The 115,343-nt window shown below is 52.6% G+C and carries 99 protein-coding genes, 5 tRNA genes, 3 rRNA genes and 2 pseudogenes (2 of these 109 only partly in view); 76 read left to right on the top strand and 33 right to left on the bottom strand.

Translation table 11 applies throughout. The annotated features are described in order from the left end of the window. Positions 1–487, bottom strand: partial view of a methionine ABC transporter ATP-binding protein MetN gene (gene metN / locus PUP35_RS04000; RefSeq protein ID WP_023310475.1) — the 5' end (the start) only. It extends 545 nt beyond the left edge of the window; 487 of the gene's 1,032 nt are visible here — the first part of the coding sequence; the start codon lies at positions 485–487; the stop codon falls past the left edge of the window. A 188-nt stretch (positions 488–675) separates the two neighbouring features. Here metN and gmhB point away from each other — a divergent pair, with 188 nt between their 5' ends. The 8 genes from gmhB to dkgB all read left to right on the top strand — a co-directional run bounded on the left by gmhB (position 676) and on the right by dkgB (position 7,779). After that, positions 676–1,242 carry a D-glycero-beta-D-manno-heptose 1,7-bisphosphate 7-phosphatase gene (gmhB, locus tag PUP35_RS04005; RefSeq protein WP_274242130.1) on the top strand — a complete coding sequence of 189 codons (567 nt, stop codon included), beginning with the start codon at positions 676–678 and terminating at the stop codon, positions 1,240–1,242. Between the two features lie 367 nt (positions 1,243–1,609). Further along, positions 1,610–3,151: ribosomal RNA gene (locus tag PUP35_RS04010) — 16S ribosomal RNA — on the top strand. 69 nt (positions 3,152–3,220) lie between these two features. After that, positions 3,221–3,297, top strand: a tRNA-Ile gene (locus PUP35_RS04015). Between the two features lie 43 nt (positions 3,298–3,340). After that, positions 3,341–3,416 (top strand) — tRNA-Ala (locus PUP35_RS04020). Between the two features lie 172 nt (positions 3,417–3,588). After that, positions 3,589–6,494: ribosomal RNA gene (locus PUP35_RS04025) — 23S ribosomal RNA — on the top strand. 72 nt (positions 6,495–6,566) lie between these two features. Continuing rightward, positions 6,567–6,682: ribosomal RNA gene (gene rrf / locus PUP35_RS04030) — 5S ribosomal RNA — on the top strand. Together the 16S, 23S and 5S rRNA genes with 3 tRNA genes alongside form the textbook arrangement of a ribosomal RNA operon. A 56-nt stretch (positions 6,683–6,738) precedes the next feature. Further along, positions 6,739–6,815 (top strand) — tRNA-Asp (locus PUP35_RS04035). A gap of 160 nt (positions 6,816–6,975) precedes the next feature. Further along, the gene (gene dkgB / locus PUP35_RS04040; RefSeq protein WP_271366801.1) at positions 6,976–7,779 is read left to right on the top strand and encodes a 2,5-didehydrogluconate reductase DkgB; all 804 of its coding nucleotides are present in this window, start codon (positions 6,976–6,978) and stop codon (positions 7,777–7,779) included. 29 nt (positions 7,780–7,808) lie between these two features. On the opposite strand, the gene yafC is transcribed toward dkgB, so the two are convergent. Further along, positions 7,809–8,714 carry a DNA-binding transcriptional regulator YafC gene (gene yafC, locus PUP35_RS04045; protein WP_045909864.1) on the bottom strand — a complete coding sequence of 302 codons (906 nt, stop codon included), beginning with the start codon at positions 8,712–8,714 and terminating at the stop codon, positions 7,809–7,811. Positions 8,715–8,818: 104 nt separating this feature from the next. Here yafC and PUP35_RS04050 point away from each other — a divergent pair, with 104 nt between their 5' ends. From PUP35_RS04050 to PUP35_RS04060, 3 genes are all read left to right on the top strand, one after another. Beyond that, entirely contained in the window at positions 8,819–9,994 is a 1,176-nt protein-coding gene (locus PUP35_RS04050) for an MFS transporter (RefSeq protein ID WP_274242137.1), read from the top strand. Positions 9,995–10,130: 136 nt separating this feature from the next. After that, positions 10,131–10,931 carry an endonuclease/exonuclease/phosphatase family protein gene (locus tag PUP35_RS04055; RefSeq protein WP_024909448.1) on the top strand — a complete coding sequence of 267 codons (801 nt, stop codon included), beginning with the start codon at positions 10,131–10,133 and terminating at the stop codon, positions 10,929–10,931. Between the two features lie 75 nt (positions 10,932–11,006). Beyond that, positions 11,007–11,780 (top strand): class I SAM-dependent methyltransferase, encoded by a 774-nt coding sequence (locus PUP35_RS04060; protein WP_274242139.1) that lies wholly within the window; start codon positions 11,007–11,009, stop codon positions 11,778–11,780. Positions 11,781–11,832: 52 nt separating this feature from the next. Here the strand turns inward: PUP35_RS04060 and mltD are convergent, their stop codons facing one another. Next, entirely contained in the window at positions 11,833–13,197 is a 1,365-nt protein-coding gene (gene mltD, locus PUP35_RS04065) for a murein transglycosylase D (RefSeq protein WP_274242141.1), read from the bottom strand. Between the two features lie 68 nt (positions 13,198–13,265). Then, positions 13,266–14,024, bottom strand: coding sequence for a hydroxyacylglutathione hydrolase (gene gloB / locus PUP35_RS04070; protein ID WP_274242144.1), 759 nt, complete (start codon positions 14,022–14,024; stop codon positions 13,266–13,268). A gap of 32 nt (positions 14,025–14,056) precedes the next feature. Between gloB and PUP35_RS04075 the strand changes: the two genes are divergently transcribed. After that, entirely contained in the window at positions 14,057–14,773 is a 717-nt protein-coding gene (locus PUP35_RS04075) for a class I SAM-dependent methyltransferase (protein ID WP_115874289.1), read from the top strand. On the opposite strand, the gene rnhA is transcribed toward PUP35_RS04075, so the two are convergent. Continuing rightward, positions 14,774–15,241, bottom strand: coding sequence for a ribonuclease HI (gene rnhA / locus PUP35_RS04080; RefSeq protein WP_008500276.1), 468 nt, complete (start codon positions 15,239–15,241; stop codon positions 14,774–14,776). Positions 15,242–15,305: 64 nt separating this feature from the next. On the opposite strand from rnhA, the gene dnaQ reads away from it, so the two are divergent. The 9 genes from dnaQ to PUP35_RS04125 all read left to right on the top strand — a co-directional run bounded on the left by dnaQ (position 15,306) and on the right by PUP35_RS04125 (position 24,400). Further along, positions 15,306–16,037 carry a DNA polymerase III subunit epsilon gene (gene dnaQ / locus PUP35_RS04085; RefSeq protein ID WP_048029949.1) on the top strand — a complete coding sequence of 244 codons (732 nt, stop codon included), beginning with the start codon at positions 15,306–15,308 and terminating at the stop codon, positions 16,035–16,037. 132 nt (positions 16,038–16,169) lie between these two features. Then, positions 16,170–16,246, top strand: a tRNA-Asp gene (locus PUP35_RS04090). Between the two features lie 379 nt (positions 16,247–16,625). Continuing rightward, on the top strand, positions 16,626–17,345 hold the full coding sequence (locus tag PUP35_RS04095; RefSeq protein ID WP_274242151.1) for a FadR/GntR family transcriptional regulator: 720 nt from the start codon (positions 16,626–16,628) through the stop codon (positions 17,343–17,345). After that, entirely contained in the window at positions 17,342–18,355 is a 1,014-nt protein-coding gene (locus PUP35_RS04100) for an ABC transporter ATP-binding protein (protein ID WP_274242153.1), read from the top strand. Before PUP35_RS04095 ends, PUP35_RS04100 begins: the two co-directional genes overlap by 4 nt. Continuing rightward, the gene (locus PUP35_RS04105) at positions 18,352–19,434 is read left to right on the top strand and encodes an ABC transporter ATP-binding protein (RefSeq protein ID WP_249575826.1); all 1,083 of its coding nucleotides are present in this window, start codon (positions 18,352–18,354) and stop codon (positions 19,432–19,434) included. Before PUP35_RS04100 ends, PUP35_RS04105 begins: the two co-directional genes overlap by 4 nt. 2 nt (positions 19,435–19,436) lie before the next feature. Next, positions 19,437–20,951, top strand: a complete 1,515-nt coding sequence (locus tag PUP35_RS04110; RefSeq protein WP_274242155.1) for an ABC transporter substrate-binding protein — start codon at positions 19,437–19,439, stop codon at positions 20,949–20,951. A gap of 18 nt (positions 20,952–20,969) precedes the next feature. Beyond that, complete coding sequence (locus PUP35_RS04115; RefSeq protein ID WP_274242156.1) at positions 20,970–21,911, top strand: ABC transporter permease; 942 nt, start codon at positions 20,970–20,972, stop codon at positions 21,909–21,911. A 2-nt stretch (positions 21,912–21,913) separates the two neighbouring features. Beyond that, on the top strand, positions 21,914–22,789 hold the full coding sequence (locus tag PUP35_RS04120; protein WP_111965866.1) for an ABC transporter permease: 876 nt from the start codon (positions 21,914–21,916) through the stop codon (positions 22,787–22,789). A gap of 9 nt (positions 22,790–22,798) precedes the next feature. Further along, positions 22,799–24,400 (top strand): gamma-glutamyltransferase family protein, encoded by a 1,602-nt coding sequence (locus tag PUP35_RS04125; RefSeq protein ID WP_127732733.1) that lies wholly within the window; start codon positions 22,799–22,801, stop codon positions 24,398–24,400. A 51-nt stretch (positions 24,401–24,451) separates the two neighbouring features. On the opposite strand, the gene PUP35_RS04130 is transcribed toward PUP35_RS04125, so the two are convergent. Both PUP35_RS04130 and fadE read right to left on the bottom strand, forming a co-directional pair. Then, entirely contained in the window at positions 24,452–25,222 is a 771-nt protein-coding gene (locus tag PUP35_RS04130; protein ID WP_274242157.1) for an amidohydrolase, read from the bottom strand. A 108-nt stretch (positions 25,223–25,330) separates the two neighbouring features. Beyond that, entirely contained in the window at positions 25,331–27,775 is a 2,445-nt protein-coding gene (gene fadE / locus PUP35_RS04135) for an acyl-CoA dehydrogenase FadE (protein ID WP_274242158.1), read from the bottom strand. A 239-nt stretch (positions 27,776–28,014) separates the two neighbouring features. On the opposite strand from fadE, the gene lpcA reads away from it, so the two are divergent. Both lpcA and PUP35_RS04145 read left to right on the top strand, forming a co-directional pair. Then, a complete protein-coding gene (gene lpcA, locus PUP35_RS04140; RefSeq protein WP_021242877.1) occupies positions 28,015–28,593 on the top strand; it encodes a D-sedoheptulose 7-phosphate isomerase in 579 nt (192 codons plus the stop codon). A gap of 46 nt (positions 28,594–28,639) precedes the next feature. Beyond that, positions 28,640–29,407, top strand: a complete 768-nt coding sequence (locus PUP35_RS04145) for a class II glutamine amidotransferase (protein ID WP_010427885.1) — start codon at positions 28,640–28,642, stop codon at positions 29,405–29,407. Here PUP35_RS04145 and dpaA read toward each other — a convergent pair. Beyond that, positions 29,378–30,118, bottom strand: coding sequence for a peptidoglycan meso-diaminopimelic acid protein amidase (gene dpaA, locus PUP35_RS04150; RefSeq protein WP_111965861.1), 741 nt, complete (start codon positions 30,116–30,118; stop codon positions 29,378–29,380). The genes PUP35_RS04145 and dpaA overlap by 30 nt on opposite strands. Positions 30,119–30,416: 298 nt before the next feature. On the opposite strand from dpaA, the gene PUP35_RS04155 reads away from it, so the two are divergent. The 8 genes from PUP35_RS04155 to dinB all read left to right on the top strand — a co-directional run bounded on the left by PUP35_RS04155 (position 30,417) and on the right by dinB (position 37,623). Beyond that, positions 30,417–31,760: a Na(+)-translocating NADH-quinone reductase subunit A gene (locus PUP35_RS04155; protein ID WP_274242159.1), complete on the top strand. Its 1,344-nt coding sequence runs from the start codon at positions 30,417–30,419 to the stop codon at positions 31,758–31,760. A gap of 3 nt (positions 31,761–31,763) precedes the next feature. Further along, entirely contained in the window at positions 31,764–32,999 is a 1,236-nt protein-coding gene (locus PUP35_RS04160) for an NADH:ubiquinone reductase (Na(+)-transporting) subunit B (protein WP_047653269.1), read from the top strand. Beyond that, the gene (locus tag PUP35_RS04165) at positions 32,992–33,786 is read left to right on the top strand and encodes a Na(+)-translocating NADH-quinone reductase subunit C (RefSeq protein ID WP_111965859.1); all 795 of its coding nucleotides are present in this window, start codon (positions 32,992–32,994) and stop codon (positions 33,784–33,786) included. Before PUP35_RS04160 ends, PUP35_RS04165 begins: the two co-directional genes overlap by 8 nt. Further along, positions 33,779–34,417 carry an NADH:ubiquinone reductase (Na(+)-transporting) subunit D gene (locus PUP35_RS04170; RefSeq protein WP_008500256.1) on the top strand — a complete coding sequence of 213 codons (639 nt, stop codon included), beginning with the start codon at positions 33,779–33,781 and terminating at the stop codon, positions 34,415–34,417. The genes PUP35_RS04165 and PUP35_RS04170 overlap by 8 nt, the downstream gene beginning before the upstream one ends. 6 nt (positions 34,418–34,423) lie before the next feature. Further along, positions 34,424–35,020, top strand: coding sequence for an NADH:ubiquinone reductase (Na(+)-transporting) subunit E (gene nqrE, locus PUP35_RS04175; protein ID WP_023334613.1), 597 nt, complete (start codon positions 34,424–34,426; stop codon positions 35,018–35,020). 10 nt (positions 35,021–35,030) lie between these two features. Then, positions 35,031–36,254, top strand: coding sequence for an NADH:ubiquinone reductase (Na(+)-transporting) subunit F (nqrF, locus tag PUP35_RS04180; RefSeq protein ID WP_274242160.1), 1,224 nt, complete (start codon positions 35,031–35,033; stop codon positions 36,252–36,254). Continuing rightward, entirely contained in the window at positions 36,254–36,457 is a 204-nt protein-coding gene (gene nqrM, locus PUP35_RS04185; RefSeq protein ID WP_023615899.1) for a (Na+)-NQR maturation NqrM, read from the top strand. Before nqrF ends, nqrM begins: the two co-directional genes overlap by 1 nt. Positions 36,458–36,564: 107 nt before the next feature. After that, positions 36,565–37,623, top strand: coding sequence for a DNA polymerase IV (gene dinB / locus PUP35_RS04190; protein WP_111965857.1), 1,059 nt, complete (start codon positions 36,565–36,567; stop codon positions 37,621–37,623). A 77-nt stretch (positions 37,624–37,700) separates the two neighbouring features. On the opposite strand, the gene pepD is transcribed toward dinB, so the two are convergent. Beyond that, positions 37,701–39,158 (bottom strand): cytosol nonspecific dipeptidase, encoded by a 1,458-nt coding sequence (gene pepD / locus PUP35_RS04195; protein ID WP_115874299.1) that lies wholly within the window; start codon positions 39,156–39,158, stop codon positions 37,701–37,703. Between the two features lie 260 nt (positions 39,159–39,418). Between pepD and gpt the strand changes: the two genes are divergently transcribed. The 3 genes from gpt (at position 39,419) to crl (ending at position 41,685) form a co-directional block, all read left to right on the top strand. Next, positions 39,419–39,877 (top strand): xanthine phosphoribosyltransferase, encoded by a 459-nt coding sequence (gpt, locus tag PUP35_RS04200; protein ID WP_010427903.1) that lies wholly within the window; start codon positions 39,419–39,421, stop codon positions 39,875–39,877. 104 nt (positions 39,878–39,981) lie between these two features. Further along, positions 39,982–41,226, top strand: a complete 1,245-nt coding sequence (frsA, locus tag PUP35_RS04205; RefSeq protein WP_115874300.1) for an esterase FrsA — start codon at positions 39,982–39,984, stop codon at positions 41,224–41,226. A gap of 57 nt (positions 41,227–41,283) precedes the next feature. Continuing rightward, positions 41,284–41,685: a sigma factor-binding protein Crl gene (crl, locus tag PUP35_RS04210; protein WP_008500249.1), complete on the top strand. Its 402-nt coding sequence runs from the start codon at positions 41,284–41,286 to the stop codon at positions 41,683–41,685. A 136-nt stretch (positions 41,686–41,821) separates the two neighbouring features. Here crl and phoE read toward each other — a convergent pair whose 3' ends face one another. Beyond that, positions 41,822–42,874: a phosphoporin PhoE gene (gene phoE, locus PUP35_RS04215; protein ID WP_111965853.1), complete on the bottom strand. Its 1,053-nt coding sequence runs from the start codon at positions 42,872–42,874 to the stop codon at positions 41,822–41,824. Positions 42,875–43,178: 304 nt separating this feature from the next. Between phoE and proB the strand changes: the two genes are divergently transcribed. The 4 genes from proB to PUP35_RS04235 all read left to right on the top strand — a co-directional run bounded on the left by proB (position 43,179) and on the right by PUP35_RS04235 (position 47,094). Further along, positions 43,179–44,282, top strand: coding sequence for a glutamate 5-kinase (gene proB / locus PUP35_RS04220; RefSeq protein WP_021242883.1), 1,104 nt, complete (start codon positions 43,179–43,181; stop codon positions 44,280–44,282). Positions 44,283–44,293: 11 nt separating this feature from the next. Continuing rightward, positions 44,294–45,547: a glutamate-5-semialdehyde dehydrogenase gene (proA, locus tag PUP35_RS04225; RefSeq protein ID WP_274242161.1), complete on the top strand. Its 1,254-nt coding sequence runs from the start codon at positions 44,294–44,296 to the stop codon at positions 45,545–45,547. Between the two features lie 111 nt (positions 45,548–45,658). Further along, positions 45,659–45,734: transfer RNA gene (locus tag PUP35_RS04230), tRNA-Thr, on the top strand. A gap of 163 nt (positions 45,735–45,897) precedes the next feature. Then, positions 45,898–47,094, top strand: a complete 1,197-nt coding sequence (locus PUP35_RS04235) for a tyrosine-type recombinase/integrase (protein WP_274242162.1) — start codon at positions 45,898–45,900, stop codon at positions 47,092–47,094. A gap of 153 nt (positions 47,095–47,247) precedes the next feature. Here PUP35_RS04235 and PUP35_RS04240 read toward each other — a convergent pair whose 3' ends face one another. From PUP35_RS04240 to PUP35_RS04245, 3 genes and pseudogenes are all read right to left on the bottom strand, one after another. Next, positions 47,248–47,580, bottom strand: coding sequence for a hypothetical protein (locus tag PUP35_RS04240; protein WP_274242163.1), 333 nt, complete (start codon positions 47,578–47,580; stop codon positions 47,248–47,250). A gap of 148 nt (positions 47,581–47,728) precedes the next feature. Further along, positions 47,729–47,830 (bottom strand): annotated as a pseudogene (locus PUP35_RS21970) (hypothetical protein); the annotation flags it as partial. 344 nt (positions 47,831–48,174) lie between these two features. Further along, complete coding sequence (locus PUP35_RS04245; protein ID WP_274242164.1) at positions 48,175–48,510, bottom strand: hypothetical protein; 336 nt, start codon at positions 48,508–48,510, stop codon at positions 48,175–48,177. A 1,117-nt stretch (positions 48,511–49,627) separates the two neighbouring features. Here PUP35_RS04245 and PUP35_RS04250 point away from each other — a divergent pair. From PUP35_RS04250 to PUP35_RS04265, 4 genes are read left to right on the top strand one after another with little or no spacing between them, the layout of a single operon-like run. Next, a complete protein-coding gene (locus PUP35_RS04250; protein WP_274242165.1) occupies positions 49,628–50,143 on the top strand; it encodes a fimbrial protein in 516 nt (171 codons plus the stop codon). A 33-nt stretch (positions 50,144–50,176) separates the two neighbouring features. Further along, entirely contained in the window at positions 50,177–52,600 is a 2,424-nt protein-coding gene (locus PUP35_RS04255) for a fimbria/pilus outer membrane usher protein (protein WP_274242166.1), read from the top strand. Further along, on the top strand, positions 52,597–53,271 hold the full coding sequence (locus tag PUP35_RS04260; RefSeq protein WP_274242167.1) for a fimbrial biogenesis chaperone: 675 nt from the start codon (positions 52,597–52,599) through the stop codon (positions 53,269–53,271). The genes PUP35_RS04255 and PUP35_RS04260 overlap by 4 nt, the downstream gene beginning before the upstream one ends. Further along, positions 53,268–54,245: a fimbrial protein gene (locus PUP35_RS04265; protein ID WP_274242168.1), complete on the top strand. Its 978-nt coding sequence runs from the start codon at positions 53,268–53,270 to the stop codon at positions 54,243–54,245. The genes PUP35_RS04260 and PUP35_RS04265 overlap by 4 nt, the downstream gene beginning before the upstream one ends. Before the next feature lie 194 nt (positions 54,246–54,439). Here the strand turns inward: PUP35_RS04265 and PUP35_RS04270 are convergent, their stop codons facing one another. Continuing rightward, the gene (locus PUP35_RS04270) at positions 54,440–54,922 is read right to left on the bottom strand and encodes a FidL-like protein (RefSeq protein WP_274242169.1); all 483 of its coding nucleotides are present in this window, start codon (positions 54,920–54,922) and stop codon (positions 54,440–54,442) included. Beyond that, the gene (locus PUP35_RS04275) at positions 54,912–55,757 is read right to left on the bottom strand and encodes a winged helix-turn-helix domain-containing protein (protein ID WP_274242170.1); all 846 of its coding nucleotides are present in this window, start codon (positions 55,755–55,757) and stop codon (positions 54,912–54,914) included. Before PUP35_RS04275 ends, PUP35_RS04270 begins: the two co-directional genes overlap by 11 nt. 425 nt (positions 55,758–56,182) lie before the next feature. Here PUP35_RS04275 and PUP35_RS04280 point away from each other — a divergent pair, with 425 nt between their 5' ends. From PUP35_RS04280 to PUP35_RS04290, 3 genes and pseudogenes are all read left to right on the top strand, one after another. Further along, positions 56,183–57,001 carry an EAL domain-containing protein gene (locus PUP35_RS04280; RefSeq protein WP_274242171.1) on the top strand — a complete coding sequence of 273 codons (819 nt, stop codon included), beginning with the start codon at positions 56,183–56,185 and terminating at the stop codon, positions 56,999–57,001. Between the two features lie 612 nt (positions 57,002–57,613). After that, positions 57,614–58,444, top strand: coding sequence for an EAL domain-containing protein (locus tag PUP35_RS04285; RefSeq protein WP_274242172.1), 831 nt, complete (start codon positions 57,614–57,616; stop codon positions 58,442–58,444). A 30-nt stretch (positions 58,445–58,474) separates the two neighbouring features. Beyond that, positions 58,475–58,957 (top strand): annotated as a pseudogene (locus tag PUP35_RS04290) (hypothetical protein); the annotation flags it as partial. Here PUP35_RS04290 and PUP35_RS21935 read toward each other — a convergent pair. From PUP35_RS21935 to PUP35_RS04305, 4 genes are all read right to left on the bottom strand, one after another. After that, entirely contained in the window at positions 58,894–59,121 is a 228-nt protein-coding gene (locus PUP35_RS21935; RefSeq protein WP_337993036.1) for a type II toxin-antitoxin system RelE/ParE family toxin, read from the bottom strand. The pseudogene PUP35_RS04290 and the gene PUP35_RS21935 sit on opposite strands and share 64 nt — an antisense overlap. Then, positions 59,117–59,341 (bottom strand): type II toxin-antitoxin system ParD family antitoxin, encoded by a 225-nt coding sequence (locus PUP35_RS04295; protein WP_274243226.1) that lies wholly within the window; start codon positions 59,339–59,341, stop codon positions 59,117–59,119. Before PUP35_RS04295 ends, PUP35_RS21935 begins: the two co-directional genes overlap by 5 nt. Positions 59,342–59,358: 17 nt before the next feature. Beyond that, positions 59,359–59,979: an inovirus Gp2 family protein gene (locus tag PUP35_RS04300; protein ID WP_274242173.1), complete on the bottom strand. Its 621-nt coding sequence runs from the start codon at positions 59,977–59,979 to the stop codon at positions 59,359–59,361. Positions 59,980–60,695: 716 nt separating this feature from the next. Then, on the bottom strand, positions 60,696–60,905 hold the full coding sequence (locus PUP35_RS04305) for a helix-turn-helix transcriptional regulator (RefSeq protein WP_128772022.1): 210 nt from the start codon (positions 60,903–60,905) through the stop codon (positions 60,696–60,698). Positions 60,906–61,367: 462 nt separating this feature from the next. Here PUP35_RS04305 and PUP35_RS04310 point away from each other — a divergent pair, with 462 nt between their 5' ends. The 13 genes from PUP35_RS04310 (at position 61,368) to PUP35_RS04370 (ending at position 79,493) form a co-directional block, all read left to right on the top strand. Further along, positions 61,368–62,225: a hypothetical protein gene (locus PUP35_RS04310; protein ID WP_274242174.1), complete on the top strand. Its 858-nt coding sequence runs from the start codon at positions 61,368–61,370 to the stop codon at positions 62,223–62,225. Positions 62,226–62,321: 96 nt separating this feature from the next. Continuing rightward, the gene (locus PUP35_RS04315; protein WP_274242175.1) at positions 62,322–63,212 is read left to right on the top strand and encodes a GTPase family protein; all 891 of its coding nucleotides are present in this window, start codon (positions 62,322–62,324) and stop codon (positions 63,210–63,212) included. Between the two features lie 305 nt (positions 63,213–63,517). Next, complete coding sequence (locus PUP35_RS04320; RefSeq protein ID WP_274242176.1) at positions 63,518–64,069, top strand: hypothetical protein; 552 nt, start codon at positions 63,518–63,520, stop codon at positions 64,067–64,069. A gap of 5 nt (positions 64,070–64,074) precedes the next feature. Further along, a complete protein-coding gene (locus PUP35_RS04325; protein ID WP_274242177.1) occupies positions 64,075–64,701 on the top strand; it encodes a hypothetical protein in 627 nt (208 codons plus the stop codon). 381 nt (positions 64,702–65,082) lie between these two features. Then, positions 65,083–65,901, top strand: coding sequence for a DUF932 domain-containing protein (locus PUP35_RS04330; RefSeq protein ID WP_274242178.1), 819 nt, complete (start codon positions 65,083–65,085; stop codon positions 65,899–65,901). 69 nt (positions 65,902–65,970) lie between these two features. Further along, on the top strand, positions 65,971–66,441 hold the full coding sequence (radC, locus tag PUP35_RS04335; protein ID WP_274242179.1) for a RadC family protein: 471 nt from the start codon (positions 65,971–65,973) through the stop codon (positions 66,439–66,441). A 12-nt stretch (positions 66,442–66,453) separates the two neighbouring features. Continuing rightward, complete coding sequence (locus PUP35_RS04340) at positions 66,454–66,780, top strand: type IV toxin-antitoxin system YeeU family antitoxin (RefSeq protein WP_274242180.1); 327 nt, start codon at positions 66,454–66,456, stop codon at positions 66,778–66,780. A gap of 20 nt (positions 66,781–66,800) precedes the next feature. After that, positions 66,801–67,169: a TA system toxin CbtA family protein gene (locus PUP35_RS04345; protein ID WP_274242181.1), complete on the top strand. Its 369-nt coding sequence runs from the start codon at positions 66,801–66,803 to the stop codon at positions 67,167–67,169. Between the two features lie 683 nt (positions 67,170–67,852). Beyond that, positions 67,853–70,162, top strand: a complete 2,310-nt coding sequence (locus tag PUP35_RS04350; RefSeq protein WP_274242182.1) for a tellurite resistance TerB family protein — start codon at positions 67,853–67,855, stop codon at positions 70,160–70,162. 3 nt (positions 70,163–70,165) lie between these two features. Beyond that, entirely contained in the window at positions 70,166–71,482 is a 1,317-nt protein-coding gene (locus PUP35_RS04355; RefSeq protein ID WP_166876384.1) for an ATP-binding protein, read from the top strand. Continuing rightward, a complete protein-coding gene (locus tag PUP35_RS04360; RefSeq protein WP_274242183.1) occupies positions 71,479–73,674 on the top strand; it encodes a DEAD/DEAH box helicase in 2,196 nt (731 codons plus the stop codon). The genes PUP35_RS04355 and PUP35_RS04360 overlap by 4 nt, the downstream gene beginning before the upstream one ends. A gap of 227 nt (positions 73,675–73,901) precedes the next feature. Next, positions 73,902–77,732 carry an anti-phage defense-associated sirtuin Dsr1 gene (gene dsr1 / locus PUP35_RS04365; RefSeq protein WP_274242184.1) on the top strand — a complete coding sequence of 1,277 codons (3,831 nt, stop codon included), beginning with the start codon at positions 73,902–73,904 and terminating at the stop codon, positions 77,730–77,732. Between the two features lie 321 nt (positions 77,733–78,053). Beyond that, the gene (locus PUP35_RS04370) at positions 78,054–79,493 is read left to right on the top strand and encodes an HNH endonuclease signature motif containing protein (protein ID WP_274242185.1); all 1,440 of its coding nucleotides are present in this window, start codon (positions 78,054–78,056) and stop codon (positions 79,491–79,493) included. Positions 79,494–80,207: 714 nt separating this feature from the next. Here PUP35_RS04370 and catA read toward each other — a convergent pair. The 7 genes from catA to PUP35_RS04405 form a co-directional block, all read right to left on the bottom strand. Next, on the bottom strand, positions 80,208–80,885 hold the full coding sequence (gene catA / locus PUP35_RS04375) for a type A chloramphenicol O-acetyltransferase (RefSeq protein WP_274242186.1): 678 nt from the start codon (positions 80,883–80,885) through the stop codon (positions 80,208–80,210). Positions 80,886–80,948: 63 nt separating this feature from the next. Continuing rightward, the gene (locus tag PUP35_RS04380) at positions 80,949–82,880 is read right to left on the bottom strand and encodes a putative bifunctional diguanylate cyclase/phosphodiesterase (protein ID WP_274242187.1); all 1,932 of its coding nucleotides are present in this window, start codon (positions 82,878–82,880) and stop codon (positions 80,949–80,951) included. A 17-nt stretch (positions 82,881–82,897) separates the two neighbouring features. Then, a complete protein-coding gene (locus PUP35_RS04385; RefSeq protein WP_024909477.1) occupies positions 82,898–83,392 on the bottom strand; it encodes a molybdopterin-dependent oxidoreductase in 495 nt (164 codons plus the stop codon). A 399-nt stretch (positions 83,393–83,791) separates the two neighbouring features. After that, positions 83,792–84,379, bottom strand: a complete 588-nt coding sequence (locus tag PUP35_RS04390; RefSeq protein ID WP_115874307.1) for a cytochrome b — start codon at positions 84,377–84,379, stop codon at positions 83,792–83,794. Next, entirely contained in the window at positions 84,376–85,449 is a 1,074-nt protein-coding gene (locus PUP35_RS04395) for a catalase family peroxidase (protein ID WP_149366144.1), read from the bottom strand. The genes PUP35_RS04390 and PUP35_RS04395 overlap by 4 nt, the downstream gene beginning before the upstream one ends. A gap of 161 nt (positions 85,450–85,610) precedes the next feature. Further along, positions 85,611–86,222 carry a flavin reductase family protein gene (locus tag PUP35_RS04400; RefSeq protein ID WP_274242188.1) on the bottom strand — a complete coding sequence of 204 codons (612 nt, stop codon included), beginning with the start codon at positions 86,220–86,222 and terminating at the stop codon, positions 85,611–85,613. 218 nt (positions 86,223–86,440) lie between these two features. Then, complete coding sequence (locus PUP35_RS04405) at positions 86,441–87,646, bottom strand: L-dopachrome tautomerase-related protein (protein WP_274242189.1); 1,206 nt, start codon at positions 87,644–87,646, stop codon at positions 86,441–86,443. Positions 87,647–87,755: 109 nt separating this feature from the next. Here PUP35_RS04405 and PUP35_RS04410 point away from each other — a divergent pair, with 109 nt between their 5' ends. Next, positions 87,756–88,655 (top strand): LysR family transcriptional regulator, encoded by a 900-nt coding sequence (locus PUP35_RS04410; RefSeq protein ID WP_274242190.1) that lies wholly within the window; start codon positions 87,756–87,758, stop codon positions 88,653–88,655. 16 nt (positions 88,656–88,671) lie between these two features. Beyond that, the gene (locus PUP35_RS04415) at positions 88,672–89,181 is read left to right on the top strand and encodes a hypothetical protein (protein WP_274242191.1); all 510 of its coding nucleotides are present in this window, start codon (positions 88,672–88,674) and stop codon (positions 89,179–89,181) included. A gap of 31 nt (positions 89,182–89,212) precedes the next feature. Here PUP35_RS04415 and PUP35_RS04420 read toward each other — a convergent pair whose 3' ends face one another. Continuing rightward, positions 89,213–90,997 carry a diguanylate cyclase gene (locus tag PUP35_RS04420; RefSeq protein WP_111963464.1) on the bottom strand — a complete coding sequence of 595 codons (1,785 nt, stop codon included), beginning with the start codon at positions 90,995–90,997 and terminating at the stop codon, positions 89,213–89,215. Positions 90,998–91,116: 119 nt separating this feature from the next. Next, a complete protein-coding gene (locus PUP35_RS04425) occupies positions 91,117–92,226 on the bottom strand; it encodes an AI-2E family transporter (RefSeq protein WP_024906767.1) in 1,110 nt (369 codons plus the stop codon). A 334-nt stretch (positions 92,227–92,560) separates the two neighbouring features. Here PUP35_RS04425 and mmuP point away from each other — a divergent pair, with 334 nt between their 5' ends. The 6 genes from mmuP (at position 92,561) to tauD (ending at position 98,471) form a co-directional block, all read left to right on the top strand. Beyond that, a complete protein-coding gene (mmuP, locus tag PUP35_RS04430; RefSeq protein WP_008503244.1) occupies positions 92,561–93,961 on the top strand; it encodes an S-methylmethionine permease in 1,401 nt (466 codons plus the stop codon). Beyond that, entirely contained in the window at positions 93,948–94,880 is a 933-nt protein-coding gene (mmuM, locus tag PUP35_RS04435; protein WP_274242192.1) for a homocysteine S-methyltransferase, read from the top strand. The genes mmuP and mmuM overlap by 14 nt, the downstream gene beginning before the upstream one ends. Positions 94,881–95,058: 178 nt before the next feature. After that, positions 95,059–96,021, top strand: coding sequence for a taurine ABC transporter substrate-binding protein (tauA, locus tag PUP35_RS04440; protein ID WP_001018397.1), 963 nt, complete (start codon positions 95,059–95,061; stop codon positions 96,019–96,021). A 10-nt stretch (positions 96,022–96,031) separates the two neighbouring features. Then, on the top strand, positions 96,032–96,799 hold the full coding sequence (gene tauB / locus PUP35_RS04445; RefSeq protein WP_115874316.1) for a taurine ABC transporter ATP-binding subunit: 768 nt from the start codon (positions 96,032–96,034) through the stop codon (positions 96,797–96,799). Next, on the top strand, positions 96,796–97,623 hold the full coding sequence (gene tauC, locus PUP35_RS04450; RefSeq protein WP_274242193.1) for a taurine ABC transporter permease TauC: 828 nt from the start codon (positions 96,796–96,798) through the stop codon (positions 97,621–97,623). Before tauB ends, tauC begins: the two co-directional genes overlap by 4 nt. Further along, positions 97,620–98,471, top strand: coding sequence for a taurine dioxygenase (tauD, locus tag PUP35_RS04455; protein ID WP_111963457.1), 852 nt, complete (start codon positions 97,620–97,622; stop codon positions 98,469–98,471). Before tauC ends, tauD begins: the two co-directional genes overlap by 4 nt. A 25-nt stretch (positions 98,472–98,496) precedes the next feature. Here tauD and PUP35_RS04460 read toward each other — a convergent pair whose 3' ends face one another. Continuing rightward, entirely contained in the window at positions 98,497–100,209 is a 1,713-nt protein-coding gene (locus tag PUP35_RS04460) for a lysophospholipid acyltransferase family protein (RefSeq protein WP_274242196.1), read from the bottom strand. Positions 100,210–100,336: 127 nt separating this feature from the next. Further along, a complete protein-coding gene (gene hemB / locus PUP35_RS04465; protein ID WP_028017695.1) occupies positions 100,337–101,311 on the bottom strand; it encodes a porphobilinogen synthase in 975 nt (324 codons plus the stop codon). Between the two features lie 452 nt (positions 101,312–101,763). Between hemB and PUP35_RS04470 the strand changes: the two genes are divergently transcribed. Together PUP35_RS04470 and PUP35_RS04475 are read left to right on the top strand one after the other, a co-directional pair. Next, the gene (locus tag PUP35_RS04470; RefSeq protein WP_274242200.1) at positions 101,764–104,538 is read left to right on the top strand and encodes an autotransporter outer membrane beta-barrel domain-containing protein; all 2,775 of its coding nucleotides are present in this window, start codon (positions 101,764–101,766) and stop codon (positions 104,536–104,538) included. A gap of 93 nt (positions 104,539–104,631) precedes the next feature. Next, on the top strand, positions 104,632–105,255 hold the full coding sequence (locus PUP35_RS04475) for a helix-turn-helix domain-containing protein (protein ID WP_127729731.1): 624 nt from the start codon (positions 104,632–104,634) through the stop codon (positions 105,253–105,255). A 2-nt stretch (positions 105,256–105,257) separates the two neighbouring features. On the opposite strand, the gene ampH is transcribed toward PUP35_RS04475, so the two are convergent. Beyond that, on the bottom strand, positions 105,258–106,418 hold the full coding sequence (gene ampH, locus PUP35_RS04480; protein ID WP_111963450.1) for a D-alanyl-D-alanine-carboxypeptidase/endopeptidase AmpH: 1,161 nt from the start codon (positions 106,416–106,418) through the stop codon (positions 105,258–105,260). Between the two features lie 204 nt (positions 106,419–106,622). On the opposite strand from ampH, the gene PUP35_RS04485 reads away from it, so the two are divergent. The 3 genes from PUP35_RS04485 (at position 106,623) to PUP35_RS04495 (ending at position 109,604) form a co-directional block, all read left to right on the top strand. Then, positions 106,623–107,156 carry an isochorismatase family protein gene (locus PUP35_RS04485; RefSeq protein ID WP_115874321.1) on the top strand — a complete coding sequence of 178 codons (534 nt, stop codon included), beginning with the start codon at positions 106,623–106,625 and terminating at the stop codon, positions 107,154–107,156. Positions 107,157–107,271: 115 nt separating this feature from the next. Next, the gene (sbmA, locus tag PUP35_RS04490) at positions 107,272–108,492 is read left to right on the top strand and encodes a peptide antibiotic transporter SbmA (protein WP_104949290.1); all 1,221 of its coding nucleotides are present in this window, start codon (positions 107,272–107,274) and stop codon (positions 108,490–108,492) included. 14 nt (positions 108,493–108,506) lie between these two features. Continuing rightward, positions 108,507–109,604: a DUF1615 domain-containing protein gene (locus tag PUP35_RS04495; protein ID WP_115874322.1), complete on the top strand. Its 1,098-nt coding sequence runs from the start codon at positions 108,507–108,509 to the stop codon at positions 109,602–109,604. On the opposite strand, the gene PUP35_RS04500 is transcribed toward PUP35_RS04495, so the two are convergent. Continuing rightward, positions 109,601–109,900 carry a DUF2755 family protein gene (locus PUP35_RS04500; RefSeq protein ID WP_008503287.1) on the bottom strand — a complete coding sequence of 100 codons (300 nt, stop codon included), beginning with the start codon at positions 109,898–109,900 and terminating at the stop codon, positions 109,601–109,603. The genes PUP35_RS04495 and PUP35_RS04500 overlap by 4 nt on opposite strands. Positions 109,901–110,147: 247 nt before the next feature. On the opposite strand from PUP35_RS04500, the gene PUP35_RS04505 reads away from it, so the two are divergent. Further along, complete coding sequence (locus PUP35_RS04505) at positions 110,148–110,384, top strand: DUF2754 domain-containing protein (protein ID WP_023334666.1); 237 nt, start codon at positions 110,148–110,150, stop codon at positions 110,382–110,384. Here PUP35_RS04505 and ddlA read toward each other — a convergent pair. Further along, the gene (gene ddlA, locus PUP35_RS04510) at positions 110,381–111,481 is read right to left on the bottom strand and encodes a D-alanine--D-alanine ligase (RefSeq protein ID WP_111963444.1); all 1,101 of its coding nucleotides are present in this window, start codon (positions 111,479–111,481) and stop codon (positions 110,381–110,383) included. The two genes, PUP35_RS04505 and ddlA, sit on opposite strands and share 4 nt — an antisense overlap. A 103-nt stretch (positions 111,482–111,584) precedes the next feature. On the opposite strand from ddlA, the gene PUP35_RS04515 reads away from it, so the two are divergent. The 4 genes from PUP35_RS04515 to phoA all read left to right on the top strand — a co-directional run. Further along, positions 111,585–112,268, top strand: coding sequence for an extensin-like domain-containing protein (locus tag PUP35_RS04515; RefSeq protein WP_274242209.1), 684 nt, complete (start codon positions 111,585–111,587; stop codon positions 112,266–112,268). Positions 112,269–112,436: 168 nt separating this feature from the next. Next, complete coding sequence (locus PUP35_RS04520) at positions 112,437–113,651, top strand: multidrug efflux MFS transporter (protein WP_274242211.1); 1,215 nt, start codon at positions 112,437–112,439, stop codon at positions 113,649–113,651. A gap of 209 nt (positions 113,652–113,860) precedes the next feature. Beyond that, the gene (gene iraP / locus PUP35_RS04525; RefSeq protein ID WP_024906786.1) at positions 113,861–114,121 is read left to right on the top strand and encodes an anti-adapter protein IraP; all 261 of its coding nucleotides are present in this window, start codon (positions 113,861–113,863) and stop codon (positions 114,119–114,121) included. A 99-nt stretch (positions 114,122–114,220) separates the two neighbouring features. Beyond that, positions 114,221–115,343 carry the 5' portion of an alkaline phosphatase gene (phoA, locus tag PUP35_RS04530; RefSeq protein ID WP_274242213.1) on the top strand. The gene runs 293 nt beyond the window's last position, so 1,123 of the gene's 1,416 nt are visible here — the first part of the coding sequence; it begins with the start codon at positions 114,221–114,223; its stop codon lies beyond the right edge, outside the window.

Genomic DNA, 115,343 nt, shown 5'->3' on the forward strand with positions numbered 1-115,343 from the left:
GCAGTACCTTAGGATTGCTGGCCAGCGCGCGGGCGATGGCCACACGTTGTTTTTGCCCGCCGGACAGATTTGCCGGGTAGCTATCATGTTTGTCGCCCAGACCCACGAGGTCGAGCAGCTCGGTGACGCGACGCTTCACTTCTTCTTTCGGCGTGTTATCCAGCTCAAGCGGTAAGGCAACGTTGCCGAACACGGTGCGGGAAGCCAGCAGGTTAAAGTGCTGGAAAATCATGCCAATCTGACGACGCGCTTTGGTGAGTTCTTTCTCTGAAAGGGCGGTAAGTTCCTGACCGCCAACTTCTACGCTGCCCTGGGTTGGACGCTCAAGCAGGTTAACACAACGGATCAGCGTGCTTTTACCTGCACCCGATGCGCCAATGACGCCATAAATTTGACCAGCAGGAACATGCAGGCTGACATTGTTCAGAGCCTGAATGGTTCGGTTCCCCTGCTGGAACACTTTGGTGATATTGGAAAGTTTAATCATTAGATTATTTTTATCGTATGTAAGTTAGCCGTGGCATTTTCTTCTGCCAGATACGGGTGATGACCGTAAACAAAACGGATGTTAAGGCATCCAGACGTCTAAATCAATCCAACTCTGTACGATGAGCACTTTATTGCGCTGCGATTCATGAGATACTAGTCGAACATGCCTTTTTCAGGAGCAAACCGGTGGCAAAATCAGTACCCGCAATTTTCCTCGATCGTGACGGCACTATTAATGTGGATCACGGTTATGTCCATGAGATTGATGAGTTCGAGTTTATCCAGGGCGTAATAGATGCCATGCGCCAGCTGAAAGAGATGGGGTATGCGCTGGTGGTCGTGACGAACCAGTCCGGTATTGCACGCGGTAAATTCACCGAAGCGCAGTTCGAAACGCTGACGGAATGGATGGACTGGTCGCTGGCCGACCGCGGTGTGGATCTCGATGGCATCTATTATTGTCCGCACCACCCACAGGGAACCGTAGAAGAGTATCGTCAGACCTGTGATTGCCGTAAGCCGCATCCGGGGATGTTCATCTCTGCGCAGGAGTTCCTGCACATTGATATGGCGGCTTCTTATATGGTGGGCGATAAACTGGAAGATATGCAGGCAGCCACAGCAGCGGGTGTAGGGACCAAAATATTAGTACGCACCGGCAAGCCAGTGACGCCAGAAGCTGAGAATGCTGCGGATTGGGTAATTAATAGTCTGGCCGATCTGCCAAAAGAGATTAAAAAGCACCAAAAATAGCCTTTCTGGTGAAAAGATGAGCGGTTGAAATAAAAATGCATTTTTCCGCTTGTCATTCCTCGGCGGCCCCCTATAATGCGCCTCCATCGACACGGCGGATGTGAATCACTTCACAAACAGCCGGTCGGTTGAAGAGAAAAAATCCTGAAATAACGGGTTGACTCTGAAAGAGGAAAGCGTAATATACGCCACCTCGCAACGGTGAGCGAAAGCTGCGTTGCACTGCTCTTTAACAATTTATCAGACAATCTGTGTGGGCACTCAAAGTGACATGGATTCTTAATGTCTTCGGACAATAAATGAATACCAAGTCTCTGAGTGAACATGCGTAATTCATTACGAAGTTTAATTCACGAGCATCAAACTTAAATTGAAGAGTTTGATCATGGCTCAGATTGAACGCTGGCGGCAGGCCTAACACATGCAAGTCGAGCGGCAGCGGAAAGTAGCTTGCTACTTTGCCGGCGAGCGGCGGACGGGTGAGTAATGTCTGGGAAACTGCCTGATGGAGGGGGATAACTACTGGAAACGGTAGCTAATACCGCATAACGTCGCAAGACCAAAGAGGGGGACCTTCGGGCCTCTTGCCATCAGATGTGCCCAGATGGGATTAGCTAGTAGGTGGGGTAACGGCTCACCTAGGCGACGATCCCTAGCTGGTCTGAGAGGATGACCAGCCACACTGGAACTGAGACACGGTCCAGACTCCTACGGGAGGCAGCAGTGGGGAATATTGCACAATGGGCGCAAGCCTGATGCAGCCATGCCGCGTGTATGAAGAAGGCCTTCGGGTTGTAAAGTACTTTCAGCGGGGAGGAAGGCGGTGAGGTTAATAACCTCATCGATTGACGTTACCCGCAGAAGAAGCACCGGCTAACTCCGTGCCAGCAGCCGCGGTAATACGGAGGGTGCAAGCGTTAATCGGAATTACTGGGCGTAAAGCGCACGCAGGCGGTCTGTCAAGTCGGATGTGAAATCCCCGGGCTCAACCTGGGAACTGCATTCGAAACTGGCAGGCTAGAGTCTTGTAGAGGGGGGTAGAATTCCAGGTGTAGCGGTGAAATGCGTAGAGATCTGGAGGAATACCGGTGGCGAAGGCGGCCCCCTGGACAAAGACTGACGCTCAGGTGCGAAAGCGTGGGGAGCAAACAGGATTAGATACCCTGGTAGTCCACGCCGTAAACGATGTCGACTTGGAGGTTGTGCCCTTGAGGCGTGGCTTCCGGAGCTAACGCGTTAAGTCGACCGCCTGGGGAGTACGGCCGCAAGGTTAAAACTCAAATGAATTGACGGGGGCCCGCACAAGCGGTGGAGCATGTGGTTTAATTCGATGCAACGCGAAGAACCTTACCTACTCTTGACATCCAGAGAACTTTCCAGAGATGGATTGGTGCCTTCGGGAACTCTGAGACAGGTGCTGCATGGCTGTCGTCAGCTCGTGTTGTGAAATGTTGGGTTAAGTCCCGCAACGAGCGCAACCCTTATCCTTTGTTGCCAGCGGTTAGGCCGGGAACTCAAAGGAGACTGCCAGTGATAAACTGGAGGAAGGTGGGGATGACGTCAAGTCATCATGGCCCTTACGAGTAGGGCTACACACGTGCTACAATGGCGCATACAAAGAGAAGCGACCTCGCGAGAGCAAGCGGACCTCATAAAGTGCGTCGTAGTCCGGATTGGAGTCTGCAACTCGACTCCATGAAGTCGGAATCGCTAGTAATCGTAGATCAGAATGCTACGGTGAATACGTTCCCGGGCCTTGTACACACCGCCCGTCACACCATGGGAGTGGGTTGCAAAAGAAGTAGGTAGCTTAACCTTCGGGAGGGCGCTTACCACTTTGTGATTCATGACTGGGGTGAAGTCGTAACAAGGTAACCGTAGGGGAACCTGCGGTTGGATCACCTCCTTACCTTAAAGAACCTGCCTTTGTAGTGCTCACACAGATTGTCTGATGAAAAACAGCAGTAAAAATCTCTGCAGGCTTGTAGCTCAGGTGGTTAGAGCGCACCCCTGATAAGGGTGAGGTCGGTGGTTCAAGTCCACTCAGGCCTACCAAACTCCTTTTAAAGGATGAGCGGTACAGAGATTGCAAAACGATGGGGCTATAGCTCAGCTGGGAGAGCGCCTGCTTTGCACGCAGGAGGTCTGCGGTTCGATCCCGCATAGCTCCACCATCTTTTACTGCAAACACAAGAAAACTTCAGAGTGAACCTGAAAAGGTGCACTGCGAAGTTTTGCTCTTTAAAAATCTGGATCAAGCTGAAAATTGAAACGACACATCTTTAATGGTGTGTTCGAGTCTCTCAAATTTTCGCAATCTTGAAGTGAAACATCTTCGGGTTGTGAGGTTAAGCGACTAAGCGTACACGGTGGATGCCCTGGCAGTCAGAGGCGATGAAGGACGTGCTAATCTGCGAAAAGCGCCGGCGAGGTGATATGAACCTTTGACCCGGCGATGTCCGAATGGGGAAACCCAGTGCAATTCGTTGCACTATCGTTAACTGAATACATAGGTTAACGAGGCGAACCGGGGGAACTGAAACATCTAAGTACCCCGAGGAAAAGAAATCAACCGAGATTCCCCCAGTAGCGGCGAGCGAACGGGGAGCAGCCCAGAGTCTGAATCAGCTTGTGTGTTAGTGGAAGCGTCTGGAAAGTCGCACGGTACAGGGTGACAGTCCCGTACACGAAAGCACACAGGCTGTGAACTCGAAGAGTAGGGCGGGACACGTGGTATCCTGTCTGAATATGGGGGGACCATCCTCCAAGGCTAAATACTCCTGACTGACCGATAGTGAACCAGTACCGTGAGGGAAAGGCGAAAAGAACCCCGGCGAGGGGAGTGAAAAAGAACCTGAAACCGTGTACGTACAAGCAGTGGGAGCACCTTCGTGGTGTGACTGCGTACCTTTTGTATAATGGGTCAGCGACTTATATTCTGTAGCAAGGTTAACCGTATAGGGGAGCCGAAGGGAAACCGAGTCTTAACTGGGCGTTAAGTTGCAGGGTATAGACCCGAAACCCGGTGATCTAGCCATGGGCAGGTTGAAGGTTGGGTAACACTAACTGGAGGACCGAACCGACTAATGTTGAAAAATTAGCGGATGACTTGTGGCTGGGGGTGAAAGGCCAATCAAACCGGGAGATAGCTGGTTCTCCCCGAAAGCTATTTAGGTAGCGCCTCGTGAATTCATCTTCGGGGGTAGAGCACTGTTTCGGCTAGGGGGCCATCCCGGCTTACCAACCCGATGCAAACTACGAATACCGAAGAATGTTATCACGGGAGACACACGGCGGGTGCTAACGTCCGTCGTGAAGAGGGAAACAACCCAGACCGCCAGCTAAGGTCCCAAAGTCATGGTTAAGTGGGAAACGATGTGGGAAGGCACAGACAGCCAGGATGTTGGCTTAGAAGCAGCCATCATTTAAAGAAAGCGTAATAGCTCACTGGTCGAGTCGGCCTGCGCGGAAGATGTAACGGGGCTAAACCATGCACCGAAGCTGCGGCAGCGACGCTTATGCGTTGTTGGGTAGGGGAGCGTTCTGTAAGCCGTTGAAGGTGTGCTGTGAGGCATGCTGGAGGTATCAGAAGTGCGAATGCTGACATAAGTAACGATAAAGCGGGTGAAAAGCCCGCTCGCCGGAAGACCAAGGGTTCCTGTCCAACGTTAATCGGGGCAGGGTGAGTCGACCCCTAAGGCGAGGCCGAAAGGCGTAGTCGATGGGAAACAGGTTAATATTCCTGTACTTGGTGTTACTGCGAAGGGGGGACGGAGAAGGCTATGTTAGCCGGGCGACGGTTGTCCCGGTTTAAGCATGTAGGCGGAACGACCAGGTAAATCCGGTCGTTTATTAACGCTGAGGTGTGATGACGAGGCACTACGGTGCTGAAGTAACAAATGCCCTGCTTCCAGGAAAAGCCTCTAAGCATCAGGTAACACGAAATCGTACCCCAAACCGACACAGGTGGTCAGGTAGAGAATACCAAGGCGCTTGAGAGAACTCGGGTGAAGGAACTAGGCAAAATGGTGCCGTAACTTCGGGAGAAGGCACGCTGATATGTAGGTGAAGCCCCTGCGGGTGGAGCTGAAATCAGTCGAAGATACCAGCTGGCTGCAACTGTTTATTAAAAACACAGCACTGTGCAAACACGAAAGTGGACGTATACGGTGTGACGCCTGCCCGGTGCCGGAAGGTTAATTGATGGGGTTAGCGGCAACGCGAAGCTCTTGATCGAAGCCCCGGTAAACGGCGGCCGTAACTATAACGGTCCTAAGGTAGCGAAATTCCTTGTCGGGTAAGTTCCGACCTGCACGAATGGCGTAATGATGGCCAGGCTGTCTCCACCCGAGACTCAGTGAAATTGAACTCGCTGTGAAGATGCAGTGTACCCGCGGCAAGACGGAAAGACCCCGTGAACCTTTACTATAGCTTGACACTGAACACTGGTCCTTGATGTGTAGGATAGGTGGGAGGCTTTGAAGCGTGGACGCCAGTCTGCGTGGAGCCGTCCTTGAAATACCACCCTTTAATGGCTGGTGTTCTAACGTAGACCCGTGATCCGGGTTGCGGACAGTGTCTGGTGGGTAGTTTGACTGGGGCGGTCTCCTCCCAAAGAGTAACGGAGGAGCACGAAGGTTAGCTAATCCTGGTCGGACATCAGGAGGTTAGTGCAATGGCATAAGCTAGCTTGACTGCGAGAGTGACGGCTCGAGCAGGTGCGAAAGCAGGTCATAGTGATCCGGTGGTTCTGAATGGAAGGGCCATCGCTCAACGGATAAAAGGTACTCCGGGGATAACAGGCTGATACCGCCCAAGAGTTCATATCGACGGCGGTGTTTGGCACCTCGATGTCGGCTCATCACATCCTGGGGCTGAAGTAGGTCCCAAGGGTATGGCTGTTCGCCATTTAAAGTGGTACGCGAGCTGGGTTTAGAACGTCGTGAGACAGTTCGGTCCCTATCTGCCGTGGGCGCTGGAGAATTGAGGGGGGCTGCTCCTAGTACGAGAGGACCGGAGTGGACGCATCACTGGTGTTCGGGTTGTCATGCCAATGGCACTGCCCGGTAGCTAAATGCGGAAAAGATAAGTGCTGAAAGCATCTAAGCACGAAACTTGCCCCGAGATGAGTTCTCCCTGAGACTTTAAGTCTCCTGAAGGAACGTTAAAGACTATGACGTTGATAGGTCGGGTGTGTAAGCGCAGCGATGCGTTGAGCTAACCGATACTAATGAACCGTGAGGCTTAACCTTACAACGCCGAAGGTGTTTTGGCGAAGAGACAGAACAATCAAATTCAGCCTGATACAGATTTAACAGAATTTGCCTGGCGGCTTTAGCGCGGTGGTCCCACCTGACCCCATGCCGAACTCAGAAGTGAAACGCCGTAGCGCCGATGGTAGTGTGGGGTCTCCCCATGTGAGAGTAGGGAACTGCCAGGCATCAAATTAAGTAGTAAGCCGGTGCATTAATCCGGTGGTTACAAGCAGTCTTCGGTGGAGCGGTAGTTCAGTCGGTTAGAATACCTGCCTGTCACGCAGGGGGTCGCGGGTTCGAGTCCCGTCCGTTCCGCCACTTATTAAAAGCCCTGAGCGTTAGCTCAGGGCTTTTTTCTTATCTGACGCTTAATTATTGCGAAATCAGCAAAAATCCTCTGCGTTTTGCGATCTTTTTCTCTATAACAACGCCAGCGATAATCGTCCTCAGTTTACGAACATAACGATTGAGGAATAGTATGACTCTCCCCGCATTTGGTCTGGGCACTTTCCGCCTGAAAGACGACGTTGTTATTGCATCAGTTAAAACCGCACTCGAACTGGGCTATCGCGCGGTTGATACGGCGCAGATCTATGAAAACGAAGCTGCCGTAGGACAAGCTCTCGAAGAGAGTGGTGTACCGCGTAATGAGCTGTTCATCACCACGAAAATCTGGATTGAGAATCTCAGCAAAGACAAGCTGATCCCAAGCCTGAAAGAAAGCCTGAAAAAACTGCGTACTGACTATGTAGATTTGACGCTGATCCACTGGCCATCACCGAATGATGCCGTCTCCGTGGAAGAATTCATGCAGGCATTGCTGGAAGCGAAAAAGCAGGGATTAACCCGCGAAATTGGGATCTCCAACTTCACGATCCCGCTGATGGAAAAAGCTATTGCTGCTGTTGGCGCAGAAAATATTGCGACCAACCAGATTGAGCTGTCTCCGTACCTGCAAAATCGTAAAGTCGTGGACTGGGCAAAACAGCACGGGATCCACATCACCTCATACATGACGCTGGCCTACGGTAAGGCGCTGAAAGATGAAGTGATTACGCGTATCGCTGAGAAACATAACGCGACTGCCGCGCAGGTCATTCTGGCATGGGCAATGGGTGAAGGTTATGCCGTGATCCCATCATCAACTAAGCGTGAAAACCTGGCCAGCAACCTGTTAGCAACGGATCTTCATCTGGATGCTGACGATAAAAAAGCGATTGCCGCGCTGGAGTGCAACGATCGTCTGGTCAGCCCGGAAGGTTTAGCTCCTGACTGGGATTAAGTTTGACCCGCCCTCTGTAACCTGAACCCTCACACAGCTCCTCCGGGAGCTGTTTTTATATGTTCACTCAGAAAATCAATAAAGGCACGAATGCGCGTACTCACCGCTCTGTCACTGTAATACACCGCGCTAAAAGGCATTTCGACCGGCAGGCGTTTATCGGCCATCAATTCCACCAGCTCACCCCGGGCAATCTCCTTATCAATCATATAGTCTGACAAGCAGGCGATACCATTTCCTTCAAGGCACAGCTGCTTCAGCGTTTCCCCGCTGTTAGATGACAATCCGCTCGTAATTTCATGAAGTTGACCATCATGACAGGCGACAGGCCAGGTGTTCAGCGATACCGGCTCCGTAAAGCCCAGGCACAGATGCTGCTTCAGTTCTTCAACCGTCTCCGGTTTACCATGTTCAGCAATATACTGTGGCGACGCGATAATTTTACGGTAGCTGGCAAACAGAGGGCGGGCACGCAAGCTTGAATCGGTCAGCGTTCCCGCCCGAATAGCCACATCCACTTTACGCTCGATGAGGTTAATAAACGTCTCTGAGGAGACGAGAGAAAGCGTCATCTCCGGATAGCGTTCGCGGAAAGGTTTAATCAGCGGCATCAGAAAGTGAAGCACAACCGGCGTGGCTGCATCAATGCGCAGTAATCCGCGCGGCGTGCTGCGGGTCTCCATTATCTCGGTCTCCGCTGCGGCCATCTCCTGCAGTACCGACTGCACGCGGCGAAAATAACGCTCTCCTTCTTCCGTCAGGCTCAGCTGTCGCGTCGTTCGGTTGAGCAGACTCACTCCAAGCTTCATCTCCAGTTTTTTTACCGAACGGCTGATGGCTGAGTTAGCCTGTCCCAGCTGTTCGGCCGCGCGGCTAAAGCTGCCGCTTTCAACGACGGCGACAAAGATTGTCAGCTCTTCCGATGTTGCTTTCATTGTTGCACCACCTGCAAAATTCTATTGAGATTTTGACCATTTTTGTTATTTAAGCACTGGCGCATACTGCCTGTCATCTTAATCCTGATGATACGGAGTATTTTATGCCACTGGCGCTACTTGCCCTGACGATCAGTGCCTTTGCAATTGGCACGACCGAATTTGTTATTGTGGGACTGGTTCCCACTATTGCTAATCAGCTTGCGATCTCGTTACCCTCTGCCGGGCTGTTGGTGTCTATCTACGCCCTGGGCGTCGCCGTCGGGGCGCCAGTGCTGACGGCACTGACCGGGCGTTTTCCGCGTAAGCAGCTGTTAGTCGCGCTGATGGTGCTGTTCACCGCCGGCAACATTCTGGCCTGGCAGGCACCGGACTACACCACGCTGGTGATTGCCCGTCTGTTGACCGGCCTTGCGCACGGGGTGTTCTTCTCGATTGGTTCCACTATTGCAACCAGCCTGGTACCCAAAGATAAAGCGGCCTCCGCCATTGCGATCATGTTTGGTGGACTTACCGTTGCACTCGTTACGGGCGTACCGCTGGGAACGTTCATCGGACAACACTTCGGCTGGCGCGAAACGTTCCTGGCCGTCTCCTTACTGGGGGTCATCGCCCTGGTGACCAGCCTGCTGCTGGTGCCGTCGAATATTCCAGGCCGGGCGAGCGCCAGCCTGCGCGATCAGCTGAAGGTGCTTACGCATCCGCGTTTGCTGATCATCTACGCGGTAACTGCATTGGGTTATGGCGGCGTATTTACCGCTTTCACCTTCCTGGCGCCGATGATGCAGGATCTGGCTGGCTTCTCCCCCAATGCCGTAAGCTGGATTTTGCTGGGATACGGTATTTCCGTTGCCATTGGTAATATCTGGGGCGGCAAGCTTGCAGATAAGCATGGCGCGGTACCAGCACTGAAATTTATCTTCGCCGCGCTGGTTGTTCTGCTGATGATTTTCCAGTTCACCGCTTCGATACACTACGCCGCGCTGGTCACGGTACTGGTCATGGGGATCTTCGCCTTTGGCAATGTGCCCGGGCTTCAGGTTTACGTTGTCCAGAAAGCCGAGCTTTATACGCCTAATGCAGTGGATGTGGCTTCCGGCCTGAATATTGCCGCTTTTAATATTGGTATCGCGCTGGGCTCCATCGTTGGTGGGCAAACCGTCGAACACTTCGGATTAACCCAGACCCCGTGGATTGGAGCGGTGATTGTCCTGGTGGCCTTCCTGCTGATTGGCCTGAGCGGGCGCCTTGATAAACCTGCTCGCGTCGCGCTGGGTTAATATAAGTAAGCGCTTGCTTACAAAACTGGAAAGCGGTTTCTCAGAAATTGCGTTGAAAGTGTGACCTAAAGTCCCTATAACATTAGAACCAGTCCGTTTTCCGGGCTGGTTCATGTTACAGAGGCTGTTTCCAAAAGTGCGAAAAAATACCTATGCCATGCGTTATGTTGCCGGAATGCCCGCGGAGAGGATCTTGCCTCCGGGGTCATTTGCGAGCATAAGCCAGGCATTACCCGCCGGCACGCCGTTAAGTAGCGATGAGAAAATCCGCGTACTGGTATGGAATATCTTTAAGCAGCAGCGTGCCGAATGGTTATCGGTGCTCAAGAATTTTGGAAAAGATGCCCATCTGGTTCTGCTCCAGGAGGCGCAAACCACCCCGGAGCTGGTACGGTTTGCCACCACGAACTATCTTGCCGCCGACCAGGTGCCTGCATTTGTCCTGCCGCAACATCCCTCAGGCGTGATGACGCTTTCTGCAGCACATCCCGTCTATTGCTGTCCGCTGCGCGAACGCGAACCTATCCTGCGTCTGGCGAAATCGGCGCTGGTGACGGTCTATCCGCTGCCGGATACCCGAATGCTGATGGTTGTGAATATCCATGCGGTAAATTTCAGCCTGGGCGTGGATGTCTACAGTAAGCAGTTACTTCCCATTGGCGATCAGATAGCGCATCACAGCGGGCCCATCATTATGGCCGGTGATTTCAATGCCTGGAGCCGTCCGCGCATGAATGCGCTCTATCGCTTCGCGCGCGAAATGTCGCTGCGTGAAGTTCGTTTTAGCGACGACCAGCGCAAAAAAGCCTTTGGTCGTCCTCTCGATTTCGTCTTCTATCGTGGTTTGAGCGTGCACGATGCCTCTGTTCTGGTGACGCGCGCCTCGGATCATAACCCTCTACTAGTCGAATTCAGTCCCGGCAAACCTGATAAATAATGGTGTGTCAGGTCTGCCGTGGGGCAGGCCTGCGCGGGTGCTGCCCTTTATTTTTCACTCACAAAGGACAGTACGATGACAACAACACACTCCCATCATGACAACGTAGAAAGACAGTTTGGTTCTCAGGCAAGTGCCTATCTGAGCAGCGCCGTGCACGCTTCCGGTCGCGATCTGGTGCGTCTCGGTGAACGTCTGTCTGCGTTCCCGCAGGCGCACGTTCTGGATTTAGGCTGCGGGGCTGGGCATGCCAGCTTTACGGCTGCGCAGCAGGTGGCGCAGGTTACCGCATATGACTTATCCAGCCAGATGCTGGACGTCGTTGCCGAGGCGGCGAAAGCGAAGGGGCTGAACAACATCAATACGCGCCAGGGCTATGCCGAATCCTTACCGTTTGATGATGCGTCGTTTGAGGTGGTTATCAGCCGTTATTCCGCGCACCACTGGCATGATGTCGGCCAGGCATTACGAGAGGTCAAACGCGTTCTGAAGCCGGGCGGCACATTCATCATTATGGATGTGATGTCACCTGGGCATCCGGTGCGCAATATCTGGCTGCAAACGGTGGAAGCGCTGCGCGACACCTCGCATGTGCAAAACTACGCCAGCGGAGAGTGGTTATCGCTTATCACGGAAGCGGGACTGATTACACGCTCGTTAATCACAGACCGTTTGCCGCTGGAGTTTAGCTCGTGGATAGCGCGTATGCGCACCCCGGAAGCATTAAGTCAGGCGATCAGGCTGTATCAGGAGAGTGCATCCGCGGAGGTAAAGGCGTACTTTGAACTGCAAAACGATGGTTCATTCACCAGCGATACCATCATGGCTGAAGCGCAAAAAGCGGGATAAACAAAAAAGGCACCGAGGGGAATCGGTGCCTTTTTATCTTTCGATCGTGCTATCAGGAGTCTGGCGTAGCGCTGTTCTTCACAAACAGCGTCAGCTGGTCGCCAGGTTTCAGATTGTCAGTATCATTGTTCCAGCGCATCACATCCTTGATGTTTACGCCGTGTCGTTTTGCGATACTGGATAGTGAATCGCCCTTGCGCACGCGATAGGTAATGCTATCGCTGCTGCTGGCGAGACGCTGTGCGCTGCTACCTGCACCTACCGTCAGAGTCTGACCCACTTTCAGGCCGGAGCTGCGCAGATTATTCCACTGCTGCAGATCTTTCGCATTCACGCCAAGACGTGACGCAATGCCCGAAAGCGTATCACCTGAACGAACCTTATAGCTGCGGCTGTTGACTGATGATGCATCCGCGATCAGCGTTGACTGAACGGCGGCGATTTCACCAGAAGCTAAAGACTCACGTAACTGGTCAGCATGTTTCTGCGGAACCATTACATACTGCGGGCCACTTGCCCCCAAGGTTGAGCCTTTAACGCCAGCATTAAAGGTTTTCAATTTACTTACCGACATACCCGTCATATCAGCAACCTGTTGAATATCAACTGGATTGCTGAGGCGAACACGCGCCAGTGCACGACTTTCGTCTGGTGTTGGCAGTTGTACACCGTAACGCTTGCTGTTCTTGAGAATATCGCTCAAAGCCAGCATTTTCGGTACGTAAATCTTTGTTTCCTGTGGCAGTGAGAGCGACCAAAAATCGGTGGATTTACCCCGTGCTTTATTCGCTTTCATTGCCTTCAGTACACGACCTTCGCCACTATTATACGCTGCGACCGTTAACAGCCAGTCGCCGTCAAACATCTTGTTCAGACGTTGCATCATGTCGAGAGCGGCTGTCGTTGAAGCGACAACATCGCGACGCGCATCATAGTTGCGGGTCTGTTTCAGACCATAGTTTCGCCCTGTGCTCGGAATGATCTGCCAAATGCCTGCGGCATTGGCGCCAGACGTCGCGTGTGGGTCAAAAGCGCTCTCCACTATGGGTAGGAGTACCAGCTCCATAGGCATGTTACGTTTCTTAACTTGCCCGGCTATCCAGTACATATACGGCTCTGCCCGTAACGTTACATCGTGGAGATAGCTCTTATTTCTTAAATACTTCTGTTTCTGTTCGCGAATCCGGGTATTTTCCGGAATTCCCATCTTTAGCTCGTCGCCAATAGAGGTCCACAAGTCTTGATCCTGCGCGAAAGATGTTCCATCGTCCATCCAGCGCGCCGAACTTGCAAACTTCCCTGCTTCCCCTTGACCAGCTGCAGAAAGGCTCTGTGCGTGCTGTTGTACGTTGCTGCCATTCTGTGACTGGCAACCTACAAGCAGGACAGAGGCGAGTAATATCGCTTTTGCCTTCATGTGTGTGTCAATAGTTGCTTAAAAGACGAGCGATGATAACGGCGAAATTTTGAAAAGGCAACCCGCAATTATCTGAAGTTATCTTTCTTTGACCTTAACCATGCAAATCGCTGTTCTGGTTGTTGCAAATTTGTTTCTTGGTTAATTTTATTAATTAAATCAATATCATCTGTTCGTAAAAATAAATTAATTTGGCGCTCGTTTTTCAGAATTACGGGGAGTGTTTTTTGGTTTTTTGCACGTAACTCCTTCACTTTGTGATAATAATCCTGAATCGCCCGATCCTCAGGCAACAGGCTGACGGCAAACTTCATATTTCCTAATGTATACTCATGGGCGCAACAAATAACGGTGTCATCGGGCAATGCGTTAATCTTCTGTAAAGACTGGTGCATTTGCGCTGGTGTACCTTCAAACAATCTTCCGCAGCCTCCGGAGAACAGGGTATCGCCGCAAAAAAGATAAGGCTTACTGTAGAAACACAGATGTCCCAAAGTGTGACCCGGTGTAGCAAATACGGAAAACTCCCACTCACGGATGAGGATATTTTCGCCTTCTTCGACTACATGCGTGATTCCCTTATCTTGTGCTTCTGCCGGTCCGTAAACCACAAGATGCGGAAAATGAGCGCGCAGTTCAGGCACGCCGCCAGTGTGATCGTTATGATGATGCGTCAACAGAATGGCTTCTGGCTGCCAGTCGTTCTCTTTTATTGCGCGCAGAACAGGGGCCGATTCTCCGGGATCGACAATGACGCATCGACGATCGTCGTCAACCAAAACCCAGATGTAATTGTCCTGAAACGCTGGAATACTGATAAGATTCATACATTACCTCTTATAGCGTGGCGGGTGTTTTGATGAAACCGGCAAGGATACCTCAGACTGTCGCAGCACCGGAACGTTGGGCGGAATTGCCCTGGGGTGAATATTATCGCGAAGCGTTAGAACAACAGCTGAAGCCCTGGCTCGCGAAAATGTATGGCTTTCACCTGCTTAAGATTGGCAATCTCAGCGCGGAAATCAATACCGAAAGCTGCGCTATCTCGCATCAGGTCAACGTCTCTCTCGGCGGATCGCCGGTTCAGGTAAAAGCAGATCCGTTGCATCTGCCGTTTGCGGAAAAATCCGTTGATGCGTGTTTACTCGCTCACACGCTGCCCTGGTGCAGCGATCCGCATCGTCTGCTTCGTGAAGCCGATCGCGTGCTTATTGATGACGGCTGGCTGGTACTTAGCGGATTCAATCCGTTAAGCCTGATGGGTCTGCGTAAGCTGGTGCCGGTGCTACGCAGGAATCCACCTTACAACAGCCGGATGTTCACCATGATGCGCCAGCTCGACTGGCTGTCACTGCTGAACTTTGAAGTGCTCTGCTACGGTGGTTTTCAGGTGCTGCCCTGGGCGCGGCAGGGTGGCGTGGTGCTGAGCACCCATCTCCCCGCCCTGGGCTGTTTGCAGTTTATCGTCGCGCGTAAGCGAACCATTCCCCTTACGCTTAACCCCATGAAGCAAAGCAAATCGAAAACGCCCATCCGCCAGACCGTCGGCGCCACGCGGCAATACAAAAAGCCGTGATCAGGATTCGGGCTGATAGCCCGCGTCCTCATGCGCAGGGTTAGCGGCCGCCGCACGCGCCAGCTCGTCACAGCGTTCGTTTTCCGGATGGCCGGCGTGCCCTTTAACCCACTCCCATTTAATCTGGTGCTGACCCAGCGCAGCATCAAGACGTTTCCAGAGATCGACGTTCTTGACCGGTTTCTTATCGGCGGTTTTCCAGCCGCGTTTTTTCCAGTTATGGATCCACTGGGTGATCCCCTGACGCACGTACTGACTGTCGGTACTTAACACCACGTCACAATGTTCTTTTAATGCCTCCAGCGCCACGATGGCCGCCATCAACTCCATCCGGTTGTTGGTGGTCAGAAAATAGCCTTCACTAAAGGTTTTTTCGTGCTGGCGATAGCGCATAATCGCGCCGTAGCCGCCGGGCCCTGGGTTACCGAGACAAGATCCATCGGTGAAAATTTCTACCTGTTTACGCATCTCTGGTAGACTTCCTGTATTCGAAACGTTCAGTTAAACGATAAGTCTGACATAAATGACCGCTATGAGCACTGCAATTACTCGCCAGATCGTCCTCGATACCGAAACCACCGGTATGAACCAGATCGGCGCGCACTACGAAGGGCATAAGATCATCGAGATCGGCGCCGTTGAAGTGGTGAACCGTCGTCTTACGGGGAACAACTTCCACGTTTACCTCAAGCCCGATCGGCTGGTGGACCCCGAAGCGTTCGGCGTTCACGGGATTGCCGATGAGTTCTTGCTGGATAAGCCGACGTTTGCGGATGTGGCTGACGAGTTCCTGGAATACATCAAGGGCGCCGAGCTTGTCATCCATAACGCCTCGTTCGATATCGGCTTTATGGACTATGAATTCAGCAAGCTTAATCGTGATATCCCGAAGACGAACACCTTCTGTAAGGTGACGGACAGTCTGGCGCTGGCAAGGAAGATGTTCCCCGGCAAGCGTAACAGCCTGGATGCACTCTGCTCGCGCTACGAGATAGACAATACCAAGCGAACGCTCCACGGGGCGTTGCTCGATGCCCAGATCCTGGCCGATGTCTATCTGACGATGACCGGCGGGCAGACGTCAATGAAGTTCAGTATGGAAAATGAGTCTCAGCAGACGCAGGGCGAAGCGGGCATTCAGCGTGTTGTTCGTCAGGCCAGTCGGCTACGGGTTGTTTTAGCCAGTGACGAAGAGCTGCTTAACCACGAATCCCGTCTTGATCTGGTGCAGAAGAAGGGCGGCAGCTGTCTCTGGCGTGCCTGAAAAAACGCCGGAATGCCTGTAAAATCATCGTTTGGACGATTTTTGCAGCAAACGATTCAAAACGCGAGAAAAAGCGTTGACGAGATCGGAGGCGCACCGTAATATGCGCCTCGTTCCCCAAACGGGAACAGTGGAGCGGTAGTTCAGTCGGTTAGAATACCTGCCTGTCACGCAGGGGGTCGCGGGTTCGAGTCCCGTCCGTTCCGCCACTATTCAGAAGGCCTGAATCAGAAATGATTCAGGCCTTCGTCGTTTCAGCGTTCTGTAATCTCATCCTCTCTCTTGTCGTTAACAAAAAGTTAATGTCTATGGTGCAATTAATTAACAATTGCACAGGTGTAGTGCGTTATTTGCACTGTTGTTGTGCATTTTGCCACCGCGCCTCTCTTCAGACCTCATTCAGAATGTGTCTTTCTGTAAAAATAATTCACGCAGAATCATTTGGTTATCTCCCGCTTGCCAAAAAAATACCGAACCAATTATGTATTGGTTTGGTTATTGCTTAATCATTAGCACGATAAGCTTCATTTCATATCAATAACTTATCGTTAATAAAAATAAAGTCATGATGAAAGCGAGCGAACCAATATGCAAAAACCGTCACGGTTTCTGGCCAATTCCAGCACCGCGCTTGAGCAGTTGCGCGGGCTTATCAACCAGCACGAGTCAACACCAGGCATACCGCTGCCCACGGAACGTGAGCTGTCGGACACTCTCGGCGTAGGACGACGTGAAGTGCGTCGTGCGCTCGATGTGCTGGAAGAAGAGGGGCGCATCTGGCGTAAGCAGGGCAAAGGAACCTTTATTGGCCCGGCGGCACCCGTTGAACCGCTGGCCCTTCAGGGATTGGTTCAGCAGACCAACCTTCTGGAAGTGATGGAAGCTCGTCTACAGCTCGAACCCGGCTTAGCCCGGCTTGCGGCACTGCGTGCCACCAGGGAAAACCTCGCGCTTATGCAGCGCATGCTGGAACGCATCGACAAGGTCAGCCCGGACGACCGCGATCTTAACGAACTCTGGGATAGCGCCTTTCACCGGGCTATTGCCGAGGCTGCGGGCAACCGCCTGATGCTCGGCCTGTTTGATGCCATTGATGCCGTACGGCGCGAGCCGGGCTGGCAGCATCTGCGTGAATTGGCCCGCACCCCCGAACGTGTCGACAGCTATAACGACCACCACCATAAGATCATGTCTGCGATTATCCATCGCCAGCCTAATGAAGCCGCGGCAGCCATGCGCGAACACCTGCTCAGCCTGCAAACCGCCCTGATTCAGGCGATCCACCTTGAGGACGACTTCACGCCATGACGACTATACCTTTTAAGGACGCCACCCCCGTATTGCGAGTGCAAAACCTCAACGTTACGTTCGCGGGCTCGCCGGTTAGCGTGCTTGACGGTATCTCGCTGACCGTCAGGGCGGGCGAAACGCTGGCGCTGGTGGGTGAGTCCGGCTGCGGGAAAAGTATTACCTCACTGGCGCTGATGGGGTTATTGCCCGCCAGCGCACGGATCGTCAGCGGGGAGATGCTGTTTCGCCGCCACGATCTGCGCAAGCTCTCGCCGCGGGAATATGCCGACCTGCGCGGCAGCGAGCTGGCGATGGTTTTTCAGGAGCCGATGACCTCGCTCAATCCGGCATTTACGCTGGGGGATCAGCTGAGCGAAGCGGTTGTGCGGCACCAGAACGTCTCGCGCGCAGAGGCGATGAAGGTCGCGCTGCAGATCCTCGAGAAAGTGCAGATCCCGGCGGCAGAGATGCGCCTCAAGGCTTATCCTCACCAGCTTTCCGGCGGCATGCGCCAGCGGGTGATGATTGCAATGGCGCTGATTAACCACCCCAAACTGCTGATTGCCGACGAACCGACCACTGCGCTCGACGTCACCATCCAGGCGCAAATCCTCGCCTTGCTCAATACCTTGAAAGAGGAAACCGGCACGGCGGTGATGATGATCACCCACGATTTGGGCGTGGTGGCAGAAGTCGCCCAGCAGGTAGCGGTGATGTATGCCGGACAGGTAGTGGAGCAGGGGAGCGTGGAGGCGATATTTGCCGATCCGCAGCACCCTTACACCATCGGCCTGATGGGCTCGATTCCCTCTCTTGGCGCACGCAAGGGCCAGCTCTCCACCATTCCCGGCGCGGTCCCGCTCCCGGAATCCATGCCGCAAGGCTGCCGTTTTGCGACGCGCTGCCCGTTTGCGCAGTCGCGCTGCCATGATGAAAAACCGCAGCTCACCACGCTCGGCGCGGGCCATCGGGTCGCCTGCTTCCGCGTGCCGCTCGAACATCACATTGCCCTGGGAGAGACCGCATGACCACGCCCATACTTGAAGCCCGTGACCTCAGCAAGCTTTTCCCAGGCCCCAAAAAGCTCTTTACTCCGGCACGGTTTGTCACGGCGGTCGATCGCGTGTCGCTTGCCGTCATGCCGGGCGAAACGCTGGCGATTGTCGGCGAGTCCGGTTCCGGAAAATCCACGCTTGGCCGTCTGCTGCTGCGCCTGCTGGCCGCCAGCGAAGGGCGCGTATTTTATCAGGGGGAAGAGATCACCCACGCCTCGGGCGCGCGCCTCAATCAGCTCCGCCGCGAGCTGCAGATCATCTTTCAGGATCCCTTCGCGTCCCTGAACCCACGCATGACGGTGGAGCAGATCGTCGGCGAGCCGCTGTGGCTGCACCAGAACATGAAGAAAGCGGACCGCCAGTACCGCGTTGCCGAGCTGCTTAAAACCGTGGGCTTGCCTGCCGCCTGGGCCGGGCGCTATCCGCACGAGTTTTCCGGCGGACAACGCCAGCGTATCGGCATTGCGCGCGCGCTGGCCTCGGGACCGAAGCTGCTGCTGGGGGATGAGCCGGTTTCCGCGCTGGACGTCTCCGTCCAGGCGCAGGTGGTTAACCTGCTGGAGAGCCTGAAGAACCAGCTGGGGCTGACGATGGTGATTGTCGCCCACGGTCTGGCGGTGATCCGCCACATGAGCGATCGCGTGGCGGTCATGTATCTCGGGCAAATCGTCGAGCTTGCCACCGTTGACGAGATTTTTGACGCGCCGCTGCACCCCTATACTCAGGCGCTGATCGCCTCGGCGCCGCAGATGCAGCCGGGCACTGAACGCGACGCGCCGCTGCTGCAGGGGGATCTGCCCAACCCGGCCAGCCCGCCGTCCGGCTGCCGTTTCCACACCCGCTGCCCGTACGTCACCGACGAATGCCGCCAGGTCGAGCCGATCAATCAGGTGCTCGACGGTGGACGTCAGGTTGCCTGCCACCGCTGGCAGGAGATCAACCGCGATCGCAGCGTTATTCAGATCGCACCGCCATCCGCCGCATTTCTGCGCCGCCGCGCGCTGTTTGAACACGCGGTTACCCACTCGTCCCTTCCTTCAAGGAACTCATGATAATGACAATCCGTAATTCTCTTTTGACCGTACTGGGAAGTGTTATGTTGCTTGGCGCGGCGCTGCCCGCTCATTCTGAAAGCGTGCTGCGAATCGGCCTGGGAGCAGACCCGGACATGCTCGACCCGCACCTGGCGCGCACCTACTATGGCCGCTTCGTGTTTGCCTCCCTGTGCGACAGGCTGGTGGACGTCGACGAGCATCTGAAGGTCGTGCCAGGTCTCGCGAAATCGTGGGCCTGGAGCGCCGACGGCAAAACGCTGACCATGGATCTGCGCGAAGGCGTCACCTTCCATGACGGAGAGAAATTCGATGCCGCCGCCGCGAAATACAACCTCGACCGCGCCCTGACCTTAAAAGGCTCTCTGCGTAAAAGCGAGATCTCCTCCGTTGAATCGGTAGAGGTCACCGGCCCGATGCAGATTGCGCTGCACCTGAAAACTCCTGATGCCGCGCTGCTGATGCAGCTCACCGACCGCGCGGGCGCGATGATGGCCCCTGAGGCGGCGAAAAAGCCTGACTTTGCCGCCCATCCTGTCTGCTCCGGCCCGTATAAATTCGACAGCCGCGTGTCCCAGGACCGCATCGTTTTGAGCCGCTTCGACAACTACTGGAACAAAGACGCCTACCACTTCGACAAAATTATCTATCTGCCGATCCCTGATGCCTCCGTGCGTCTGGCGAACCTGCGCGCGGGGGATCTCGACCTGACCGAAGGCATCGCCGCCAGCGACGTTAAAACCGTCGAAGCCGACAGCAAGCTGGCGCTGGCGAAGGTAACCGGCCTGGGCTATCAGGGCATTACCTTCAACATCAACAACGGCAAGGTGCCGGCCAACGACCCGTTCAAAGATGCCCGCGTGCGCGAGGCATTTTCTCAGGCTATCGACCGCGATGCGCTAAACCAGGTGGTCTTTGAAGGGCTGTATACGCCAGCCAACCAGGCGTTTTCACCGGTCAGCCCGTATCACGTGAATCTGCCGGTTCCGCCGCGTGACGTCGATAAAGCCAAAGCCCTGCTCAAAGCGGCAGGCGTCAGCGCGCCGCTGACCGTCAACCTGCTGGTGCCGAACAACCCCACCTCACAGCAGGTGGGGCAGGTGCTGCAGGCGATGGTCGCCGAGGCGGGCTTTAACCTGAACCTGCAGATGACCGAATTCGCCACGCTGCTGGACCGCCAGCAGAGCGGGGATTATCAGCTGAGCTTCTCCGGCTGGTCGGGACGCCCGGATCCGGACGGCAGCATCTACGGCTTTATCAACAGCAAAGGCACGCTTAACGATGGCCGCTACAGCAACGCGCAGGTCGATGAGTGGCTGATCCAGGCGCGCCAGAGCACCGACCAGGCCGCACGCCAGCCGCTGTACGACAAGGTGGTGAAGCAGCTGCAAACGGATATGCCGATTGCCTACCTCTACTTCGAGCCGCGCATTTTCGGTCTGAACAAAAGCGTGCAGGGCTTTAAGCCATACCCGGACGGCATCGTGCGTCTGGCGGGTTTGACGCTGGCGAAATAAACGTCCTGAGGAGAACCCATGCTGGAACTGATTTGCAAACGTCTGCTGCTGGCTATTCCGACGCTACTGCTGGTGAGCATGATGGTATTCGGGCTGCAAAAGCTGCTGCCCGGTGACCCGCTGATTGCCATGGCCGGCGAGGAGCGCGATCCGGCGGTCATCGCCCAGCTGCGTGCGGAGCTGAATCTCGATGCGCCGATCCCCGTGCAGTATTTCCACTGGCTGACGCGGGCGCTGCAGGGCGATCTGGGCGTCTCCTTACGTACGCATGAACCGGTGATGCAGCTGATCGCCAGCAAGCTGCCGGTCACGCTGGAGCTGTCGCTGCTGGCGATGATTATCGCGCTGGTGTTTGGCATCAGCATGGGGATCCTCGCGGCGGTGAACAAAAACAGCTGGGTCGATCACGGGGCGAACTTCGTGGCGATCTCGGGGATCTCGATCCCGCACTTCTGGCTGGGGATCCTGCTGATTCTGGTCTTTTCGGTAAACCTGCAGTGGCTCCCCGCGTCCGGCTATGTGCCGTTCAGTGAAGATCCGCTCCAGAACCTGCGCACGCTGCTGCTCCCCGCATCCGTGCTCGGAACGGGTCTCGCGGCAACGCTGATGCGCCACACCCGCGCCTCGATGATTGCCGTGCTGAAGGCGGACTATATCCGCACCGCGCGGGCGAAAGGGCTACTGCCGAAAGCGGTGATCCTGAAGCACGCCTTTCGCAACGCGCTGGTGCCGGTAATTACCCTCACCACGCTGCTGTTCGGCGAGCTGCTGGGCGGCGCGGTGCTGACCGAGCAGGTTTTCACCATTCCGGGCTTCGGCAAGATGATCGTCGACTCGGTGTTCAACCGTGACTACGCGGTGGTGCAGGGCGTAGTGCTGATTGTGGCAATCGGCTTCCTGATGCTCAACCTGCTGGCGGACGTGCTCTACGTCCTTATCAATCCGAAAATGCGAGGGTAACCATGGCGGAACTGACGACGCAAACCGTTGTGCCCGCGCTGCCGCGGGCGCAAAACCGGGTGCTGAAGAAATTCCTCGGCAATAAAAGCGCGGTGATCGGCGCGGTGGTGGTGGGTTTCTTTGTGCTGGTGGCGCTGCTGGCGCCGTGGATCGCCCCGTTCGATCCGGTTAAAGCTAACTTCCTGGCGGTGCGCAAAGCGCCGTCGGCGATGTACTGGTTCGGCACCGACGAACTGGGGCGCGACATTCTATCCCGCATTATCTGGGGGGCGCGCACCTCGCTGATGGCGGGCTGTATGTCGGTCGTTATCGCGGTGGTTATCGGCGTGCCGCTGGGGCTGGTGGCGGGCTACTTCCAGAAGATGTGGGATGGCGTGATCTCGCGGTTTATCGAGGCGCTGCTGGCGTGTCCGTTCCTGATCATGGCGATCGCGCTGGGGGCGTTTTTGGGCCCGAGCCTGACGAACGCCATGATCGCCATCGGTCTTTCGGCGATGCCGATCTTCGCCCGCCTGACGCGCGGTCAGGTGATCGCTATTCGCAACGAAGAGTATATCGACGGCGCGCGGGCGATTGGCCTGCCGGATCGCTGGATCATCATCAAATACGTCCTGCCCAACGTGATGTCGCCGATCCTGGTGCAGGCCACGCTGGCGATTGCCTCAGCGATTATCGCCGAAGCCAGCCTGTCGTTTTTAGGGCTGGGGCAGCAGCCGCCCAATCCGTCCTGGGGCTCAATGCTCAACACCGCGAAAGGGTTTCTTGAGCAGGCGCCGTGGATGTCTGTTTTCCCCGGCGTGGCGATTTTCCTTGCCGTGCAGGGCTTTAATTTACTTGGCGACGGGCTGCGCGATGCGCTCGATCCGCGCCACGACTAAGGAGTCATGATGACCAAAGCGCTTGATTTTACGTCCGGTTACGCTTCACGACGCCCGCCAATGATGGGCCATAATGCTGTTGCCACGTCGCAACCCCTGGCGGCGCAGGCGGGGATGAAGATGCTGCAGCTGGGCGGCAACGCCGTTGATGCGGCCATTGCCACCGCGATGGCGCTGACGGTGGTAGAGCCGACCGGTAACGGGATCGGCAGCGACGCCTTTGCCATCGTCTGGGACGGTGAAAAGCTGCACGGCCTGAACGCCTCCGGTCGTTCGCCTGCGAGCTGGCATGCGGATCTGTTTGCCGGTAAAACCGCGGTGCCGGAAATCGGCTGGGACGCGGTGACCGTGCCGGGGGCGGTATCCGGCTGGGTCGCGCTGGCGGAACGCTTCGGCACGCTGCCGCTGACCACGCTGGCGCAGCCTGCCATTGACTACGCGCGCAACGGTTTCCCGGTCTCCCCGCTGATTGGGCATCTCTGGCAGCGCGGCTATAGCAAGCTGAAAGATCAGCCGGGCTTCAGCGCCTGCTTCGCGCCGGAAGGCCGCGCCCCGCGCGTGGGGGAAATCTTCCGTAACCCGGCGCAGGCGAACTCGCTGGAGCTGATCGCCCGCACCAACGGCGAAGCCTTTTACCGCGGCGAGCTGGCGCAGAAAATTGCTGCCTTCGCCAAAGAGCATGGCGCGCACCTGACGGCCGAGGATCTGGCGAGCCATCGCGTGGACTGGGTAGAGCTGCTGTCGCGCGACTTCGCGGGCGGTTCGGTGCAGGAGCTGCCGCCAAACGGCCAGGGGATCGCCACGCTGATTGCGCTCGGCATTCTTGAGCAGTGCGGCATTGAGAAGCATCATCCGGATTCCGTGCAGTCCCTGCACCTGTCCATTGAGGCGATGAAGCTGGCGCTGGCGGATCTCGACCGCTACGTGGCGGATGAAGACCATATGGCGTTCGCGGCGAAAGAGCTGCTGAGCGACCATTATCTTAAGTCACGCGCGGCGCTTATCGATCATGACAAGGCGTCCGATTTTGTCTACGGTTCCCCGACCCAGAGCGGCACGGTCTACATCAGCAGCGCGGACGCCAGCGGAATGATGGTCTCGTTTATTCAGTCCAACTATATGGGCTTTGGATCAGGCATCGTGGTGCCTGACACCGGCATCAGCCTGCAAAACCGGGGCTGTGGTTTTTCGCTTGATCCCAGTCATCCGAACGCGCTGGCGGGCAGCAAGCGCCCGTTCCACACCATCATTCCGGGCTTTGCGATGGACGGCAACGGCCAGCCGCTGATGACCTTCGGCGTGATGGGCGGCCCGATGCAGGCGCAGGGGCACATGCAGATGGCGCTGCGCATTATGCTGCACGGGCAAAACCCGCAGGCGGCAATCGACGCCCCGCGCTGGCGCGTGGTGCAGGGCAGGGAGGTGATCGTTGAATCGACGTTCGATCGCAACACGATTTCCGCCCTGCGCGAGCGCGGACATCAGATTGTGGTGGAAGATCCGCTTCAGGATTACAACTTCGGTGGCGCGCAGGTAATTTACCGCCTGCCGGAAGGACACTACGTGGCCGCGACGGAAAGCCGCAAGGACGGGCAGGCGCTGGTGAGTTAATATTTTATCCTCCCTCTCCCTTTGGGAGAGGGGCTGGGTGAGGGGATAATTTCACTCAATGCTAAACGGATCCGCATCCTGCCACGCCGGGAACTTCTCCCGGTACTCCTTCAGCGCCGTCAACGACAGTTCGGCATCAATGCGCGTTGCCTGGTGCGGCTCGGCGGTGGCGATGATCTCGCCCTGCGGATTCACCACCCGGCTGTCGCCGCGATAGTGATGCCCGTTACCGTCCGTCCCCACGCGGTTGCAGCCCACCACGTACGCCTGGTTCTCTATCGCGCGCGCCACCAGCAGCGACTGCCAGTGCAGGGAGCGCGGTGCAGGCCAGTTGGCAACATACAGCGCCAGGTCGTAATCGTTGCGGTTACGCGACCACACCGGGAAACGCAGGTCGTAGCAGACCAGCGGCAAAATACGCCAGCCGCGCCATTCAAACACCACGCGCTCGTTACCGGCTTCATAGTGATGATGCTCATCCGCCATGCGGAACAGGTGGCGTTTATCGTAGAAATGCACTTTCCCTTCCGGCTCCACCAGCAGGAAGCGGTTCACCGGCCCGCGTTCGGTCTGCAGAGCGGCGCTTCCGGCAATCAGCGCGTTGGTCTGCTGCGCTTTGGCGTGCATCCAGGCGACCACCTCATCCTGAGGCATTGACTGTTTTGCCGCTTCCATGGCGAAGCCGGTGGTGAACATTTCCGGCAGGATAATCACATCACGCCCGGTAATGTCTTCCAGTTGACGATCAAAGTGGCGCAGGTTGGCGGGGCCATCCATCCACACTAAAGGTTGCTGCAAAATAGAAATCTTCAGACCAGGCACAATTCAGACTCCTCAAACGACCACTTTTTGACACTGTAGCACGACATAACGAGAAAATGTGGCAATAAAAAACCCCGCGCGAGGCGGGGTTTGTATAAGCGAAACGCGTTATGCCGCTTCAGGTTTGCGGTGCTTCTCCGGCAGCTTTACCGGCTGCGTCGCCAGCTCGTCCGGTTCGAAATCATCCACGTTAATGCTGCGCAGACGGCTCTCTTCGGCTTTCAGCAGCAGGGCGGCTTCGTCTTTATTGATAATACCGCCGGCGAGCGCCTGTTTTGCCAGTTCGTCCAGACGGGTAAACGGCAGGTTTTTGCCCAGCTGTTTACAGATCCTCTGATGAATCGGGTCGGCAGCCATCACGTCCAGCAGCGCCTCTTCCAGCAGACCCACCGGGTTATGCTGCGTCGGTGCCAGATACTGACCGCGACCGATGCGGGAGCGGGTTGCGCTCGGAACCTGCAGGATCTTCGCCACCTTGTGGTCCAGCTTGTCGGACGGCGCCAGATGGTGACGACCGGTCGGGAAGATCACCGCGCGCAGGGCACCCGCCACGAAGCGGTTCGGGAAGTTTGCCAGCAGATCGTCAATCGCCTGTTCAGCCTGATACATCGCATCCTGAACGCCCCAGTGTACCAGCGGCAGATCCGCTTCCTGACGGCCTTCATCGTCGTAGCGTTTCAGGACCGCAGAGGCCAGGAAGATCTGGCTCAACACATCGCCCAGACGGGCAGAGATACGCTCGCGACGCTTCAGGCTGCCGCCCAGCACCGCCATGGAGACGTCAGACAGCAGGGCCAGGTTGGCGCTCAGACGGTTCAGATGCTGGTAATAACGTTTGGTTGCATCGCCGGTCGGCGTGGCGCTGGTAAGACCGCGCGTCAGGCCCAGCCAGAAGCTACGTACCTTGTTGCTGCCCACGTGACCGATATGTTTGAACAGCAGCTTATCGAAGGCATCCACGTCGTTGTTCTGCGCAGCGGCCATCTCTTCCAGCACGTACGGATGGCAGCGAATTGCGCCCTGACCGAAGATCATCATGCTGCGGGTCAGGATGTTTGCCCCTTCCACGGTGATGGCAATCGGTGCGCCCTGATAGCCGCGCGCCAGGAAGTTTCCTTCGCCGAGCATAATGCCTTTACCGCCCGCGATATCCATCGCGTCAATAATTGACTGCTGCGCGCGGTGGGTACAGTGGTACTTCACAATGGCCGACAGTACGGCTGGTTTTTCGCCCAGCATAATGCCGTAGGTAATCAGCGTGGCGGCAGCGTCCATCACGTAGGCGTTGCCCGCGATACGCGCCAGCGGCTCTTCGATACCTTCCATCTTTCCGATGGAGATTTTGAACTGACGACGGATGTGCGCGTAGGCACCAATCCCCATCGCCACAGACTTCAGACCGCCGGTTGAGTTCGACGGCAGTGTAATGCCGCGGCCCACAGACAGACATTCCACCAGCATACGCCAGCCCTGACCGGCCATTTTCGGACCACCGATGATATAGTCAATCGGTACAAAGATATCCTGGCCGCGGGTCGGACCGTTCTGGAACGGTACGTTCAGCGGGAAGTGACGACGACCAATTTCAACGCCTGGGGTAGAGGTTGGGATCAGCGCACAGGTAATGCCCAGATCTTCTTCGCCGCCCAGCAGTCTTTCCGGATCAGAGAGCTTAAAGGCCAGACCCAGCACGGTGGCGATAGGCGCCAGGGTGATATAACGCTTGTTCCAGGTCAGGCGCATGCCCAGTACCTGCTCGCCCTGCCACTCGCCCATGCAGACCACGCCGGTATCCGGGATCGCGCCCGCATCGGAGCCCGCTTCCGGGCTGGTCAGCGCGAAGCAAGGGATTTCCTGACCGCGTGCCAGACGCGGCAGGTAGTGATCTTTCTGCTCTTCAGTACCGTAATGCTGCAGCAGTTCGCCCGGGCCTAAGGAGTTAGGCACGCCAACGGTAATCGCCAGGATCCCGGAGACGCCCGCCAGCTTTTGCAGGACGCGAGCCTGAGCGTAGGCGGAGAACTCCAGGCCGCCGTACTCTTTCTTAATGATCATCGCGAAGAAGCGATGCTCTTTCAGGTACGCCCACAGTTCCGGCGGCAGGTCGGCCATTTCATGGGTGATGGCAAAGTCGTTTGCCATGCGGCACGCTTCTTCAACCGGGCCGTCAATAAAGGCCTGTTCTTCAGCGGTCAGGCGCGGCTGCGGATAGTTATGCAGCTTTTTCCAGTCCGGGTTGCCCTGGAACAGATCGCCTTCCCACCAGGTAGTGCCTGAGTCAATCGCTTCTTTCTCGGTACGCGACATTGGCGGCATCACTTTGCGAAAGCCCTTGAACACCGGCGCAGAGATCATTGATTTACGCATCGGGGCAAAGTTAAACGGCAGAAGAATGATGGCAAGAGGGACTAAAAGCCAGATATTCCAGAGGCCTGCGACGCCAAGCGCAGCCGTCCAGGCCAGAAGAATCAGGCTGCTCAGGAATAAACTCACGCGGTGATAGAACAACACACCGAGCAGAACAACGGTTGCGAGAATGCTCAAAATCATCATAAAGAAAAGCTCCCTTGCTTGTAGGAGGTCTGACCACTTGTGATGATATGGTTGTAGTTGATGTGAATTCCTTTAGCAATGTGTTTACAAAATAATTACAACCTGGTTCACATTGTTCGTGTTTTAGCCGGCACAAAAAATCAAAACGCCGGACGATTCGCATGGCTTTAGCTTCTCGCTTTTCCCGCTATCCGGTACACTCCACTGTGTTATTTCATCAATACTGAAGGATTATCCTCATGTACCAGGATCTTATTCGTAACGAACTGAACGAAGCGGCGGAAACGCTGGCTAACTTTCTGAAAGATGATGCCAATATTCACGCTATTCAGCGCGCAGCGGTCCTGCTGGCCGACAGCTTCAAAGCGGGTGGCAAAGTGCTCTCCTGCGGTAACGGCGGCTCTCACTGTGACGCGATGCACTTCGCAGAAGAGCTGACCGGACGCTATCGCGAAAACCGTCCTGGCTACCCGGCGATTGCGATTTCCGACGTGAGTCATATCTCCTGCGTGGGCAACGACTTCGGTTACGACCACATCTTTTCCCGCTATGTTGAAGCGGTAGGCCGTGAAGGCGACGTGCTGCTGGGGATTTCTACCTCCGGTAACTCCGGCAACGTGATCAAAGCGATCGCCGCCGCGCGTGAAAAAGGGATGAAAGTCATCACTCTGACAGGTAAAGATGGCGGTAAGATGGACGGTACGGCGGATGTCGAAATTCGCGTTCCGCACTTCGGTTATGCTGACCGCATTCAGGAAATTCACATCAAAGTGATCCACATCCTGATCCAGCTGATCGAAAAAGAGATGGCTAAGTAAGACTTCGCTGGGGGCATTCTTGCCCCCGCAGTTGTGGAGGTGATGTATGTGCGAACTGCTCGGGATGAGCGCGAATGTGCCAACCGATATCTGCTTTAGTTTCACCGGGCTGGTGCAGCGCGGTGGAGGAACCGGGCCGCATAAAGACGGCTGGGGCATCACCTTCTACGAAGGCAAAGGATGTCGCACGTTCAAAGATCCACAGCCCAGCTTTAATTCACCGATTGCCAAACTGGTGCAGGACTACCCCATCAAGTCCCGCTCGGTGATCGCCCACATCCGCCAGGCTAACCGCGGCGAAGTGGCGCTGGAAAATACCCATCCGTTTACCCGCGAGCTGTGGGGCCGTAACTGGACCTATGCGCACAACGGGCAACTCACGGGCTATAAATCTCTGGAGACGGGCAATTTCCGCCCGGTCGGCGAGACGGACAGCGAAAAAGCCTTCTGCTGGCTGCTGCACAAGCTGACGGAGCGCTATCCCCGCACGCCCGGCAACATGGCCGCCGTGTTCAAATACATCGCGACGCTGGCATCGGAGCTGCGCGAAAAAGGCGTGTTCAACATGCTGCTCTCTGACGGCCGCTATGTGATGGCGTTCTGCTCGACGAATCTGTTCTGGATCACCCGCCGTGCGCCGTTTGGCGTTGCGACGCTTCTCGATCAGGATGTGGAGATAGATTTTCAGAAGGAGACCACACCGAACGATGTGGTCACTGTTATCGCAACGCAGCCGCTGACGGGCAACGAAACCTGGCAAAAGATTATGCCAGGCGAGTGGGTGCTATTTTGTCTCGGGGACCGTGTAATTTGACGCCAGCTGTGGATGGACGACTTCGTGGCTCAGCGGTTTGCTGACCACGTAACGGCCATCTACGATAGAGACCACCGGCGGCTTGTGGGTCTGCTCAAAATAGTCGTACCCTGGCTTCAGCTGTTTCCAGAAATCCGCGTAGTAAGAATATTTGTGACGCGCCATGTTGGCGTCCGTCATGCGGAACGGATAGATGCTGACCTGAACGTTAGGCTGCCCAAAGACCAGCGCGCCCGTCACGAACTGGAAAATCTCATCAATGCCGGAGTCGGTCATCGCATAACAGCCGATAGACACGCAGGCACCGTGGATCATCAGATATTTACCTTCATAACCGTGTGCACGGTCATAGGCATTCGGGAAGCCGATGTTAATGGCTTTATAGAAGCGGCTGTCAGGCTTGAGCTGGCTGCGCTGAACGTTGTAGAACCCTTCCGGACTTTTGAAATCGCCCTGACGCTGTTTTGGCCCCAGTCCGCCGGAGTAGTTACAAATTTTGTAACTATCAAGCAGCTGATATGTCTCGCCCATCTTCACAAACAGATCGAGAGTGCGCTCTTCCTTGAAGATCTGAATATAAACCGGCGATCCCATTAACTGCTGTTTATATTCCTTGCTGACCGGCGTCGTTGAGCTATTACTGCTGAGCAGTCCGGCAAACGACATGCACGGAATCAGAAGCATCGCAATGAACAATGCGATTTTACGCATACTACTAGTTCCTTGATAAAACCATGACCAACTTGCCAGGACGGCAAAAGAGACCCGAAATCAGATTATTCTGTTAGGAGCGCTCACATTAGCACCGCTATAGATTTTCGCAAGAGCCGGGCGGTGAGTTTACAAATTAGTTTTACTTAATAAACCATCAAAATTGCGATGGTTCCAGAAACTTTGCGCATTAGCTCGCAATTTGGCGCGCGCAATGGCGGATACCCTGCCCGCGGAAAGGGGAAAATGTTACACTTTGCGCCCACTGGATTGTTGTTCATGGAAACCTGCTAACCACATGTTTAAAATAAAAAAAGGACTTGATCTGCCGATTGCAGGCATGCCCGCGCAGCACGTTTCGACAGGCGCAAGCGTCCGTCATGTCGCCATTTTGGGCGACGACTATCTGGGAATGCGCCCTTCAATGCTGGTACAGGAGGGCGATCGCGTGATCAAAGGACAGGCGCTCTTCGAGGACAAAAAAAATCCCGGCGTGATGTTCACGGCCCCCACGAGCGGCACCGTTGTGGCCATCAACCGTGGCGAACGGCGCGTTCTGCAGTCGGTGGTTATCCGCATTGAAGGCGATGAAAAGCGTGAGTTTGCCCATTATGACGCCGCAGAACTCGCTGCGCTGAACCGTGACGCCGTTCAGGCTCAGCTTCTGGCGTCCGGTTTATGGACCGCGCTTCGTACGCGTCCCTTCAGCAAATCCCCTGTTCCGGGCACGGAACCGGCCGCGATTTTCGTCACGGCAATCGACACCAACCCGCTCAGCGTGGATCCGCAGCCGGTTATTCTGGCGCAGCGCAAAGCCTTTGATGCCGGACTGACCGTTTTAACCCGCCTGACTTCGGGGAAAGTCCACGTTTGCCAGGCCGGCGGCGGCAAGCTTGGGGGGCATCCGCAAGGGCAGGTCACGTTTAATGAGTTTGCTGGCCCGCATCCGGCGGGGCTGGTCGGGACGCACATCCATTTCCTTGAGCCAGTAAGCCTGACGAAACAGGTCTGGCACCTTAATTATCAGGACGTCATCGCCATCGGTAAGCTTTTCACCACTGGTGAACTCTGCGCTGAACGGATAATCGCCATCGGTGGACCGCAGGCTGCAAACCCGCGCCTGGTGAAGACGCTGCTGGGGGCAGACATCAATGAACTGCTGGTGGGGGAAATGAAAGAGGGTGAAAACCGCCTGATTTCCGGTTCGGTCCTCAGTGGCCGCCATGCTGTCAATGCGCACGCGTATCTGGGACGTTTCCATCTGCAGGTCAGCATTGTGCAGGAAGGGCGCGAAAAAGAGCTGTTCGGCTGGGTGCTGCCCGGTGCGGAAAAATACTCCGTCACCCGGACTACGCTGGGCCACTTCCTGCGTAATAAGCTGTTTAGCTTCTCGACCAGCACGCACGGCGGCGAGCGCGCCATGGTCCCGATTGGCAACTACGAGCGCGTCATGCCGCTGGATATTCTGCCTACCATGCTGCTGCGCGATCTGCTCGCTGGGGATACCGATAGCGCGCAGGCGCTGGGCTGTCTGGAACTGGACGAAGAAGATCTGGCGCTCTGTACTTATGTCTGTCCGGGCAAATACGAATATGGACCGGTATTGCGCGAGGTGTTAACCCGCATTGAGCAGGAAGGATAACCGATGGGCTTAAAACACCTCTTTGAAAAAATTGAGCCGCACTTTACCGAAGGGAAGCTCAAAAAGTACTACCCGTTGTATGAAGCCACGACGACTATTTTCTACACGCCGGGGCTGGTGACGAAAGGGGCGGCGCACGTTCGCGATGCCATCGACCTTAAGCGCATGATGATCCTGGTATGGTTTGCGGTCTTCCCGGCGATGTTCTGGGGCATGTACAACGTCGGTCTGCAGACCATTCCGGCGCTGCACCATATGTACGATGCCCAGCAGCTGGCGCAGGTGATCCAGTCTGACTGGCACTACCGCCTGGCGCAGTCGCTAGGGGTAAGCTTTGCTGCAGACGCGGGCTGGCTGAGCATGATGACGCTGGGCGCGGTGTTCTTCCTGCCGATTTACATCACGGTATTTATCGTGGGTGGCTTCTGGGAAGTGCTGTTCGCCATCATCCGTAAACATGAGATCAACGAAGGTTTCTTCGTGACCTCGATTCTGTTTGCCCTGATTGTCCCGCCAACCTTACCGCTCTGGCAGGCGGCGCTGGGCATCAGTTTCGGCGTGGTCATTGCTAAAGAAATTTTCGGCGGCACCGGGCGAAACTTCCTCAATCCGGCGCTGGCGGGACGTGCGTTCCTCTTCTTTGCCTATCCGGCGCAAATCTCAGGCGATCTGGTCTGGACGGCGGCAGACGGTTTTTCCGGCGCGACGCCGCTTTCACAATGGGCCGCACACGGCGGCGAAACGCTGGTGAACAACGCGACGGGTCAGCCCGTGACCTGGTTTGATGCCTTTATTGGCAACATTCCGGGCTCCATCGGAGAAGTCTCTACGCTGATGATTTTGCTCGGCGGCGCGATCATTCTTTTTGGCCGCGTGGCCTCCTGGCGAATTGTTGCGGGCGTGATGATCGGCATGGTGCTGACCGCCACCCTGTTCAACGTTATCGGTTCGACCACCAATCCGATGTTCTCCATGCCGTGGTACTGGCATCTGGTGCTGGGTGGCTTCGCGTTCGGCATGATGTTCATGGCAACCGACCCGGTCTCGGCCTCCTTCACTGACAAAGGTAAATGGAGCTATGGCGTGCTCATTGGCGCAATGTGTGTCCTGATCCGCGTGGTCAACCCGGCGTACCCGGAGGGGATGATGCTGGCCATTCTGTTTGCCAATCTGTTTGCGCCACTCTTCGATTACCTGGTGGTGCGGGCCAACATCAAGCGGAGGAAGGCGCGTGGCTGAAGTAAAAAATAACGACAGCATCAGCAAAACGCTGCTGGTGGTGCTGGTGCTCTGCCTGGTCTGCTCCATTGTCGTAGCCGGCTCTGCCGTGGGGTTAAAACCCCTGCAGCAGGAGCAACGTGCGCTGGATAAACAGCGCAACATTCTGGCCGTCGCCGGGCTGATGCAGGAAGGAATGAGCGCAGACGACGTTTCTGCCGTCTTTGCTGAACGTATTTCGGCGCGTCTGGTGGATTTAAAAACGGGTGAACTGCTCGATAAAGACCCGGCAAAATTCAACCAGGCGCTGGCGCTTAAAGATCCGCAGATGAGCCTGACGCTGGAGGCATCCCAGGATCCCGCGGGGATTAAGCGTCGCAGCAACCTTGCCGAAGTTTATCTGGTTCGCGATCCCCAAAAACGCATTCAGGAAGTGGTACTGCCTATTTACGGTAATGGTCTGTGGTCAATGATGTATGCCTTTGTCGCTCTTGATACCGATGGCCGCACGGTCAAAGGCATTACGTATTACGACCAGGGCGAAACCCCGGGGCTGGGTGGTGAAGTTGAGAACCCTAACTGGCGGGCACAGTTTGTCGGCAAGAAAGTGCTCGACGATAACGGCCTGCCTGCGCTGAAGGTGATGAAAGGGGCGGCTCGTCCCGGTGACGACTACGCCGTTGACGGGCTTTCCGGCGCCACGCTCACATCAAAAGGCGTGCAGCACAGTTTTGATTTCTGGATGGGCGAGCTGGGCTTTGGTCCTTTCCTGAAAAACGTACGTGAAGGAGCGCTGAACAATGGCTGATACCGGTGAACTGAAAGAAGTCAAAAAAGTACTCATTGGCCCACTGCTCGCCAATAACCCGATCACGCTGCAGGTGCTGGGCGTCTGTTCTGCTCTGGCGGTAACGACGAAGCTGGAAACGGCGGTAGTGATGACGCTGGCGGTTACGCTGGTCACGGCGTTCTCCAGCATGTTTATCTCGATGATCCGCCACCACATCCCCAACAGCGTGAGGATCATCGTCCAGATGGCGATCATCGCCTCGCTGGTGATCGTGGTCGATCAGCTGCTGCGCGCCTTTGCCTATGAAACCTCCAAACAGCTCTCGGTGTTTGTCGGGCTGATTATCACTAACTGTATCGTCATGGGGCGTGCGGAAGCCTACGCCATGAAAATGCCGCCGCTGGCGAGCTTTATGGACGGCATCGGCAACGGCCTCGGCTACGGCGTGATCCTGCTTACGGTTGGGTTTCTGCGCGAGCTGATTGGCAGCGGCAAGCTGTTTGGCATCACGGTGCTGGACACGGTGCAGAACGGCGGCTGGTATCTGCCAAACGGCCTGTTCCTGCTGGCCCCTAGCGCATTTTTCATTATCGGTTTGTTGATCTGGCTGATTCGTACGTTGAGACCAGAACAGCAGGAAAAGGAGTAACCGACGATGGCTCATTACCTGAGTTTGTTTGTGCGGGCTGTGTTTGTTGAAAACATGGCGCTAGCGTTTTTCCTCGGCATGTGTACGTTCCTTGCCGTGTCTAAAAAGGTCTCCACGGCATTTGGGCTGGGCGTGGCGGTCACCGTTGTGTTGGGGCTTTCGGTTCCGATTAACAATCTGGTCTACAACTTTGTGCTGCGTGACGGCGCACTGGTGGAGGGGGTTGATCTCAGCTTCCTGAATTTCATCACCTTTATCGGGGTGATCGCGGCGCTGGTGCAAATCCTCGAGATGATCCTCGATAAGTACTTCCCGTCGCTGTACAACGCGCTGGGGATCTTCCTCCCGCTGATCGCGGTGAACTGCGCCATCTTTGGTGGCGTCTCGTTTATGGTTCAGCGTGATTACAACTTCAGTGAATCCGTGGTGTACGGTTTTGGTTCCGGCATCGGCTGGATGCTGGCGATTGTCACCATGGCGGGGATCCGCGAGAAAATGAAATATGCCAACGTGCCTGCGGGTCTGCGTGGCTTAGGGATCACCTTTATCACCACCGGTCTGATGGCGCTGGGCTTTATGTCCTTCTCCGGTGTGCAGCTATAAGGGCTAACAGATGGAAATTATTCTTGGCGTGGTGATGTTCACGCTGATCGTACTGGTGCTGTCAGGACTCATTCTGGCAGCGCGGGCGAAGCTGGTGAATTCCGGCGACGTGGTGATTGATATTAACGACGACCCGCAGAGTCAGATCCGCACGCCTGCGGGAGATAAACTGCTCAACACGCTCTCCGGTAACGGTATTTTTGTCTCCTCAGCCTGCGGCGGCGGCGGCTCCTGCGGGCAGTGCCGCGTGACGGTAAAAGAGGGCGGTGGCGATATTCTGCCCACCGAGCTGGCGCATATCACTAAGCGTGATGCAAAAGAGGGCTGCCGTCTGGCCTGTCAGGTCGCAGTGCGTCAGAACATGAAGATTGAACTGCCGGAAGAGATTTTCGGCGTCAAAAAATGGGAATGTGAAGTTATCTCTAATGATAACAAAGCCACCTTTATCAAAGAGCTGAAGCTGCGGGTACCGGAAGGGGAAGATGTCCCGTTCCGCGCCGGCGGATACATTCAGATTGAGTGTCCTGAGCATACCGTGGCATATGCGGACTTCGACGTTCCGCAGGCGTACCGCGCCGACTGGGACAAATTCAATCTCTTCCGCTTTGTATCCGAGGTAAAAGAGCCGACGCTGCGCGCCTACTCGATGGCCAACTACCCGGAGGAGAAGGGCATTATCATGCTCAACGTGCGTATCGCCACGCCGCCACCGAATGTGCCGGATGCGCCGCCGGGTGTGATGTCGTCATACATCTGGTCCCTGAAGCCGGGCGATAAGGTGACCATCTCCGGTCCGTTCGGGGAGTTCTTCGCGAAAGATACCGACGCGGAGATGGTCTTTATCGGCGGCGGTGCCGGTATGGCCCCGATGCGCTCGCACATTTTTGACCAGCTCAAGCGGCTCGGCAGCAAGCGTAAAATCAGCTTCTGGTACGGGGCGCGCTCGCTGCGCGAAATGTTCTACGACGACGAGTTTGAACAGCTGGCGCGTGAAAACCCGAACTTTACCTTCCACGTTGCGCTTTCCGATCCGCAGCCGGAAGATAACTGGACGGGCTATACGGGGTTCATCCACAACGTGCTGTATGAAAACTACCTCAAACAGCACCCGGCACCCGAGGACTGCGAGTTCTATATGTGTGGCCCGCCGATGATGAACGCCGCCGTGATTAAGATGCTGAAAGATCTCGGTGTCGAAGATGAGAGCATCTTGCTCGACGACTTTGGAGGCTGATGATGCTGACGTTTCTGGCAACCTTTGTGGTTTTTGTGCTTGTCATCTTCGGCATGTCGTTAGGCTGGATCGTTAAGCGGAAAAGCATTCAGGGCAGCTGCGGCGGTATTTCCTCCATTGGTATGGAGAAGGTCTGCGACTGCCCGGAACCGTGCGATGCGCGGAAGAAAAGGATGGCGCGCGAGCAGCAGCGCATTATTTAGTCTTGTCTGTCGGGTAAGGCGAAGCCGTCACCCGACAATTTCCACGCACGCTTCTCAACCCTCATTTGTTTACTGTATACTTATCCAGTGATAAGTGAGGGCATACTATGCGCAAAATAATCCATGTTGATATGGACTGCTTTTTTGCCGCAGTGGAGATGCGAGACAACCCGGCGCTGCGGGATATTCCCATCGCCATTGGCGGCAGCCGCGTTCAGCGTGGCGTCATCAGCACCGCCAACTATCCTGCGCGCAAATTTGGCGTGCGCAGCGCCATGCCGACGGCGATGGCCTTAAAGCTTTGTCCTCATCTCACGCTTCTGCCCGGCCGGTTTGAAGCCTATAAAGAGGCTTCCCTTCACATCCGGGAAATCTTCTCCCGCTATACCTCTCTCATAGAGCCGCTGTCGCTCGACGAAGCCTATCTGGACGTGACCGACAGCGTTCACTGCCACGGCTCCGCCACGCTGATGGCGAAGGAGATCCGCCAGACGATTTTCAACGAGCTGAATCTGACGGCGTCGGCGGGCGTCGCGCCCGTTAAATTCCTTGCCAAAATCGCCTCCGATTTAAATAAGCCCAACGGTCAGTACGTCATCACACCGGAAGAGGTGCCTGCATTTTTAAAAACGCTGCCGCTCGGCAAAATCCCCGGGGTAGGAAAAGTTTCTGCCGCAAAGCTGGAAAGCATGGGGCTACGGACCTGTGAAGACGTGCAGCAAAGCGATCTAGCCATGCTGCTCAAGCGTTTCGGGAAGTTTGGCCGCGTGCTGTGGGAGCGCAGCCAGGGAATTGACGATCGCGATGTGAACAGCGAGCGGCTCCGTAAATCCGTCGGCGTTGAGCGCACCCTCATTGAAGATATACATGACTGGTCTGAATGCGAAATGATCATCACGGAACAGCTTTATCCGGAGCTGGAACGGCGTTTAATCAAGGTGAAGCCGGACCTGCTGATTGCCCGTCAGGGTATCAAATTAAAATTCAACGACTTCCAGCAGACCACGCAGGAACACGTCTGGCCGCGACTGAATAAAGACGATCTTATCGCGACGGCAAAAAAGGCATGGGAAGAGCGCCGGGGCGGGCGAGGGGTAAGGCTGGTGGGATTGCACGTCACGCTGCTGGATCCGCAGCTAGAGCGACAGCTGGTTCTGGGATTGTAAAAAAGCCCAGTGGCGCTACGCTTACCGGGCCTGGATTTTTCACCCTCTTCCACAGGAAGAGGGCTGGGATGAAGATGTTATTTCGCAGGGATCGCTTTCAGCAGTTCAGTCAGCAGCGTCCAGTAGTGACCGACGCTTTCGATATGAACCTGCTCATCCGGCGAGTGTGGACCGGTAATGGTTGGCCCGATGGACACCATATCCATATCCGGATACGGTTTCTTGAACAGACCACATTCCAGACCCGCGTGGATCACCTGAATGTTTGGCGTGCTGTTGAACAGACGCTGGTAAGTTTCACGCACCAGCGCCATCACCGGAGAGCTTGCATCCGGCTGCCAGCCCGGGTAGCTGCCTTTTGCAGACGTTTTCGCGCCCGCCAGCGTGCCCAGAGATTCCAGCATGCTCACCACGTACTCTTTACCGCTGTCGATCAGCGAGCGGATCAGGCAGATGATTTCCGCGCTGTCGTCGCTCATGGTCACCACGCCCACGTTCAGTGAGGTTTCCACCACGCCTTTCGCCACGTCAGAGTTGCGGATCACGCCGTTTGGCGTCGCGTTCAGCAGCTGAACGAAGGAGTCACGAGACTGTACGGTCAGCGCGGCTTTATCTGTAGAAACAGATTCCAGCACTACGGTCAGGTTCTTCTCTTTCGCCGACAGTTCGTTTTTCAGGATATCCAGGTATACGGTGGAGAGTTTTTTCAGCTCGTCCGCTTTTGCTGCTGGAACCGCTACGGTGGCGAACGCTTCGCGTGGGATCGCGTTACGCAGGGTACCGCCGTTGAAATCCACCAGACGCAGATCCAACTCGGCCGCATGGCCTGCCAGGAAGCGTGCCAGCAGCTTGTTGGCGTTGCCCAGACCCAGGTGAATATCGCCGCCGGAGTGGCCGCCTTTCAGCCCTTTCAGCGTCAGCTTGAAGGTCTGGAAGCCCGCAGGTATCGCTTCGCGAGACAGCGGCAGGGTAGAGATAAAATCAATCCCGCCCGCGCAGCCCATGTAGATCTCGCCTTCTTCTTCTGAGTCGGTGTTGATCAGGATATCCGCCTGCAGCCAGTTCGCCTGCAGACCGAAAGCGCCGTCCATGCCCGCTTCTTCGGTCATGGTCAGCAGCACTTCCAGTGGACCGTGCTCAACGCTGTCGTCGGCCAGCACCGCCAGCGCAGAGGCCATACCGATGCCGTTATCCGCGCCCAGCGTGGTGCCGCGTGCTTTCACCCAGTCGCCGTCGATGTACGGTTGAATCGGATCTTTGGTGAAGTCGTGAACGGTGTCGTTGTTCTTCTGTGGCACCATGTCCAGGTGCGCCTGCAGCACAACCGGTTTGCGGTTTTCCATGCCTGCGGTTGCAGGTTTGCGGATCAGAATATTGCCAACCTGGTCGCGTTCAGCATGCAGACCTTTTTCCTTCGCCCAGCCCATAATATGTTCGGCAAGCTGTTCTTCATGGTAGGAAGGGTGTGGAATGGAGCAGATTTTGGCAAAAATATCCCACAGCGGCTGCGGAGATAGTTGAGACAGTTCAGACACGATAAGTCTCCTTGTCGAGGCGCTGCAAACAGGGTTGCAGGTCACAGGGTTAGCAGGTTAATAGTTACCACAAGTCAGGCTTGCGAGATGAAACTGAGAATACCACTTTCTCTGCTGGCTGGTAGCATAAAGCATGTAAAAACTCAGGCAGAGGGCGCTAAACACTGGTTTTTAGTGCGTCAGATCTCTATAATCTCGCGCAACCTATTTCCCCCTCGAACACTTTTTAAGCCGTATAAAAACAGGCTGGGACACTTCACATGAGCGAAAAATACGTCGTCACCTGGGACATGTTGCAGATTCACGCACGCAAACTGGCTGCGCGTCTGATGCCTTCCGAACAGTGGAAAGGCATTATTGCCGTCAGCCGTGGCGGTCTGGTACCGGGGGCGCTGCTGGCACGTGAGCTGGGTATTCGTCATGTCGATACCGTTTGCATCTCCAGCTATGACCATGACAACCAGCGCGAGCTGACCGTGCTGAAACGTGCGGAAGGTGACGGTGAAGGCTTCATCGTTATTGATGACCTGGTGGATACCGGCGGTACTGCGGTCGCTATCCGCGAAATGTATCCTAAAGCGCACTTCGTCACTATCTTCGCTAAACCGGCTGGCCGCCCACTGGTTGACGATTACGTGATTGATATCCCGCAGGATACCTGGATTGAACAGCCATGGGATATGGGCGTGGTCTTTGTACCGCCGATTTCAGGCCGTTAATACCAGTACGTAACTTTACACGCCCGGCTATGTCGGGCGTTGTTCTTTTTGGCCTGCCACGCGTTACAATAGTCTTCATATGACGTATTCATGGAGGCAACGCAATGACGCAGGCGAATCTCACCGAGACACTCTTCAAACCCCGTTTCAAACATCCTGAAACGTCGACGCTGGTGCGTCGCTTTAATCCGGGTACCCAGCCTGCCATCCAGTCCGCGTTAGACGGTAAAAACGTGCCTCACTGGTATCGCATGATTAACCGCCTGATGTGGATCTGGCGCGGTATCGACCCCCGTGAAATCCTCGATGTGCAGGCACGTATCGTGATGAGTGAAGCCGAGCGTACCGACAGCGAACTCTATGATACCGTGGTGGGCTACCGTGGCGGAAACTGGATCTACGAGTGGTCTAAACAGGCGATGGTCTGGCAGCAAAAAGCCAGCCAGGAAGAGGATGCCACGCGCAGCGGCAAGCACTGGCTGCATGCGGCCAATCTCTACGCCATTGCCGCGTATCCACATCTGAAAGGTGATGAGCTGGCTGAGCAGGCACAAGCGCTGGCGAATCGCGCTTACGAAGAGGCAGCTCAACGCCTGCCGGGCCAGATGCGCGAACTCGAGTTTACCATTCCGGGTGGGTCATCCATCACCGGGTTCCTGCATATGCCTGAAGGTGAAGGCCCGTTCCCGACCGTCCTCATGTGCGGCGGGCTAGATTCGCTGCAAATCGACTATTACAGCCTGTATGAGCGCTACTTCGCACCAAAAGGGATCGCGATGCTGACGCTTGATATGCCTTCAATTGGTTTCTCATCCAAATGGAAACTGACTCAGGATTCCAGCCTGCTGCACCAGCATGCGCTAAAAGCGCTGGAAAACATTCCGTGGGTTGACCACACCCGCGTGGCGGCATTCGGCTTCCGTTTCGGCGCGAACGTCGCGGTGCGTCTGGCTTACCTTGAATCTTCTCGCCTTAAAGCCGTCGCCTGCCTCGGCCCGGTTGTACACGCCCTGCTCAGCGATCCTGCCCGTCAGGGCAACGTACCTGAAATGTACCTTGATGTGCTGGCCAGCCGTCTTGGCATGCATGATGCATCAGACGAAGCGCTGCGCGTTGAGCTCAATCGCTACTCGTTAAAAACGCAAGGCTTGCTGGGACGTCGCTGCCCAACGCCGATGCTGTCGGGGTTCTGGAAAAACGATCCGTTCAGTCCGGAAGAAGAGTCGCGCTTAATCACTTCGTCATCTGCGGATGGCAAATTGCTTGAGGTGCCGTTCAGCCCGGTCTATCAGAATTTCGACAAAGCACTGAAAGAGATTACGCGCTGGATAGCTCAGAGATTGTGTTAATAGATTGCTAAATTTCGCTGGTTTGGTAAAACAGTGGCTTCACAAAAGGAGATCGCAATGACGTTACCGAGTGGACACCCGAAAAGTAGATTGATTAAGAAGTTCATGGCTCTTGGCCCGTATATTCGAGAAGAGCAGTGTGAAGAGAATCGCTTTTTTTTCGACTGCCTGGCTGTATGCGTCAACGTGAAGCCTGCACCCGAAAAACGTGAATTCTGGGGCTGGTGGATGGAAATGGAAGCAGAGGAAAAACGCTTTACGTATAGCTACCAGTTTGGCCTGTTTAATAAAGACGGCAACTGGCAGGCGACCACCATTAAAGATCAGGAAGTCATTGACCGCCTGGAATACACCCTGAAAGAGTTTCACGACAAAGCGAGCGCACTGCTGGCGACTCTGGATCTCAAGTTCGAACCCGCAGATGACTTTTCCAGCGAAGCGGTGAAGCTGACTGCCTGATAGCGTCACAGCGCCGGGTGGCGGCTTCGCCTTACCCGGCCTACAAAATGCACTATCCCGTAGGCCCGGTAAGCGCAGCGCCACCGGGCAAAAAAAATCCCGGCTCAACTGCCGGGATTTTCTTATTCGGATAATCTTAGAACTGGTAGGTCATACCCAGTGCAACGATGTCATCACTGCTCACGCCCAGTTTATTTTTGTCGTCAATCTGGTTGATTTTATAATCAACAAAGGCGGACATATTTTTGTTGAAGTAATAGGTCGCGCCAACGTCAATATATTTGACCAGATCTTCGTCGCCAATACCTTCGATATCTTTGCCTTTAGACTGGACATAACCCAGGGACGGGCGCAGACCGAAGTCGAACTGATATTGTGCGACCACTTCAAAGTTCTGCGCTTTATTTGCAAACCCACCGGAAATTGGCGTCATATTGCGCGTTTCAGAATACATTGCAGCCAGATAAATATCGTTCGCATCATATTTCAGACCGGTTGCCCAGGCTTCTGCTTTCTGGCCCTGGCCACGCGCCAGCAGGTTCTGAGCGTTGGTGCGGTCAGAGTTGGTGTAGGCGCCGCTGACGGCGAAATCGCTGCCGCCGAAGTCATAGGTCAGAGAGGTACCAAAACCGTCACCGTTCTGTTTCTTGGCGTCACGGTTTTCGTTTTTACCCTGGTACTGCAGGGTCATGTCCAGGCCGTCAACCGCGCCGAAGAAGTCGGTGTTACGGTAAGTGGCAAGACCGGTCGCACGCTTGGTCATGAAGTTATCGGTCTGCGCGGAAGAGTCGCCACCGAACTCAGGGAACATATCGGTCCATGCTTCGACGTCATACAGGGCACCCAGGTTACGACCGTAATCCAGTGAACCAAAGTTTTTCAGCTTCAGGCCTGCGAACGCCAGACGCGTCTTCTGAGTAGAGTCGCTCTCGGCTTTGTTACCTGCAAATTCAGATTCCCAACGGCCATAGCCCGTCAGCTGATCGTTAATCTGCGTTTCGCCTTTAAAACCGAAACGAACGTAAGTCTGATCGCCATCTTTGGTAGCATCATCGCTGATGTAGTGCATGGCTTTCACTTTGCCGTACACGTCCAGCTTATTACCATTTTTATTATAAACTTCAGCTGCGTGAACGGATGCAGAAGCCACTACGCCCATAACCATTAATGCCAGAGTGCTCTTTTTCATTTTCGATCCTGTCTTATAAACGCGCTAAAAAATTCGCTGGACGATAAGCTCATGCTTAAGTCCCGTGAAAAAACAGGAAGGGTTTTATCGTTCTGGAATGAAACTTTTATGACAAACTAAGAATAATTTTAAAAAACTGTGATTTATTATTTCGGTAATAAAACTGTCAAATTCTCCCGCTACGCTTCCTGATCCCGCGCAACAAAGTGTTTCGCGATGTGCTAAGGCAGTTGGCAACGGGGCCGACTCCTGTTAAAACGTTCGTTTGACATTACTTTCCCTTATCGTTGAACGGCAGAGAATCATGAGTGACAGCCAGACGCTGGTGGTAAAACTCGGTACCAGTGTTTTAACAGGCGGATCGCGCCGCCTAAATCGCGCCCACATTGTTGAGCTTGTACGTCAGTGCGCTCAATTACATGCCGCAGGGCATCGTATTGTGATTGTGACCTCCGGGGCGATTGCCGCCGGGCGTGAACACCTGGGTTACCCCGAACTCCCCGCGACGATCGCCTCCAAACAGCTGCTGGCCGCCGTGGGACAAAGCCGACTCATTCAACTCTGGGAACAGCTGTTCTCTATCTATGGCATTCACGTCGGGCAGATGCTGCTGACGCGTGCGGATATGGAAGACAGAGAGCGCTTCCTGAACGCCCGCGATACCCTGCGCGCGCTGCTGGACAACAATATTGTTCCGGTCATTAACGAAAACGATGCCGTTGCTACCGCTGAAATCAAAGTGGGTGATAACGATAACCTCTCTGCGCTGGCCGCCATTCTGGCCGGCGCCGATAAATTACTGCTTCTGACCGATCAGCAGGGGCTGTTCACCGCCGATCCGCGCGCTAACCCGGAAGCCGAGCTGATTACCGACGTTCACGGCATCGATGATGCGCTGCGCGCCATCGCCGGTGACAGCGTATCCGGCCTCGGAACGGGCGGGATGGGGACCAAGCTGCAGGCCGCCGACGTGGCGTGCCGCGCCGGTATCGACACCATCATTGCCGCCGGCAGCCGCCCTGGCGTGATTGGCGACGTGATGGAAGGCATCTCCGTCGGCACCCGCTTCCACGCTCAGGAATCCCCGCTGGAAAACCGTAAACGCTGGATATTTGGCGCGCCGCCTGCGGGCGAACTCGTCGTCGATGAAGGGGCAACCGCCGCGATTCTGGAACGAGGAAGTTCATTACTTCCTAAAGGAATTAAAAGCGTGACAGGCAACTTCTCCCGTGGTGAAGTGATCCGTATCCGTAACCTCGAAGGTCGCGACATCGCCCACGGCGTAAGCCGCTATAACAGCGATGCCCTGCGCCGCATCGCGGGTCACCATTCGCAGCAGATCGACGCCATTCTGGGCTATGAATATGGCCCGGTTGCCGTGCATCGCGATGACATGATTATTCGTTAAGGAGCCAGAACATGCTGGAACAAATGGGCGCCGCCGCGAAGGCCGCCTCTTACAAACTGGCGCTCCTTTCCAGCCGCGAGAAAAACCGCGTGCTGGAAAAAATCGCTGATTATCTGGAATCTCAGTCCCAGGAGATTTTGCTCGCCAACGAGCAGGATTTACTGGAAGCGCGTCGCAACGGTCTGAGCGAAGCGATGCTCGACCGCCTGGCGTTGACCCCGGCCCGCCTGAAAGGCATCGCCGACGATGTTCGTCAGGTCTGCAATCTGGCCGACCCGGTAGGGCAGGTGATTGACGGTGGGCTGCTGGACAGCGGTTTACGCCTGGAGCGCCGTCGCGTGCCGCTCGGCGTTATCGGCGTTATTTATGAAGCCCGTCCAAACGTGACGGTGGATGTCGCCTCCCTGTGCCTGAAAACCGGCAACGCCGCCATTCTGCGCGGTGGGAAAGAGACCTGGCGCACCAACGCCGCGACGGTGAAAGTCATTCAGCAGGCGCTGGAAGAGTGTGGCTTACCGGCGGGTGCCGTGCAGGCAATTGAGAGCCCGGACCGCGCGCTGGTCAACGAAATGCTGCGCATGGACAAATACATCGACATGCTGATCCCACGCGGCGGCGCGGGCCTGCACAAGCTGTGCCGCGAGCAGTCGACGATTCCGGTGATCACCGGCGGTATTGGCGTGTGTCATATCGTGGTAGACGACAGCGCTGAGATTGCTCCTGCTCTGAAGATTATCGTGAACGCGAAGACCCAGCGTCCTAGCACCTGTAACACCGTGGAAACGCTGCTGGTTCATCAGGACATAGCGAACACCTTCCTGCCGGCCCTGAGCAAACAGATGGCAGAGAGCGGCGTGACGCTGCATGCTGACGCCAGTGCGCTCGCGCTGCTGCAGGATGGCCCGGCTAACGTCGTTCTCGTCAACGCGGAGCAGTACGATGACGAGTTCCTGTCACTGGATCTGAACGTGAAAATCGTGAGCGATCTTGACGACGCGATTGCGCACATCCGTGAGCATGGCACGCAGCATTCTGACGCCATCCTGACGCGTACGCTGCGCAATGCGGATCGCTTCGTGAACGAAGTGGATTCCTCTGCGGTGTATGTGAATGCCTCCACCCGCTTCACCGACGGCGGCCAGTTCGGCCTCGGCGCTGAGGTGGCGGTCAGCACGCAGAAACTGCACGCGCGCGGTCCGATGGGGCTGGAAGCGCTGACCACGTACAAGTGGATCGGCTTCGGCGACGATACGATTCGTGCGTAAATAATCACGGGTGATGCAAAAATAGCCGTTTGATTCAAAAGGGCATTGACGCATCACCCGGTTAGATCTAACCTTTTGCCCCGTGGTTACACTCGTAACCGGCCTCTCAGGGCCGATATAGCTCAGTTGGTAGAGCAGCGCATTCGTAATGCGAAGGTCGTAGGTTCGACTCCTATTATCGGCACCATTTCAAACTCTTCCCAAGTCTACCGAAATCAACTTAAAGCTCGTATACTGCGGTTTCTGGCCTGTATCTTATCTCCTGTTATCAACTGGACTCAACCGGAATCAAGTCTCAGTTGGGGGCATAAGTGGGGGCATTCTGTGTTCGGTTTAGGGAGATGCCCCCAATGAAGCTAAATGCGCGACAGGTAGATGCAGCTAAACCCAGAGAGAAAGCCTATAAGCTGGCAGATGGTGCTGGTTTGTATCTTGAAGTCGTTCCCTCTGGTTCCCGATACTGGCGGATGAAATATCGCTTCAATGGGAAAGAGAAGCGTATGGCTTTTGGGGTCTATCCGGCAGTGTCCCTTGCACAAGCCAGGGCACTACGTGATGAAGCCAAGAAAAAGCTGGCCGAAGGTATCGATCCATCATTTGCCAAGAAAGAAGAAAAGCTGGTTCGTGATGTGCAGCTCAACAACACGTTTCAGGCTGTGGCGCTTGAGTGGCACGGAACGAAGGTGAGCCGGTGGTCAGAAGGCTATGCTTCGGACATTATCGAAGCCTTCAATAAAGATATTTTCCCCTATATTGGCCAGCAGCCGGTGAATGAAATCAAACCTTTGGTCCTGCTGAATGTGCTGCGTCGAATGGAAAGCCGTGGCGCGACAGAGAAGGCCAAGAAGGTTCGCCAGCGCTGCAGTGAAGTCTTTCGTTACGCCATCGTTACCGGTCGTGCAGAATACAACCCTGCCGCGGATCTAACCAGCGCGATGTCAGGGCATGAATCGAAGCATTACCCCTTCCTTACCGTTGAGGAGTTACCAGACTTCTTTAAAGCCCTATCCAGATATACCGGAAGCCCGCTGGTTGTGCTTGCCGCACGTTTGCTGATCCTTACGGGAGTTCGTACCGGCGAGCTTCGAGGTGCTTTCTGGAGTGAGTTTGATCTTGAAAAAGCGGTGTGGGAAATACCTGCAGAGCGTATGAAGATGAAACGGCCTCATCTGGTGCCCCTCTCTACCCAAGCGCTGGAAATCGTACAGCAACTCAAAGTGATGTCTGGGCAATATCCTCTTGTGTTTCCAGGAAGGAATGACCCTCGTAAAACGATGAGCGAAGCGAGTATAAATCAGGTGTTCAAGCGGATTGGATACACGGGGAAGGTAACGGGGCACGGTTTTCGCCACACGATGAGTACAATTCTTCATGAAGAAGGGTTTAACTCAGCGTGGATAGAAACGCAGCTAGCACATATAGATAAGAACGCGATACGTGGGACATATAACCATGCGCAGTATCTGGAGGGAAGGAGGGAAATGATGCAGTGGTATGCGGATTATATAAGTCAATTCGGAAAGTCGAAATTAATACTTGCCTCTTAATAATTATTAACAGGATTGTTCTTATAAGGAAAAGGGAAAAATATCATTAGAGCGCTTCCCCTGGGAAGTGCTCCACAACGTAACTTCTCATCCATTTTTTGTTGCCGGTAGTAAATCCCGCCATCAGTTTTTGATGGGATGCAACTGACAGTATCAATCATCAAGCGTCGCCAGGTATGTAAGCAGACGCTCGACATTCTCGTCACACATAGTCAGGTAGAAAAGCTGTTCATCCTTTTCATGCAGTTCTGTTAACCCCTCTCCATCTGGCAAACTACCCAGAGGATAATCGTCCACCAGGGCAGCATTTTTCACGAAACACCATGTATTCAGGCTGCGATCAAAACGAGCAAGACGTCTGTTTTTAAAAGTAACCATGAATAACAGATCGCCTGACTTGATGATTCGCAACCAGATACGTTCGTGACCGAGCTGCGCTAGCGACCTATACATGCTGGTCATATCAACTTTCTTCATACCGCGCATCAAAAGTGCTCCCCTTCAAATAGTCACTCAGAGCAATTATGACGTGCAGCATAATCGGCTGAGCACAATCCTGAGTCTGTCACCCGGATGATTTTTCCCTTCCGTCATCATTTGCAGGTTGATAATAAGCAGACATATAACCACGCTGTTAAATTACCGGAGGACCGTTTCCGGCAGATCCGATTTTCTGGCGTATAACAACTTTCCGGAAGTGTACCACGGTCAGGGAATAAGCAAAGCGGCGTTTTCTGCTGCAGCGCGCCGGGTCACGGATCGGGGGTGAAACACTATATATAGAAGAAATCGCAGCTGACCGCGTGGCATATATTGTGTTTATGCGCCGCAGCGCGCCGGTGCGTTTTCGGCAGATCCGGAACTACCTTTTTTCGGATCTCGGGAGAGGAGAAGATAAATTGTTGTCCTGAAAGCACCAAAAAAAATAATTGTTGTTACAATGGCAATAATGGCGGATAAACAAAATTACTGCTGAACTGTTGTCATTTTCGCAATGGTGGGCAGCGCATATCCGTCACACTTTCTGATGGGCATTTATGGAGGTGCATGCCGCAAAAGCCCGGCCCGCTGAAAAAGGGCTTACTTTTTAGGCTGGCAATAAAATACCGGAACGTCTGCAAAGTACATAACAAAGCTCCCGGACCGATCCCGGTGAATGGCCATCGCCAGCTGCTTGTCTTCCTTCGAAAAAAAGGCCGGAAAGTGGCGGTTAAAATCTCCGTTCGCTATGGTGGTGTCACCATTATTCATCAGTTGTACCTGCTGACTTTTAAGAACAAAATCATAGCCATTCCGGGTATAAGTGAAAAAAATCTGACGGCTCACTATTTTTTCCTTTGCGTTAACCGTCGTAAGGCCATTAATACTGACCATTCCCTTTCCGTGCTGAAATAGAAAATCGTATTTTTCCTGCATCAAAAAATCACCGTGTTTTGTCGACTGGACTGCGAGGCACGAGATATGGTGATCTGTGTTCACTTTATTGTAGGCAGCGAATACAACCATAGTGATGAAGATAACCGCGGAAATAAAAAAGTACAGCAGGAAGTTTCTTGCGCATAAAAATCTTACTGAACGTATAAATAAAGAGAGCAGGATTTAATATTTGTGGTAGCGGCGGGGCATGAGATCACAGATGTTCTTGCATTATTATCGCTCTAACTAAAAATGATGCGTCTTTTTTTGAGCAGTCAGTTGTTGATTTCAAGAGCAGTAAGCTTATATTCCCTTTACCGATTCCATCATTATATGAAATGGTGCACATCTTATATTCCTGATGGTGGTAATCATTAAAAGCAACTTCGTCAGGTTCTGCCGTATACGCCAGCATCCGTTTGGGCTGCTGGCGAAGCCTTTTTGTACCCGGATCAGGGCCATCAGTCTTCTAGTACCGGTAGTTGTCTACTGTGCAAGGAAGGTAATAGTTATGAGGCAGCTCTTCCGGCTGCTTTTAAAACATACTATCATTCTCTCTAAAGATATAAACATCCCAAACTTTGCAGAAGGAGTTTAAAATGAGCATCAACACAATACGCTCATAAAAATTGGTGTGAAGTATCGATGAGGATATTTTTATAGACACCCAGAGTCTATAGAATTATTCATTACCAACACCACAAAATAAAACTGTAGATGGAGAGTATTAATGTAAGTACAAAAGGCTACTAAGGGTACGATTCTGTTAACTTATGTATTCAATATCTAATATGATTTTAATATGTAAACCCCATATAAATTCAGTAACGACATCAACTTGCATCCTCACCCAGGCCGACATTTAATTTTTTATTAGACTTATATTTACTAATATTTTAGTGATAAATCCTGTTTTTTTATTACAAAACGATACCATTACCCAAGCGTCGGCTCTCGCTTTATTATATGACCTGTTGACAGAGCACATCTGTAGGAGAAACCGAACTCAAGCGTGTTAAACCCTTTTTTTGGTAACACCTGCATAAACGCATTGCACCTAATCCTAATGTGTCTGTGTCAGACATCAGAGATTTTTATTTACTCTCAGGAGATATATATGAAGAAAGTACTATTACCCATCCTTTTAACAGTTGGTTTGCAAGGTGTCGCGAATGCAGCTGATGGGACAATTGAATTTACAGGGTCGATCATCAGTCCTCCATGTACTCTTGACTCAGCAAAATCGAATATAAGTGTGCCACTCGGTGTTTATACCAGTGATGCACTTGCTGGAAAAGGAACAGAAACAACTGCCCAGGATTTCGATATTGTTTTAACTAATTGCTCCACAGATAAATTTAGCGCTGTACAAACCCGATTTAATTTCACGCCGGATAGCACCGACAACCAATACATTGCTATTACAGGTAGTGATAGTGCGTCAGGTGTAGCCATTAAACTAATGGAACAGGATGGAACTCTAATTAAACCCAACTCTGAGTCAACAGCAGTTCAGTTGCCAGAGGGGGAGGGTTTGAGCCTTAGTTACAAAGCGAGCTATATATCAACAGCTGATACTGTTACAGAAGGCAGTGCTAATGCCAATGGAACATTTGAGTTGATGTATCAATAATCTATTTTAATGCAGCGAGCGATAAGTCAAGTCATGAAAAAGTTCAAATACAGCATTCTTTTTTTAGCTATATTTTCTTCATATTCTTATGCTAATGGAAATAATGAGTATGACTTGTCGCTCCTGCATGGTGATGCAGGAAGTATTGATATCACTTCAATTCAACAGGCAAATACCCTTATCTCTGGCTCTTGGCCAATGACAGTAACAGTTAATGATAAATCCTATGGTGTTTTACCTGTAACAGTCAGTATGAAAGACGGTAAGTCAGCTGTGGTGTGGGATAAGGAGCTTCTTAATTCTCTTCCTTTTGGTGAGGATCTTTATGACCAACTCCTGTCAGAGACAGGAAATGATAAAAATATTAATTGTGAAATCAATCATGCAACAATGATTCTTAATTGCCATGTACAGCAAAAATATTTGCGGCTGTCACAAACTAATTACGCGAATAAAGTCGCTAGAGATGATGGGGAAAACGCACTTATGGCGACTTACCGACTTAACTACAGCCGCTTCGACAGCTCATCTAATGGCGGAAACGACTCGGTGAATGCCTATTTAATGGCAGGTGTGAATTTAGGTGCATGGCGTGCTCGTAGTTCATTCTATACAGCTGATGGGCAGTCGAATTCAACTGGTTTAAATGATTCAGTGGTATATAGGAATTTTAACCAGATAAATAGTCAGTTAAAACTGGGCTACGATTTCACAACAAACAGCATGATTGATAGTTTTCGCTATAAAGGTATAAGTCTTGCGACTGATGTAAGCATGCTCCCCCCGGAAGCTGTCGATTTTATGCCTATTGTTACGGGTAACGTTAGGACCAACGCAACAGTGTCTGTAAAGAAAGATGGTGTGATCGTTTATCAGGAAAATGTACCTCCTGGTCAGTATCAGCTAAGCAGCCTTCCTTCTATCCAAGGTCAATTCACTGTAGAGGAACGTGAAGCTGATGGCCGAACATCAGAAAGAACATATTACAGCAGTGGATTAAGTCAATTTATCCGTAAGAACCAGTTTCGTTATGAAGCTGTCATGGGCTCATATGCCGGAAATACCCCCGGAAGCAAACCTGAATTTGTAATGGCAACAACGCAGTATGGGCTTGCGCAAAACCTCAACCTATATGGCGGAGGTATATACGCTGAAAGCTATCATGCTTATGTTTACGGCTCTGTTATAAATTTAGGCATACTGGGGGCTCTTTCTGTTGATCAAACTAAAACTTCAGCAACTAAGAGTACCAAAAGGAGAAATCCTGTAACCGGATCTCAAACCAAACTTCAGTACAGTAAACACTTCGACAGTACAGGTACTCAGTTCTATGGTGGTTTAACAACATATGGTCATGGTACTTATCTGAATCTTAGCGATGTTGCGACTGCAGAAAATTTATATTCGTCAAGCTACACCCTCAAGTCGCGTACAAGTATTGGATTAACTCAATCAGTAGGTAGTAATCACGTTAATCTACAATACCAAAATGATATTTATCAGAGAGAGCGGTCAAGAGCCACCTTCTCAGCAAGTATGAGCGGGACTCTAGAAAGCAAAAGATTCAATAATCCAACGTGGAGCCTGCAATATCAGGAATCACGGTATAAAAACCAGCAGTATGGCAATGCAGATCGCCAGATGTTTTTAAGCATTTCGATGCCTCTCAACCCGTCACGAAGAACATACCTGACTCAGAGTATACAATCTGATATGAAAGGTGTGGGACGGCTTCAGACTGGTATCTCCGGTGTGAGTGAGGATAACACAGCTAACTACAGTGTTAGCTATGCACACAACGCTTCCGGAAATAAAGCTAATAATAATTTCTACTCGTCTGCGGGTTATAAAGGAAGTGTCGCAGGTGTTAGTGGATATGCATCTGTCTCGGGGCATGATTCACAATACGGGGCACAAGTTCAGGGCAGTGCCGTTATGACAAAAGATAAGCTTGCTCTGTCCTCCAGATTTCTGACGAAAGAAAGCACTATAGCTTTGATTGATACAGCAGGAGTATCTGGTGCTAAAGTTAATCAGGCAGAGACGTCTTTTATGGGCACTGGACTTGTAGATTCACTCAGTCCATATAGGTATAACCGTATGTGGCTTGATGCCAATAGCTTGCCAGTCAATGCAATTGCAGACACAACGACAAAAATTGTTGCCCCAACAAAAGGCGCCGTAGCCAAAGCAAGCTTTAATGTCGACAGAAAGCAAATTGCTGTTATTACACTAGATAGCAACAGTCAGGTTCCACCTACTGGCGCCCCCGTAACGGATGACAAAAACAACCCAATAGGAATGGTAAACAACACGAAAGAGGTTTATCTGGATAAATTCGATTTAGCACAAAATCGAAATATCCGCTGGGAAAACGGTTCATGTAAGCTGTCGATTAATGAAAAGACACTGACTGAACACGGATCAATAAAATTATTTTCTGGAGCATGTAAATGATATTTTCAACAAAATCAGTAATCACCATTATTTTGCTATGTTTATTAGGTTCAGCCGCAGAGGCAGGGATAAAAGTAGACAGGACTCGTCTTATTTACAATGAAGGTGATAATGGAGTTGTGCTAAATGTAACCAGTCTTGAAAAACAGGATATGCTAATACAGTCATGGGTAACAGAAGTTGATGGAAAAAGAGAATCTCAGCAAATGCTAGTTGTTCCGCCAGTACAACAGCTTGCAGCAGGTCAAAGTCGCGCAGTAAGAGTTATTAATAAAGGAAAAAGTTTACCTAGGGATCGTGAAAGCGTATTTTGGCTCCACGTTCAAGAAATCCCCAAAAAGGATAATAAACAGACCAACACTCTGAAACTGGCAGTCAGAAATTCACTCAAGGTATTCTGGCGCCCGGCTGCAATAGCTAAAGAGGCTACAAATTATAGTGCTCTTTTAAGTAAGGTAGAAACAAGTCGCTCCGGTAATACTCTAACAATTGAAAACCCAACGCCATTTTATCTTACTTTGAACAAAGTGGTAGGTGGCAGTAATAAAGTACAACTAGTAAATAATATGATATCTCCGTTTGGGAAAGTAAATATTAACCTAACTTTACCGACAGTGACAAAGCTTGTATTTATCGATGACTTTGGGGGCTTTCCGGAGAAACAGTTATGAAAAAGATGTGCAAGACAATTGTTGGTATTGTTCTGGCAGTTTTTAGCTGTTATGCGTCAGCGACAATCTGTCTCTCGTCAGATTACTCACCTACCCTAACTTGGGATAAAATCCAGGCTGATGCGTCTCTTGTTCCTGCAACCGGGAAAGTACCTTTTGCAGAGGGAACTCTTCATGTCTATTCCATTTGCCAGGGTGGGTATGGTGGAACAGTTTATATGAATTATAGTGGAGACACAAATTTAAGCGCAGAGGGCATTACCTACAAGCTATTCACGTCTTCAGATGATGAAATACCTATGAACAGAGATGCGTGGATTGGTGAAGTCCCTCAGAATGGTAATGGTGATAAAATTTATGCCATAGATTTAAATTTGAAAATTAAACTCTACCGAGAGGAGACATCCCGCCGGCTAACATGGTCAGGATTGCGTGAAGTCACAGATTTTGGTACAAATACGTTACGCTTTAAGGATTACGCAAACAACCCAAACTCGTATATTACTAACAGTATACCGCTTTCTCCAACTCTACAGGTTAAAGTACAGAGATGTCAGTTTGCACGAGTGAATACCTTGGTTGATTTAGGGATTGTCGAAGCCGGCAGTGACGGTGAATATGTACCTTTTAGTATTGACCTGAACAATTGTCCTGCGAGAACAAATCCTGAATACTGGGGGGTGCGTATATTCATTGATGACCCGAACTCATCTGAAATGAACACACAATTAATCCGCCCGGCCTCTGATTCTGTATCTGGTTACGGCGTGGGGATTGATGTTGAAAATAATGGTTCATTCTCGCCAATGAGATTTAATACCGGAGATACAGCAACGCTCCTAAGTTTGAGTAATTATGATTACACCTCTGGAACTACAAGTGTTAATTTTAGAGCAATTTTGAAAAGGAATGGAGACAAAATAAGCGCTGGAAAATTTAAAGCCACAGGAAATTTGCATATTGTATTTGACTAGATGAGATTCAGGCGCAATGGGAAAGAATCAAACCTATTACAATTAAGGTGGGTTACTTGTGCAGAATACAACCAACTGGTGATTGAATCGCCTCCGGACTGACATCGAGGAGGCGTCAGTCCGGAGGCCTTCGAACAGGCCTCGTAGTGAGAAAACAATTTGATTTCACAGTTATCTATAATGCCACCAGAAGCCTATTTAACCACACACATAAAAACGGGCGAATGCAAATTTCCTGCCACATAAGCGTTCTTAACCCTTTTAATGGTCATAAAGCGCTCCCTTTCATTATTCAAGCTGAAAAGGAGTCTATCGATCAGAGGGTCGGGAGCATTGTCTTGAGCATGTTTGCTCAGGCCTAAACCAGTAAGCCGATAAATATCCTCACCTTCTTTGTCATACGTAAAACTTATTTGGCGTGACAGAACGAACTTTTGCTGCTTGTGTTCGACCGTACCAGAAAGGTCGATGTAAGCTGTATCATTGGGATTCATTACAAGTACTGCATTGATTACTGTCCAAAACCCGGTGGCCGTGTCGTGTATCTCAAATACAGCAGTACATTTATCGTTCAGGGTTTCTTTTCTCTTTTGTCCCAGAAGAGCTAAATCGACAATCAGCACTGCAAGTATGACTATAGTGATAATCGATACTGCCGTTAAATACTTAGTTTTCATCGGTATAACTCTTCTCATAGTAATTATTGCACGCGGCAAACTTATCCGAAACGTCTTTGTTTATTGTACATTTCGCTAAAAAAACGCGTCCCGGATAACCATAAACAGCTTGATCCGAAGGCTGGAAGTAGATGGCAGTATTTGGCTGACACGTTAGCTGGCTACGCTGCATAATACTTTTTGCAATTTTTAGCTTAACGGGCACCATTTCTGAAGAGCTCTGGGCTAATGTCAGTACATCACATCCATCAATTTTCCCGAGAAGAAATGTCTGGCTTTGGGGATAATCATAAGGCTTTACTATTTTAAGATTAAGTATCTCGCCGGACAGGAAAATAGGTAATGAGCCAACAGTCACAATGCCAGCTAAAAGCATCATCAGTTTAAACCTTGAGAACTGATGGTACCTGACGCGGTTAGCTGTTACACCAGAGAAAACGTTTTTTTCTGTAGATTTATCGACTTCTCCAAGAGAGGTCTCTTCATCATTGTCCGTTTCTTCTTTTTGAACATCTATATCTCTGCTAATCATAAAGCCAATCTTTGGTACGGTTACTATTACTTCAGCCGTAATGGCCAAAGTACTAAGGACCTTTCTCAGATCAGCGATATATTTATTCAGGCTGTTATTTGAGGATCGTAATCCATGCGCCATCCAGACAGTATCGAGAATGTCCTCTCTTGTTATCACCTCTCCCTGTCGGTCGAGAAGATAGGCAAAGAGTCTACTGGTTGTCACGGTTAAAGTGATAACCGTAGACTCATCTTCAATCCCAGACCAAATGGCACCATCTCTAGGTCTGAAATTAACCAAGTTGTTAATTCTATAATACATGTTCCCTCTCTTGGACTGTATGACCCTGTTGTTTGTCTTAAATCTAGTTGTATGTAAAGTTGTGAACATTCTAAACTATTTTAAGATTTTTTCTAAGCATTGGTATTGTTTTTTATAAGTGCATATATTAGTCATTATATCTACGTAGCTTGTTATTTTTTTTGTATTTTAGCATATAACTCCAAAGATTCCATTTCGCCCAATACATTTTGCACAACAGACTCAATGCGTAGATTATGTTATCGCTTCGATAGCAAAGCTTATCTGGTCGCAAATTAGTATCGTTCTACCCTTTAAACCAGATGAAAGTTCAGATGTTAAGCGTTAAACAAAGCGCTAACTGAGGTGTGGTACAGTTTCGGGTTGTCAGGTTAATGTAAATAAAATATTGTTAAGTTTATCTATATACGGCGAGGTGTTTTGATATGCATAAAATAACCCATAAAGTATGGGGCGGTTTAAATAAGCTGACTGCTAATATCAGTCTCAAAATAAAATCAGACACGCTTCGCTCATTCCTTGAAGGATCTGAGGTCATCCCACACATTCAGCCAATTTTTAGTAATGATGGTGATACTGTTATAGGTTGTGAAGTCCTCTTAAGAATACGTAGTAAAGGCGAGTTCCTGACGCCTTCATCTTTCATTTACGATCTGGAGATACACAACATGTATGATGACGTTGTTTGTCAATTGATAAAGAGAACATGGCTTTTCTTTACATCATATAAAAGTTTGCTTCCAAAGGGTTTTTATTTTTCGTTTAACTTATATGCTTCACAATTAAAATCTTCGCCTGTTATAGATGAGATTTCTTTCTTTAAAGATACCTTTAAAGATCATGCCGTGCTTGTTATAGAAATAATTGACAGAGATGTTGATACACTTGATGACGATGCAATTACGGTCATAGATTCGCTTATGTCTTGTGGTATACAGTTTGCAATAGACAATTTTGGGATCGGTGCCGCACAATTAAAAATCATTGAACACATCGGATTTTCACAGGTGAAGATCGCAAGAGAGCTTACGATAAACAGTTGTGGTGAACTTGTTTATAAAAATGTTATAGCGGCTATAGTTATGCTTTCCCATAAACTTGGCATTAAAGTTATCGCAGATGGGGTAGAAAGTAGCGAACAGATTACTTTATTAGAGAAAGCTGGCGTCGATGGAATGCAAGGATATTTTCTGGCAAAACCCATGCCAATGGATATGTTTATCTTTTCATTCATAACTCGATAGTGCTTCAAAAAAACAGGATTCCAACATCTGTAGGTGTGAACAGATTTTTTATTTTCTTTGCCATCCACTTTAACCAGAAAATACAGGGTGTCCGATTCAACCTGAAACAAGGAATGATGTAATTAAATTTTAAGATTTATGCATTAAAGTAAGTTATTCTCAACAATGGTTATTCCGACTCTGGTTATGGCGTCCGTATCTGCGTTTTCCGCAGTGGAAGGTGAAAGCAGCACCGTAAATTTCCAGAGTGCAATTAAAGAAAACACCTCCGTATCGACGAATAACTAACTTTCTCAGACTGTTAACCTAAACACTGTTGAATCAGGTGGGTGGGCGAAAGTAAAGGCAAAATTTAGCCAATCTGGATGTTTGTACTGTAAGTCTCTAAATAAAATGCCTTTATCTGTGCTTCACCTCATATCGACATTGATGTTCAGTTTCAACGATGCGTCAGGTATCAAAGGCAAAATCATATTTTTTCAGGATATTGTTCGTAAGGGCTATAGTCGGATATAACGAAAATTACTTACCCGCCTTAATCTTAAAAATGAATACGCTCCTTTTCGATGGGCCAGTAATAACACACATGAAAAAAATAGGAAATGTAACATCATGAAAACGAATACGTTCTTCACGCGCACCCTTGATTTAATTGCCAGGGCTGCACTCGGCAAGAAGAGCATTATCCGAAAATGTCACGTTAACAGTTTTGTGAAAAAGGTTGAATTTGTGCCTTTCCTCCAGCCTATTTTTAATGCTGGCGGTAATACTGTTGTCGGGTGTGAGGTGCTGCTCCGCATCAAAACTGATGAAGGACACAAATCTCCGGCATCTCTTATCAAGGATCTTGAGAAAGGTGAACATATCAATAATATCACTGGTCAGCTGATGGACAATGTTGCGCAGTATTTTCTTCATGAAGATATTTTCTTACCTGAAGGATTTTATTTTTCATTTAATATTTATGCACCACAGCTTTCTTCTCCGAAGCTGGTGAGTGATGTGTTGTCCTTTAATGCTGCTTTAAAGGGTAAAGCCAGACTTGTGCTTGAAATCGTTGAGCGCGGTACGCTCAAACTGGACGAGGACACGATGGAGGTCATGGAGGCGCTCATGAGCAAAGGTATCAGCTTTGCGATCGACGATTTTGGTGCCGGGACGTCTTCCCTGAAATATATCGAGCACGCTGGCTTTTCTACTATCAAAATTGATCGTGAGTTGACCCTGTCAACCGGTAACACACTGGTCTATCAGAAACTCGTTGATGCGATCGTAGCACTGTCCTCTCAGTTAGGTCTGTCCGTTACTGCTGAAGGCGTTGAGAATCGCACTCAGCTTGAGTTATTGAATAAAGCCGGGGTGAACTCCATGCAGGGATATTATCTTGCAAAACCCGTTGGCATGATGGATTTCAGTAATAAGTACTGCAAGCTGTGTGAATAAGTGCATGATTCAGATAAGAGGTCTGATTTCATGACAACGGTGAACGTCCGCCGTCCGTCGCCGCTTCAGAGGCGGGTGCTGATTGTGCTGGCCGCCCTCGATGCGAAACGTCCGGGACCGGTGGCGACAAGAGATATAGAACGGGTGCTGGAGCAGGACGGGAACGCCCCGGTATACGGGCCAAACCTCCGCGCCTCCTGCCGACGTATGTAGGCCGCAGGCTGGTTGCGCACCCTGCGCGCCCCGAACATGCAGCTGGCCGTCGAGCTGACGGACGCCGGCCGCGCGCTGGCCGCCCCGCTTCTGGCCGACGAACAGGCGCGCGTTCTGACGGAGCAGCGCGCGACGGAAGTACGGGGTCTGCCCCTGGTCGCGCCCGGTCAGGCGGATGAGGCTGACGACCGGCCGGTGGCGCTGGACAAATGCTGGCACATGGCGTGCCGGGGCGATTACGTTATCTGTCTCGACGGCACCACCTGTCTTAAGCTGTGGAACACGGCCGGGCAGATATCGTCTCCCAGCTCCGCGCGATGCGTGCCGATGTCATGCATGGTCAGCACATCAAACACTGCGGCTATACCGCCGATATACGCATCCGACTGAACAATCCCGAACTGTCGGAAGCTGTAGTCCCAGATTGCCTCCAGATCTTCTTCTGCTTTGGGTGTCAGTTCAATCTATTTCATTTTCCACCCTGGTCCTGACATTATTCAGGAATGCATCCTTGTTCCATGGTTTCGCCTCGCCGCTGCTGATCCCTTCAGCAAGCAGATCGCGCAGTTCCTGAAAGCGTGACTCAGCCTTCCTCTCGCGAAGTAGCCGCAGCGTGTCACGCATGACCTCGTTCTGGGTACGGTAATTATCGGCCCTGAACAGGAAATCGATAAACTCTCGCAGCTATGAATCGCCACGTTTTATCTGACACTTCCCCCAAATGAGCGTTCTTCTTTTGTGTAGGACTTGGTGTGTTCTTTGGCAAAGTATTCCAGGTGGCTCCGTAACTTCAGTATCTGTTGCCCAAAGCGGTCCACCCGAAGACGCTCCAGATAGTGCGGCGTATTGTTGAGGTTAACCAGCGTCCTGTACTCAGGGAATTCGAGCAGCCCCAGCGCACTCAGCCAAGCCTCGCAGATGTAACTCCCCAGATTATGGTCTTCTTTCGAATAATTCCCTAATCCATTAAACGTATCTTTGTTAACGAATATCGCCATGTGGTAATGTGATTTACCGCTTGTTCCCACCTCACGTACCCAGATGTGTCTCAGATCCGTTGTACAAACCTGATGTCCTTCCCTCTTACGTCGTTTCTGATGGGCTGCGATACGGGCTTTCAGCGCCCCAATGACTCGTTCCATCAATCCTGAACTCAGATCAGGAACACAGGCAATACTGTCTCCTGTATCACGATGCTCAGGTAGTCTGAGTACGAAGGTAAATACGGATGTCCTGGCATGGGCTGTTGTTGCGAAGTTGATGATATCCGTAATACGCTTCATATACTCCGGATTGATTTCCCCAAATTTAAGGTTAGTCATAAGCATTACTCCTTTTGAGCCTTTTACAGGCGAGCGAAGCCTCTGCCAGAGCGAATGGCAGTAATGAATGTATTTACTGTTTGATATTTATGCGTTGCCTGAATGCTGGGATGGATTCTTTATTTTGCGCTATTATTAACTGATAGCAGCCGTTGAGAAGTGAACAGCGAGATTGCTATTTATTACATAAAGTGCTGCTTGTTTTTTATATTTCTAATGTATATTTTTGAAAATTCTTAAAATTATTTCCAATTGGCATAACGCATGTGATGAGCATTAACCATATCTTTGTGTGTGACTTGTTCACTTACATTTAGTTGCATAGTGTACACGTACCATATAGTAAACACGTATGTACTTATGGCTCCGGTAATGTAGTGTTAAACACTTTGTATATCTGCTTGTATATATCAATAGTTTCATTACGTATTAATGTATATATTAATACCTTTGTATATAATACATATACTGTAAAACGAAAGAAGCTAGGTATATAACAAAGCCTTTTAGCATGCGGGGCTTTATATTCCTGATGCTCAGATTTTACTCCAGGGTTAGCAATTCAGAATGCAACAAAAAAATCTTATTTACGAAGGAGCCTGGCGTTCACAACGGAAAGACCGGAGAACATCCCTGACGGGCCGGGATACTAACTGATACAGAACCGCTTATTTTTGCTGGAATAACCTTTCCTGGGTTGTTTTGCACCTTCATGTTCAGTGACCCCGCGAGTCAACAATACGCTGCTGCATCCAGGTTTCCACTTCGCTCTTTAGCCAGCGGGAACTGCGGCCCAGCTTGATAGGTTTGGGGAATCGTCCTTCGCTGATGAGTTTGTAAAACCATTTATCACTGCATTGAGTATAGGTCGTTATGAATGCCATATCGACAAGCTGGTCGTTCAGCAGGGCAGGTGATGTGTGCATGGGGATATCTCCTTTACGTTAAAAGTGAAAGGAGGAATGACTGGTTCTCAGTGTTGTGTTGCAGCCTTCCTCAGGTGATGGAAGGCCGTGTAAAAAAATAATACGTACTCTAAAGAGGCCTGCCTATCAGCCATTTCCGGCATAGAGTCTCCCCTTTGTCCTGTTGCGCTCTGCCAGATGTTCGGATCCCGAACTTCCACAGGAAGGGATGTTCCGGTGGATGACCCAACACTTGGGTTACAGGACAGAAAGACATTCCTGAGCCAGACTGTTCCGGTTGTGCTCTCAGGCCTTCAGGCCATGTACGGCTAAAAAACGCTGCACATTTAATTTCTATATCAAGATGAATATAAACACATTATTAAAAAGTAGGTCACTAAATGTAACTTACTTAATGAAATGTACTTTTTAATAAAGTAACCTACTTATGATTGTATTTTGTTCATCAAAGGATGCAGGGATATGGCGAGTAAGCACAAAATTACGGCTTATACTTCTGATACGCGCTTATACGAGTGGGCAACGAAAGAGGCAGAAAAGAAGGGGATGAAAAGGTCAGCCTACCTTGAGTCGTTGATACGGGAGGAAATGCACAGGCAGAAGGTGGAAATAGGGGATACCTCACCCCGGCTAAAAGCACAGTTCACCATTTTTGAAAACTTCACTCCGCGAGAAGAAATACTGAGCGCCTATGCCAGCGTTAACTATGATGCAGACTCTGAGCTTAAGGCTAACTTTTTTATGCAACCAATGACTAATCCTCAGGAAAAGGCAAAAAACTTCCTTTCCTGGTTAGAACAACAAGTTCATGCAAATATTTCTGCTGACTTTCACCTGGAAGCTTTAAATAAATATATTCTGGCACCTGACAGTGAGTATCACACAGTCTTTCTGAAAACCTGCTTCAGGGGATGGATTATTAAAGATGAGAAAAAAACGTCATTGCTCTGTAACTCTCAGACAACCTATTTGCCGCTTCTTGTAACGGAAGCATTATGGGATAAGTATGATGGCCGTTACGATTTCTTTAACATCCGGTACCTCAGGCAGACGGATATGGTTAAAGGAAAAACGGAAAGAATTTTTTCAGACAAGTATATCGGGGCCGCGCTCATATTTGAAAAGCAACATCATCATAAAGACTCTGGTGGCTTTTTTATCCCGGTATTACGTAACCCTGTTTCACTGAAACAAAGATTAACCTCACCTTCTCTTGTGAAGAGGTTTGGCAGCGCGAATTATTTATTCACCGGTGTGGGTGCGGGTAATAACAAAGAAAGATTTGTTCTCAAAGGACTGCAACACATCAGACAGCTTTAATCCGGAAATTTCAATAATTTTTCAGACCGACATTACCTTCATGAAGGCGGCAGACAGCACCGCTGCCATTTTGTTATTTCACTCATGGAGGTTAATGTGTCAGTCAATATCCTTAGTGCGCAAATTCCTGAGGTCCAGAAACAATCCTTATCCCGTCACCCGGGCGATATTCTCGACGACCTGGTCGGGCGACTGCTCCACTGCGTTCACTATGAACCGGTGATTGGCATCATGGGAAAATCGGGAGCGGGCAAATCCAGCCTGTGCAATGTCCTCTTCAGCCCGCCTCCTGCACCTGTTGATGCTGTCAGGGGCTGTACACGACGCGTCCAGCGTTATCAGGTTCACCATAGCCACCACAAGCTTCATCTCGCCGACTTTCCCGGCATTGCCGAAACGCCTGAACTCGACAGGCAATATCGTCGTCTGTACAGGGCATGGGCTTCAAAACTCGACCTTACCGTCTGGGCGCTGAAAGCGGATGACCGGACCTGGAAGGATGACCTGAATTGTTACCAGGAGCTGCTGAACGCGGGCGCAGAGCCGGACCGCTTTCTCTTTGTACTTACCCAGGCCGATAAAATGGAGCCCTGCCGCGAATGGGACGAGCCAGCCCACCGGCCATCGCCACGCCAGTGTGAAAATCTTCTCTCCAAAACTGAGCTTGCCACGATGCTGTTTGCCACCGTCCATCCGGTTATCGCTGTATCTGCAACGGAACATTTTAATCTGGAACAGTGGGTGGAAGCACTGATGCGGGCACTCCCTCCGAGCAGCAGCAGTGCAGTTTCCCGTCATCTGAACCCTGAATGGCGCAATGTGCAGGTTCAGGAAACCGCACGGGAAGGGTTTGTTAGTATCGCCGGTGCAATTTTTGACGAAGCGGCTTCCGTTGTGCAGACCTCCGGGAAACTGATATGTCAGTTACAACGCCTTCGCCGCAGATTCCTGTCGGTCATTCGTGCCCTCTGGTATCGCCTGTTCTGATTTTATCTTGGCATTTCTCTTTGCCCGTTCGATCTATTTCGACGATCGAAAGAAAAACAAATGATAGCCAAGGGCTATTAAAAAATATCTATCGATCGATTTTTGCGATAGAAAATAACGATCGGTAATCAATTATCGATCTGAATTAACGATTATCACACCACAAAGTTAGGCAGTACGATCTGCGCTGATAATAACCAGTAAACCTTTCTTAACCATCCCAGTAAATTGTTTATAAAGGAGTATTTTATGTCTTTGTGCGTCCCTGTGTTTAACAGAAAAAAGAGCAATCCGGGGGAATCGCTATGAATTCTTATCCGTTATTACGTCAGGATCTGTTCGCATGGTGTCTGGCGGCAATTCTCCCGACCCTCTGGATTGTGCTTTACCTGAACTTTCCGCAGGTCGTCGCCGGGGTCATTTATATGGTCATTGCCCTGGTCTGGGTGTTACTGGACCGGATAAACCTGATGAAGCAGGGCATTACACCACCTTCATGGCTTTGGTTTCCCTTGCATTTTGTCTACCTTCGCAAGCGTGACCAGAGCCAGGGCAAACCGTGGCGGCTTCTGCAGGTCTGGGTGCTTTGTACAGTGCTGTCATTCGTGGCGATAAATCAGTTTAAGAAAACCTCGGGTACAGAAAATCTGGCGCAGAGTACCTGTGCCGTGGTGACAAACATCCTGCATAAAGAGGGTGCTGATGAGCACTGTGTCCGCGTGACGGATATGCATGAGGAGGTCAGCGGTCGTTTCTGGCAGGCGCAGGCGCTGCTGAATACCGGCGTAAAGGAGCCTGTGACCATTGAGGTCAGAGGCCGGGATATTTATGTCGTTTTACCCGAAGCGGGAGAGTAAACAGGATGAAAACGGTAAACGTAATTCCCAGGCTGCTGATTGTCGTCGCGATGTTATGGACTCAGGTGAACTGTGCTGCTGCATATGACATTAAACCCTTTACCTTCACAGGCGTGGTGGCAGGAAATGTGCAAGTCATGCATGACCACATTATGGATGGCGTGGATGATTTTATCATTAGCGCCACAAAAGGTAAGGAAAGGCAGAAGTTCATTCTTACCTGCAACGGCCCGGAAAAGCGCCTGAACATTCTCTACTGGCTGAAAGATATCACCGGTGGCAAGGCATCAGGCGCAACGGGTATGACCATCCAGTATTACCCGGAGGGGGAGCACCAGATGACGGCTCATGCTGAACAGCCTGTGACACTGTTCGACAGCCAGCTCTCACCGGATCTGACACGCGCTGCGTCACGCATGCTGGATTATAAAAAGGGAAGCTTTGTTTTCCATTTCTATGAAAATGACGGCGTATCCGATCACGGTCCACTGGCATGGAGTTGGCAATATCCAGCTCCGAAACTGGCCCCTGCGCTCGCTGGCGCACTGGTATCCGCCAGGGCCAATAACTGCAGCCTGGCACAGGGTAAAACCCGTATTGCCTCCCTCGCGCGTCTGGCCGACCATCAGTAAGGATACTGGCATGATAATTGTTCTGTTGTTATGGATGATGGCTTCAGCCCTGGTCGGATAGTGTGCGAGATCACGCGGGCGTTCATTCTGGCTGTGGTTTATGGTGTCACTGATACTCGACCCGTTATTTGGTGCAGTGCTTTATAACATGGTGGTGAGGTCAAAATGACAAAAGGGAGGATGAAAATAGCAGGCGTTATCTATGTTAGATCCTGCATTCTGTATGTCCTGATTCTTGTTCTGGGATACAGCCTGTTCGTCTGGCGTCCCTGGTACTGACCGTATTCTCCCAGGTATTAACCCCGTTATTTTAGTTCACTAAAAGGCCGTACTTCCTTCGGGAGGTATGGCCTTTTCATTTTGTAAGCAAAGGAGTTACCCATGCGCTTAGCCAGCCGCTTTGGCCGAATTAACCAGATACGCCGTGACCGTCCGTTAACCCGTGAAGAACTGATGCTGCATGTTCCCAGCGTTTTCAGCGAAGACAAGCATGAATCTCGTTCAGACCGTTATACCTACATCCCGACCATCACCATTCTCGAAAGCCTGCAGCGTGAAGGCTTTGAGCCGTTCTTTGCTTGCCAGACAAAGGTCCGTGATCAGAGCAAGCGGGAACACACCAAACACATGCTTCGTCTGCGTCGAGCCGGGCAACTTACCGGGCATCAGGTACCGGAAATCATCCTGCTCAACAGCCATGACGGCTCCAGCTCATATCAGATGCTACCGGGGTTATTCAGATCGGTTTGCCAAAATGGGCTGATTTGCGGTGAGTCATTCGGGGAGGTGCGAGTGCCACATAAAGGTAACGTAGTAGAGAAAGTCATCGAAGGGGCTTACGAAGTACTGGGGATATTTGACCGTGTAGAAGAGAAACGCGATGCCATGCAGTCGCTTTTGTTACCGCCACCCGCTCAGCAGGCAATGGCAAAAGCGGCATTAACCTATCGCTTTGGTGAGGAGCACCAGCCGGTTAGCGAATCACAAATCCTTTCCCCGCGCCGTTGGCAAGATGAGAGCAACGACCTGTGGACCACTTATCAGCGAATTCAGGAGAATCTGATTAAGGGCGGGCTACCGGGGCGGACAACCAAAGGCAAACGTGCTCATACCCGTGCGGTAAAGGGGATTGACAGTGATGTGAAGCTCAACCGTGCCCTCTGGGTGATGGCTGAAAATATGCTGCAGCTTTCTTCATGAAGTTTTTACCAACCCTATCTTCACGCCCTGCCACTAAACCGGCGGGGCTTTTTGTTTTAAGGAGCAATTATGTCCGCACTCAATTTATCCCCGATATTTCCTGCAAACGAGCAGCGAGTCATCCAGAGAGCATTACGTCTGCTGGAGAAATACCAGCGTCAGCCGAGTGAGTCATTTACCTCCACCAGCCTCACAAAAACCTGGTTGCTACTGCAGATGGCTCACCTGGAGCGGGAAGTCTTCATCGTGATGTATCTCGACAATCAGCATTGTTTGCTGGAGCGAGAAACACTGTTTACCGGCACGCTCAGCCATACCGAAGTTCATCCCCGCGAAGTGGTGAAGTCAGCCCTGAAATACAACGCCGCTGCAGTGATTCTGGCGCACAATCATCCGTCCGGTACGACAGAAATCAGCCAGCAGGACAAACATATTACTCAGAGGATTATGAAAGCGCTGGCACTGGTGGAAGTGCGCGTGCTGGATCATCTTGTAGTGGGAAACGAGGTGGTGTCTTTTGCTGAGCGTGGTTTGCTTTAAAGGAAGGTTTTCATGTCATTAATACCAGCCCACGAATGGGGAATAAAAAGCGATATTGTTCCACGGCTTGGAGCCAGATTAATTCAGGAGGGCAGCCAGCTGCACTATCTGGCTGACCGGGCGGGTATTACCGGTAAGTTTAGTGATGCCGAATGCCTGAAGCTGAATGTCGCATTTCCGCATTTTATCCGTCAGATGGAATCGATGCTGTCCTCTGGTGAAATAAATCCTCACCATGCCCGCTGCGTCACCTTGTACCATAACGATTTTACCTGCGAAGCCGATACCCTCGGCAGTTGCGGCTACGTATACATCGCCGTTTATCCCACTCAACGTTAATTATTTTCACGAGAGAAAAAATGAAATTTCTACCTGCAACAAATATGCGGGCGGCGAAGCCATGCCTGACGCCTGTGACTATCTGGCAAATGTTACTTACTCGTTTGCTTAAACAGCACTATGGTCTGATGCTAAGCGACACACCTTTTAGTGATGAAGCCGTTATAAAGGAGCATATCGATGCCGGTATCACTCTGGCTAATGCCGTTAACTTTCTGGTAGAGAAATATGAGTTAGTTCGTATCGATCGCAATGGATTTACCTCACAGTTACAAGCACCATATTTGACTGCGACCGACATTCTTCATGCCAGGAAAGCGTGCGGGCTGATGGCCCGGTGTTCTTACAGGGAGGTAAGTAATATTGTTCTTAGCCGATCACGGCTGTGAGGGGATGGAGACCTGAGAAGGTTTCCACAATACGTGAAGAATTTGATGAGATTGACGACTCGATGAAAACCTCATCGAGTCGCATGAAAAACAAGGTGGGGGCATAAAAGGGGGCATTTATAAAGATGAAACAAAAAAAGTGTATATTTATCAATGTGTTAATTGGTTATGTTATGTTCCTATTATCGCACCAGTCATATCAAGTAATTACACAGTACTCCTACCTTCTTTACTTTTCTGTGGAACAAATTTAGGACAGAAAATTTGGAAATCGAGTCAATTTGCAGTGTATGTTTGGTCAGATGTTATGGGAATAAATGGACCGATCTAAGAAATATTTAGATAGTCTCTCAAACATCCATTTTGTTATAACGAAAAAGCTATCCCAACCTGAAAAGCCAACTATCCTCTATATATTTGAGGTCTTGGTACCTGAATCTTCGCCTCCTGCTGGTATGAATACGGCTAAGAGCCAAGCACAACTTCACTCCCTTTAAGATTCATTTCTTGTTAGAAATGCTTAATCGATAATTATTTTCATTTCAATCAATGCTTTAATTTTTGACGCATTTTGTTTTTAACCCATGCGATTTAGATGTATTATTTTAAGACTAATCCTCTTGCCATATTTTTCATAAACATCGGCCCGGTATATGTGAAAAGTTATTTTAAGGTTGCTTCTCATGGAGTTATGGATATTTTTAGCGGCGATTTATGTTGTTTATTTGTTGTTTTTCAAAAAGAAAAAGCATAGATCCACCGAGTCTCTTGTTTCAAGGACCGTCAAAGCACCGCCTAAAGAATGGATTGCTGACATCAAGAAAAAGGAGGCGGTTGTGCGAAACGATGATAGTGAAGACGATAACCTTGCAACTTTTACATTGAGCGGTGTCCGGGGTCTTGAACTTCAGGTGACAACCAATCATTACAGGAATACCTCAAAGTCAGCAGGTGCACTAGCTCGATGGGTACTTCCGGGTGAGATGATAACTGTAGCTGGTGTAGCAATTAGCGGTGGCCACATTTACGTGGGGCAACGTATGAAGCCCTCCGGTCAGGAATCAGGCGGCTATTATGACGATGGAAGTGAGGCATCATTAATTGATGACACATGTAAGATAAAACCTACTTCTTATCTTTACGAGGACAGTTCATTAGGATACTGGCCCAGTTTTTCCTCTCTTTCCCCAGAAGCACGCGGAGCGTATGTCAGTTGGCTCGCCAGCGATAGGTCTGATCCATCGTGTCCTATCGGCTATGTTTTTATCTACCTCTACGGCCTGGAAAGAAAAGCGCTCGTAGATTCCACTGACCCAAAATTCCCTGATGCTGAGTTCCGTAATCTGTTCAATGAAGTCGCTCGGTTAAGATCGGTATTCATTGAGAACCGCTCATTCCGCGGATATTCGGCCCAATTACTCGAAGCCATGTCTATTCTGCGCCCGAACATGGGCTTAGCCACTGAGCTCGATAGCAATTCAGGTTTTAGCAACAGCATGCAATTTAAGCTGGCTCTGGCAAAAACTGTACATGAAGGAGTTCCTGTATCAGCTGAACTGGCGTTGAATTGGGTAATAAACCACACCGAGTATTCGCTGCGTACCCCGGCTCGCCGCTGTGCTAAAGAGTTTGCTGCGCTTTTCAAACGGCGTTACACCCTCAAATATGGTGAAGGGATGGTCGTTAAGGCGAATAAAACGCGCCTAAGGTTAGATTACACACCAGCAAGTCCTAGTTTGCGAGGTGTTCGACTTCCTGTTCCCGACCTGCCTGATCCAAGTGCGTTGAAGAGCCCTGTCCAGAAAATTATGGCTCTTGCCGACATATGTACGGATGAACTTGATGCTTATAGTCGCTACCTTGGTAGGAAAGGTACGTCAGTCAATGATACGGCTGCAATTATGTTGCTCCCTTCAGAGATCGTTAATGAAAGCGCAGAAAAAATATTAAGCTCATTCAAACGCTGGGCTGATGAGGCGATCCTCGTCAAGGAGGGGTTAGTCTCAGTTGCTGACTTTTGGGCACATATGAATACCAGTTGCCCCAATAAGATCAATAAAAAAGAGGCCGATTTGATGCAGGCCTTTGCTCTGAAGATGGGTTACGGTCTGGCACCTGACCCGTATTATCACCATGTGAAGGCGGATGTTGATGGGACACTTGTTCTATTCCCTGCCGCCGAAGGTGGACGCTTCTCACCTTCTCCTGAATTTATCTCAGCCGTAATGACGCTCAGATTAGGGGCGATGGTCGCCTTGATTGACGATTCTCTTGATCAAGCTGAACAGAAAGTGCTTGAGAATACCATCAACAACAATCCTGGCTTCACCGATGATGAAAAACGCTCTCTACATGCGTATTTAACGTGGCAACTTCATACCCCAGCCAATATGACAGGAATGAAAAGCAGGATTGAGTTGATGGGGGCCGCGGAAAAAACTGCTGTGGGTAAGGTTATCGTTAGTGTTGCCTGTTCGGATGGGACAATAGCGCCTGCCGAAATCAAACAGCTTGAGAAGATTTATTCAAGCTTGGGGCTGGATACCTCATCTGTCTCGAGCAATATCCATCAGCATTCCGCAATTGAACATGATCTCGTCTCGTCTGTACCAACTGATCAGACAGCAGCTGGGTTCATACTGGATGCTAATGTACTTGCCCGCCACGAATCTGCCACGGATGATGTTCGTAAATTGCTGAACACAATTTTTACTGAAGAAGAACCGGAAGAGCCAGAAAGCGCTCCAGCCTCATCAACGGAGGTGGGGGGCCTTGATTCCGCACATAGCCAGCTTTATCGCAGTTTGCTGGAGAAAGAACAATGGTCCCGAAAAGAGGCGACAGAATTGTGCGGAAATTTGAATTTGATGCTCGGCGGTGCACTTGAGGTGATCAATGACTGGTCCTATGCGGTGGTTGATGCTCCGGTGCTGGACGATGCCGATGATGATATCTGGGTTGACCTGGAAATTGCCAAAGAATTAGAGGGATAGTGAATGTCTGTAACACGTATAAGAGTGAAAGAACGCGACGCTATTATTCAGTCACTTAAGTCAGGTGTAACGCCAAGGATAGGCATTCAGCATATCCAGGTTGGCCGCGTGAATGAGATCACCGCTCTCCACCAGGATATTGAGAGGATTGCTGACGGTGGTGCAAGCTTCAGACTTATCATCGGTGAATATGGTTCTGGTAAAACGTTCTTTCTGAGTGTTGTGCGCTCTATTGCGCTAGAGAAGAAGCTGGTGTCAGTCAGTGCAGACCTTTCTCCTGACAGGCGCATTCACTCATCGGGAGGTCAGGCTCGTAATCTCTATTCTGAGCTTATGAAAAACATGTCCACCAGAAACAAGCCGGATGGTAATGCGTTACTTAGCGTTGTTGAAAGATTCGTTACGGAGGCAAGAAAGGAAGCGGACACGGACGGCTCCGAGGTTTCATCAGTTATTCATAAACGCCTGACAGCTCTGTCAGATATGGTGGGTGGATATGACTTTGCGAAGGTCATTGATGCATTCTGGCGCGGGCATGAGCAGGATAACGAAACGCTAAAATCCAATGCTATTCGCTGGTTGCGGGGAGAGTACACCACCAAAACTGATGCCCGTAACGATCTCGACGTTCGGACTATTATCTCAGACGCTTCATTCTATGATTCTTTGAAGCTGATGAGCCTTTTTGTCCGACAGGCAGGCTATGCCGGTCTTTTGGTCAGCCTCGACGAAATGGTGAACCTCTTTAAGCTGAATAATACGCAAGCAAGAACAGCGAACTACGAACAGATTTTGCGGATCTTGAATGACTGCCTGCAAGGCTCAGCTGAGAACATTGGTTTTATCCTCGGGGGTACGCCAGAGTTTCTTTTCGATCCGCGTAAAGGTCTTTACAGCTATGAGGCCCTCCAGTCGCGTCTGGCGGAAAATCGGTTCGCGCAAAAAGCAGGAGTGATTGACTACTCATCCCCCACTTTGCATCTTGCCAGCCTCACCCCTGAGGAACTGTATATTTTGCTGAGAAATCTTCGTCATGTTTATGCAGGCGGAGATCCAGAGAATTATCTGGTACCAGATGAGGCACTGACTGGATTCCTGCATCACTGTAGTAAAACCATTGGAGACGCTTACTTCCGTACCCCCCGTAATACCATAAAAGGCTTCCTGGACATGCTGGCCGTACTCGAACAAAACAGAACGATGAACTGGCAAACATTAATCGAGGGTGTGGCGATTGAAGTGGACAGACCTAGCGATATGGATGACGCCATTATGGAGGAAAGCGATGACGACGACGGACTGGCGAACTTCAAACTATGAGCAGTGCCTACGATAGCCTCGATCCCCGCGTCCGTAAGTGGGTTTACAAGCAGGGGTGGTCTACATTAAGGCCCTTGCAGGAGAGTTCTATCCCGGCAATTTTAGCCCGTGATCGAGACGTGCTAATCAGTGCAGGTACAGCAGCGGGTAAAACAGAGGCTTTCTTTCTTCCTGCCTGTTCGGCAGTTGCAGATCTCACGAATGGATTTGGCATCGTCTATATCAGTCCGTTGAAGGCATTGATTAACGATCAGTACCGTCGTCTTGAGAGCCTTGGAGATGCATTGGAAATGCCAGTGACTCCCTGGCACGGGGATGTACCACAAAGCAAAAAGAAGAAGGCTCGGACGAACCCTGCTGGCATTTTACTGATTACACCTGAGTCACTTGAGTCTTTGCTCATAAATTCAATGGGCTGGCTCAAACAGGCATTTTTTTCAGTCGCATACATCGTTATTGATGAGTTTCATGCTTTTATTGGCTCAGAGCGTGGTGTACAGCTGCTTTCTCTGCTCAATAGAATTGACCATGTGCTAGGTTGCCAGGTAAATCCAATTCCCCGCGTTGCGTTGAGTGCTACGCTGGGTGAACTGGAGAAAGTGCCCGAAATGTTGCGCCCGGACAAACGACTCCCCTGCGTAACTGTTACAGATAGTAATAGCACGGCCACTCTTCAGGTACAGGTCAAAGGGTACCTGGAGCGAGTGATCCAAAAAGAGGAAGAACTTCAGAGTTCAGCTGAACATGACGTTTGCTATGACATTTTCAGACTTTGCCGTGGCGATTCTCATTTGGTCTTTGCAAACAGCCGAAAGCGCACTGAAAGCATTGCGGCAACGCTGAGCGACATGTGTGAGGAACAAATTGTTCCGAATGAATTTTTCCCCCACCATGGTTCCCTTGCCAAGGAATTACGTGAGGCGCTTGAATCTCGTCTTCAGAAAGGAAATTTGCCCACTACAGCTGTTTGTACAATGACGCTTGAGTTGGGAATTGATATCGGTAAGGTTAAGTCGGTTATCCAAGTTACCCCTCCGCATTCTGTTTCCAGTTTGCGCCAGCGTATGGGGCGTTCTGGGCGACGCGATTCCCCATCAATACTTAGAATGCTAATTACAGAAAATGAGCTTACTGTGAGTAGCAGTATCGTTGATCACCTACGACTCCAGTTGGTGCAGTCGATGGCAATGATCAGGTTGATGATCTCTAAACAATGGTTTGAGCCTGCCGATTCCCGGCAGATGCATTACTCCACGCTGCTACACCAGATTCTTGCAATTACCGCACAATGGGGTGGAGTGCGTGCCGACCAGCTCTGGACACAACTATGCCAGACAGGGCCATTCAGAAATGTAGATTTAAACGATTTCAAAAGCCTGCTTAAACATATGGGAGCATGTGGCCTACTCACTCAACTTGCTAGCGGCGAAATGGTTGTTGGGGCAGAGGGGGAGAAACTGACTAACCATTACACTTTTTATGCTGTGTTCAATACTCCAGAAGAGTTCCGCATTGTCACCGGAAACAGAACCCTTGGAACAGTGCCTGTTGACTCCCCACTGCTACCAGACCAACACATCATCTTCGGTGGGCGGCGCTGGAAAGTGACAGAGATCGAGACAGAGAAAAAAGTTATCTATGTAGAGGCAACCAAAGGCGGTCAGCCACCACAATTTAGTGGGGGAGGTATGTCTGTTCATGATGCCGTTCGTCAGGAAATGCTCGCTATCTATAGGGAAGGTGATTACCGCATAGCAATAGGTAGCAAGAAAGTAGATTATGCCGATACTGCCGCCAGAAACCTATTTGCGGAAGGCTGTAGTAACTTTCAGCGTTTTAAACTTCAAAATGAGTGTTTTATTACGAGTGGACAACACTGTTACGTAATACCCTGGATGGGGGATAAAGTTGTCAATACGATTACAGCCTTGCTCATACGCTGTGGTTTTAAAGCTAATTCATTGGCTGGAGTTATAGAAATTGACGGCTCAAGTGTCGCTTCTGTTCAACAGGCACTTAAAGGTATGCTGCTGTCAGGCTTGCCTTCAGCGTTTGATCTTGCTGTAAATGTTCCAGAAAAGTACTTAGATAAATATGACGAATACTTACCTGAGTCTCTGCTTGCGAAAGGATTTGGGGAAAAAGCGTATGACATTGAAGGCACTCGTAATTGGTTGAAGCAGCATCTTTAGTAACCTTGCGAAGCAATAAGGGACCCTGTTCCCTCTGAAGATTGGGGCCGGTTGATGATAGCAATGTCTGTACTTGGTGTGAGCGGATAGAAAACAAGGTTATAAGGTCCCCTAGGTAGCGTTGCTTGTGAGGATGTCGACTCTACACTGTCGAAATAATAAGCTTTTAGCCCCATTGAACCCTCATTATCTCGAATGAATATACGCATTGGATAGGAAGAAAAGTAATGCAATTCATCACACACGGGCCTGACATTCCGGATGAACTTCTGCAGGCCCACGAGGAAGGCCGCGTGGTGTTCTTCTGCGGAGCTGGAATTTCCTACCCAGCCGATTTGCCCGGCTTCAAGGGTTTGGTGGACCAGATTTATCAGTTGAACGGTACAACATTTTCAGAAATTGAGCGTGAGGCCTACGAGCGTGGGCAGTTCGACGCCACTCTGGACCTGCTGGAACGGCGCTTGCCGGGGCAGCGTATGGCCGTCCGACGCGCGCTTGTAAAAGCCCTGAAGCCAAAGCTCCGTCGCAAGGGGGCTACCGATACCCAAGCGGCACTGTTGCGCTTGGCACGAAGCCGCGAAGGTGCCGTTCGGTTAGTTACTACCAACTTTGACCGCATCTTTCATGTGGCAGCCAAACGCACTGGCCAAGCGTTCCAGGCCTATGCCGCACCGATGCTACCAACTCCGAAAAACAGCCGTTGGGACGGGCTGGTCTACCTGCATGGGCTGCTGCCGGAAAAAGTGGACGAGACTGCTCTGAACCGTCTAGTAGTCACCAGTGGCGACTTTGGTTTGGCCTACCTCACGGAGCGCTGGGCAGCCCGCTTCGTGAGCGAGTTGTTCCGCAACTATGTGGTCTGCTTCGTGGGCTACAGCATCAACGACCCGGTCCTGCGCTACATGATGGATGCGCTGGCGGCCGATCGGATGCTCGGTGAAGTCACTCCGCAAGCATGGTCACTGGGTGATTGCGAGCCGGGGCAGGAACACCTAAAAGCCATCGAGTGGGAGGCCAAAGGCGTCACACCCATCCTATACACCGTACCGGCGGGTACCTATGACCATTCAGCGCTGCACCAAACGTTGCACGCTTGGGCAGATACTTATCGCGATGGTGTACAGGGAAAAGAAGCCATCGTCGTCAAACATGCTCTGGCCCGTCCGCAGGACAGCACACCGCAGGACGATTTCGTTGGCCGTATGCTTTGGGCCTTGTCAGATAAATCAGGTTTACCAGCAAAACGCTTTGCAGACCTCAATCCCGTCCCGCCGCTGGACTGGCTGCTGGAAGCTTTCTCGGACGAACGCTTTCAGTACAGCGACCTGCCGCGCTTCCATGTACCTCCGCACGCAGAGGTCGACACCAAACTTCGATTCAGCCTGATTCGGCGGCCTGCGCCCTATGACCGCGCTCCGCAGATCATGCTGGTCTCTGGAGGAGTCAGCTTTAGTCAGTGGGATGACGTGATGTCCCATATAGCCCGCTGGCTAGTTCGCTATTTGGACGATCCAAGGCTGATCATCTGGATTGCAGAACGCGGCGGGCAAATGCACGACCGTTGGACATGGTTGATCGAGCACGAACTAGATCGCTTCACAGCGCTAGAGCGGTATGGCAAGACGTCGGAACGGGATGAAATTCTCTTGCATGCCCCCAAAGCTATTCCTGGTCCACTGATGTCCACCTTGTGGCGGCTTCTGCTCAGTGGCCGTGTGAAATCGCCATGGAGTAACCACGAGCTGTATCGCTGGCAAGGCCGCCTGAAACGCGAGGGCTTGACCACCACATTGCGTCTGGAGTTACGCGAGTTACTTGCCCCTAAGGTGGTGTTGAAGAAGCCGTTTCGCTGGAACAACGACGATTCGAGCAGCACCGATGAGCTCTCGCGACTCAAGCAATTAGTGGATTGGGAGCTGGTACTGGCAGCTGATCACGTGCATTCAACCCTGCGCGACCTTGCCGACGAGTCATGGAAATCTGCATTGCCACACTTGTTGGAAGATTTCCAGCAATTGTTGCGTGATGCACTAGACCTGGTGCGGGAGTTGGGCGGCGCCGACGCTCGTAGCGACCACTCGTATTGGGATCTTCCTTCCATCACTCCGCACTGGCAGAACCGAGGTTTCCGCGACTGGGTAAGTCTGATTGAATTTCTGCGCGATGCATGGCTGGTAGTTCGCTCCAACGATAGTGCTCGCGCTACGCGCATCGCTCTGAGTTGGTTTGAATTGCCATACCCTACCTTTAAACGTCTGGCTCTGTTTGCAGCGAGCCAAGACGACAGCATACCGCCCGAAAGGTGGGTAAATTGGTTGCTGGAGGAAGGTGCGTGGTGGCTGTGGTCCACAAATACCGGACGGGAGGTATTCAGGCTGTTTGTTTTGCAGGGGCGTAATTTAGCAGGAATTGCACAAGACCGTCTGGAAGCAGCCATCTTGGCTGGACCTCCGCGCGAGATGTACCGGGATGACTTGGAAGCCGAACGTTGGAAAGACTTAGTGGCACGTTCCGTCTGGCTGCATCTTGCCAAGCTCAGTACATCGGGCCTCGTTTTGGGGCTGTCGGCGGCGGCACGCCTGGCGGAAATTTCTACTGCCTACCCACAATGGCAGTTGGCAACCAACGAGCGAGACGAGTTCTCTCACTGGATGAGCGGCACCGGTGATCCAGACTACGAGGACAGCAGAGATGTCGATATTGCACCCCGTAAGCGGCAGGAACTGGTGCAATGGCTCGTAAAGCCAATGCCAGAAAGCCGGCCTTTCTACGAAGACACGTGGCGTGATGTTTGCCGCACGCGTTTTTTTCATAGTCTGTTCGCATTACGTGAGCTATCACAAGATGGAGTGTGGCCTCTGGACCGGTGGCGTGAAGCTTTGCAGACTTGGGCCGAAGAAGGGATGGTGTTGCGTTCTTGGCGATACGCCGCACCGCTGGTACAGACTATGCCCGATGCAGTACTTCAGGAGATTGACCATGCTGTCACTTGGTGGATGAGGGTAGCCTCAAAGTTTAGCCACCAACACCAAGAGGACATCCTGCTGAACCTTTGTCGCCGTGTCCTAGCACTGGAAACAGGAGCTGAGTCTCGCACCATCAAAAACGGAATCGAGACCTATGACCCTGTCGGCTCGGCGATCAACCATCCCATAGGGCACGTCACGCAGGCACTGATCTCCCTGTGGTTCAAGCAGAACCCGAACGACAATGATCTGCTTCCTGCTGACTTGAAGCCCATCTTCACCACACTGTGTGACGTGCGGATAGATCGATTTCGCCATGCCCGGGTACTGCTGAGTTCGTGGCTGATCACATTTTTCCGCGTGGATCGCCCTTGGACTGAACAGAACCTGTTGCCCTTATTTAGCTGGAGCAATCCCATCGAAGCAAAAGCCGTGTGGGAAGGCTTCCTCTGGTCGCCGCGTCTGTACCAGCCGTTGCTGACAGCTTTCAAGTCACAGTTATTGGAGAGCGCAAACCACTATGTGGATCTTGGTGAGCACCGCCAGCAATTCGCAACCTTTCTGACTTATGCAGCATTGGGCCCAATCGAGGGATTCACCGTGGAGGAGTTCCGATCGGCAATTGGCGCGCTCCCACAAGAGGGTCTGGAGGAGTCCGCGCAGGCACTCTCTCAAGCGCTTGAAGGTACGGCCGATCAGAGTGAGGACTATTGGAAAAACCGTGCCCAGCCATTCTGGCAACAGATCTGGCCAAAATCTCGCGGTCTGGCCACCCCACGTATCTCCGAGTCTTTGACTCGTATGGTGATTGCCGCCCGAGGTGAATTCCCGGTGGCTTTGACTGCGGTGCAGGACTGGCTGCAACCGATCGAACACCCGCACTACGTTGTTCACCTATTGCACGAATCTGGTATGTGCAGCAGGTATCCAGCGGACGCACTGGGCCTACTGAATGCCGTAATTGTCGACCAACAGTGGGGCCCTCAGGAGTTGGGGCAATGCTTGGATCAAATAGTGCAAGCTGATGCACAGCTAGAACAAGACGCCCGTTACCAGCGATTAAGTGAATACTCTCGAAGGCGTGGCGTGTAAAAATGATGGGCGTCGAGCCATTTGAACAACGGGGTTTAGCAAGGCAAATACACACGGACAGCCAAAAAGCTGCGCTGCTCGGACCTCGCAATGTAACTTTTGTCTGCCGTGATTTGCGGCGTTGAAAGTCAGCTCCTGGTACGAAGCTTACCGTTTGAAGCCAACACCGTGATTTGGAAGGCTGCGAACTGATAGCCTCGCGAGAACTGGAAGACTACATAAGTACTTGTAAGGCCGTTCGCCGTTAATATAACGCCGTTTGCGCGGAAGTTGACAACAGCTGGCAGGCCAAAATATCGCCGTGCCGAGCGGGGAAATGAAATGATTATTCGTGAACACAACGGTTATAAGCACGTCATTAGTCGTGCTAATTATACTCGACGAGTTTGGAAGGCAAATCACTACGCTTTCGGAAATTGGACTCCGGGTTGTTGGAACACCGTTCATTGCGGTCCGCGTGATTCTACGTACATGCTAGCTCACTCACAGGCCACGGTAGCAGCATGCGAAATCATGAAGATAAGCCGCGCCGAGTTTCAATTTTTCTTTGAAAAAACTGATCAGGGTGATGCGAGCGTGCACATTGAACAGCATGACGTGCGCTTTAACTGGAAGGGTAAGACATATACCTTCACTCGTGGGATGGATAAGAGCAAGGTGATCGCCACTCTCAAACAGTTGGAGCTATATGGTAACGCCGACGCAGATCGCAAGATAGCGAAGATCAATAAGCAAAAGGCAGAATCTGAGGCATTACAGGCAAAGCGTGCAGCCGCGGTTGCACGTACAGCAAAACTAATGCGTAAAGACACAACTCTTACAGAAGAGAAAATTACATCAGTTTCAGCGAAAAATTTACCGCAGATGCTTTATCCAAAATACCCATTGGAAATTGCTCAAGGCCTCCCACATATGAGAGTGCTATCGTATCGCCGCTGGGTAGGGATGAACCATAAGAAACTCAACAGAATTCCCGAGAAAGAACGCATAGCGCTTTTTTTAGCTACTGCATCGTTAACCGAGGATGAGTTGCTAGCGGTGGCGCAAATGTTCGCTCCAATGCCTGAATTCCTTCTGCTGGCCACGCCTAAACTGGTTCTGCTAGTGCCTGAGTCGGATCCTAAACTTGAATTGGAGAACGAGCTGGAATATACAAAACCGTTTTACAACAAAATTTACGGTGCCGATCCAGTTGAGGGTGTTTCTGATACAACAAAAGCGGTATTAGTTACCGAAACAGCGCCTGATGTCGTTATTTCAAGTCCAAAAGAAGAGGAGCCAAGCCAGTCAAAACAGCGCATATCGGGAGTACGCAAACCACGTAAATCGCGAATTCGTCAGCTGGTGGAACGCGACGCTAAAGGCGATATACCGTTTTACGGTATGCGCCGCCGTACACAGGCACAATTCCGTGTTGACGTGGCGTTGAACTGTTTTGAACGCTGCGTGATTTCCGGTGCAAGCCTGATGCGTTGCGAAGCGGCTCACCTGTTGGCGCACGCCCGCAAAGGTGGTGCGAGCTTTAAAAACGGCCTGCTGCTCCGTGCCGACTTGCATACTTTGTTTGACGCTGGAATGTGCGCGATTGATCCGCTGGCCATGACAATACATTTTAGTCTCACCATCTTGGAAAGCGATCCTGATCTGGCTGCTTATGAAGGTAAGACTATCAAGACAGTTAAGCCGATTAACTCCACCAACTTGGACGAACGTTGGACGATATTTCTGACGGCTTATATGGAAGTCGACACTGCCGCATAAAATTTGAACACCTGACTGCGTTCCTGGCAAGCGGCAGCCTAATATTTCAAGCGTGACTTACTTCTGAAAGCAACTACGACCAACGTCATATCAAGCCACGTAGCAAATACCCGTCTCTGGTGTTAAAAACTGTCTAACCTGCAGGTTATGTGCGAGCAGTGCAACGTCGGTCAATCGAACCATTCCGAAGTGGACTGAAATGCGCCAGCATAGTAAAAGGCGTTTAGTGTCATTTAAAATAAACCCAGATCTACTAGTGCGGCCTAGTCGGCGCGAGGCAAACGACGTGATTAAATCTGTGTGGGCAAGTCTGCCCAGGTTCATGTTATATACTCTCGTAGCAAACGGAGACAGTAAAGTATGGCACTGCCTGCTTCAGGGAAGGGGGCATCACATCACTACAGTGAATGAGCTCGGCTATGAGGCTGATACCTGATACTTTTGAGCGCTACTAAAAAAAAGGCCTGAATAGCATCCTTTGTAGATAAGGCACTTAATCAGAGCCGATTGCAGTGATTGATTTTGTTGTTCTGATCTGCAATTAAGTCATACATGCAAACATTTGGGGGTACTTATGGGGGTATGTTAAAAGATCGAATTAAGTAAAGTGATTAAAAATCAATGCCTTTGTGTTGATGATTTTGTTCCTATTATCGCACCAACTTTAAACGTAGTCTTCCGACTATCAAATAAACAACATTTGTCCCTTGTGCATCAGCCATTCCTCTCCTCTGACAGCCCCGACAAACCATCACACATCTCCTGCAACTCATTAAACATCCTTGCCACATGGAAGCCATCGCACACCGAATGATGGACCTGCACTGCCATAGGCAACAACACTTTTCCATCCTTTTCGTAGTATTTTCCAAACGTGAACATAGGGGAGAAGAAGTTCTTCATGTGCGCAATGTTCATAGTAAAGTTGGTAAACGTTACCCATGGAATAGACGAGACGAAAAAGACATTTTCCCGGGACTCTTCCTTAGGCCAGTACGAAAGGATATTTCCATAGCGGGCCGTATCTTCTGCATAGGTGTTCTGGAAGTGATAAATGTTGCCGTCATAGTGGCTCCACAATGACGAAAACGTCTCCGTTTCAGGGTGGAAAATGGTGTAGCTGGGATGAACTTCATTCCATATGACAAGCTCATTGTCCTTCATAGCCATGCGGAACTCAGGATGCCTGTTCATAATTTCAGACAGGAGAAAAATGATCGTCGGGTAAAACTTCCAGCCAACCTCTTTGATGTGTTTCCTCAGCGCGGTAATGTCGATCAGAACGGTTTGGTTAATTGTGCATTCAGCAAATGACTGGAAGACTTCAAAATGCTCCTTCCTTGGCCAACGAGATAAATCAACAGGCGTATAGGCCGGGGCTGTTTTTTTCATTGCTTAACCTTTGATTATCAATCGTCTATATGATTTTGGGCCATAAACTACCGGACAACCATTTCAACCGTATCTAATCTTACTGTCAATCTCAGCCTGGGGTTTTCCGAACAGGTATCCCTGCACGAGATCGCAGCCAAGCGCCTGAAGGCGTTCAAGCTGCGCTTCGGTTTCAACACCTTCTGCAATAACCCGCATATTGAGGCTTTTCGCCATGCCGGTAATTAACTTAACGATATTAAGGGCATCATCCTGCGTGGATATCGGATTCACAAAGGATTTGTCGATTTTGATTTTATCAAAATTGAGTTCGCTCAGTCGTGAGAGTGACGAATAACCCGTTCCGAAATCATCGATAGAAATTTTTACACCCAGCGCTCTGAGCTTTTTGAGAATAGTGATCGGCATGTTGCTGTCACTGAAGAGTGAAGACTCCGTTACCTCTAACTCAAGTCGGCTAGCCGGTAACCCAGTCTCTTTCAGGATGGACTGCACCATCGTTGTAAAAGATTTATTTCCCAACTGAATAGGCGAAACGTTTACAGAGATCCTTGCCGGAACGGCCCAGGAAACTGCTTCCCGGCAGGCAAGCTCAAGCACGGTTTTGCCGATCTGATTGATCATCCCCGTTTTTTCAGCGACGGAAATAAAATAATCTGGTGCAAGCATCCCCTTCACCGGGTGTATCCAGCGAATCAGCGCTTCATAGCCGTAAATCTCATTGCTGAATGAATCGACAATAGGCTGATAATAAACAACGAATTCACGGTTATCGATCGCCAGTGCCATATCATGTTCAAGAGTTCTGCTTTCCTGCAACTTTTGCAGCATCCATTGACGGAAAACTTTTATCTGCTGTGAACCCTCTTTTTTGGCTTCGTAGAGCGCCAGATCGGCAAATTTATAAAGATAATCAGAGCGTCGTTCATTATCAGATAAAACGATACCCACGCAGGTGGCGATTTTTATCAGCTGGTTATTTATCGTATAGGGCTGGCTAATATGCTCGCTGATTTCTTTGGCGCGTGAAACGGCAGCAGTTTCGGTGAGTCCACTCGACAGAAGGGCAAACTCGTCTCCGCCTAAACGGTAAAACGTATCCGTTGCGCTGCTCATCGAGGTCAGCCGTCGGGATACCTGATTCAGGAGCAAATCTCCCGTATCGTGGCCATAGGTATCGTTGACCTCTTTGAACCGGTCTAAATCAAATAACATCACCGTGACGGGGACGTGATTTTTATCTGCCTGAAGATTAATTTTGTTAAGATCGTCCCAGAAGAAAAGGCGGTTTTTCATGCCGGTGAGGGAGTCATGATAAACATCATACTCCAGCTTCGAGTTCTGAATTTGCAGTTTTTCTTTTGATATTTGAAGTTCATCAGCCAGGCTTTTGACCTGCATGTGTGCTTTCAGAATGTTTTTATTCTGGTAGATCATTAGGAAGCCAAGAATAAAGCTTAAAATCACCAGGAGCAAAGAAAGTGCGGAGTAAATATAATACAGTATTTGTATTTTGTTGTTGGATTCATTAACAGTGTTAATATCTTTTGTTAATGCCGTTGCAGACAGCTGGCTGAGCGGTGCATCGAGCTCATGCATATTTGTAAGGTATGCCTTTAACTCCGGATGGCTCATTTTTTCAAGATGACTATCGAGATAGGTCAGTATTTTTTCTAAGCGTAAAGCCAGCTCCTGATGCGTTTTATCGCTGTCAATGTAGCGACCTAAATCTCCCCCCTTCATTAAATCGGCCTGGCTAAGCATAATTTCGAGGCGCATGCGGACCTGGTCTATCGTAACGTCATCGGTATCGGTTGCGTATAGACCAAGCCATGATTCAAAACGGTAATACTCTGATACCAGTTGTGCCACGGACCAGGACTCAGTGTATTGAGTCAGTTTTTGCAATTCCTGCTGTCGATCGTAAACAAGGAATGCAATATATCCTGTCGTGATAAAAAGAGAAAAAATGATACCAACCAGTATCCTGTTCATTATGTTCTCCTGAACGACTACTCAATCTTCATTTTGCTAACCTGCCATGCTGATCGTGAGTAATAAATCTGATTATTCAACTCAGGAAGACTGTCATAGGGGTATACAATGAACGATGGGCCTTTATCGCGGATGCGCATATATTCGCCATTGACCTTTAAGGCAAGTATGGCGTTGTATTTTTTAAAGTCGCTGAGAGGGATGACGGTTGAGTAATCATTGAGCGCAATAACATTAACGTTTGTACCTTTTGCACCCACATAATCCATGAGCTTGCTCATTGGGACACCCTCAAACTTCGTACGACCGTTATACCAGGGGGAGGTCGTCTCGAAACTCACTACTCCAAGTTTTTCAAGGCTGGCGAGATCAAACACTGCTTTTCCATTTTCGTTGGTATTTTCTATATTACCGTAAATCGTTAAAATGGGTTTACCAACTGGTTTTGGCAGGTCGCCAGCCCAGGTTACACTTTGTACAAGACAGCATAACAGCAGTAGGGTTAATCGCATTTTGACCTCCACCTTTTTAACGTAAGTATAAGAATTATAATTTAGATATCACACGAGTTGATATATTTTGTTGGGAAGTAAGGGGTTTTATCGTTTTTATTGATATAAACTCATTTTAATCAATGAGTTAGGTGTTGCAGGTGGCAGGGTGTTTGATACTCGAGCGACGCTTAACTTTTTGATAAAAGCTAAAATTGCGGGCATAAATGCTCTTCTGTTTAAAAAATAATCGCTTTAATTGATTGATATTAACTTCCACGACAATTTTTGGATGTCCGTGGCTTTTTGGGACGCGAATCTGGAGACTAAATACGCGCCCCGGTTGTGTCCGTAGTTTCAGGATGACGTTGATAAGCGAGGACACGAACATCAGATTGTGCGTATCCCATACCGCTTTGCTTACTTGAGGCCATCCTGGGTGGCCGCCGCCGACTTACCCCCTTTCGCCATGCTGGAAAACACTGCGTCCCGGTAGATCCATGCATGAACGAGTGCCGCAGAGAGATGGACCAGCACCACAGCAAAAAGCAGCTTTGCCAGAAGCCTATGGGCGTCGTGACACCAGGCATACAGTGCTGGACTGGCAGGGACAATCGCCGGCAGGTTGACGCCATCAAACATCACAATCGGCAGGCCCGCTGCCGACAGTTGCGCCCAGCCCAGTAGCGGCATTGCCAGCATTAGCGCATACAGCATCCAGTGTGATGCCTTTGCGGCAAGCACCTGCCAGACGGGCAAATCGGCAGGAAGTGGCGGCGTCCGGCTAAGAAGCCGGTTGACCAGACGCACCAGTGCCAGCAGTAAAATGGCGACACCCAGCGGCCGGTGCAGGTCGATTAACCAAATCCGGTGATGCAACGACGTCATCATCGCGACACCGATGAACAGCATCGCCAGGATCATCACCGCCATCAGCCAGTGCAGGCTTCGCGCCAGGATATTGAAATGCTGCGGCGCGTGCTCTCGCATATCTTTATTCGAGCTCATTTTACCTCCTGTTTTTGCACGGCTTCGGTGGCCTTGCCGTAGCCGATTTCCCGCTCGCGGCGGCTGAAAGAGTGGGAGTAGGCAGCAGAGCGGGCGTTTAAGATGGGATCGTCAGACACCGCAACGCCTGCTGGAACGACAGAAGGATCAAAGTTAACGTCGCGGCACGCGCCTGTGGATTGTGCTTCGACGCGCGTCACTTCCAGCGTGCCGGCCACCATCTTTTTGCGATCGTCCGGCCATGGCTGGGAAGGATCATCTACCGGATCGCCCGGCTGTGCGAGCTGCAAAACGTAATCCCAGTAGAGTGGCTTTTGCGCCAGGCGCTGACGCAGGTTTTCAAACAGGAAGTTGTCATCGGCTTTCTGTCGTTGCTCATCGCTTATCGACAGGAAAGGCTCGTGCGGACGCATCATCCAGCGAACGGCCTGGCGATCCCCCTGCGCGTTCACAAGGTAAAAGGCGTTAATGCTGTAAAACGTCGCGCCCGCGAAGCTGCCGGGCGCGGGTTTTTGTGCCGCCCATTTAAGATATTTCTCCGCCTCAGGGTACGCTTTTAAAAAGTCTTTGAGACGCTGCGGGTCCGGTTTTCCGGTGGCAGCATCAACAGCAGTGGCTTTTCGCAAGGCCAGAAAACCTTCCGGGCTGTGCGTGGCGAAGAAAGGCTCGTTGTTCATCGCCATTCGCCATTGTTGCTTGTCATCTGTCTTCAGCAGCAGCGCCATGCTCAGGGTTTTGGTCGTACTATCCGGGGCATGGGGATCGCCAGTACCAATAGAGAATCGGCCCACCACGGGCACTTCCTGCTGCGAGAAGAGGCGGGAGGTTGAAAGGGAATCAGCCGAGCCGTTTGGCGTAAAGGTTCCGGCAAAGCAGATGCCTTTTCCATGCGCGCGACGAAAACCCGGCGGGAAGGGTTTCGGTGTTTCACCCACCAGTGCCTGGCTGACCGTGCGTGACCCAAGCCAGCCCGCCGTCCATGCAAAAGCAGATGCTAACGTACCGGCGACAACGGCGATCGCTGCCAGCGCGCCCCAGGTTTTTTTGGACCTCAAATCCAGTTTCGACATAGACGTTTTTCCAGAACAAAATACCATCACCTGTCATGCACAACGTATCGTGCATGACATGTGGTAATACAGTGGCGAATATGGCTCGAGTATAGGAACTAAGGGGCGTAAAGAAAGAATATCACGAAAAGTTTAAATCTTTCCGCTGTCATAAGACCGGGTTACTCATCGTGTCGGAAATTTTGACCGAGTCGGTTACCCAGCGTGAAATAGTGGCGAAATATGTAATAGAGGGGGTTCCATTTCTCCACATTAAATTTTACACCTCTCTGAGTACGAATTAATAATGCTTCAGATATGTGGACGCAGGTTATCATGGCATCAACGGACACCAGGTTCTCTTGCGAACCGGTCAGCGGCGATCTTCCACAAACTTTAGCCTCTATTTGTACAGGACACTCCTTAATTCTCAACGAGTTAATCGTTACCGCCTTTTCTTTATGGAAATTTCCGCAGCTAAACTTGTCCTGTTCAAAAACATATCCCATCTTTTTCTTCCATTCCGGTGGCGATGCTTTCCCCGTTTTATCTGCGATAGCTTCAATATTCGGCCAGAGCCTGCTGTCCGGAATGTTCAGAACAATATCTGGGTTACTCGTGATATTTTCATAACACTTTCCGGAGGTGCCAAGCCCGAACACGATATTCCGGTCAAGGATCCACCACGATGAGATCGGGCTCAGGTTTGTTGAACCGTCAGGATTTTGGCTGGAGATAATGGCGACCGGTGTACCAAAATATAAAGAAGCAAAATCGACCTGCTGGGTTTTCATTTTATTATCCTTTGAGTAGCGGAGGCCCAGCCTACTTTGTGCAAACGTGCGTTACTTCGGTGAAGCGCGAAGTAAAACGCGCCTCACTACAATTCCCTGGAATGTAATCTTAACCACTTCCTTCTGAGCGGGAGAAAGACATCACGTGCAGCTTTTAAGGAAATAAAATCATCTGAAATTATGCGCCCATTTATGCTGGGCTCCTGGTTTACTTGCTCTTATTTTTGTAAAGCACTGAGAGGCAAGCGCCACACATCATAGCGTTCCTCTCCCGGTTTAACGGCTCCCGCGAAGTGGTCATTGAGGCGACTCGAGGTAAATACCAGGTCTCCGTTCGGACGGATTGCCGGCGTGTCTGGCCAGTGGACGTCTTGGCTTGCCGCAATCAGCGACATGGAAAGGCTCTCAGGATCGTATCTGACGATGCCATTGCGTGTAACATCGGTAATGTAGAGGTTACCTTTTACATCTGTCACCATTCCGTCGGTGTTGCCCCCCACGCTCCCCAGATTGCGGATCTGCCCGGCAATTTGCGCATCGGTTGACGCGGGCTGCCTCAGTATCGCGGTCGGTACCGCATACGCGCGCGTGCCGGTTGTCACCGTCCAGTACAGCGTGCCCGCATCGGGAGAAAGTGCGATGCCATTAATTCCAATCAGTAATGGTTTACCTGGCCAGACTTCAGCCCCGTGCGAGACGACGTTAACGCCTGGCTCAATCTGCAGCGCAGGATGACGATCGAGCACGCGCCGGGCTGTACCGGCGGCGAAATCAACGATAATTAGTCCCACCTGGTTTTCAGGCGCACTCCGCGAGCCGCTGTCGGAGATATAGGCGACACGGCGGTTCTCATCGACAACCACATCATTAAGGAAACTTGCCTTGCGGTCCGCTACGCCGTCCAGGGCGATACGTTTAATGGTTCGGCCTGAGCTGAGATCCAGCACGACCAGTTTTTGCGACCCCACGGGGGACTCTGTTTCCCCTGCAACAAACCCCATGTCCAGCGCCCAAAGCCAGCCGTTTTTACGGTCAATATAAAAACCGAGCACGTTACGCAGGTTCTGAGAGGGATCGGTGCTCACCGCATTCCCCTCGCGGGATGGAAACGCCGTCAGGCGGGCAGGGCCGGACTGTACCGTTGTATCCAGAATGCTTAACGTGGCGGGTGCTGCGGCGGAAACCAGCCGGGGCGTGCTGACAAAGGCCCGGTCCATTGCATCAAAGTGGATACCCGCAATAGGGGCATTGACCGAACCGGAGAACGTCGCAGGTATCTTTCCGTCTTGAGCGGTATCCCAGCTCACGCCAGCGTAGCTTCGCCAGCGCTCCAGAGGCGCGTGGTTCGCCGCGTTGACAACACTCGGAAAAGAGAACAACGCCGCCATTGCGATGGCGGGCAGAATAAAGGGGCGGTTGAACATTGACAGGCTCCAGTGGAACGTTCAGGTGATGAATGCTGGCCACTTTACTCATCGCCCAACGGGAGATAAATTAGCCAAATTGAAAAACATTTGTTCCTGAGAGAGCAAAATGAGCCGGAAATTCGATTACCTAGGCGACGTTGAAGTGTTCATTGCTGTGGTTGAACACGGCTCATTTACTGCCGCAGCGGTTGCCCTTTCAACCACCCCTTCGGTACTGAGCCGCGCGGTTACTCGCCTGGAAGCGCGTCTTGGACGGCAGCTATTACAGCGCACGACCCGCCGTGTGGGGCTGACTGAAGCCGGACGCGTCTATCTTGAGCAGGCGCGTTCTGCGTTCTCTCTGCTTGATGACGCCGAACGCGTTGGCCGGGGTCAGGAGGGCGATCTGACCGGTCGCGTGAGAATGAGTGTCCCGACCACCTATGCCCACTACCGCCTGCCGCCGCTGCTGGCGCACTACAATCAATGCTACCCCCGCGTACAGGTGGAGCTGAACATTACCAATCGCAACGTTGACCTGATCGCAGAGGGGTTCGATCTGGCGATCCGTCTGGGACAGTTGCCTGACAGTGGACTTGTGGCGCGTAAGCTGGAAGACGCGGCATTGCTCCTGGTCGCCTCCCCGGGCTACCTGCATCGGAGAGGAAAGCCTCAGACGCTGGAAGAGCTGCAGCGCCATCAGTGCCTGCCGTTTATCATGCCGCGCACCGGGCGTATCGCCCCCTGGGTATTTCATGACGAAGGGCGCGATATTGACTGGATGCCGGGTTCAACTATCGAAATATCAGACGATGTACTCGGCGTGGTTTCGCTGGCGGAGCAGGGGATGGGGATCTGCCAGAGCTATGAATTTATCGTTCGCGACAGAATAGAGCGCGGCCAGTTAGTTGAGGTGCTGCCGCACCTTCGGGGACGATCGCGACCTTTCTCCGTGCTGTTTGCCCCGCACCGACGTCAGTCAGCAGCCACCCGGGCAATGATTGACCTTCTGACCCGACAAGAATGACAAGGACTAGTCCACCATGAAAAAAGCGCGTTTTTCCTTTTGGATCCCTCTCATCGCGGGCGGGATAGCACTGATATCGGGTTTTGTGGTCTGGTCAGTCAACATTTACCGCGTGACATACCTTTCGATCCGCGGGGAGCAGTACCTTGCCTGTGGGGCGTTGCTGCTGGCGCTGGTGCCGATGGTCTATTTCATCAGAAAGGGGAGACTGAAAGGTAAGAGCCTTGCTGACGCGGTAAAAATCTACCTCGGCTTCTTTATTTGCAGCCTGCCGGTTGCCATGTTCGTGGTCTTTACAACGGCCTGGCTGCTGGAGGGGAACTATTCGGGCTGGAGCAAACCTTACCGGTATGAATCCAGTACCCGCCACAGCTGCTCGGGTGCGGAAGTCTACGAGCCGGAATTAAAGAAGGAGATCCGCATCTGTAACCCTCAGGGTAACGTTTATTCCGATACCACCCTGTATGTGGAAAAGCGAAGCAATGCCCTGGGGATTGTGGTGCTTTGGGCTATCACGCGCGCCTGAATCGGGGAAAGTCAGGGCGCGAGAATCAGCGTCAGCCCGCCTCCAGCATCCCAAAACTCACAATCCGCGCGCGTCCCAGCTCTTTTGCTCGGTACAAGGCCACATCCGCGGCGCGCAGCAGGTTGTCGGTCTGGGCATGTTGCGGGTAGCTGGCAATGCCAATCGACACGTCCACCGGCCCAATCTCGGTCAGCCCGTAGCGAATCGACAGCTCATGCACGCCGGTGTAAATCTTCTGCGCGCAGGCGTACGCTTCTGCTTCATCGGCACCGGAAAGCAGCACCAGAAACTCCTCGCCCCCGTAGCGGAATGCCAGTCCGTTGTCATGTGCGGCCCGCTGAACAATTGACGCCACGCTTTTGATCACCAGATCGCCCGCTTCATGGCCGAACCGATCGTTAATGCTCTTGAAGTGGTCGATATCAATCATCATGCAGCTTAACGGTACGCCAGTGCGTATCGCCTGCGCCGTTTGGGTTTGCAGAGTATCTTCAAGATGATGACGGTTACGCAGGCCGGTGAGCGGGTCAAACAACGCTTTTTCCAGCAACGCGTCGCGCAGACGCTGGTTGGCCAGCGCCAGCCCGAGCGCCTCGGCCATCAGTTCCAGATACGCGCGAGAAGGGGCATTGTCCGCTGTGATATTCTGGAAGGAGAGCAGGCCAATGGCCTCGCCCTGAGCGATAAGCGGCACGCAAAGGGCGCTTTCTGCCTGCGATGGCGGAAGATGGTAGCAGGCAATATCCGGCTCGCCGTTCACCGGCGGGTGACTCTGCCCGCGACGCACGGCCCAGCACTCGTCCGGATGGAACGTCGTCTCTTCACCAACCGGCGAGAGCCATTGCGCGACGCAGCGCATCTGCCACGGTTCGCGATCAAGGACGTAGAGTCGGCCCGCGATCCCCGGCGCGATATTGGGAGCAAACAGCTCCGCCACGTTAATCACATCGTTAAAGTTCTCACACCCCTGCAGCCGCTGGGTCATGCGCGCCAGCAGCTCGCGGATGGCCCAGTCGGCATCGCGCTCTTTTTCCAGACGCTGCCGCGCCAGGCCGTTTTCACGAAAGATGCTGATGGCCTGGGCCATATCGCCTATCTCATCGATCTGGTTGAAATTGGGCGTTTCAACCGCGTAATCCTGGGATGCCAGACGGTGCACCACGTCGCTCAGGCGGACCACGGGGCGGAGCACGCGGCGTTTTAATATAAAGCCGAGCACAAACAGGAACAGCAGGGCGGTCAGGCCGACCGTCAGCTCAGAGGCGGTACGCAGCGCTTTCGATTTTTTTGTCGCCTCCTGAACGGCGGCTATGACGCGCTTATCGAGTATCTGGCGGAAGTGATCGAGCTGATTCTGCGCGCGCTCAAGCTCCTGCTCATAGGGCTGACCATAGAGCAAGGCTACGGCCTGGGCGTCTTCTCCGCGTTCAAGGCTGGCGAGGGCGGTTTGCTGTTCGTCCTGCAGCTCATCGACGATCTTTATTCCTTCATGCAGCAGGGCCAGTTCTTCATCCGATGCGCCATTATCCTGCAGCTTTTCCAGTCGAAGCTCGATGCGCTTCAGGCTGTTTTCTGCCTGGTTATATTCCTTGAGAGCCTGAGGATCTTTTTTGATGACGTACAGCCGTGCTAAATCAGACTGCGCCCAGATATCGGTTTCGATATCTTCCGTCAGCTGATCAAATTTCTGCCGTTGTTCAACGGCCTGGCGCTCGAGGTTATCCGCATTGGACGCCATCAGCATGATGATGCCGGAGGCGATGGTCAGGCAGACCGTGGCCCCATAGGCCCAGTTTGTTATCGTCGCGATTCGCACCAGATGATCCTTTTACGACATGAGTAGGATGGCGTTCTTCAAATTATAGAAAACGTCTGATTTAAGGCGAAAAAAAAGGCGGCTCAGTGCCGCCTGGTGTGGTCTTTATCGTCACGTCCTTACAAATCTGGAGGATTTTTTCCTTCTTCGATGAAGTCGGGGTCCAGCTCTTCGGCGTTACCTTCGTGATCGCGCCCTGAGAAGAGGTTCCAGCAGGCGATAAACAGCGCGGCAATGAGCGGCCCAATCACAAAGCCGTTAATGCCGTACAGCTCCATGCCGCCGAGGGTGGAGATCAGAATCAGGTAGTCCGGCATTTTGGTGTCTTTTCCGACCAGCAGCGGGCGCAGGATATTGTCCACCAGCCCGACGACGATCACGAAGAAGCCGACAATAAACAGCCCCTGCCAGATCTGGTGCGTGGCGAAGAGGAAGATTGCGGCGGGCACCCAGACAATCGCCGAGCCGATGGCGGGCACCAGGGAAAGGAAGGCCATCAGCGCGCCCCAGAGCACGCTGCCGTCAATACCGGCAATAGCAAACGCAATCCCGCCGAGGATGCCCTGAACCACCGCCACCGCCGCCGTACCTTTTACCGTGGCCCGCGACACGCCGACGAATTTGGCGAACAGGTGCTGCTTGGCGAAATCAGACAGCGGCAGAGAGTCGAGGATCTGGCGCACCAGATACGGGCCGTCTTTCAGCAGGAAGAACAGCAGATAAAGCATAATGCCGAAGCTAATCGCAAAGCCAAACGTGCCTTTGCCGATAAGGAACGCGCTGCCGGCGAGATATTGCCCGCCCTGTAGGGCGACATCGGAGAGTTTTTTCTGAATCTGCGCCGCGTTGGTCAGATTGTGGTCCGCCAGGAAGCCGCTGGCCCAGTCAGGCAGGTGGTTGAAGATGCTCGCCACCACTTCCGGGAACTGGGTATTGTTCTCCTGCAGTTTGGTGTAAACCACGTTCAGCTCAATGGCGAGCGAGGAGAGGATCACCATCAGCGGAATAAAGACGATCAGGCAGATAATACCGATGGTCAACAGCGAGGCCAGCCCGTTGCGATCCCCCAGCGCGGCGCGCAGCTTGTTTTTTACCGGATTGAAGATAACGGTCAGAATGGCGGCCCACAGAATGGCGGAGAAGTAGGGCGACAGCACGTCGAAGAAGGCCCAGGTGACGAGGGCGAGAATGAAAATAAAAAAACCTTTAGTCAGTCCATTAAAGCGCATAGTGATTCCTGGTAACGAATAAGCAGTGTCGACTATAGAACTGATTGTGAGAATTACCAACCCTTGCGCCGGGCAGTGTTGCGGTATGACTCCGCTCTTCACGGATACCACTTTCGACTGACCGAAGTTCGCCTTTTCCCGCACCATGCTGTAAGTATCTGCTTGCGGAGGTGCTTATGGCCTGGCGTCCGATTCTCTATGTGATCCTCACAACCCACCCCAGACTCAGCGCGCGGCGCGCCCGTTTGCGTCTGGTCATCTAGCTTTTTATTAACAATCGCGGTATAACACACCTTCTTTGGATGTTTAGATGTCCATACGTATAGAAGGTAATATGCAAACACAACAAGAAAATGGGCAGCTTAAGCGCACCATGAAAACACGCCACCTGATTATGCTCTCGCTGGGTGGCGTGATTGGGACAGGGTTATTCTTCAATACCGGCTACATCATTTCCACGACCGGGGCTGCGGGCACGCTGCTGGCGTACCTGATAGGCGCGCTGGTGGTCTGGCTGGTGATGCAGTGTCTGGGCGAACTTTCCGTAGCGATGCCGGAAACCGGCGCGTTCCACGTCTATGCCGCTCGCTATCTTGGCCCGGCGACGGGCTACACCGTGGCATGGCTCTACTGGCTCACCTGGACGGTGGCGCTCGGCTCGAGCTTCACCGCCGCGGGTTTCTGCATGCAGTACTGGTTCCCGCAGGTGCCCGTCTGGGCGTGGTGCGTTGTCTTCTGCGTGGTGATTTTTGGCCTGAACGTCATCTCGACGCGCTTCTTTGCTGAAGGCGAATTCTGGTTCTCGCTGGTGAAAGTCATCACCATCATCGCCTTTATTATTCTGGGTGGCGCGGCGGTCTTTGGCTTTATCCCGATGCAGGATGGTTCACCCGCGCCGGGCTTAAGCAACATTACCGCCGAAGGCTGGTTCCCGCACGGCGGCCTGCCGATCCTGATGACCATGGTGGCGGTGAACTTTGCCTTCTCCGGGACCGAGCTCATCGGTATTGCGGCGGGGGAAACTGAAAATCCGCACAAGGTGATTCCGGTCGCGATCCGCACTACCATTGCGCGCCTCATCATCTTCTTTATCGGCACCGTGTTTGTGCTGGCGGCGCTGATCCCGATGCAGCAGGCGGGCGTGGAAAAGAGCCCGTTCGTGCTGGTGTTTGAAAAGGTCGGTATTCCTTACGCGGCGGATATTTTTAACTTCGTGATCCTGACGGCGATCCTTTCGGCGGCGAACTCCGGGCTGTATGCCTCCGGGCGCATGCTATGGTCGCTCTCTAATGAGAAAACGCTGCCGCGCTGCTTTGCCCGGGTGAACAAAAACGGCGTGCCGCTGACGGCGCTCTCGGTTTCTATGCTCGGCGGCGTGCTGGCGCTGTTCTCAAGCGTGGTGGCGCCGGACACGGTGTTCGTGGCGCTCTCGGCAATTTCGGGCTTTGCGGTGGTGGCCGTCTGGATCAGCATCTGCGCGTCGCACTTCGTTTTCCGTCGTCGCCATCTGCAGTCCGGGCAGCCGCTCTCTGCGCTGCAGTACCGCGCGCCGTGGTATCCGCTTGTGCCAGTGCTCGGGTTTATCCTCTGCGTAGTGGCCTGTGTCGGCCTGTGGTTTGACCCAAGCCAGCGCATTGCCCTTTATTGCGGGATCCCGTTTGTCGCCCTGTGTTATGGTGCCTACTACCTGACCCGAAATATGACATCGCAGGAGCCTGAACATGTCGCAGAATAATCCGCTTACCGCCCTCCTTGAAAAGCAGCCGTTTGTGGTGCTGGATGGCGCGATGGCGACGGAGCTGGAAGCGCGCGGCTGTAACCTGGCAGACAGCCTCTGGTCTGCCAAAGTGCTGATGGAAAACCCGGAGCTTATCCGTGAAGTGCACCTTGATTACTACCGCGCGGGCGCGCAGGTGGCGATCACCGCCAGCTATCAGGCCACGCCTGCGGGCTTTGCGGCGCGCGGCCTCGACGAGGCGCAGTCCCGGGCGCTTATTGGCAGAAGCGTGGAGCTGGCGCGTAAGGCGCGTGAAGCGTATCTGGCTGAAAATCCGCATGCGGGCACGCTGCTGGTGGCGGGATCCGTTGGGCCGTATGGCGCGTATCTGGCGGATGGCTCAGAGTATCGCGGCGATTACGTGCGCAGTGCGGAAGTATTTACCGACTTCCACCGGCCGCGCGTGGAAGCGCTGCTGGACGCGGGCGCTGACCTGCTGGCCTGCGAAACGCTGCCCTCGTTTGCCGAGACTAAGGCGCTGGCGGCGCTTCTGGCCGAGTATCCCCGCGCCCGGGCGTGGTTCTCCTTTACCCTGCGGGACAGCGAGCACCTGAGCGACGGCACGCCGCTGCGTGACGTGGTCAGCGTGCTGGCAAACTCGCCGCACATTGTCGCACTGGGCATTAACTGTATCGCCCTGGAAAACACCACGGCCGCGCTGAAGCATCTGCAAAGCCTGACGCCGCTGCCGCTGGTGGTCTACCCGAACTCGGGCGAGCATTATGACGCAGTGACCAAAACCTGGCACCACCACGGTGAAGCGTGCGAGACGCTGGCGGGGTATCTGCCGCAGTGGCTGGAAGCCGGCGCGAAGCTGATTGGCGGATGCTGTCGCACCACGCCGAAGGATATTGCTGAGCTGAACGCGCAGCGCTGATGCTCTCACCCTGACCCTCTCCCACGGGGAGAGGGGAAAAAACGAACCGCACAAAACCAACTATCCTTTCCCGCTTTTTATCTAAAAACGAATCGTTATGAGCGATTCATTTTTATTCCTTTATCAAAATTCCCGCGTTGGAAATACTGCCCTCATAACAACAAGGGGAGCAGGCACTATGGCAATTTCATCGCGAATCACACTACTCGGCGCACTGGCGCTGTGGGCATTTCAGGCGCAGGCGGTGGACGTCACCGTCGCGTATCAAACTTCTGCGGAACCGGCGAAAGTCGCGCAGGCGGACAACACCTTTGCCAAAGAGAGCGGCGCGAAAGTCGACTGGCGCAAGTTTGACAGCGGCGCGTCCGTGGTGCGTGCGCTAGCCTCCGGCGACGTGCAGATCGGCAATATCGGTTCCAGCCCGCTGGCGGTTGCGGCCAGCCAGCAGGTGCCGATTGAGGTGTTCCTGCTCGCCTCGCAGCTCGGTAACTCTGAAGCGCTGGTGGTGAAGAAAAACATCACCAAACCGGAAGACCTGATCGGCAAACGCATCGCCGTGCCGTTTATCTCCACCACCCACTACAGCCTGCTGGCGGCGCTGAAACACTGGGGCATCAAGCCGGGGCAGGTACAAATTATCAACCTCCAGCCGCCGGCGATTATCGCGGCCTGGCAGCGTGGCGACATTGACGGGGCCTATGTGTGGGCACCGGCCGTGAACGAGCTGGAAAAAGACGGCACCGTGCTGACCGACTCCGAAAAAGTGGGCCAGTGGGGGGCGCCAACTCTCGACGTGTGGGTCGTACGTAAAGACTTCGCCGAGAAACATCCTGAGGTGGTGAAAGCCTTCGCCAAAAGCGCGATTGATGCCCAGCAGCCGTACATCAGCAATCCTGATGAATGGCTGAAGCAGCCCGCTAACCTGGAAAAACTCTCCCGCCTGAGCGGCGTGCCGGAAGCGGACGTGCCGGGGCTGGTGAAGGGCAATACCTATCTGACCCCCGCGCAGCAGGTGCAGCAGCTGACCGGGCCGGTAAACAAAGCGATTGTAGATACCGCCACCTTCCTGAAAGAGCAGGGCAAAGTGCCCGCGGTGGCGACGGATTACAGCCAGTACGTAACCGATCGTTTTGTGAAATAAGGAGTACGCCATGCTGAATATTACAAATCTGTCTGCTGATTACGGTGGTAAACCCGCGCTGGAGGATATCAACCTGACGCTGGACAGCGGTGAACTGCTGGTGGTGCTGGGCCCGTCCGGGTGCGGAAAAACCACGCTGCTCAATCTGATCGCCGGGTTTGTCCCTTATCAGCATGGCACCATTCAGCTGGAAGGCAAAAAGGTGGAAGGCCCCGGCGCCGAGCGCGGCGTGGTCTTCCAGAATGAAGGCCTGCTCCCGTGGCGCAACGTGCAGGAAAACGTGGCGTTTGGGCTGCAGCTTGCGGGCATCAACCGCGAACAGCGGCTGGAAACGGCGCGGGCGATGCTGAAAAAAGTGGGGCTGGAAGGGGCGGAAAAACGCTTTATCTGGCAGCTTTCCGGCGGCCAGCGGCAGCGCGTCGGTATTGCCCGCGCGCTGGCAGCGAATCCGCAGCTGTTGCTGCTGGACGAGCCGTTCGGGGCGCTGGATGCCTTCACCCGCGAGCAGATGCAAACCCTGCTGCTGCGCCTGTGGCATGAGACGGGCAAGCAGGTGCTGTTGATTACCCACGATATCGAAGAGGCGGTGTTTATGGCCACCGAGCTGGTGCTGCTCTCGCCGGGGCCGGGCCGCGTGCTGGAGCGTTTGCCGCTGGATTTCGCCCGCCGCTACGTCGCGGGGGAACCCGTGCGCGGCATCAAATCCGATCCGCTGTTTATCGAACAGCGTGAGTACGTTTTAAGCCGCGTGTTTGAACAGCGGGAGGCTTTCTCATGAGCATCATCTTCAGTGAAAAAACGCGCCGCACGCGTCTGGCGCTGCGCTGGCCTTTCTCACGTCAAATCACGTTGAGCGTCGGTACGCTGCTGGTGCTGCTGGCGGTGTGGTGGGCAGTTGCTGCCCTGCAGTGGGTCAGCCCGCTGTTTCTGCCGCCGCCGGGACAGGTGCTGGCCAAACTCATTACCATCGCCGGCCCGCAGGGCTTTATGGATGCCACGCTCTGGCAGCACTTAGGCGCTAGCCTGGCACGCATTCTGGTGGCGCTGCTGGCGGCGGTGATTATCGGCATTCCCGTGGGGATTGCGATGGGGCTGAGCCCGACGGTGCGCGGCATCCTCGACCCGCTGATTGAGCTTTACCGTCCGGTCCCGCCGCTGGCCTATCTGCCGCTGATGGTGATCTGGTTCGGCATCGGTGAAACCTCAAAAATCCTGCTGATTTATCTGGCGATTTTCGCCCCGGTGGCCATGTCGGCGCTGGCGGGCGTGAAGAGCGCCCAGCAGGTGCGGATCCGCGCGGCGCAGTCGCTGGGAGCCAGCCGCACGCAGGTGCTGCTGTTCGTTATTTTACCGGGCGCACTGCCGGAGATTTTAACCGGGCTGCGCATCGGCCTTGGCGTGGGCTGGTCCACGCTGGTGGCCGCAGAGCTTATTGCGGCCACGCGCGGCCTTGGCTTTATGGTGCAGTCGGCGGGGGAGTTCCTGGCGACTGACGTGGTGCTGGCAGGGATCGCGGTGATCGCCGCGATCGCCTTCGGATTAGAACTGGGGCTGCGCGCGTTACAGCGCCGTCTGACGCCCTGGCATGGAGAAATACAATGAGTGAACGTCTGACCATTACCCCGCTGGGGCCGTACATTGGCGCACAGGTATCGGGCCTGGATGTGACCCGTCCGCTGAGTGATAACCAGTTCGAGCAGCTGTACCACGCGGTGCTGCGTCATCAGGTGGTATTCCTGCGCGAGCAGGCGATCACTCCGCAGCAGCAGCGCGCGCTGGCCCTGCGCTTTGGCGATCTGCATATTCACCCCGTCTATCCGCATGCGGAAGGGGTGGAGGAGATTATCGTCCTCGACACCCACAACGATAATCCGCCGGACAACGACAACTGGCATACCGACGTAACCTTTATCGAGACGCCGCCTGCGGGGGCGATACTGGCGGCGAAGCTGCTGCCGGATACGGGGGGCGATACGCTGTGGGCCAGCGGGATTGCGGCGTATGAGGCGCTGTCAGTGCCGTTCCGGACGCTGCTGAGCGGGCTGCGGGCGGAGCATGACTTCAAGAAATCGTTCCAGGAGTACAAGTACCGCAAGAGTGAAGAGGAACATCAGCGCTGGCAGGAGGCGGTTGCGAAACATCCTCCGCTGCTGCACCCGGTGGTGCGGACCCATCCGGTCACGGGCAAGCAGGCGCTGTTTGTGAACGAAGGATTCACGACGCGCATTGTGGATGTGTCCGAGAAAGAGAGCGAGGCGCTGTTAGGTTTCCTGTTCGCGCATATCACCAAACCGGAGTTCCAGGTTCGCTGGCGCTGGCAGGAGAATGACCTGGCGATCTGGGATAACCGCGTGACGCAGCACTACGCCAATGCGGACTATCTTCCGCAACGCCGGATTATGCAGCGGGCGACGATTTTGGGGGATAAGCCGTTTTACCGTGCGCCTTGATCCCCTTACCCTAACCCTCTCCCTTTTAGGGAGAGGGCTGTAAATGCGCCTCAATATACCGCTGATAGCGGTTCGCCTTCAGATAACACAAATCCACCAGCACCAGCCCGTCAATACAGTTGCTGAACGCCGGGTCGCTGCCAAAATCAATAAACTGCACGCCGCCGGGCTCGCACAGCTCGGAATATTGCTTGTAGAGCGGCGGAATGCCGCAGCCGAGATTGCCGAGCAGGGATTTCAGCTTTGTCAGATCGTCCACGTAATCCACGCCGCCAAACTGCGCGAGCACGTCCGGCAGCGATGCGGGATACGGTTGACGTGAGGCGGCTAGCGGATGCATCGCCGGGAACCACAGGCGATAAAATGCCACCAGCAGATCCCGCGCGGCAGGCGGTAAGCCGCCGGAAATGGAGACCGGGCCAAACAGGTAGCGGTAGTGCGGATAACGCGCCAGATAGGCACCAATGCCGGACCATAAATAGTCCAGGCCGCGGCGTCCCCAGTAGCGTGGCTGGATAAAGCTACGCCCCAGCTCAATGCCGTGCTCCAGCACGTCCTGCATTTTGTCGTCGTAGTGGAACAGACTATAGCTGTACAGCCCCTCAACGCCGCGCTTTTCGATCTGCATGGCCGTCGGCATAAAGCGATACGCCCCGACAATCTCCAGATCGTCCTCATCCCACAGGATCAGGTGCAGATAATCATCGTCGTAGCTGTCGGTGTCCCGGCGTTTGCCGCTCCCTTCCTCCACCGCGCGAAAGGCAATCTCGCGCAGGCGGCCCAGCTCGCGCAGCAGCGGGGCGTCTTCCTGGCCGTTTCGCTGCCAAAGATAGATGGTTTTACCGTCGCTGGTTTTTCCCAGGCTCTCGGCCTGCGCCAGCGCGCGTTTCAGTGTGGCCCGGTCTTCCGGACGGGCAATCGCGCACTGGGTTTTAAAGACCCCGGGCAATCCCTTGCCAAGACGCATCACGTGCTGACGGCACTGCTCGGCCATCTCACGCGACGAAAGGTTAGCGCTGTGCCAGTGATGCCACGTAATCTGCTGGCCGATTTTGATCGGCAGCTGGCTGTGGCGGCGGCGGAACATCTGCTGCATCAGCAGCAGCATCGACAGCGTCGGAGAGACCAGCGTGCTGGCATAAAAGAGCAGGCTGTTATGCGCCTGAATATGCACCGGCAGCAGCGGGGCGCGCAGCTTGCCGGCGAGTTTGATAAAGCCGGAGTGCCATTTCTTATCGCGAATGCCCTTGAGCGTAGGGCGGGAAACTTCTCCGGCCGGGAAGAAGATCAGCACGCCCGCGTTTTGCAGATGCTGTTCCATCTGCACCAGGGACGATTTCGCCGTCCTGCCGCCCATATTATCCACCGGAATAAACAGCGAGCTGAGGGGCTCAAGGTGGGTCAGCATCCGGTTGGTTACGACTTTAACATCGCGCCGCACGCGGGAGACGGCATACAGTAGCGCCAGGCCGTCCAGCGTACCCGTCGGGTGGTTGGCAATGATGACCAGCGGGCCATGTTCGGGGATTTGTTCGAGATCGCGGGCGGAAACGGTGCAGAGAATATCAAGGTGCTCCAGAACCTGCTCCACCATATCCAGGCCTTTCAGGTGGCGGTGGGCTGCGGCAAATTGCTGAAATTCGTCTTCGTAGAACAGTCTTTTTAACAGACTTTTTTGCCAGGGGGCGGGCCTCGCCTGAGGCCAAAGATCGTCGAGAACGCTATCGAGGCTAAACATGGTTACTCCTCCTGCCGTCTTGCGAAGACAGTAGAAGGAGCAGATGTCGGTTGTATTGCAGTTTGGTGAAGATTAGCGCAGAGAACAGGCCGGGCCAGGCGAAGCCGCCACCCGGCGCTAAAGCGGATTAACGCAGAATTTTTTTCTCGGCCAGATCCAGCGCGAAGTAGCTGAAGATCAGATCCGCGCCCGCGCGTTTGATAGCGCCGAGGCTTTCCAGGACCACTTTCTCTTCGTCAATTGCACCCGCCAGCGCGGCGAATTTGATCATCGCGTACTCACCGCTGACCTGGTAAGCGCCCAGCGGCAGCTCGGTGCGCTCGCGGATGTCGCGCAGGATATCGAGATACGCGCCAGCCGGTTTCACCATCAGGCAGTCTGCGCCCTGGGCTTCATCGAGCAGGGATTCACGAATCGCTTCGCGGCGGTTCAGCGGGTTCATCTGATAGGTTTTACGATCGCCTTTCAGCGCCGTTCCCGCCGCTTCGCGGAACGGGCCGTAGAAGGAGGAGGCAAATTTGGTGGAGTAAGACATGATGGCGGTGTCGGTGAAACCGGCCGCGTCCAGGGCCTGACGAATCGCCTGAACCTGTCCGTCCATTGCGGCAGATGGCGCGATGAAGTCCGCACCCGCAGCGGCCGCGACGACCGCCTGCTTGCCGAGGTTCAGCAGGGTAGCATCGTTATCCACGCCGTGATCGCACAGCACGCCGCAGTGGCCGTGAGAGGTATATTCACAGAAGCAGGTGTCGGACATCACCACCATTTCCGGCACGGTCTCTTTGCAGATGCGGGACATGCGGGCGACGAGGCCATCTTCTTTCCACGCGTCGCTGCCGGTGGCGTCAGTATGGTGGGAGATGCCGAAGGTCATCACCGAGCGGATACCCGCGTTGGCGATACGTTCGATCTCACGCGCCAGATATTTCTCCGGAATGCGCATTACGCCCGGCATGGCTTCGATGGCTTTGTAGTCATCGATCTCTTCTTCAACAAAAATCGGCAACACCAGATCGTTTAAGGTCAGGGTTGTCTCTTCAAACATAGCGCGCAGTGCAGGTGACTTGCGCAGGCGGCGGGGACGTGCAATTAAATCGGTCATGGTATGCCTGATGTTTGTGGAACAAAGAAGGCTAGTGTACCTCAAAGTGGCGACGGGTGTTTTACTAAAGTGGGCATTTTGCTTTTGCAAAATGCGGCAGGTGAGTTTGCCTGTTACCAATAATATATAATGCAGGTCACTATAACTCTGAGATAAGAATGAGATATTCGTGTTATTTCTATATGGTAATGAATGCATAATCAAAAATGATTTATTATTTTTATGGTGTTTTTTCGATTGATTTGGCCGTGCATTAACATTCTGTTTTTATAATATTTATTTTATGACGCCTTATGCTTTGTGGTCTGGATGTGTTTTTTGTCTGAATACGGACTTAATGGAAACATTCATTGAACCTTTTCGAAGTGAAACTGCATAATTCCCTCCGCAATTAAATATTGCAAATTCATTAATGGACAAACTTGCTTACGTCCCTGAGGAGGGATGACCCAATGCAAACATGGAAAAAGAAACTGGTTGTATCTCAACTTGCATTAGCCTGCACCCTGGCTATCGCTTCTCAGGCCAATGCGAAGGATATTTCTGGTACGACATATAATACCTTCGGATACGATAATACAGCGTCCAACCCCTGGTATTATGGTTATGCCGACTGGGATTACTCAGATGCCATCCACGATGGTGATATTTATCCTGTGATTAATAAAGCCACCGTGAATGGCGTTATTTCAACGTATTATCTTGATGATGGTATCAATGGTCGGGCAAATGCGTTGAGCATTTCCAACAGCACCATTAATGGCATGATCACTTCTGAATGTATGACCGCCTCGTGTGCTGATGGTATAGATACCGACGGCACGACCCATTCTCAGTACGATCGTTTTAGCCTGACCGTGGATAACTCTACGATCAACGATACCTATGAGCATTACGCTTATGACGTCGTAAATGGTCAGAGCACAGAAACGCATTATCTGGACACCTATGCTCTCGGTAACGCGATTACCCTGGATGTTGAATCGGATATTGTGATCCAGAATAACTCCCACGTTGCGGGGATTACCCTGACGCAGGGGTATCAGGAACTGGATAATACCCCATACGACGGAGTTGAAGGCGTAGCCAACAGCAGCAAAGTCTTTACCGACACGCTAGTTGTGAAAGATTCGGTACTGACTTCCGGTGCATACAGCGATTTAGGGACCAGCGGATTCTACGGTCAAAGCGCGAAGCCGAGCGACTACGGTGAAACCAACGCGACAGCGGCAGATGATGCGGCGCTGATTGTGGCCGCCAGCGCGTCTGATAACGCGATGCAGACCACCGCCACGTTCGATCACTCCACCGTTACTGGCGATATTCTGTTCTCCAGCACCTTCGACAACAACTTCTTCCCGAACGGCGATCCGGCAACCGATACCACCGCAGACGGCATCTATAACCCTACTACCAACGGCTGGGATGGCACCGATAAGCTGGATGTTACTCTCACCAACGGCAGCAAATGGGTCGGTGCAGCGCAGTCCAGCGTCGAGGCTATTGGCACGGCGCAGATGTATGGCCAGGGCTACAGCAACGTAGACTGGAGCACTCTGTCTCCTGACAGCATTTGGCCGGATTCCACCTATGACAGCAACGGACACGTTGCGGGCGAAGCGGTGTATCAGAGCGGTCTGTTTAACATCGCGCTGGATAACGGCTCCGAGTGGGATACCCGTAAGATGTCTAACATCGACACGCTGACGGTAAACAACCATTCTCAGGTCAATGTTGAAAGCTCTGGCCTGCTGGCGGATACCATCACTCTGACCAATGCTTCCTCATTGAATATCGGCGACAGCGGCGACGTAGCCACCGACCATTTGTATCTGGACAGCTATAGCCGTGCGGCACTGACGGAAGAAACGGCCGATCTTTATGCCAACACTATCACCGTGGATAACGGTGCAGAACTGGCGCTGGGGCTGGGCCAGGTTGATACGCACAATATGGTACTGACCGATGGCGGTGTGTTAAACGTTGCCAGCCGTGATTACGTGCTGAACAGCGATCTGAACAACGCTCGCTATATCACCAACGATAAGCGCAGCGCCGATTATGACTACGGCGTTGTGGCCATTAACTCTGACGGCCATCTGGCGGTGAACGGTGATGTTGCAGGCAACTACCAGGTCCGTATTGACGGCGCGACCGGAGCAGGTTCCGTTGCTGATTACAAAAACAAAGAGATTATTCGCGTTTATGACAATAACGCGGATACCACAGCCAGCTTCACTGCCGCAAACAGAGCCGATTTAGGTGCTTACACTTACCAGGCGCAGCAGCAGGGTGACTCCGTTGTCCTCCAGCAGAAAGCGCTGACCGACTACGCGAATATGGCGCTGAGCATTCCTTCTGCCAATACCAATATCTGGAATCTGCAGCAGGATACCGTAGGCTCGCGCCTGACAAACAGCCGTCACGGCCTGGCGGATAACGGCGGAGCGTGGGTGAGCTACTTCGGCGGCAACTTCGACGGTGACAGTGGCGTTATCAGCTACGATCAGGACGTGAGCGGTATTATGGTGGGTCTGGATACCCAGATTGACGGTAATAACGCGAAGTGGATCGTCGGTGGTGCGGCAGGTTTCGCGAAGGGTGATATCAGCGATCGTACCGGTCAGGCCGATCAGGACAGCCAGACGGCGATGATCTACGCGTCAGCGAAGTTTATGAACGACCTGTTCCTTGACAGCTCCCTGAGCTACACCCGCTTCAACAGCGATCTTTCCGCTAACATGAGCAACGGCCAGTATGTTGACGGTAATACCACCAGCGACGCTGTTGGTTTTGGGCTGAAGCTGGGCTATGACTGGAAACCAAACCTCTCTGGCTACGTTACGCCATATGCAGCCGTATCTGGCCTGTTCCAGTCTGGTGATGATTATCGTCTGAGCAATGACATGCGCATGGATGGGCAATCTTACGACAGCCTGCGTTATGAACTCGGTGTTGATACGGGTTACACCTTCAACTACGGCGGCGATCAGGCTCTGACCCCTTACTTCAAACTGGCCTATGTCTATGACGACGCCGATAACAATGCCGATATTAACGGCGACGGCATTGATAACGGCGTGAAAGGTTCAGCTGTTCGTGTTGGGCTGGGCACCCAGTTCAGCTTCACGAAGAACTTCAGTGCTTACACTGATGCCACTTATCTGGGCGGCGGTGACGTTGACCAGAACTGGGGCGCAAACCTTGGCGTGAAATATAACTGGTAATGCATAAAAGCGGGGGAGGGATGACCTCCCCACTTTTTACAAAAGCAATAAAAATAATATTGAACCGACAAATACGGATGTTTTGAGGTCTGCATGAACGTTAATGCGAAACCGCTTTCTGAATTACGCCGGCTCGAACAGTGTTTAATATCGGCCAGTACTCCTTTTACATGTACGCCCCAACAATTAATAACGTCAGATGAATGGAATGAGCCTCGTACGATCGTATTACAAACCGGTGTTATTGAGGTCTACCGTTCCTCTGATGAGCTGCTGGTTGGAATTGCGACTGCTCCTTTTATTTTCGGTCTGTCGACGGTGATGATTCATCACTCTCAGGAATATAGGGTGATGGCAAAAACGGCCTGTACCGGTTTTTATTTGTCTACGGAAACCACCCGTCAACTCATTCAACAGAATTCACTCTGGAAAGAGGCCTTCTGCTGGTTATCGTGGATAAATTACATTCTTGAAAAACGCGATATGCAGCTGGTTGGCAATAACTCCTATCACCAGATCCGCGCGATGCTGTTAAATATGGCAGAGTGGGATGAAACGCTGCGTTCAAAAATCGGTGTGATGAATCATATTCAGCAAAGCACACGTATTTCACGTTCTGTTGTTGCCGAGGTTCTGGCCGCCCTGCGACAGGGAAACTATATCAATATGAGCCGGGGCAAGCTGGTCAGCATCAACCGCTTGCCCACGGAATATTAATATCAGTTGGACGCGGTAAGAACCTGGGCTTTATTGGCGCTCAGCTCAGCCACCAGGTTATTAATCCCGTCACTCATATTGACGAAACGCGTATGCGGGGAGCGGGTCACCACCACAAACGCGCCCACGTTTGACTGGGGGATCATCGCCATATAGGTGATGAACCCGCCACCGCCACCGGTTTTCTGAATAATACCCGGACGGCCATTTTTTGGCGCCATATAGACCCAGCCCATGCCGAGCGCATCGGCTTTACCCGGCACGTCCATCCCGATGACGCGGTGCAGCTGGGTACGCTGATAAATCAGGGTTTGCATACGATCGGCCTGGCTGCTGCGAGCGTAGAAATCCGAGGAAAGGAACTGCTGCATCCAGCGCATCATGTCGCCAGGCGTGGAATAGACCCCGCCGCTGCCCACGGCCGCGAGCGTGTTATTACAGGGGCTTGCGCCTTTCTCCGCCACCATCAGGCGACGGCACTGATCCGGGGACGGGGTAAAGGTGGTGTCTTTCATGCCCAGCGGACGGGTTATCTGCTCTTCAAACAGCTGCGTATAAGGTTTGCCAGCCGCCGTTGAAAGAGCGTCCGCCAGCAGGTCAAAGGCCAGGTTTGAATAAGAGGCCTGCGAACCCGGAGCCGCCTTCAGCGTGGCGGTACTCAGATAGCTCCAGCGCTGGTCGCGCGTTGGCCAGACAAATACGTCACGATGCGCCGCCCCGCCCGGCTGCTCACGCGGCAGGGCGCTGGTGTGGGTGGCAAGGTTCACAAGCCGAATCGGCGTACCCTGATAGGTTGGAACCCGGGCGCCTGGAGGCGCGTATTTGCTGAGCGGGTCGTCGAGCTTCACCACGCCCTGGTCGAGCAGTTTCACCAGCATTTCGCTGGTCATCAGCTTGGTTAAGGACGCGATGCGGATAACGGAATCCAGCTGCGGATGAATGTTATTTCCCGGGCGCGTTTCGCCAAAGCTGCGGAACACGCGCTGGTTTCCGTCGATGACAACCATCGCCATTCCGGTCGCGCCGCTGCCGTAATAGATAAGGTTCGCGTAGCGATCGGCAATATCTGAAGCTAAAACGGGAGCCGTCAGCGGTTGGGCTGCCTGGGCGGTAGAAAAGCTCACCGCACACAGCGCGGCAAAAGAGAGCAGACAACGTTTCAACGAAAAGCATCCATGAAGTGAAATAGGAAAGTTATGGGTATTTATACTACTAAACGGTACCGCGCAATGCCCCGAATTGCATAACGATAGCGAGAAAAACGTAACCATGGGTAAATATGAACAATTTACTTACGAGCCATCTCCCATTTTGTGACATCGGGCTTATGATAGGCACCAGTGTCACTCAATCTTACGGAGAACGGTATGTCTGAGAAGCGTGTGGTTATGGTTGTCGATATGCAGAACGGGGTATTTGAAACCCCTCGTCATCAGCGCGAAAAGTGTGTGTCTCTGATCAACCAGCTTACGCAGGCTGCCGACAAGGTGATTTTTATTCAGCACACCGAGGCCGGGGGGCTGGAAGAGGGAAGTGAAGGATTTGCGCTACTGCCTGAACTCCATCAGCCGGCTGACGCGCTTTACGTGACCAAAACGGCCTGTGATGCCTTCTACAACACCGGGCTTGAGACGCTGCTGCGTGACCAGGGCATTCGAGAGTTTGTCATCTGCGGCTGCGCCACCGATTACTGCGTCGATGCGACGATCAAGAACGGCGTTAGCCGGGGTTATCACATCACAGTTGCGGAAGATGCCCATACCACATCCAACCGCCCGGCTGCTGAAGCACAGATCCTGATTAACCATCACAACGACGTCTGGCGTAACTTCATTGCGCCAGCGAACCCTCTCGCAGTGAAACGCACCGAAACAATTCTCGAAAACTGGAAAGCGAACTAATAATCAACCCTCGGGTCTGACCTTTTTGCCTGAGCCGGGAGGCTGGCCTGGGCAGGTATTTCGTTTGGTAACGTGTTGTGCACAGCAACAGCCATAACAACAAGAAGGAAGCATTATGTTTAAGTCTTTTTTCCCAAAGCCGGGGCCTTTTTTCCTGTCGGCATTTATTTGGGCACTCATCGCTGTCATTTTCTGGCAGGCGGGCGGGGGCGCATGGCTGACGCGCATCACGGGAGCGACAGGCGAGGTACCGATTAGCGCGGCGCGCTTCTGGTCGCTCAGCTACCTGCTGTTTTATGCCTACTACACGGTGTGCGTAGGGCTGTTTGCCCTTTTTTGGTTTGTCTATTCTCCGCACCGCTGGCAGTACTGGTCGATCCTCGGCACATCGCTGATTATCTTCGTCACCTGGTTTCTGGTGGAAGTGGGCGTGGCGGTTAACGCCTGGTATGCGCCGTTCTACGATCTGATCCAGACCGCGCTGAGCTCGCCGCATAAGGTGACCATCAATCAGTTCTACCATGAAGTTGGCGTCTTCCTCGGCATCGCCCTGATTGCGGTTATCATCGGCGTGATGAACAATTTCTTCGTCAGCCACTACGTTTTCCGCTGGCGTACCGCGATGAACGAACATTATATGGCGCACTGGCAGCACCTGCGCCATATCGAAGGTGCCGCACAGCGTGTGCAGGAAGACACCATGCGTTTTGCCTCCACGCTTGAAGACATGGGCGTCAGCTTTATCAACGCCATTATGACGCTGATTGCCTTCCTGCCGGTGCTGGTAACGCTCTCGGCGCATGTACCGGATTTGCCGATTGTCGGCCATATTCCGTATGGTCTGGTGATTGCCGCGATCGTCTGGTCGCTGATGGGGACGGGCCTGCTGGCGGTGGTGGGGATCAAACTGCCGGGGCTGGAGTTTAAAAATCAACGCGTCGAAGCCGCATATCGTAAAGAGCTGGTTTATGGCGAAGACGATGCCAACCGCGCCTCGCCGCCGACCGTCCGCGAGCTGTTTGGCGCCGTGCGTCGCAACTATTTCCGTCTCTACTTCCACTATATGTATTTCAACATCGCGCGTATTTTGTATCTGCAGGTGGATAACGTTTTCGGTTTGTTCCTGCTGTTTCCGTCCATTGTTGCGGGTACGATTACGCTCGGTCTGATGACGCAGATCACCAACGTTTTCGGTCAGGTTCGCGGGTCGTTCCAGTACCTGATCAGCTCCTGGACCACGCTGGTAGAACTGATGTCCATCTACAAACGTCTGCGCAGCTTTGAACGCGAGCTGGACGATCGTGACCTGCAGGAAGTCACCAACACATTTAGCTAATACAGGAAGTTGCTATGTCTTTTGCCGTACCGCGCGCGTTACCGTTGACCATTCTGGCCGCTTTTGTACTGGCAGGCTGTGCCGAAAAGGGGGCTGCTCCGCTCAAAAAGGGCGAGAAGCCCGTTGATGTGGCGAGCGTTGTGCGGCAGAAAATGCCCGCCAGCGTAAAGGATCGCAATGCGTGGGCAGACGCGCTGGCAAAAACCTTTGAAAGCCAAAAGATCGCCCCGACCGAGGAGAACATCTGTTCGGTGCTGGCGGTGGCGCAGCAGGAGTCAATGTACCAGTCAGATCCGGCTGTGCCGGGTCTGAACAAAATCGCCTGGAAAGAGATCGACCGCCGCGCGGAGTCCATGCATATCCCGGTGTTCCTCGTGCATACCGCGCTTAAAATCACCTCGCCGAACGGCAAAAGCTACAGCGAACGGCTGGATACGGTGAAAACCGAAAAACAGCTTAGCGCCATCTTTGATGATTTCATCAGCATGGTCCCAATGGGGCAGAAGCTGTTTGGTTCACTGAACCCGGTCCACACCGGTGGCCCAATGCAGGTAAGCATCGCGTTCGCGGAGAAACACACCGACGGCTATCCGTGGAAAATCGACGGTACGGTGCGCCAGGAGGTCTTCTCTCTGCGCGGCGGACTGTGGTTCGGCACGTATCACCTGTTGAACTATCCGGCGAACTACGATGAGCCGCTGTACCGCTTTGCCGACTTTAACGCCGGCTGGTATGCCAGCCGTAATGCGGCATTCCAGAGTGCGGTCAGCCGCGCAAGCGGCGTCAAGCTCGCGCTGGACGGCGATCTCATCGCTTACGGCAGCAGCGAAGCAGGGAGCACTGAGCTTGCCGTACGGAAACTTTCTACAACGCTGGGTCTGAGCAACAGCGACATTCGCCGTCAGCTTGAGAAAGGCGATAGTCTGGCCTTTGAGAAAACGGATCTGTACAAGAAGGTGTTTGCGCTCGCAGAGCAGAAAAGCGGGAAAACGTTACCGAGGGCTATCCTGCCGGGCATTCAGCTGGAAAGCCCGAAGATCACGCGTAACCTGACCACCGCGTGGTTCGCAAAACGCGTGGACGATCGTCGGGCTCGCTGTATGGGGCTTTAACGGCGACGGCGAAAGCGCAGCACTAATGCCACAACGCCCAGAATCATACATCCCGCGAGGAAGGGGATCAGCCCGAACAGGGTGCTGACGCCAAAGCCAATCTCAACTCGCGGGCGTCCGTTATCCTGCACCTGCATCAGGTGTTCATAAACGCCAGGCGCATGGACCAGCATATTGAGCAGCTGTGAGCCGGCCCAGAAGCAAAACAGGACAAACAGGGCATACGCGATATTACCCGCCGTAGAGGTTTTTGGTTTTCCGCCAAAAATCGGTTTCGACAATGTAAAGTCAGCCATGATGACCTCCGGATAAATCGCTCTGTTAATACGCTTCGTACAGGGTGAGTTTGACAGGTCATCGCATTTGTCAATATCAGAATCGTGGTAATTTACGCGCCGGAATCCTCCTGGATTGTTGATTTCTGCAGCACGTCACAATTTATTAACTTAAGTGAAATTGCGTCGCGTTTCAGAATTTCCGTATCTGCCACAGACCTGGCCGTAAAACTGTGAGAGGATGTCTTTTTTTCCTGCCGGAGTTGTTATGAAGCTCACGTCCAAACTACGCCGTGACTGGCACTACTACGCCTTCGCTATCGGGCTGATCTTTATTCTTAATGGTGTTGTGGGCCTGTTGGGGTTTGAAGCAAAAGGCTGGCAAACGTATGCCGTAGGGCTGGTGACCTGGGTCATTAGTTTCTGGCTGGCGGGGTTGATTATCCGCCGTCGCCCTGAAGAGACGACAGCGGATGAGGCTGAGTCGGCGAAGCGCGCCGATTAACCGTTTACGGAACTTTTAAGCGCGCTGTCGGCGGCGTGACGCTCCAGCGCCAGCTCGATCAGGCGGGTGATCAATTCCGGGTAGCTCAGGCCGCTCGCCTGCCACAGCTTCGGATACATGCTGATGTTAGTGAACCCCGGCAGCGTGTTAATTTCATTGATCACCACCTCGTTTTCCGCCGTCAGGAACACATCCACGCGCGCCATGCCGCAGCAGCCGAGCGTCTGATAAGCGCGAATGGCGATCGCCCGGATCTTATCGTTAACCGCCGGATCGAGATCCGCAGGCACGACAACCTGTGCGCCTTTATCATCAATGTATTTGGTGTCGTACGAGTAGAAGTCGCTGTTTAAGACCACTTCACCGCAGGTGCTCGCCTGGGGAAAATCGTTGCCCAGCACGGCGCACTCAATTTCACGACCTTTGATGCCCTGCTCAACCACCACTTTATGGTCGAACTCAAACGCCAGGCGGACGGCTTGCGTGAACTCAGCTTCGCTGGTCACTTTGCTGACGCCCACGGAGGAGCCCTGGTTTGCAGGCTTCACAAACAGCGGCAGACCCAGCTCTGCGCTGATTTGCGTGAAGCTGTGTTTGTCGCGGTTGGCGCGGGTGAGCGTCACGAACGGCGCAATATTCAGCCCGGCATCGCGCAGCAGGCGTTTGGTGACGTCTTTGTCCATGCACGCGGCTGAGCCGAGGACGTCCGAGCCGACGAACGGCAGGTTGGCCATGCGCAGCATTCCCTGCAGGGAACCATCTTCGCCCAGGGTGCCGTGAACAATCGGGAAGACGACGTCGATCTGGGCGAGAGCCTGCGCGTTGCCGGCGTCGATGAGCTGCCCTTTTACGACGCCGGGTACGGTGGCGACGCTAATTTCTGAAGGATTCAGGGCGATATGTGCCGGATCGTGGGCATTCAGCAAATACTGGCTGGCATCGTTAACGTGCCACTGGCCCTGTTTATCAATGCCCAGCAGCACCACGTCGAAACGGCTTTTATCGATCGCATCAACGATATTTTTGGCCGATTGCAATGACACTTCGTGTTCCGCTGATTTTCCCCCAAAGACAATACCTACGCGCTGCTTAGCCATCTCACTCTCTTCCAGTATGACGAAAAGCCAATAACATACCACGATGCCCGGCGGGTTTCGCGGCCTTCTGCCATAATGTTTTGGGGAATGTTGAGGGGGGAGAGTGAAAGGAAAAACGCTGCTGACCGTATTTATCATTTTGACCATCGCAACGGTGGGTTACCGCTGGTTGCCGCCTTACTACAACCCTTTCATGCCGCTGACGCTTGACGACCCGCCGGGTCGAATCACCCAGTATAAGCTTCGGCGTTTAACTCCCGAGGCGTGCGCGAGCCTGCTCGCACAGGCTAATCAACGCGATCTCATCCGCACCCGGCCGGTGGCTGACAGCGGCGGCGCGTGTCCGCTTAATAACGTCGTGCGCGTGAGTGACTTCGGCCCGGTCGGGCTGAACAGCAGTTTTCTTGCCAGCTGCCCGCTGGCGCTCAGCTCAGCCCTCTATATCAGCCAGCAGGCCCGGCCGCTGACAAAACGTTATACGGGCAGTGACCTGGCGCGTATCGACCACCTCGGCAGCTTTGCCTGCCGCAATATTTATCATCGCCCTGACGCGCGCCGCAGTGAACATGCCACGGCGGAGGCGCTGGATATCGCTGCTTTTCGTCTGGCGAACGGTGAACGCGTCACGGTGCTGAACGGCTGGAAGGCGGCCACCACGCAGCCCTGGCTGAAGGCCATGCTGGCGGCGAGCTGTGGCTACTACGGAAACGGACTGGGGCCGGAGTATAACGCGGCGCATGCCAACCATTTTCATCTGGGAATGCGCGGTTTTGGCCTCTGCCGTTGAAGCATAATATTCCGCCAGAAAATGGATGAATTGTGACTTATTTCACAAATATGGTGACTGGGGAGATAAAACACCAAAGTCAGTCGGGCCGCATCTCTGGTGCGACGTTAATACGCGTAACTTGATAATCTGTCGGCGAATTCGCCTAAAAATGAAGACTATTTCTTTATGGAATCCTGGAAAGTTAATCTCATCTCGGTTTGGTTCGGCTGCTTCTTTACCGGACTGGCCATCAGCCAGATTTTGCCGTTCCTGCCTCTGTACGTGTCGCAGCTGGGGGTGACCTCGCATGAAGCACTTTCCATGTGGTCCGGTCTGACGTTCAGCGTCACGTTTCTGGTTTCCGCCATTGTGTCACCGATGTGGGGCAGCCTGGCGGATCGGAAAGGCCGTAAGCTGATGCTTCTACGCGCTTCGCTCGGGATGGCGATCGCCATTCTGCTGCAGGCCTTCGCCACCAACGTCTGGCAGTTGTTCTTCCTGCGGGCGGTGATGGGGTTGACGTCCGGGTATATTCCAAACGCCATGGCGCTGGTCGCCTCTCAGGTGCCGCGCGAGCGTAGCGGCTGGGCGTTGAGTACGCTCTCCACGGCACAGATCAGCGGCGTCATCGGCGGTCCGCTGCTGGGCGGCTTTCTGGCGGACCACGTCGGGCTGCGCGCCGTATTTATCATCACCGCGATCCTGCTGGTGGTCAGTTTTCTGGTCACGCTCTTTCTTATCAAAGAGGGGGGCCGCCCGGTTATCAGTAAATCTGAACGCCTGAGCGGCAAGGCCGTCTTCGCCTCGCTGCCCTATCCGGGACTAATGATCAGCCTGTTTGTGACCACTATGGTGATCCAGCTCTGTAATGGTTCGGTGGGGCCGATTCTGGCGCTGTTTATCAAGTCGATGGAGCCGGAGAGCACGAATATCGCTTTTTTTAGCGGCATGATTGCCGCCGTGCCGGGCGTATCTGCCCTGATTTCCGCGCCGCGTCTGGGAAAACTGGGGGACAGGATCGGCACGGCGCGCATCCTGATGGCGACGCTGATCTTTGCGGTGGTGCTCTTCTTCGCGATGTCGTTTGTCACCTCTCCGCTTCAGCTTGGCATATTGCGATTTCTGCTCGGCTTTGCTGATGGCGCCATGTTGCCTGCGGTACAGACCCTGCTGGTCAAATATTCCAGCGACCAGGTGACGGGGCGTATTTTTGGATATAACCAGTCGTTTATGTATCTGGGGAATGTTGCCGGCCCGCTTATTGGCGCATCCGTTTCTGCGATGGCCGGTTTTCGTTGGGTATTTGCGGCGACAGCGATTGTCGTTTTAATCAATATTATCCAGCTGGCTATTGCGCTGCGACGCCGCAGACAAATGGCGGAAGCGAAATCATCGAGATAACCGTTTCGTTGATGTATTATATATTCTTATGGTAGCCGCATTTTTATATAACAAAATGCGGCTACTTTTTATAGAAAAACGTTTCGCTCACGGCGCTGCCTCTTTATTTCCGTTCCTGTATCACTTTTGCATACCATAATTAATTTCTTCTCTTTGCAATAGGGATTCAGAGTGATAACTTCAGACAAAACTGAAAAGGAACTGGCACGATGAAAAACCTCATTGCTGAATTGCTGGTCAAGCTGGCACAAAAGGAAGAAGAGTCAAAAGAGCTGGTGGCTCAGGTCGAAGCGCTTGAAATTGTGGTCACCGCGCTGCTGCGACAAATGGCGAAAACCGATCAGCAGGCGTTGATTGAGAGCGTGGAAGGGGCGCTGGATAGCGTCAGGCCTGAATCGCAGGTACCGGTTGAGGATGCTGAGATGCTCCACCAGTACGTAAAGAAGCTGTTAAGGCATCCGCGCAGCTAAACCGTCACAGGACGTAACGACGTGTCATAGAATTGTCATGCAGGATGCCTATAGTCGCTCTGTTTTTATTTTTATGTATTTGTACATGGAGAAAATAAATTGAAACAGAGCGCACTTTTCATCGCATTACTTCCCCTGTTAATTACCCCTGCCATTTATGCTGATACGACGCAAACCAGCGTGCTGGATAATCGTGCGGCAAAAGGGGATATCACCCAGCCTGGCGGCGCGCGTCGTTTATCAGAAGATCAAACTGCTGCTATTCGCGCTTCGCTGAATGATAAGCCGGCGAAAAATATTATTCTGCTGATTGGCGATGGAATGGGGGATTCCGAAATCACGGCGGCGCGAAATTATGCCGAGGGTGCGGGCGGCTTTTTTAAAGGTATCGACGCATTACCGTTGACCGGACAATATACCCACTACGCGCTGGATAAAAAAACCGGTAAACCGGATTACGTAACGGACTCCGCGGCCTCTGCCACGGCGTGGTCCACCGGCGTGAAAACCTATAATGGTGCGCTGGGCGTGGATATTCACGAAAAAGATCATCAAACCCTTCTGGAGATGGCAAAAGCGGCGGGCCTGGCGACCGGCAACGTCTCCACCGCTGAACTTCAGGATGCGACGCCTGCGGCGCTGGTGGCACACGTGACCTCGCGTAAGTGCTACGGCCCGTCAGTGACCAGCGAAAAATGCCCTACAAATGCGCTGGAAAAAGGCGGCAAAGGCTCTATTACGGAACAGCTGCTGAACGCGCGTCCTGACGTGACGCTGGGCGGCGGCGCGAAAACCTTCGCGGAAACCGCAACGGCGGGCGAATGGCAGGGCAAAACGCTGCGCGAGCAGGCGCAGGCTCGCGGCTATCAGCTGGTGAGTGACGCAAATGCTCTGGCGGCGATAAGCGAGGCGAACCAGGATAAACCGCTGCTGGGGCTGTTCTCTGACGGCAACATGCCTGTGCGCTGGGAAGGTCCAAAAGCCTCGTATCACGGCAATATCGATAAGCCTGCGGTGACCTGTACGCCAAACCCGAAACGTACGGACAGCGTACCGACGCTGGCGGCGATGACCGATAAAGCGATCTCTCTGCTGAGCAAGAGCGAAAAAGGGTTCTTCCTGCAGGTAGAAGGCGCGTCGATCGATAAGCAGGATCATGCGGCAAATCCGTGCGGTCAGATTGGCGAAACCGTCGATCTGGACGAAGCGGTGCAGAAAGCGC

The organism is Enterobacter sp. S-33, assembly GCF_028735835.1.
Taxonomy (GTDB): domain Bacteria; phylum Pseudomonadota; class Gammaproteobacteria; order Enterobacterales; family Enterobacteriaceae; genus Enterobacter; species Enterobacter vonholyi.

Excerpts from the sequence above, each read along its gene's own strand:
- PUP35_RS04285 (WP_274242172.1), top strand. The coding sequence starts at position 57,614 with ATGAAAACGAATACGTTCTTCACGCGCACCCTTGATTTAATTGCCAGG.
- PUP35_RS04485 (WP_115874321.1), top strand. The coding sequence starts at position 106,623 with ATGTCTGAGAAGCGTGTGGTTATGGTTGTCGATATGCAGAACGGGGTA.
- PUP35_RS04395 (WP_149366144.1), bottom strand. The coding sequence starts at position 85,449 with ATGTCGAAACTGGATTTGAGGTCCAAAAAAACCTGGGGCGCGCTGGCA.
- PUP35_RS04505 (WP_023334666.1), top strand. The coding sequence starts at position 110,148 with ATGAAGCTCACGTCCAAACTACGCCGTGACTGGCACTACTACGCCTTC.
- mltD (WP_274242141.1), bottom strand. The coding sequence starts at position 13,197 with ATGAAGGCAAAAGCGATATTACTCGCCTCTGTCCTGCTTGTAGGTTGC.
- PUP35_RS04520 (WP_274242211.1), top strand. The coding sequence starts at position 112,437 with ATGGAATCCTGGAAAGTTAATCTCATCTCGGTTTGGTTCGGCTGCTTC.
- PUP35_RS04120 (WP_111965866.1), top strand. The coding sequence starts at position 21,914 with ATGGCGGAACTGACGACGCAAACCGTTGTGCCCGCGCTGCCGCGGGCG.
- PUP35_RS04500 (WP_008503287.1), bottom strand. The coding sequence starts at position 109,900 with ATGGCTGACTTTACATTGTCGAAACCGATTTTTGGCGGAAAACCAAAA.
- gloB (WP_274242144.1), bottom strand. The coding sequence starts at position 14,024 with ATGAATCTTATCAGTATTCCAGCGTTTCAGGACAATTACATCTGGGTT.
- PUP35_RS04275 (WP_274242170.1), bottom strand. The coding sequence starts at position 55,757 with ATGTATTATAGAATTAACAACTTGGTTAATTTCAGACCTAGAGATGGT.
- PUP35_RS04100 (WP_274242153.1), top strand. The coding sequence starts at position 17,342 with ATGACGACTATACCTTTTAAGGACGCCACCCCCGTATTGCGAGTGCAA.
- PUP35_RS04355 (WP_166876384.1), top strand. The coding sequence starts at position 70,166 with ATGTCTGTAACACGTATAAGAGTGAAAGAACGCGACGCTATTATTCAG.
- mmuM (WP_274242192.1), top strand. The coding sequence starts at position 93,948 with ATGTCGCAGAATAATCCGCTTACCGCCCTCCTTGAAAAGCAGCCGTTT.
- PUP35_RS04310 (WP_274242174.1), top strand. The coding sequence starts at position 61,368 with ATGGCGAGTAAGCACAAAATTACGGCTTATACTTCTGATACGCGCTTA.
- PUP35_RS04125 (WP_127732733.1), top strand. The coding sequence starts at position 22,799 with ATGACCAAAGCGCTTGATTTTACGTCCGGTTACGCTTCACGACGCCCG.
- proA (WP_274242161.1), top strand. The coding sequence starts at position 44,294 with ATGCTGGAACAAATGGGCGCCGCCGCGAAGGCCGCCTCTTACAAACTG.
- crl (WP_008500249.1), top strand. The coding sequence starts at position 41,284 with ATGACGTTACCGAGTGGACACCCGAAAAGTAGATTGATTAAGAAGTTC.
- phoE (WP_111965853.1), bottom strand. The coding sequence starts at position 42,874 with ATGAAAAAGAGCACTCTGGCATTAATGGTTATGGGCGTAGTGGCTTCT.
- mmuP (WP_008503244.1), top strand. The coding sequence starts at position 92,561 with ATGCAAACACAACAAGAAAATGGGCAGCTTAAGCGCACCATGAAAACA.
- nqrM (WP_023615899.1), top strand. The coding sequence starts at position 36,254 with ATGATGCTGACGTTTCTGGCAACCTTTGTGGTTTTTGTGCTTGTCATC.
- PUP35_RS04050 (WP_274242137.1), top strand. The coding sequence starts at position 8,819 with ATGCCACTGGCGCTACTTGCCCTGACGATCAGTGCCTTTGCAATTGGC.
- PUP35_RS04235 (WP_274242162.1), top strand. The coding sequence starts at position 45,898 with ATGAAGCTAAATGCGCGACAGGTAGATGCAGCTAAACCCAGAGAGAAA.
- fadE (WP_274242158.1), bottom strand. The coding sequence starts at position 27,775 with ATGATGATTTTGAGCATTCTCGCAACCGTTGTTCTGCTCGGTGTGTTG.
- PUP35_RS04300 (WP_274242173.1), bottom strand. The coding sequence starts at position 59,979 with ATGACTAACCTTAAATTTGGGGAAATCAATCCGGAGTATATGAAGCGT.
- ddlA (WP_111963444.1), bottom strand. The coding sequence starts at position 111,481 with ATGGCTAAGCAGCGCGTAGGTATTGTCTTTGGGGGAAAATCAGCGGAA.
- sbmA (WP_104949290.1), top strand. The coding sequence starts at position 107,272 with ATGTTTAAGTCTTTTTTCCCAAAGCCGGGGCCTTTTTTCCTGTCGGCA.
- PUP35_RS04350 (WP_274242182.1), top strand. The coding sequence starts at position 67,853 with ATGGAGTTATGGATATTTTTAGCGGCGATTTATGTTGTTTATTTGTTG.
- nqrF (WP_274242160.1), top strand. The coding sequence starts at position 35,031 with ATGGAAATTATTCTTGGCGTGGTGATGTTCACGCTGATCGTACTGGTG.
- lpcA (WP_021242877.1), top strand. The coding sequence starts at position 28,015 with ATGTACCAGGATCTTATTCGTAACGAACTGAACGAAGCGGCGGAAACG.
- tauB (WP_115874316.1), top strand. The coding sequence starts at position 96,032 with ATGCTGAATATTACAAATCTGTCTGCTGATTACGGTGGTAAACCCGCG.
- PUP35_RS04245 (WP_274242164.1), bottom strand. The coding sequence starts at position 48,510 with ATGCAGGAAAAATACGATTTTCTATTTCAGCACGGAAAGGGAATGGTC.
- PUP35_RS04390 (WP_115874307.1), bottom strand. The coding sequence starts at position 84,379 with ATGAGCTCGAATAAAGATATGCGAGAGCACGCGCCGCAGCATTTCAAT.
- PUP35_RS04385 (WP_024909477.1), bottom strand. The coding sequence starts at position 83,392 with ATGCGATTAACCCTACTGCTGTTATGCTGTCTTGTACAAAGTGTAACC.
- PUP35_RS04115 (WP_274242156.1), top strand. The coding sequence starts at position 20,970 with ATGCTGGAACTGATTTGCAAACGTCTGCTGCTGGCTATTCCGACGCTA.
- PUP35_RS04075 (WP_115874289.1), top strand. The coding sequence starts at position 14,057 with ATGAAACCGGCAAGGATACCTCAGACTGTCGCAGCACCGGAACGTTGG.
- PUP35_RS04380 (WP_274242187.1), bottom strand. The coding sequence starts at position 82,880 with ATGAACAGGATACTGGTTGGTATCATTTTTTCTCTTTTTATCACGACA.
- yafC (WP_045909864.1), bottom strand. The coding sequence starts at position 8,714 with ATGAAAGCAACATCGGAAGAGCTGACAATCTTTGTCGCCGTCGTTGAA.
- PUP35_RS04265 (WP_274242168.1), top strand. The coding sequence starts at position 53,268 with ATGAAAAAGATGTGCAAGACAATTGTTGGTATTGTTCTGGCAGTTTTT.
- PUP35_RS04470 (WP_274242200.1), top strand. The coding sequence starts at position 101,764 with ATGCAAACATGGAAAAAGAAACTGGTTGTATCTCAACTTGCATTAGCC.
- PUP35_RS04170 (WP_008500256.1), top strand. The coding sequence starts at position 33,779 with ATGGCTGATACCGGTGAACTGAAAGAAGTCAAAAAAGTACTCATTGGC.
- dsr1 (WP_274242184.1), top strand. The coding sequence starts at position 73,902 with ATGCAATTCATCACACACGGGCCTGACATTCCGGATGAACTTCTGCAG.
- hemB (WP_028017695.1), bottom strand. The coding sequence starts at position 101,311 with ATGACCGATTTAATTGCACGTCCCCGCCGCCTGCGCAAGTCACCTGCA.
- rnhA (WP_008500276.1), bottom strand. The coding sequence starts at position 15,241 with ATGCGTAAACAGGTAGAAATTTTCACCGATGGATCTTGTCTCGGTAAC.
- PUP35_RS04255 (WP_274242166.1), top strand. The coding sequence starts at position 50,177 with ATGAAAAAGTTCAAATACAGCATTCTTTTTTTAGCTATATTTTCTTCA.
- catA (WP_274242186.1), bottom strand. The coding sequence starts at position 80,885 with ATGAAAAAAACAGCCCCGGCCTATACGCCTGTTGATTTATCTCGTTGG.
- nqrE (WP_023334613.1), top strand. The coding sequence starts at position 34,424 with ATGGCTCATTACCTGAGTTTGTTTGTGCGGGCTGTGTTTGTTGAAAAC.
- dpaA (WP_111965861.1), bottom strand. The coding sequence starts at position 30,118 with ATGCGTAAAATCGCATTGTTCATTGCGATGCTTCTGATTCCGTGCATG.
- tauC (WP_274242193.1), top strand. The coding sequence starts at position 96,796 with ATGAGCATCATCTTCAGTGAAAAAACGCGCCGCACGCGTCTGGCGCTG.
- PUP35_RS04345 (WP_274242181.1), top strand. The coding sequence starts at position 66,801 with ATGAAATTTCTACCTGCAACAAATATGCGGGCGGCGAAGCCATGCCTG.
- PUP35_RS04155 (WP_274242159.1), top strand. The coding sequence starts at position 30,417 with ATGTTTAAAATAAAAAAAGGACTTGATCTGCCGATTGCAGGCATGCCC.
- dkgB (WP_271366801.1), top strand. The coding sequence starts at position 6,976 with ATGACTCTCCCCGCATTTGGTCTGGGCACTTTCCGCCTGAAAGACGAC.
- PUP35_RS04110 (WP_274242155.1), top strand. The coding sequence starts at position 19,437 with ATGACAATCCGTAATTCTCTTTTGACCGTACTGGGAAGTGTTATGTTG.
- proB (WP_021242883.1), top strand. The coding sequence starts at position 43,179 with ATGAGTGACAGCCAGACGCTGGTGGTAAAACTCGGTACCAGTGTTTTA.
- PUP35_RS04145 (WP_010427885.1), top strand. The coding sequence starts at position 28,640 with ATGTGCGAACTGCTCGGGATGAGCGCGAATGTGCCAACCGATATCTGC.
- PUP35_RS04240 (WP_274242163.1), bottom strand. The coding sequence starts at position 47,580 with ATGCGCGGTATGAAGAAAGTTGATATGACCAGCATGTATAGGTCGCTA.
- PUP35_RS04060 (WP_274242139.1), top strand. The coding sequence starts at position 11,007 with ATGACAACAACACACTCCCATCATGACAACGTAGAAAGACAGTTTGGT.
- PUP35_RS04270 (WP_274242169.1), bottom strand. The coding sequence starts at position 54,922 with ATGAAAACTAAGTATTTAACGGCAGTATCGATTATCACTATAGTCATA.
- PUP35_RS04280 (WP_274242171.1), top strand. The coding sequence starts at position 56,183 with ATGCATAAAATAACCCATAAAGTATGGGGCGGTTTAAATAAGCTGACT.
- PUP35_RS04325 (WP_274242177.1), top strand. The coding sequence starts at position 64,075 with ATGAAAACGGTAAACGTAATTCCCAGGCTGCTGATTGTCGTCGCGATG.
- PUP35_RS04305 (WP_128772022.1), bottom strand. The coding sequence starts at position 60,905 with ATGCACACATCACCTGCCCTGCTGAACGACCAGCTTGTCGATATGGCA.
- PUP35_RS04410 (WP_274242190.1), top strand. The coding sequence starts at position 87,756 with ATGAGCCGGAAATTCGATTACCTAGGCGACGTTGAAGTGTTCATTGCT.
- PUP35_RS04250 (WP_274242165.1), top strand. The coding sequence starts at position 49,628 with ATGAAGAAAGTACTATTACCCATCCTTTTAACAGTTGGTTTGCAAGGT.
- PUP35_RS04330 (WP_274242178.1), top strand. The coding sequence starts at position 65,083 with ATGCGCTTAGCCAGCCGCTTTGGCCGAATTAACCAGATACGCCGTGAC.
- PUP35_RS04400 (WP_274242188.1), bottom strand. The coding sequence starts at position 86,222 with ATGAAAACCCAGCAGGTCGATTTTGCTTCTTTATATTTTGGTACACCG.
- PUP35_RS04370 (WP_274242185.1), top strand. The coding sequence starts at position 78,054 with ATGATTATTCGTGAACACAACGGTTATAAGCACGTCATTAGTCGTGCT.
- tauA (WP_001018397.1), top strand. The coding sequence starts at position 95,059 with ATGGCAATTTCATCGCGAATCACACTACTCGGCGCACTGGCGCTGTGG.
- tauD (WP_111963457.1), top strand. The coding sequence starts at position 97,620 with ATGAGTGAACGTCTGACCATTACCCCGCTGGGGCCGTACATTGGCGCA.
- PUP35_RS04095 (WP_274242151.1), top strand. The coding sequence starts at position 16,626 with ATGCAAAAACCGTCACGGTTTCTGGCCAATTCCAGCACCGCGCTTGAG.
- PUP35_RS04340 (WP_274242180.1), top strand. The coding sequence starts at position 66,454 with ATGTCATTAATACCAGCCCACGAATGGGGAATAAAAAGCGATATTGTT.
- dinB (WP_111965857.1), top strand. The coding sequence starts at position 36,565 with ATGCGCAAAATAATCCATGTTGATATGGACTGCTTTTTTGCCGCAGTG.
- PUP35_RS04360 (WP_274242183.1), top strand. The coding sequence starts at position 71,479 with ATGAGCAGTGCCTACGATAGCCTCGATCCCCGCGTCCGTAAGTGGGTT.
- PUP35_RS04405 (WP_274242189.1), bottom strand. The coding sequence starts at position 87,646 with ATGTTCAACCGCCCCTTTATTCTGCCCGCCATCGCAATGGCGGCGTTG.
- iraP (WP_024906786.1), top strand. The coding sequence starts at position 113,861 with ATGAAAAACCTCATTGCTGAATTGCTGGTCAAGCTGGCACAAAAGGAA.
- PUP35_RS04475 (WP_127729731.1), top strand. The coding sequence starts at position 104,632 with ATGAACGTTAATGCGAAACCGCTTTCTGAATTACGCCGGCTCGAACAG.
- PUP35_RS04495 (WP_115874322.1), top strand. The coding sequence starts at position 108,507 with ATGTCTTTTGCCGTACCGCGCGCGTTACCGTTGACCATTCTGGCCGCT.
- gpt (WP_010427903.1), top strand. The coding sequence starts at position 39,419 with ATGAGCGAAAAATACGTCGTCACCTGGGACATGTTGCAGATTCACGCA.
- dnaQ (WP_048029949.1), top strand. The coding sequence starts at position 15,306 with ATGAGCACTGCAATTACTCGCCAGATCGTCCTCGATACCGAAACCACC.
- PUP35_RS04160 (WP_047653269.1), top strand. The coding sequence starts at position 31,764 with ATGGGCTTAAAACACCTCTTTGAAAAAATTGAGCCGCACTTTACCGAA.
- radC (WP_274242179.1), top strand. The coding sequence starts at position 65,971 with ATGTCCGCACTCAATTTATCCCCGATATTTCCTGCAAACGAGCAGCGA.
- PUP35_RS04425 (WP_024906767.1), bottom strand. The coding sequence starts at position 92,226 with ATGCGCTTTAATGGACTGACTAAAGGTTTTTTTATTTTCATTCTCGCC.
- PUP35_RS04105 (WP_249575826.1), top strand. The coding sequence starts at position 18,352 with ATGACCACGCCCATACTTGAAGCCCGTGACCTCAGCAAGCTTTTCCCA.
- PUP35_RS04320 (WP_274242176.1), top strand. The coding sequence starts at position 63,518 with ATGAATTCTTATCCGTTATTACGTCAGGATCTGTTCGCATGGTGTCTG.
- PUP35_RS04260 (WP_274242167.1), top strand. The coding sequence starts at position 52,597 with ATGATATTTTCAACAAAATCAGTAATCACCATTATTTTGCTATGTTTA.
- PUP35_RS04415 (WP_274242191.1), top strand. The coding sequence starts at position 88,672 with ATGAAAAAAGCGCGTTTTTCCTTTTGGATCCCTCTCATCGCGGGCGGG.
- frsA (WP_115874300.1), top strand. The coding sequence starts at position 39,982 with ATGACGCAGGCGAATCTCACCGAGACACTCTTCAAACCCCGTTTCAAA.
- PUP35_RS04460 (WP_274242196.1), bottom strand. The coding sequence starts at position 100,209 with ATGTTTAGCCTCGATAGCGTTCTCGACGATCTTTGGCCTCAGGCGAGG.